Below are 113,907 nucleotides of genomic sequence, written 5' to 3' on the forward strand. Positions count from 1 at the left end.
CCTGAATAGGCTTCTTCTGCGCCTCGCGCGCAATTTCAATGTCCGATTTATAGCTCATTGGGCAAAACCCCCGGTTGAATTCCCTGACAAACCGGCGCAGCTGGGCCGGTGCTGGTCAATCCATACCGTTGTGTACAATCCCGATGGATAGAGATTCCGACATATTCAAGCCATGAAACGGCGTAGCGTCATTTCACCGGTTTCAAATCGAAAACGCTTGACGTTTAGGGCGCCCACGCCCGCTGATCTGGCACGAACAGGCTCATCTGGTCCCCCAACCGCAATTGACCGGGCCGTTCCACCCACGCAGTCACACCCCTTCGGCCTTGAGCAGCCGGTTTGAAGGACGCCCCGTACCCGGGTTGATCGGCTTCGATCTCACGACCGGGAATGACGCAGGGGCGGTTTTCCATATCCACGGTTATCGTGACACCGTCGCGGCCCTGCAAACGCGAGGATGGCGGAAGGTGTGTAAAGTCCGGAATGCCGCGCAATAGGATGCTGACGCCCAGAAAAGACGGGTCCAGCCGATCCAGCCCCATCTCTTTAGCGGTAGCGTCCATTTCGTCGGCGGACAGAACCGACAATTGGCGTACGTTGCGGATTTCGGTGCCTTGCGGATACAAATTCTTGACCCTGACACATGAGGTCCGGTTGAGACCCTCGTGCCGCTCGCCTTTGTCCCCTGAGAAATCCAGATCCAAAACATCGACCGCTTTAGCCTGGATCGAGCCACCCGCGGGCACGTGACCCAGCCAAACAACTTCACCCGTGAACTCTGTTTCTCGCAATACCGGCATTTGAAATCCCCTTCGGCTGCGGGCCGTCAAAATCGTACTAAAAGTCAAACCAGTCCATTTGAAAAGCTGAAAAGAAAAGACCCGGGACTTGGCCCGGGTCTGATTTCTTTATGCCGATGGTTCCGGCTCCATCCCACCGTCGGGCGGGGTCTTTTTGACCTTGGTCTTGGGAATGGCGGTAACGCTGGGCGCGCTGCCTTCATCCGGCTTATCACCCTCGTCATCACCATCGGTCGGCGATTCCCCATTCATGACACGCTTGATCTCATCCCCGGTCAGGGTTTCGTATTCCAGCAAACCTTGCGCCAGACGTTCCCATTCCTCGTTCTTGTCGGACAGGATCTTGTGCGCGCGCTCATAACCCTGCTGGATCAGGCGTTTCACCTCTTCCTCGATCAGCTCTTTGGTATGCGCTGAAACCGAGAAGCCAGCAGTGTTGCCCGAATAGCCGTCATGCGCCTCGGCATAATCAATGTTGCCGACCTTGTCAGACATACCCCAGCGCATCACCATGGCTCGCGCCAACTGGCTGGCCTGCATGATGTCACCGGCGGGGCCGTTCGAGACGTGATCTTCGCCGTATTTGATCACCTCGGCGGCTTTGCCTGCCATGGTCATGGCCAGCTTTTGCTCACATTCGTCGCGGTGATAGTTCAGACGGTCCATTTCCGGCAACGACACCACCATACCCAACGCGCCACCGCGCGGAATGATGGTCGCCTTGTAGACCGGGTCGCAAAGCGGCAGCGACAGACCAACGACCGCGTGACCAGACTCGTGATAGGCGGTCTTTTCCTTCTGGTCTTGCGTCAGCACCATCGAACGGCGCTCGGCCCCCATCATCACTTTGTCCTTGGCGTTCTCAAAGTCCTCCATGGTGACAAAGCGACGGCCAACGCGCGCCGCCATCAGTGCGGCCTCGTTCACGAGGTTCGCCAGATCAGCACCCGAGAAACCCGGAGTACCACGTGCGATGATGCGCAGGTCGACATCGGGGCCCAGAGGTGTCTTGCGCGCATGCACGCCCAGGATCTTCTCGCGGCCTTTGATGTCGGGGTTGCCGACGGTCACGTTGCGGTCAAACCGACCAGGGCGCAGCAGCGCAGGGTCCAGAACGTCCTTACGGTTAGTGGCCGCCAGAATGATCACACCCTCATTGGCTTCGAACCCGTCCATCTCAACCAGCAACTGGTTGAGGGTTTGTTCGCGTTCATCATTCCCGCCGCCGTAACCGGCACCACGATGGCGACCGACGGCGTCGATTTCGTCGATGAAGACAATACAGGGCGCATTCTTTTTAGCCTGTTCGAACATGTCACGCACACGGGATGCACCGACACCAACAAACATCTCAACAAAGTCAGAACCTGAGATGGTGAAGAACGGCACACCTGCCTCACCCGCAATCGCACGCGCCAGCAGCGTCTTACCGGTGCCCGGAGGGCCAACCAGCAGCGCGCCTTTCGGGATCTTACCGCCAAGGCGGCTGAACTTCTGCGGGTTACGCAGGAATTCCACGATCTCTTCCAGCTCTTCCTTGGCTTCATCGATGCCTGCGACATCGTCAAATGTCACGCGGCCATGCTTTTCGGTCAGCATCTTGGCCTTGGACTTGCCAAAGCCCATCGCGCCGCCTTTTCCACCGCCTTGCATCCGGTTCATGAAATAGACCCAGACACCAATAAGCAGCAGGAACGGCAGCAGCGTGATCAGGAACGACTGGAAACCGGATTGCTGCTGTTTCTCGGCGCGAACCGGAATGTTCTCGTCGATCAGCAGTTTGGTGACCTCGGCATCGCCGGGTTTGATGGTGACATAGTTGGCACCGCTTTGCGTGGTATAGCGAATCTGTTCGCCATCCAGGGTCACATTCTTGACTTCGTCGGCTTGAACGGCGGTTACGAAATCAGAATAAGTTCTTTCATTGCTCTGAAGTGTCCCGCCTGGTCCGCTGAACAAATTGAACAGTGCAAGGATCAGCAAAAACAGAACGACCCAGAAGGCGATGTTACGAGCGTTGCCCAAGGAAAGTCTCCCAAAAGATTTCGGCAGATGGGGGTCTGCCGGGTTGCTCTATAAAATAGAGATGATTCAAGGAGGTTCAATGCGATAAAAAAGAAGAATGAAACTCGGGCGTTCCGGGGGCCAATTCAGCCGTCCATCCATTCAACAATCTGGCGGTTGGAGCTGACACCAGTTCATCCCCCAGCCAAACAGCGGGTGAAGCCAACAAGACCTGACGTGGTTTACCCAAGTCCCGCCAATCTGGAACCCTAGGCAGGCCTTGCTCGCCTAATGGTCGGATTTGTACACCAGCGGTCGAAGGTCCTGACAGAATCCAGCGTTTGTCCCACGGCTCGCCAGGGCGCGCGATTTCGCCCTGAACGGCGTTTAGCTCTCTGCAAATCCACGTTTTATTGACCTTTGGGACAAACAAACAGCCATTGACCGACGTAGCGATACCCTCTTTAACAGCCTTCACAGCCTGATCCACCGACGTTTGGCGTGGTGGATACCCCGCTCCGGCGATCCACGCGATGCAGCCGATCACAAGCCGACGCTGGATTTCCTGAGGCAAAGACAGAAAGGCGGTGCGATTCAAGCAAACATCACCGGTTTCCACCACGGCAATTTTTCGGGCGGATTCCTGCGTAAAACGCTCCAATGCCTCACGCGCCTGTGCAAGGTTTTCTGCGACTCGGGTCAAAGAACTGGCCGTGATCCCCAAATCCTTGAGGTCAGACAAGGCCTGCCGTGCCTTGATCCGGTCAAACCGGAGGTCCTGATTCGATGGATCTTCGATCCAGCCAACTCCCTCACCAGACAGATAGCCACGCAATGCTTGCCTTGTTATACCCAGCATCGGCCGCAACATCGTCACGCCATCCAAAATCCGTTCAACCGGCATGCCCGACAGACCCGTAACACCAGCTGCGCGGCCCAGTCTCATCAGGAAGGTTTCGGCCTGATCATCCGCGGTGTGGCCTAATGCAATCGCGCTGATCGCATTGTGTGTGGCCCATTCGGTCAACAGCCGATAACGCGCCTGTCTGGCCTGATCCTGAAGGTTCCCCTGACCGGCCCACCCTGTCCATTTCAACGTTTGATGCGAGATACCCAAACGCGCGGCAAGCTCGCTCACCCCCTGGGCCTCGTTCGCGGATTCGGGGCGCAAACCGTGGTCAACGGTTGCCGCAAACAGCTTAACCTGCTCGTTTTGGGCAATATCATTCAACAGCAAAAGCAGAGCGACAGAATCGCCCCCGCCAGAGACAGCCACACCCAGACGCGAAGGAAGGGTCTTGGGTAAACGCGCCCGAATCTCGGCGCGCAGTTCTTCAGCGTTTTCGGTCAAGAACAGCCCAGGCTTGCCATTTCCTGTGTGGCATTGGTGGCCGAGGCCGAAGACGGGAACCGCACGCCCACCTCGCCAAGAGTGATGCAAGCCTGATCGGTCTGACCCAGACGCCCCAGCGCCGAGCCCAACTCAAACAGCGCCTCGGGTGCGAATGCACCTTCGGAATCGCCGGTAAAGCTGGCCAGAAAGGCCCGCGCGGCCTCACGCGTGTCACCGATTCCAACAAGCGCGCGCCCCCGCTTCAGGTTGGCTTCGGGGGCCAGCGGACTGCCGGGATACGAGGTTTCGAATGTGGCGAACTGATCCGCTGCAGCCTTATAGTTGCCATCCGCCAGCGCCTGTGATGCCGCATCAAAGTCCGCGCGCTCACCCACTGCAAGTTCACCTTGATCGGTCGGTGCCGGTGCCGTCGGGTTTGCTGGTGTTGCGGGTGCCGCAGCGGTGATTTCGGTTTCGCCACCCAGGGTCGAGGTCTCGCCAAGCGTGCTGAGATCGCCACCTTCCAACTCAACCAAGCGGAATTCCAGATCGCCGATCCGGTTGGTCCCGTCAGTGACGATGTTTTGCACACGCTGGTTCAACTGCTCGGTCTGGCGGGTCAGGCGCTGCAATTCAGCCTCAATGGCGTCAACACGCTCCAGAACGGAACTGCCAGCCAGATTGGGTGCCGGAGATCCGGTGGTTGAAAACTCGCGCTTGAGGCGCTGAACCTCGACGTGCAGCACCGTTAGCTCCTGACGGATATCCGCCAGGGTTTGCTGATCCTGTGCACTTGCCACGCCCGCAGTCGCCACGCCCGCAGCCAGAACCCATCCTGCAATTCGCATCATCTTACCCCAAAGTTGAACCGGTCAGGACCGTTACCGCACGGCGGTTTTTGGAATAGCATTCCTCGGTGCTGCAAATCTCGATCGGGCGTTCCTTGCCGAAACTAACCGTGGTCAAACGGTTGCCGGCAACCCCACGTGAAATCAGGTATTCACGCGCCGCATTCGCGCGACGCGCGCCCAGAGCGAGGTTATACTCGCGAGTCCCCTGTTCGTCCGCGTGACCCTCGATCGTGGCGACGAAATCTGTATTGGCCAGCAGCCAGTCTGCCTGTCCCTGCAAAATCGTCTGCGCCTGCCCGGTCAGGGTCGATTGATCGACCTCAAACAGCACGCGGTCACCAACAGTTTGCTGGAAATAGGCCGGTGACTGGGGGTCGCTGGGCGAACCCGGCAGGATCGAACCGTTACCGCCCGCGCCACCGCCCAGTGCCGAAGGATCGTTGTTGGTACAGGCGGCCATTACACTTAGCACGCCCAATGCTATGACTTTGCTCAATACATTCATTTCAGGTGCCTCGTCGTTTTATTGCTTTATTGCTGTCTCTGTTATCACAGTGCAGGAAATTTGTGAACTTTTCCAACCCCCTGCCCCGATCACTTCTGCAGTGGTCCCCAGGATGGATCGCTGCCGCCATCCGGTGTACGCACAGGGCGCAGATTCCGACCCGAGATATCCACCGAATACAGTGTCGCCCGTCCGCTTGCACCCTGCGATTCACGGGTGAACATGATGACACGCCCGTTCGGCGACCATGTTGGCCCCTCATCCAGAAAGGACGAGGTCAGCAAGCGTTCCTCGCTGCCGTCTGTCCGCATGACGCCGATATGGAACCGACCCTTGTTCTGTTTGGTAAAGGCGATCAGGTCACCACGCGGCGACCAGACCGGTGTACCATACCGCCCCTGTTTAAAGCTGATGCGGGTCGCCTCTCCGCCATTTGCGGGCATGATGTACAGTTGAGGTGTGCCAGAGCGGTCGCTTTCGAACACGATCTGCGACCCGTCCGGGGAATAGCTGGGCGCGGTCTCAATGGCAGGTGTGTTCGTCAGGCGCACGCTTTGGCCCGAGGCCAGATCCATTTTCCAAAGGTCTGTGTTGCCGCCCTGAATCAGCGAATAGACGATGGAGCGGCCATCCGGCGAAAAGCGCGGCGAAAAACTCATGGTGCCGTCTTGTGTCTTCAATTCGGTCCGCTTGACGCGATCAACGTCCAAAACATAAATGCGCGGCTGACCGGTTTCATAGCTGGTGTACAACAGCCGATCGCCCGAGGGCGAAAAGCGTGGTGCCAGAACAATCGCAGCGCTGTCGGTGAGGTACTGAACGTTCGCGCCGTCGTAGTCCATGATTGCCAGACGCTTCAGACGCTGGTTCTTGGGGCCGCTTTCGGACACAAACGCGACGCGGCTGTCAAAGTAACCGCTCTCGCCGGTCACTCGGGTATAAACCTGATCGGCCACTTTGTGTGCCATGCGCCGCCAGCCATCTGTGGTGCCGGAAAACTGCAGACCATTGCCCAATTCCTGACCCGAGAATACGTCCCAAACGCGAAATCGCACAGTCAGGCGCTTGCCCGAGACGTTGACAGCACCTGTCACCAAGGCCTCGGCATTGATGGCTTTCCAATCGGCAAATTGCACAGGGGCTTCGAAACTACTGACCCGGCTGATGAATGCGTCTGAAGAAATTTCACGGAACAGCCCAGTTCCGGTCAGATCCGCCGCTACGACGCGCGATAAGTCGTTTGCGTATTGTGTGGCTGCTGGCCCGTCGGGAACGAAATTTGGCACCGCAAAAGGCAAGGGTTCAATAATCCCCTGATCCAGCTCAAGACGCAGGGGTCCGCTTTGCGCATACACTGGCGCTGCCAAAACTGTCAGTCCAAGCAAAAGGCTGGTCAGAAATCTCATCATTTGATCCGCATCCTCTCGGGATTGAATGTAATCTCAATATCCCGCCATTGATCGTATTTGTCAGTAGGCAGGGTGTATCCTTTGGCCCCGCAGCGCAAAATCGCTCGCCGGGCGGCCTCGTAGGCTTGTCTTGCAGACGCGTCAGTCCCGCCGGAACTGTCGATCATTTGCAGTGTACCGCCGAGCACCTTGCCATCTGGTGTCAGCGAGAACCCGACCACAACGACCGTTTGCAGTGCGTCCGTGGACAGGGAACCAACGTTCCAGCACTTCGAAACAGCTAGTCGCATAGCATCCTTCTCACCCGCAGTCAGGGGTGGACCAGACGGTTCGCTGCTCTGCCCCAGCGCCTCGGCCAGTGCGTCGTTGATCGCGGTTTCATCACTTGGCGCGGGCTCTGGTTCGGTCGGTTCTTCGGTCTCGGCCACTTCGGGCTGCGCCGGCGGCGTCGGCCGGTTCGGTCGCACCAGCGGGCGCGGAGAGCTGCGCGGCGCGTATTCTTTGGCCTCTTCCGCCTCGGTCACGATTTCATCCGTGGCCTCTTCGGGTGCCGTTTGATCCTGCTGTTCTTGCTGAGTTTCAGCTCCCTCGTCCAGCGATACAGCCGGGGACTCAATATCATCTGGCGCGGCCTCGGGCGGCGGCGGCGCGACCGGTTCAGGCGCTACTTTATCCGCAGGCCGCGGCTGTGCCTCGGGCCCCGGCGGGGTGGGCAAAACGACGGCCTCGGGTTCTGGGGGGGCCAATTCGGGGGGCTGTTCGATCACGACCGGTTCAGGAGGAGGGGCCAGCGGCTCTGGTTCCAGCTCTGGCTCCGGTTCATTTGGCTCTGACACTTCAGGTGTCGGAGGTTCCTGCTCCACCGGCTCAGGGGTGGGGATTTCCTCTTCGGGCGCATCGGGCTGTTGCAGGGCAGTTGGCGTAGGCAGCTCAGGCGCCTCACTCTGAGCCGTCATTGCTGCGAACTGTTCAGCCGAGATCACCGAGATATCCTGAACAGGCATAGGCAATGGTTCGGACCGAAAGGTGCCGCCAAACAGAGCCCACGAAATCAAACTGACATGGGCAATTGCCGAGATCTTGGTGCCGGTATCCACCGCGCGGCCTCACTCTCCACCTTCGTCCAGCGCGGGGCCGCCGGTGTCGGTCACCAGCCCCACATTGGAAAACCCACCTGCATTCAGCGCACCCATAACCTGCATAACCTGCGCATAAGGGATCGCACCATCCGCGCGCAGGAACACCCGGTCACTGCTGCGTTCTGCCGCAATGGCGCGCAGCTTGCCAATCAACTCTTCGCGGGCAACATCGGTGGTTTGAATCTGAACGCGCCCTTCTGCAGTCATCGTGACTGTCAGCGGTTCTTCGTTATCGCCCGGCAATGCGCTTGCCGCCGTCTTGGGCAGGTCCACCGGCACGCCAACGGTTAGCAGCGGTGCCGCCACCATAAAGATAATCAGCAACACCAACATAACGTCTACAAAGGGCGTCACGTTGATCTCGGCCATCGGCTGCGCCCGCCCGCGACGACGGCCGCGTCTGCGCCCGTTCCCGCCTCCGTTCTGCTGAACCGCCGCGCCCATCTTAGCTGTCCAACTGACGCGACAGGATGGTGGCGAACTCGTCGGCAAAAGCCTCGTAGCCACCCACGATCCGATCACTGTCTGAACTAAGCTTGTTGTAGAAAATTACCGCCGGGATCGCAGCCAACAGACCCAGGCCCGTGGCCAAAAGCGCTTCGGCAATGCCGGGTGCCACAACGGCCAAGTTGGTGTTTTGCTGCTCGGCAATCTCAATAAACGCGTTCATGATGCCCCAAACGGTCCCGAACAGGCCAATGAACGGCGCGGTCGAGCCCACTGTCGCCAAAATGGGCAAACCTTTTTGCAGTGTCTCGGACTCTTTGGCGATTGCCACGTCCATCGAGCGGTCAATCCGCGCAGTGGCCCCCGCGATCAGCCCGCCGTCCGTTCGGTGCGACCTGCGCCATTCGATCATGCCAGCGGCAAAAATCTTCTCGGAACTGCCGTCGGGCTGCGATCCGATATGTTCGAACAGCTCGTCCAGCGGGTTGCCGGACCAGAAGGCCTCGTCAAACACCTGCGCCTCGCGGCGGGCCGCGCGAAAGTTGATCAATTTCTGAATGATAATCGCCCAAGACCAGATGGATGCAGCGATCAGCATCAACATCACCAGTTTGACGACAAAGGTCGCGCGGGCATACAGCCCCCACATGGAGAAATCGATCTCCTGCGCCAGCGCCAGCGTTTCAGCTTCCATGAACCTGCTCTTTGTTTTTTTGCCTGACGGCCGTTCGTTTGGCCTTGTTTTTCCAAACGCTATCGCAGTTGGTTACGAAAAGCCAACATAACCACCCCAGACCGACAAATTGTTACATCAATGCGCGAATCTCTGCCGGAAGGCGGACCGGCTTGCCCTGCGCATTCATGCAAACAGCAGTCACCGAGGCGCGGAAGATCTCGGTCTCCCCCCTCTTGACCAGCTGGCCCATGGTCAGCCGCGCACCAGAGATTGACGACAGCCATGTTTCAACGATCAGCTCATCATCGAACTTCGCGGGCACGACGTAATCCGCCTCGATCCGGCGCACGACCCAGACGATCCCGCCATCGCGCATCGCGTTCTGATCATTGCCCAGACGGCGCACATAGTCAGATCGCGCGCGTTCGATAAACTTGAGGTAATTCGCGTGGTATACGACCCCGCCCATATCGGTGTCTTCATAGTAGACCCGGATCGGAAAGATATGCTTGTGGGGCGCATCAGCTTCATTGGCCATGATATCAGGTCCGGTCTCTCAAATATGTAACGCGCGGGGCAAATCCTGCTCTGAAACAGATGCATGGTTGTCGCGGTTCCTGCAATCCCTTGTGGGGACAAAGTTCCCACCTTCCCAAGTCCGCTATCGAAATTCGAAGATTTGCCCTCTAGGCTTTCATACATACCAAGTGAATCCGACAGGAGTTTCAATGGCTAAAGGACCAAAAGAAGAGAGGATGTTCTTTCTTCCAGTCCTTCAGGGCATCTTGCCGTTCAACCGCGCGACCTTGCCTTCGGAAATCTTGGCGGGCCTGACCTTTGCCTGCCTCGCGATCCCCGAGGTCATGGGCTATACCAAAATCGCAGGCACGCCGGTTGTGACTGGGTTGTACACCATCCTTGTCCCAATGGCGCTGTTCGCGCTGTTCGGTTCGTCCCGCCATCTTGTGGTGGGTGCGGATTCTGCCACGGCGGCGATTACGGCCTCGGCCCTGGCTGGCATGGCAGTGTCGGGTTCGTCCGAGTATCTGGCGTTGGCGTCCCTGTTGGCGCTGATGGCAGCTGTTCTGCTGATTGCCGCACGCCTCATCAGCTTGGGGTTTTTGGCTGATTTCCTATCCCGGACAGTTCTTGTCGGGTTCCTGACAGGCGTGGGCATTCAGGTCGCAACCGGTGAAATCCCGGGGCTTTTGGGGATCGAAAGCGACGGTCACGGGACCATTGCCAAGCTACAGGCAGTCTTTCAGAGCATTGGTCAGACAAGCTGGCCCACATTGGCGGTTTCAGCAGCAGTTCTGCTGATCGTTGTCGGGTGCCGTCGTCTATCCCCAAAACTGCCCGGCCCGCTGTTTGCCATACTCGGGGTGATACTATGCAGCTGGGCCTTTCAATTTTCGGCGTCCGGCATCGCAGTACTGGGCTCGGTTCCCAGCGGCCTGCCAGCGCTGTCGATCCCAAACGTGGATTGGAGCTGGACGCTGTTCAAACAACTGCTGCCAACCGCGCTGTCCATTTTCGTTGTGATACTGGCCCAAAGCGCCGCGACCTCGCGGGCCTACGCGGCACGTTACGAAGAAAATTTCAGCGAGAACACGGACCTTGTTGGGCTGGGTCTGGCCAATCTTGGGGCAGCCTTCACGGGCACATTCGTTGTAAATGGCAGCCCGACAAAAACCGAGATGGTGGCTAGCGCCGGTGGCCGCAGTCAGGTGGCACAACTGACGACCGTCTTGATCGTCTTGGTGGTCATCCTCTTCTTGACGGGCCCACTTGCCTACTTGCCCAATGCGGCGCTGTCTGCCGTCGTGTTTCTGATCGGTGTGAAACTTATCGACCTGAAAGGCCTGATTGCAATCTACAGGCAAGCCCGGTCCGAATTCTGGATTGCTGTCGCCACGGCTGCAGTTGTCGTTATCGTTGGGGTCGAACAAGGCATCATCTTTGCAATGGTGCTGTCATTGATCGACCATACCCGCCGCGGCTACCGCCCCAAAAATTCAGTGATCGTCAAAACCAAAGACGGTGGTTGGCATTCAAAACCCATTTCCGTGCCAAACCAATTCGAACCCGGGCTCGTCATCTATCGCTTCTCTCACAGCCTTTACTACGCGAATGCACAGCGGCTTTCGGATGAGATTGCGACAATCACCCATGATTCAGATAACAAAGTACGTTGGTTCTGCATCGAAGCCTCGGCCATCGATGACATCGACTTCACCGCGGGCTACACGCTGCGCAATGTCCTAAAGCTCCTGCAGGCAAAGAACATCCGGCTGGTATTCCTCCTGATCGAACCGCATGTCCGGTCTGAGCTGGACAGGTGCGGCGTGACCGATTTGGTGGGCGACGACGCATTTTTTGACACGGGAAGCGACTTGTTAAGCGCTTTTCAACACCGCAACACATCCAAATCGTAGATGATCTCAGCTTAAATCACTGCGACTGCTGCATCCGTGCAAACAATCGCAGGCCATGCGCCGGGTCCTGCGCTGCCCTCGGCAAAACCGGATCATAGGCTGCCCAGATCAGCCCGGCGATGTCGGGGCGCAGGACTGTCACCCCCTCGGCGACCGCCAGCGGCGATTGCGTTCTGAACGCAGTGTCCGACCACAGCAAAATGGTCTGCACCACCTGGCTGAGCGCTAAAGTCTCGGCCGGAACCTTGGACAACTCTTCGTCCATGCGCAGGAAAACAAACGCGGCCCGGATCGCACCGTCTTCTTCAAACCGGAACACCCGATACTGGTTTGCATCCGCGGCGATCAGCCGGTCCACCAGCGGCGCAAGATCGGGAACCAGCCGATCCAGATCTGGGACCTCCAACAGTTCCTTCCAGTCCCGGAAGAAAAACACCATGCAGTTTGCACCTAGTTCCGGGTCCGTCTCGGCCATTTTATGATCGGCCAAGCTTACTACGGCCTCAAATGCGCCCTTGACGGTGGTCAGAGTTTCCTCCTCGACCCCAAAGACGATGGGCACGATGGGCCGCCCCCAACGCGCGAACAGAAACTCTCCGCTTTCACGGGTGAACAACGACTGAATGTCTTCGGGGGTCACGCCCAATCCTTCATCTTTTCGAAAGTACTCTCGCCGAAGGCATAAAATCTAAATGCCTCAGCTTCAACCAAACAGATCGCTCTGGCCCTTTGGTGCCGCCATTCCCAGATGTGTCCAAGCCTTCTGCGCCAACATCCGACCGCGTGGCGTGCGCTGGATCAGACCTTGCTGCAACAAATAGGGCTCGATCACGTCCTCCAGCGAATCGCGACTTTCCGACAACGCAGCCGACAGGGTCTCAATCCCGACCGGACCACCGGCATAGTTCTCAGCGATCAGCTTGAGGTATCGCCGGTCGGCACCATCCAAGCCCAGATTATCCACACCCAACCGCGTCAGCGCGCCATCCGCCAGATCCAGGGTGATACGTCCATCGCCCTCGACGATGGCGAAATCCACCACCCGTCGCAGCAATCGCCCCGCGATCCGCGGGGTCCCGCGCGATCGGCGCGCAATCTCTCGGGCACCAGCATCATCAGCAGGCGCGCCCAGTTTGCGGGCGTTGCGCGTAACGATCTCGTGCAACTCATCCACTGTGTAGAACTGCAACCGCGTCGGAATGCCAAATCGGTCGCGCAATGGGGTGGTCAACAAGCCCATCCGCGTCGTTGCTCCGACCAAAGTAAACGGCTGCAGCTCAATCCGCACAGTCCGCGCTGCCGGGCCTTCGCCGATTACCAGATCCAGCTCGAAATCTTCCATCGCCGGGTACAGGACCTCTTCGACGGCCGGGTTCAACCGGTGGATTTCGTCGATGAACAGCACATCGCGGGATTCCAGATTGGTCAGGATCGCGGCCAGATCACCGGCCTTGGCCAGAACCGGCCCCGAGGTCATGCGGAAATTCACCCCCAACTCGCGCGCCATGATTTGCGCCAGCGTCGTTTTACCCAGACCCGGAGGTCCATGAAACAGCGTGTGATCCATCGCCTCGCTCCGCATACGCGCGGATTGGATAAAGATGCGCAGATTGGCCCGCGCCTCGGCCTGACCGATGAATTCGTCCAGCCCCTGCGGGCGCAGGGCGCGGTCGTTATCCTCGGGCAAGGGATCGGGGCGCAATGTGGGATCGGCGTCTACCATTCAGTTACCCTTTCGGTGCCAGCAACTTAAGCGCCGCCCGGATCAATTCAGCTTCGCCTGCATCCGGCAGGCTGGCGGCCGCTTCGGCCACAGCCGAGGCCGCCTCAGACGGTCCGTACCCCAAATTGCTAAGAGCTGACAGTGCCCCCGCCGAAGCTGCGGCAGACCCCGAGGCGGGTTTTGCCACCTGTTTTGGCACTGGTGCTGGTTCAGACAACTCAACGACTTCCAATCCGGGGCCGTCCATCGCTTCGGTCACGGTCCCACCCATCGCCATCACACCCGGCGCTTTGTCTTTTAGATCCAGCACGATCCGCTGTGCCGTCTTTGGGCCCACGCCTTTCGCCGCTTTGACGGCACCCCAATCCCCAAGCGCAATGGCCCGGCTGACCCCATCCGGACCCAACGCGGACAGAATGGCGAGCGAGACCTTGGCCCCAACGCCCTGAACCGAACACAGCAGGCGATGCCATTCCTTTTCGACAAGGGACAAAAACCCAAAAAGCTGCATCAGGTCCTCGCGCACCACCATATCGGTGTAAATCGAGACAGCCTCGCCAACACCAGGCAGCGCGGCCATAGTCCGGTCCGAGCAGTAAACGAGGTATCCGACCCCACGCACGTCGATCAACACGTGATCCGCTGCGCGATAGTCCAATCGTCCGGTCAGTTTCCCGATCATGCCCGCACCTCTTTCACGCTCGCCTGCGGCGCTGCGCCGTAATATGAATGACAGATGGCAATCGCCAGCGCATCCGCCGCATCCGCCCCTTTGGGCTTACAGCCGGGCAGTTGCAATTTGACCATATGAAGAACCTGCTCTTTCTCGGCATGCCCAACGCCCACAACCGTTTTCTTAACCCGGTTGGGCGCGTATTCACCCACGGGCAGCCCTGCTTGCGCCAGCGTTAGCAACGCCACACCACGCGCCTGACCCAGCTTCAGCGTACCAGCCCCATCCTTGTTGACGAAGGTCTGTTCGATGGCCGCCTGATCGGGCTGATGTTCTGCAATGACTTCGACGATTTGGTTGTACAACGACAGCAAACGCTCGCCCAAATCGTCCCCGTCAGACTTGCACAGTCCGTTGGCGACGTGGCTCAGGCGGCTGCCATGCGATTCGATGACGCCCCACCCCAGGGTCCTAAGCCCCGGATCAATGCCCAAAATCCGCATATTTCGCCTCGGCCTGCTCGAGTTTTTGTGATCTTTTTTACGGATTAGCACGAAGCGTGAACATTTTCCAAGCGAATTGACAGAGAGCGCAAAAACGACAGACCTGTTTCACAGGCGACAAAACGGCCAGTTTGCGACAGCCAAAAGTCTGAAATCGACACGTTTCATGAAGCAAAAATGACCAATAAATTAAGGGGTTCTAATGAATCTTGAGCTCTGCAAAAAACGCATAGGACAGTTGCAATTTCCGCACTTGCACAGCCGATTTGGCGGCACTAGATGCCGCTCAGATCGAACGATCAAAACGTAAACTTAAACCAGAAGGAAACAGGATATGGCTGCACTGGACACCACCCGCACCACCACCGGCTCATTCGGCCTCGTCGGCCGTATCGGCGCATATTTCGCATCGGTCGTGAACGCCGCTGTCGAATGGAATGACGCCCGCGTGACTCGTAACACGCTGAGCGGTCTGACAGATCGCGAGCTGGAAGATATCGGACTGTGCCGTGGCGATATTGACGTCGTGGCCGAAGGTCGTCGTTAAGATTTAACACACCCACTCATATGCCCCTTCCCTCCCTCGGGGGCAAAGCAGAACGCCGCGCATGCAGAATGCGCGGCGTTTCTGATTCATTGGCCTGATGTCAGGGCAGCAGCCGTGCCAGCTGTTCCGAAAGCATCAGCGACACCGGGTCGATTTGCATCACCCAGGCACCGGCTTGTTCAACCGAGGTGCCCTCGTTCAATGCGTCAACCCTGTATTGATAGCCCGAAGGCCCAAGGCTGGTGAGCAAGAACGTCTTGAATGCAAACAACCCAAGCAGACACATCAGAAGAACCTTAAGGGGTAAAGCCGACTTCACCCTCTGCGGTTTCATCACAACCAACCCGTCCTTGCGCATCGTCGCACGATAGCCACGGCTTAGTTTTGCGTGTTTCTTGCTCAGGCGATTTACGCGCTGATCAAATTCTAGTTGTTTTCCCGTCATGGCAGCCTCCAAAACCGCCCCCCGATTCCACGTTAAGACGGTAGAAACAGAATGCGACAAAATCGAGGCAAAACTCCAGAAAGCTCCAGCAAATGGCCCAAATTTAGCCCTGTTTGCTTAATATTAGCGTCGTCCACTCACCAATTTGGTCATTTTTCTCTAAATTGAAACCGTTTTGTACATAAACAGAAACCACATCATCGGCTTGTTCGTTAAGGATTCCAGATAAAATTGCGTATCCACCGACGCGCAGATTCGCTGCGATTTCGGGGGCCAGAGCAACCAGTGGGCCCTTAAGGATATTTGCAAAAATCAGATCGTAGGGTGCGATTGCGCCCAGATCGGGATGGTCAAAGCCCGCCGCTTCCACGCAACGGACCTTGCCCGCCATTCCATTGGCCTTCAGGTTGGCTTCGGCGACATCAACGGCCACTTCGTCGATATCACTGGCGATGATCTCACCTTCCCAGACCCGCGCTGCCGCCATGGCCAGCACGGCAGTGCCGCAGCCAATATCAGCCACTTTGGTCGCCGTGAACCCTTGGCTCAGAAGATGGTCCAGTGCCTTTAGACATCCCAACGTGGTGCCGTGGTGGCCGGTGCCAAAGGCCATTGCAGCCTCGATCAGTAGTGGGATACGTCCCTCGGGCAGTTTGTCAGCGTCATGGCTGCCATAGACAAAGAACCGTCCGGCCTCGACCGGTGCCAGTTCCCGGCGCACATGGGCCACCCAATCCGTATCGGGCAGTTCTGACACAACAAAAGGCTTGGCCTCAAACGCGGCGGCTAGAACGGCCAGAGCGGTTTCGTCCGGAGTTTCCGTGAAGTACCCACCAACTTCCCAGAGGCCCGAGCCATCCTCGACCTCGAACACACCAACGCCGGTTGGTTCCGGATCCAGACGCTCCATCGCTTCGCCCAGCCCTTCGGCAGCTTTTTTACCGGTCAGTGTAGTCAGCGCAGTGAATGTGGGCATGGGGGCCTCCTGTATCAATTGACACAGCGCCTATGGCGATGGCCCGCCAAGGTCAAGCATTGGCGCTTATTCGGCAGGTGCCGGCGCGTATTTTGACAAGATCGTTTCATTTCCCGGTTCCGGGTGGCGCGGGATCAGCAACGACAAACCCAACGAGATCATCGCCATCGCAGCGGCCAGTGCAAAGACTGCACCGGGCGAGATGACCCACAGCAGGCCCAGAAGCGCAGGAAGGAACACAGCGGCGATATGGTTGATCGTGAACGCAACGGCCGCAGTCGGTGCAATATCCGCAGGATCGGCGATTTTCTGAAAGTAGGTCTTCAGGGCAAGCGCCAAAGCGAACAGAACATGGTCGATCACATATAGGGTTGCAGCCAGTACCACGCCCCAACCAAACCAGTAGATACCACCATAGGCCGCAAAAACGATCGCCAAGCCGGTGTATTCGAAGATCAGCGTGCGGCGTTCACCGAACATCGACACAGCCTTACCCAGCATCGGAGCCGCCGCCATGTTGATCACCAGATTGATCAGATAGAGGCTGGTCAATTCGTGAACTTCAAACCCGAACTTCTCGACCATCATGAAGCCCGCGAAGACAACAAAGATCTGCCGCCGCGCGCCGGCCATGAACTGTAGCGCGTAATACAGCCAGTACCGACGACGCAGGATCAGTTTTTTGGTCTGCGGAGTTGGGGCATCGAATTGCGGAAAGGCGAACAGACAGAACAGCGCCAGCAGGGCGGTCACACCACCAGCGGCCATGAATACAATGTTGTAGGACAGATCAAACCGGTCCCAGGTCAAAACGATCAGGCCATATACCACTGCAGTCGCGGCAGACCCCATGGCCACCAACCACCCCAGAACCTGCGGCGCGCGATCTTTGGGCAGCCATTGCAGCTGCAGCGATTGATTCACCGTTTCGTAGTAGTGAAAGCCGATCGAGCTGAAGAGCGTAACAAACAACAACCCGCCGAGGCTGGGAAACCATGCAGTCACCGCAGTCGCCACACCCAACATCATTAGCGAGATCATCGCCAACACCTGCTCACGCACGAAAATGATCACCGCAATCACGCCAACAGCAAGAAAACCAGGGATCTCCCGCACAGTGTGCAGTAACCCAATGTCGGCCCCGTCAAAATTCGCCACCTCGATGACGAAATTGTTCAACAGCGCGCTCCACGCGTTGAAGGCAATGGGCATCGTCAGCGCCATGACGAACAAGAGCGTCACAGGGCGGCGCCAGAACGGAAGGCTCTGCGCCTCGGACAGGGGCATCGGTTTCAACATGGGACTCCTCTACGCCCATTTTCAGATTTTGGCGAGGCCGAAGCAGTGCGCGCACAATCGATCTGCGCTGATGCAGAGGTCAGTAGAAACTCTGCGGATCGATATCCACGGTCAAACGCAGGTCACGCGTCAGGCGCAAGGGTGCGATCCAACGGGCAATCGCGTCCTGAATCGGTGCGCCCTTGGGTGCCTTGACCAGCAATCGCACGCGGTGTCTGCCGCGAATCCGCGCAATAGGCGCCGGAGCCGGGCCAAAAACTTGTGCCCCGATATCGCGCAGCGGCGCATCGTTGCGGGCCAGTGCGTTTCCGATATCAAAAACTGGTCCAACCTCAGGTCCGGACAGGACGATCCCGGCCATACGGCCGTATGGCGGCACACCTGCTGCCTGCCGTCCGGCGGCCTCGGCCTTCCAAAATCCTTCTTCGTCACCTGAAAGAATAGCACGGATTACGGGATGCTCGGGCTGGAATGTCTGCAACAGGGCCTGCCCTGGCTTGTCCGCCCGGCCTGCCCGACCCGCGACTTGCCGCATCAACTGGAATGTCCGCTCAGCGGCGCGCAGGTCCGCCCCGTGCAGACTCAGGTCGGCATCGATTACCCCGACCAAAGTCAGATTGGGAAAGTTGTGCCCCTTGGCAACCAACTGCGTACCGATGACGATATCCGCATCGCCCTCGGCAATCTCTTCGATCTTGGCTTTCAGGGCGCGGACCGAGCCAAACAAATCGGAACTCAGCATCGCGATCTTGGCGTCGGGAAACGTCGCCTCGGCCTCTTCGGCCAGCCGCTCGATTCCCGGACCTACCGGGGCCAGCTTGCCCTCAACCCCGCATGAGGGACATTTCTCGGGCATCGGCTTGGTCTCACCGCATTGGTGACACATCAGCCGTTTCAGAAACCGGTGCTCGACCATCCGCGCGTCGCAATGATCGCAGGCAATCTGTTCCCCGCAAGCGCGGCAAAGGGTCACCGGCGCATACCCACGGCGGTTGATGAACAGCAGCGATTGCTCGCCCTTCTCGATCCGCTGCATCACCGCCTGCCGCAAAAACGGAGAAATCCACGTCCCGGGTTGCATCTGCTCGGCCCGCATGTCGATGGGCTTCATCTCCGGCAACACCGCCGCCCCGAACCGCGAGGTCAGATCGACCCGGTCGTATTTTCCCGCCTCGGCGTTCGCCCAGCTTTCCAGCGAAGGCGTTGCGCTGGCCAATATCACCCGCGCGCCGCAAATGGCGGACCGCAGCACCGCCATGTCCCGCGCGCTGTAATGCACGCCGTCCTCTTGTTTGTAAGAGGTGTCGTGTTCCTCATCGACCACCACGAGCCCAAGATTTCGAAACGGCAGGAACAAAGCTGACCGCGCACCAATCACCATTTGCGCATCCCCCTGCCCGACCATCCGCCAGACCCGGCGGCGTTCGGTCATGGTCGCACCGGAATGCCATTCGGCTGGGCGTGCCCCGAATCGCGCCTCAACTCGTGTCAGGAATTCCGCTGTCAGAGCGATCTCGGGCAGCAGAACCAAGGCTTGTCGGCCCATCCGCAGCGCCTCGGCAACAGCCTCCAAATACACTTCGGTCTTGCCCGAACCCGTCACGCCCTTAAGCAGCGTGGTTCCATATTCCCCGGACCGCTGGCCCTTCTGCAACTTCTCAACCGCCGCCGCCTGATCGTCGGTCAAAGCTTTGCCCGGCAAATCCGGATCCAGATGCGGATAGGGCAAATCGCGCGGGCTATCTTCTTCCCGTACAGCGCCCCGCTTGACCAACCCTTTGACGACCGAAGACGTCACTCCGGCCTGTTCGGCGAGTTCTTTCAGGGTGAACGCCAGCCCGCCATAGTTGCGGAGTACCTCCAGCACACGGGTGCGTGCGTCGGTCATCCGGTCCGGCTCGCCATTACCCAGCCGATAAACCTTACGCATCGACGGCGGATCACCCAAACCCGGCGCCCGGGTTGCCAGCCGCAACATCGCGGGCATCGGTGTCAGGGTGTAATCGGCAACCTTCCCCAGAAACAGCCGCATTTCTTCGCGCATTGGCGCGACCTCAAGCACCCGGATCACGGATCGCGCCTTGTTCAGGTCGAACCCGCCCTGTCCCGGCCCCCAGACGACACCCAGAACTTTACGAGGCCCCAGCGGGACCTCTACGAACGCCCCCAGAAAACAGCCCCCCTCGGGCGCCTTGTAATCCAGCGTCCGGTCCAGCGGCTGTGCGGTAAGAACCGCAACCAGCTCTCCGTGGTCGAAATACTCCTGAGTGCTCAACGCATATCCTTGGGCTCGGGGGTTCCAGCATGGGTCTCTTTGAGGTAAAGCCATCCGCGACCAAGGCCAACCCATCAAAGGACTGCCCGCATGAAATTCTTCGTAGACACAGCCGAAATCGACGCCATTGCCGAACTGAACGATCTGGGCATGGTGGACGGCGTGACCACCAACCCCTCGCTGATCCTGAAATCAGGTCGTGACATTCTGGAAGTGACCAAGGAAATCTGTGATCTGGTGGACGGACCGGTTTCAGCCGAAGTTGTCGCAACCGAAGCTGACGACATGATCGCCGAGGGCCGCAAGCTGGCCAAGATCGCTCCGAATATCGCCGTGAAAGTTCCGCTGACATGGGCCGGTCTGAAAACCTGCAAGACGCTCAGCGACGAAGGCCAGATGGTCAACGTCACACTCTGCTTCTCGACCAACCAGGCGCTTTTGGCCGCAAAGGCGGGCGCAACCTTCATCTCGCCCTTCATCGGTCGCCTGGATGACATCAACCTTGATGGCATGGATCTGATCGCCGACATCCGTCAGGTCTATGACAATTACGGTTTTGAAACCGAAATTCTGGCCGCTTCAATCCGCACCGTGAACCACGTGACCGACAGCGCCCGTATCGGTGCTGACGTGATCACCGCACCGCCTGCCGTGATCAAGAAACTGGCCGATCACCCATTGACGGACAAAGGTCTGGAAACCTTTCTGGCCGACTGGGCCAAGACCGGTCAGAAAATCCTCTGACCCTTTGCGCGACCGCGTGGCACCGTCAGGTGCCGCGCCCGGCCCAACTGCCAAGCCTTGATCTTTGATCAAGGTTTCGCAGGCGGCAGCCGTAGGTCACAGTGGGAATGAAATGCACCGCCAATGCATTTTTTCCAAGGAAACCGCCATAACTCATGTTATAAGCCCCTCAACAAAAAAAGACCGAGCGGGACATGAGCAGTAACACCAAACTCCAGGACAACTTGCGCGCCGCGATTCTGGCCAAACCAGACGCCGTGCTGGACGACAAGGACCTGATGCAGGCACTTGTGACGGCCAACGAACAGGCGCGCGGGGACAACGTCATCGACCTGCGCGGCATCGCCATGCAACGGCTCGAGGAACGGCTGGACAGGCTGGAAGACACCCACCGGTCCGTCATCGCCGCAGCGTATGAAAACCTTGCAGGCACAAATCAGGTGCATCGGGCCGTTATCCGCATGCTGGAACCGGCCGAGTTCGAAGAATTCCTGCGCACGCTCGGCTCGGATGTGGTCGAAATCCTGCGCGTTGATCGCATCAAGCTGATTCTGGAATCAACTGCAACGCAGGAAGACCCCGCCATCGACACTCTCGGCGGTGTTCTGTCCGTAGTCGAACCCGGTTTCGTGGACAATTACCTGACCTTCGACCGCGGCGGCCCCGCCCGCGACGTGGTTCTGCGCGAGATCCTCCACCCGACGCACAGGATTTTTGGACCCAACGCAGATCACCTGCGGTCCGAGGCTTGCCTGCGGTTGGATCTGGGTGAGGGCCGGTTGCCCGGCATGATCGTGATGAGCGCAAGGGACCGTAATCATTTCTCGCCGCAGTTGGGCACTGATCTTTTGTCGTTTTTCGCTGGCGTCTTCGAACGCTCGATGCGCCACTGGTTGTCGTGAGCCTAATCTCACCCGCCTGCCGCGACGCGTTACAGTACTGGCTGGACAGCCTGAGCGCGCTAGCGGGGCGATCGGAAAACACCCAGGCCGCCTATCGTAGTGATATTACCGACTTCCTGTCTTTCATGACACTACACCACAGTGAACAGCAGGGATTGGCAGCGCTGGCCCGGATCACCGTGGCCGACATGCGCGCGTGGATGGCCGATCAGCGCAGCGCAGGTGTTGGCGCGCGATCCCTGGCGCGCAAGCTGTCGGCGGTCAAAAGCTTTTATCGATGGCTGGCTGAACGCGAAGGGTTCGAACCCACTGCCGTCCTGTCCACACGCGCGCCAAAGTTTACCCAAAAACTCCCCCGCCCGTTGGCCGAAGACGCGGCCCGCGCGATGATCGACACGGTCGAACTTCAGTCGTCAAACGACTGGATCTCGGCGCGGGACGTTGCTGTCGTTACATTGCTCTATGGCTGCGGTTTGCGCATATCTGAGGCGCTGTCCCTGACAGGAAGCGACGCGCCTTTGCCGGGCAGCTTGCGTATTGTCGGAAAGGGCGGAAAGGAACGCATCGTTCCGGTGATCCCGGCCGCCCGCACCGCCGTTGACCGTTACCTGCAGCTTTGTCCGCATCCACAATCCCAGGAAAAGGCTTTGTTCCGCGGGGTGCGTGGTGGTGCGCTCAATCCGCGCGCAATTCAGGGCGTGATGGCCAAGGCGCGCATGCAGCTTGGCCTGCCAGCAACCGCCACACCGCACGCTTTAAGGCACAGTTTTGCCACCCATCTGTTGTCCGCTGGGGGTGATCTGCGCGCCATTCAGGAATTGTTGGGCCATGCCTCGCTTTCCACCACGCAGGCCTATACGGCCGTAGATACGGCCCGACTGATGGAAGTCTACAACCGCGCCCACCCCAAGGCCTGATCCCGAGTCCCTCGATGACGTCTGGGCCGTATCTTTACCCGGCTTTTAGTTTGCATCTGCAGCGCGCATCGTCCAAGAGACACAAATGACAATAAAACTCAAAGCCCTTTCCGTACATCTGTTCACCGCGACCGGTGCCGTCTTTGCAATGTTGGCCATGCTGGCCGCGGTCGAAGAAAAGTGGAGCCTTATGTATCTGTGGCTTGTGATCTCGTTCATCGTGGACGGAATCGACGGCCCGCTTGCGCGCCACTACCATGTCAAAAAGAACGCACCGGAATTTGACGGTGTTCTTCTGGACCTGATCATCGACTATCTGACCTACGTGTTCATTCCGGCCTTTGCGCTGTTCAAATCGGGGCTGATGGACGGTTGGACAGGCTGGTTTGCGATCATCGTGATCACCTTTGCCAGCGCCATGTATTTCGCGGACACGCGGATGAAGACCAAGGACAACTCGTTCTCTGGGTTTCCGGGTTGCTGGAACATGTTCGTCATCGTGATCTTCGCGCTGGAGCCCAATTTCTGGGTGATCCTGCTGCTGGTTTCACTGTTGTCGCTGGCGATGTTCCTACCGTTGAAGTTCATTCACCCGGTGCGGACGGAACGCTGGCGTAATGTGTCACTGCCGATCGCGTTCGCCTGGACATTTTTCGCCGGTTGGGCAGCTTGGGTCGACTTCCACCCCGAAAGCTGGGCGCATTGGGGGTTGGTAATTACAAGCCTCTACCTGGTTTCAGCTGGCATTGCGCAGCAACTTGTCCCGCTGCGCAACAACTGAACGTTACAGGATTTCCTCAACCTCGAACTCGGTGCCGTTATGGGTGAACACGTCACCCTCTTGCAGACCGGTCATTGTCAGGTAGATCGGGCTTTGGGTTGAGATGCCCATATAGGTCTTACCGTCGACCTCAAAGCGGGTCGTTGAGACACAGACCACGAAACGGCGGTTGTTGAACTTGACAACAGCGCCCGGCTGAACCCGGTCCGTCAGGCTGAAATCCGTGTTCTCGATCACATCAATCTTGGCGTGGTGCGCATGAACGGGTGCATCGAACGCCGCCGCCAGATCCGCATTCTCGCGCGAGGCGGCGATGTCATCCTTGTCATGCCCTTCGCGGTCGTCCAGCTGCGAGTCCTTGAGAAATGCGTCGTAATGCGCCTGCGCAGTTGCCAGTTCCTGCTCTTCCAGCGACATCAGGCGGTCTATGATGGCCTTTTTGCGAGCGGCCGGGTCTGTATGGGCGGTCATGCAATACGGTCCTTCAAATTCAGTAACTGATATAGGTTGGGCCGCGAACTCTGGGATTGCAACTGGTTTTCGAAGTTCAGATCAGCAGGCCAGCCGCGCGTTCATGGCGCAGCAGAGCCACTTTGGTCTCGACCCCACCATCGCCCGAGAACCCGCCAAGACCATTGGCAGACAGCACCCTGTGGCAAGGAATGATCACGGGAATAGGGTTTGCGCCACACGCTTGACCCACCGGTTGCGGTGGCTGCCCCAGTTCTTTTGCGATGTCTCCGTATGTTCGGGTCTCGCCCAGCGGAATGGCATACATAAGGTCGCACACTTGCTGCTGGAATTCGGAACCGGCAACACGATATGGCAGATTGAACCGTTCGAGTCGTCCCTCGTCATACGCAGTCAACTGTGCCGCGGCTTCTTGCAGTAGTGGCGTGACCGGTCCGTAGTCATTCCCATCCCACACAAGGCGCGTGATCGCACCGTCTGTTTCTGCGATGCCCAGTCGGCCAAATTGCGTATCAACGGAAATCATCGGCATGGACACAGCGTTTCAGATCGCCGAGGCCAGCGCAAGCGAGGAAAGAAAAACCCCCGGCAGTCACGCCGGGGGTTCGAATGTTTAGCCCAGAGCTTCGTCGCACCGCCCACACACACCCGCGTGGGAATGACGACCGACGTCCGGTAGGATTTTCCAGCATCGTTGGCATTTCTCGCCATCTGCTTTTTCGAAGACGACACCTACCCCTTCGATTTCAGGTACGCGGAATGCCTCGGCTGGGGCCGGGTCGCCCGAAACAGTCAGGCCAGACGTGATGCACATGTCGTCCACGTCAAAGGTTGCCAGCAGGTCGCGGGTGTCACAGTCTTCGACATGCACGATCGGCGCGGCCTCAAGGCTGGAACCGATGACCTTGTCCTGACGCTGGATTTCCAACGCAGCGGTCACGGCACGACGCACGCGACGGATTTTAGACATACCGGCCTCTAGTTCAGCGTTGCGCCAATCGGCGGGTGTATCCGGGAAATCCACCAGATGGACCGAGCTGTCATCGCCGGGGAAACGCTCCAACCAAACCTCTTCCATGGTGAAGACCAGAACCGGGGCCAGCCAGGTGGTCAGGCGGTGGAACAGGATATCCAGCACGGTACGGGCCGAGCGGCGGCGTAGGTTGTCGCCATCGCAGTACAGTGCATCCTTGCGGACGTCGAAGTAGAACGACGACAGATCGACCGTGGCAAAGGTGAACACGGCGCTGAACACACCCTGGAAATCGAAGGACGCATAGCCTTTGCGCACCTGTTCATCCAGGTCGGCCAGACGGCTGAGAACCCAGCGTTCCAGACGCGGCATATCCTCAGGCGCGACACGATCCGCTTCGGTGAAGTCGGCCAGCGAGCCCAGCATGAACCGCATGGTGTTGCGCAGACGGCGATAACTGTCGGCGGTGCCTTTCAGAATCTCCGGCCCGATCCGTTGGTCGGCAGTGTAGTCGGTCTGAGCCACCCACAAGCGCAGGATATCGGCACCGTATTGCTTGATGACCTCTTCCGGCACGATGGTATTGCCCAGAGATTTGGACATCTTGTTGCCCTTGGCATCCAGCGTGAAGCCATGGGTTACCACGTTGCGATACGGCGCACGCCCCTTGGTGCCGCAAGCCTGCAGCATTGAGGAATGGAACCACCCGCGGTGCTGGTCGGTGCCTTCCATATAGACATCAGCGATGCCGTCTTCAGTGCCGTCCTCACGGTCACGCAGGACAAAGGCGTGGGTCGAGCCAGAGTCGAACCACACGTCCAGAACGTCAAATACCTGATCGTAGTCATCCGGGTTGGCGATGCCGTCGAGGATCTTCTCTTTGAAGCCGTCGGTATACCAGACATCCGCACCGTCTTTCTCGAACGCCGCCTTGATGCGGGCGTTGAGTTCCTCGTTGCGCAGCAGGTAATCCGCGTCGGTGGGCAAAGCACCCTTCTTGGTGAAGCAGGTCAGCGGCACACCCCAGGCGCGCTGGCGGGACAGAACCCAATCCGGGCGCGCTTCGATCATCGAATACAGACGGTTGCGACCGGTCTGAGGCGTCCACTTCACCAGCTCGTCGATCGAACGCAGCGCGCGTTCGCGGATGGTGTCACCCATCTCACCCATGCCGTCGTCCAGTTTGCGATCAACAGACGCAAACCACTGCGGTGTGTTACGGTAGATGATCGGAGCCTTCGAGCGCCACGAATGCGGATAGCTGTGCTTGATCTTGCCACGAGCCAGCAGCCCGCCAACCTCGACCAGCTTGTCGATGACCGCTTTGTTCGCATCACCCTCGCCACCCTTGCGAGACAGGATGTATTTGCCACCAAAGAACGGCAGATCGGCGCGGAACGAGCCATCGTCCATCACGTTATAGGTGATGACTTGCTCGAGCATGCCCAGATCGCGGTACAACTCGAATTCTTCCATGCCGTGAGACGGCGCACAGTGGACGAAACCGGTGCCTTCGGTGTCGGTTACAAACTCAGCGGCGCGGAAGTCGCGGATGTCGTCCCATTCGCCATTGCCACCTTCGGCCCCGGCCAGCGGGTGGGTCAACTGGACACCTGCCAACTCATCGGTGGTTACGTCACGCACGCGAGTCCACTGGTCGTCGTTCAGGCGTGCACGACCCAGCACGTCGGCGGCCAGATTGTCGGCCAGCAGGAATTTGTCTCCGGCACTAGCCCAGCATTCTTCTGGTGCTCCGGTGACTTCGTAGAGGCCGTAAGAGATGTCCTTACCGTACACTACCGCTTTGTTCGACGGCATGGTCCACGGAGTCGTCGTCCAGATCACTACAAAGGCTCCAGAAAGGTCTTTCGCGGCTTTCCTCGTGACTTCTCCAAGCGAGTTCCCAACGTACGCCAGTTCGTCCGTAACCTTGAACTTCACCCAGATGGTGAAACTTTCCTTGTCGTGATACTCGACCTCGGCCTCAGCCAGAGCGGTTTTCTCGATAGGCGACCACATCACCGGCTTGGAACCCTGATAGAGCGTGCCGTTCATCAGGAACTTCATGAACTCGTCGGCGATCACAGCCTCGGCGTGATAGTCCATGGTGATGTAGGGATCAGGCCAGTTGCCGGTGATGCCAAGGCGCTTGAACTCTTCGCGCTGGACGTCGATCCAGCCTTCGGCGAATTTGCGGCATTCCTGACGGAAGTCGACGATGTTCACCTCGTCCTTGTTCTTGCCCTTCTTGCGGTACTGTTCCTCGATCTTCCATTCGATTGGCAGGCCGTGACAGTCCCAGCCGGGCACATAGCGCGCATCATGACCCATCATCTGATGGGACCGCACGATCATGTCCTTGATGGTTTTGTTCAGCGCGTGGCCGATATGCAGGTGGCCGTTGGCGTACGGAGGGCCATCATGCAGGGTAAAGGCCGTGCGGTTCTCTTTTTCACGCAGGCGGTCATAGACACCGATTTTCTCCCACCGTTCCAACCACGCGGGCTCGCGCTTGGGCAGGCCAGCGCGCATGGGGAAATCGGTTTTGGGCAGGTTCAGCGTGTCTTTGTAGTCAGGTGTTTGGGTCGTGTCGGCGCACATTTGGGGCGTCCTCAGGATGATCTTTTCGTGTTTGGATCGAAGCGGTCAGTGCGAAATCTCAAGCACCTTTGCCCGGCGTCTCGCGATATCAGAGCGCCGGGGATATAATTCGAATAATGATGGCCAGCCGGTCATACATGCCGGGCTTATAGGACGCCCGCGCCTAATGGTCCAGAGGTTCCGCCCCATGCGGCGAATGGCGCAGCATGGCCCACCGGTTCAGCCACGCCAAACCGGCCAGCGCGAGGCCCAGCGCCAGCAGTGAGAACACCCGGATAAGCCCCCCTAAACCAGCGATATCGACCAGGAACACCTTGGCCACGGCAAGCCCAATAACGACCAACCCCGCCTTGCGCATCATGTCCGACCGGCGGGCGAGTGACTGATAAAACAGCCCCGCACCGATCAGCAGTAGGGCCATAGTGTAAGTATAAAGTTCGGGCTGGGTGACGCCGTTGCCTTCATACATACCGCTGGCCCCCTGCCAGACATGGCGAATGGTCAGGCTAAGCCAGATCGCACCCAATGCCGCCGCCAGACCGAAGCACCCCTGCTTCCATCGCGGGTGCAGGGCTGGAAGCCAAGCAGCCGACAGGGCCAAAACAATGGCAGGCAACAGGTAGGCCACGGCGAGGGTATTCAATATTGGCACCCCAAGAACCGGATCAGCTTGGGCATTCAGCAATGGGTTCGCCTCAGTCAGCGCCTGCGCCAGGCGAACAACACCATGTGCCGCAAAGAACAACGCCAGCCCGTAGCGCGCATAATTCAGTTTTCCGCCCAGTTCGAACCGCCGCACCTGCGCGCAGGCCAGCAGCAGCCAGATCAAGGACAAAAGCCCCAGCCCCCAGTGGCTGTCATGGGCACCGCCGTTGCCAAACCCTTCGAGCCAGCGCAGCAACAGCAAGGACAGCAAGATACCAGCGGTCGCCCAGGCGGCGCTTTCCAAAAGCAGCGCGATGACCGGACGGTTCAATGGGCGCAGGATGGCCCAGGCCGCCAGAAATCCAACAGCAGCTGTGGAATAGACAAGCGCCATTTCTGCGACCGGTGCCGAGTTTGCCCAATCCAGACCTGGATTCAGTACAAGTCTGAGCGTGACAGTGAAGACGCCAGCCCAGATGAACCAACCCATAGGTGGAAGATCAAAGCGCCGATCCAGCACCGCCGCGGCCACGATCAGGGCCACAAAAGCAATTGTCAGGGCAGCCGAACTTAGGACAATCACGCAGGCAAAGGTCAGGCAGGACAAAGCGGACAAGGTCACCAAAGCCGCCCGCAGTCGGTTTTCGCCATCGATCCGTGCGAAGCGCGCGGCCAGAACGACCATCATCACCGCTAATGCAACCGCATGCAGCGCCCACGGATAGGCTCCGATAACTTCAGCGGGATGCCATCCAAGCTCCAGCGCGATTGCCAATACCGGTGCAAATACTGCGGCACCGCCCGCCCATACAGCCCGGTACTCGGTTGCGCGAAACGATCGCCAAGCTGAAAGGCCTGAGATCAATACACCCAGTGCCACCAACAGGGTAACCGCCCACGGGAAATCCACCTCGGCGGTTTCGGCATAGGTTTCAGCGAACCGGCGCGCGACAGAGCCGTTGTCCCACCCTTGGATTAGTACGAACCAAGTTAGACCAGCGGCTGGCAGTATGGTCAGGTCGTGAAGGGCCCGCGCCTGGCTTGCCCAAGTCAGCAAACCCAGCGTCAGGCCTGCCAACAGCATGATTCCCAGCCAGAATTCGGCCGCAGAGTCTGGCCAGTGTATCGCCAGGACCACTGCGCTGACGCTCACCGCGCCAAAGGCAAGGCGTGTCGGAAACTCCGGCCACTGAAGACCTTTTTGAATGGCAATGATCTCACTGATCATACGCCCCTCGTGATCTGGCCAGATCCGCCGCACGGGGATCGCGATCGCGATGACTGCCAATGCGGTTACGCCGGCGAGATACCCCGGCTCGGTCGCGGGTGCCGAAAGCACCAAAAGCAGGCACGCGGTATAAGCCCCGACTAGCGTCAGAACGGATATCCACCCCCAGCGCCGCACGGTGTCGATCCCCAACCCAAGGACGGCGATCACAAAGAAATAGCCGTACAACCAGCCGGGATCGGTCGAGGTCCCGCCCACCACGAAGGGAGACGCAAACGCACCAATCAAACCGACGGCCGCCAGCAAGGGGCCGTGGAACCAGCCTAAAACAAGCCCCACAAGCGCAACAGCGATCATGGCAATCAAGGCCGCTTCGGGACCAATCAGATCGTACAACTGCCTTGCAGCCAGCAAGCCACCGAACAGCGTCACCAGCCCGGCCCCAGAAAAGACCGATGGCAGGTAAGCCGTGGCTGAAGACTCGTCATCGCCATACTTCCGGCGGATCACCTCACCCGCGCCGATCAGCGTCGCCCCGAACATTAGGGCCGCAATGACGCGCATCGTTGGCGACAACAGTCCGCTTTCGACCCCGTATTGGACCAGAAAAACACCCGCCAGCGCCAAAGACAGGGCGGAAACTGCATAGAACCAGTTCTCGCGCAGCCAAACGCTCAGTGCGGCGATTCGATCGTCCTTCGCCGTTTCGGGGAGGGGTATCTTTTGTGGCTCAGGTGCTGAGGTGCCTTCTTTCGTTTTGACCTCGGGTGGTTCTGTTTTGATTGCCGGCCACGGAGAGCTCTTTTTATCCCTCGCTTGCGTCGATTCAGGTACTGTTTCTGGCGCTGGCAGGTCGCCACCAAGTGTGCGAATCTGCTGTTCAAGTTGCTCCACCCGGCGGCGCAGTCGAACCTGGGATACCAACAGAACAAGGATGGCCACCGGGACGGCTAGAACGATCAATCCAACGAGTACGAGCAGCGATTCCAACAGAGGCCTCCGGGCAAATGTGCCGTCAACCTAGCCGGGTGTCGATCTGCGCAACAGTCCGAAAAACCGGGTTTTTTGCCGGCTACGCCGTTCAGAACGCCTTATCCCCAGCCAAGGGACAGTCTGGCCATCATCTACCAGATGATGGACAACACAGCGGCAATCGAACCAGATGCGAAACAGGCGTCGACAAGTTTTACCGTCGCCGGATCAGATCCGGGTCCATCACCGGCTTTACAAAATTAACTATCTACACCGCGCGCCCAGCGGTACTTCTTATCACTAGGGATGGAACAACGAGCCAACAAAATACGCCATCAGTGCGGCCGCGCCGCCGATCGCAAAAGTCTCTAGACCTGACCGCCACCACGGAGCCAGTGACCATCTGCTTTTTAAAGCTCCGATGACAAAAAAGACCGCCATGGTCATGATAATCGAGAGCTGAAAAGCCCGATCGAACGACAGCAGAAACGGCAGCAGCGGGACCATGCCGGCCACAAGAAACGCCAAAAACGTTGCCATCGCGGCTTTGAACGGGTTCGGATCGACGCTGCCCAATCCGTATTCACCCTCGATCATCAAATTTATCCAATTGTCGCGGTTGGCTGTGATGGCATCCGTCGCCTCATCCAAAACGCGCCCCGACAAACCCTTTTGCGATAAGATCGCCCGCACTTCATACCGCTCGCCTTCCGGGTATAGTCTGATGTGACGTTCTTCGATGGACCGGATGCGGCGGATATTGTCCAGCTCAGCCTTGGTACCCGAGTAATTACCCGCCGCCATGGAAAACCCGTCCGCCAGTACATTGGCCAGTCCCAGCGCAACGATAATAAAGGGTGACAGGCCCGCCCCAGCTACACCCGCCACAATGGCAAAGGTAGTCACGGACCCATCGATCCCACCATAGACCACATCCCGCAAAACACCGCGACCTGGTGGCGCGTTGATGCGTTCTGCAATCTCTTGTTGGCTGTGTCCGTGATCGGTCATGGCTGGCTCTGACACTGTTATGCACGACAGCCAACCACTGTACCTTGCGTCAGGTCAAGTTTTGGAAAACAGGCCAGCCAGAGCACGTTTGATGATGCTGCGGGTTGATGGCTTGTGCCGATCCGAGAAGGGCAGCGGACGGCAGACCTCCATCGCGGCGACCCCGACCCGCGCACTTAGCGCGCCGTTGACAAGCCCCTCGCCAAACCGGCGCGACAGCTTGCTAAGGATAGATCCCCCAAGCACAGGTTCCAGCAGGTCGTCCCCGACGGCCACGGCCCCGGTGGCCACAAGGTGCACGAACACGGCCCGCGTCAGTCGCCAACTGCCCAAAAATCCTGCGCGCCCGCCATAGATTTCAGCGATGCGCCGGATCATCCGCAACGAAGCGGCCAGCGCTGTTGCAACATCCGCAAGCGCCAAAGGCACCAACGCCGTCACCGTTGCAACCTGACGCGCGGCAGCCTCGACTTCGCGACTGGCAGCGACATCCAGCGGGGCCAGCAGCTCGTCCTCGGCCAGGGTCAGCAGACCAGACGCGTCAAATTGTTCGTCGATCCGTTCGGACAGCCGATCGCGCCCCCAACGGGTTTCTTCGCGCCCTTTGTAGAACGAGATCAATCGGTTCGTGACTGCGCGTGCCTGCGCCAGATCATCTTCGGCCAAGGCAGTATCTGCCGCACGCCGCATCCCGTCCACACGGGACAACCGCCCGATTGCGGCCAGCTCGCGCACAGCGATGATCAACGCGACCAGCACCAGTGCTGCAAACAAACCCGTAATCACCCATCCAATGATCGGTGCGCGGAGAATCAGGGAATTCACAAAGTCCCAAGCCGCCACTGAAACAACCGCCCCAAGCGCGGCAAGCGCCAAACCCCAGAACCACCGCGACAGGGTCGAAGGTTTGCGCGCCGCCAAACGCGCTGCACCTTGCATCGCCTGACCCTGAGGCTGTGCGAAATCCGGGACCGGAGGTGCTTGCGAAACATCAGCCGCGGGTTCATCACCCTCCAGATCAATCAGAACCGGCCCCTTAGTCATTGGCTGCTCCTTCACTGTTCCAAACATACTTTATGTCGGGAAGGTTCTCGTCATTGTCAGCGCCGCTGCTGCGTGCAACCTCGGCAAAGCCGTTGCATTCATAGAACCGGCGCGCTGGATGGTTTGCCTGAAACGCAAACAATGACAATTCGGATCGGCGAGACTTGGCAAGCTCAAGCAATTGCCGACCGATCCCTTGCCCCCGTGCGCCAGGCGCCAGGTACAGTGAGTGGATTTCGGCACCGTTGAGCGCCAAAAACCCGATCACACCGTCACCGGTTTCGGCCACGGTCACCCAATCCAATTCAATCATACGGCCACAAAACGCGATGGTTTCCGCCTGCGAGTGCAGTTCCGGCATCCAATCGTTTTCACGGGCGAAGCCATGCAAAATCTCTCCGGTGGCACCGGCATCCGTGCGGCGGGCGGGGCGAAGAAGGACATTCACAGCCGGTCTCCGATCAGGAACTGGGCTGCGCGGTCCAGCCGTATGTGTGGCGGGCCATCCCCGGGCCGCAGTGTCAGGTGTGCCGGCGCGAATGCCATGAACTCATAATCCTCGCCCAGCCAGCCTTCGGACCCGTTGCGCGCCGGGCCAAGCAAATGCGTCGGGTCTTCCGGCAGATCACCGGGATAGAAAGCGGCCTGCTTGCCGCTGCCCAGCAAGGTTCCACGCACGCAGGGCAGCTCGGCTCCGTTATGGGTGCGGATTTCCTCGGTCGTTGCCCTTAACGAGGCCAGCGACAGCGCCGCCGTCTCGGCCCCGGCGAAGCTCGCGCGATCGCGCGCCTCGCGGGTCAGGGCCTCCATGATATTGGTCAGGCGGTGGTGTTGAAGATGGTGCAAATGGTCCGCCTTGGAGGCCGCGAACAGGATGCGCTCGACCCGTTTGCCGAGCAACAACTGGCTAAGCCACGCATTTCGTCCGGGCCGAAACGCCGACAGGATATCGGCCATCGCGCGACGCATATCCTCGACCGCCTGTGGCCCGTTATGGATCGCGCCCAGCGCGTCCACCAAAACCACCTGACGGTCGATCCGGGAAAAATGATCGCGGAAAAACGGTTTCACGACCTGAGATTTATAGGCCTCGTATCGCCGGGCCATCTCGCGGTGCAGACTGCGTCGCGGGCCGTGACCCTCGACCGGCAAGGGTGCAAATGTTAGCACCGGCGAGCCTGCCAGATCGCCCGGCAGCAAAAACCGCCCTGGCGTGCAGTCGTAAAACCCGGCATCGCGGGCTGCGTTCAGATAAGAGGCGAATTCTTTGGCCAGTGATTGGGCCTTTGGTTCGTCGTGGCTGTCAGAAGAGTCAACCGCCTTTGCCTGCGCCAGAAAGGTCGTCGCCTCATTGCGATTGGCGATGCGCTCCAGTGTTTCCTGCGACCAGACCTCATAGGTTTTGTCCAGCAACGCAAGATCCAGCAGCCATTCGCCGGGGTAATCCACGATATCCAGATGGATAGTGCGTGGTCCCTGCAACCCTGACAAAAGCCCCGCGGGACGGGCTTTGAACGACAAACGCAGTTCTGACACTGCGCGCGTACTTTCGGGCCAGTGCGGCTGAGGCCCGGTCAGCGCCGCCAAGTGATTTTCGTAGTCGAACCGCGGCACGGTGTCGTCTGGTTGCGGCTGCAGGTAAGCCGCGTTGATCCGCCCTTCTTGCTGCGCCACGAGGCCCGGCATCCGCCCCCGGTTCAGCAAGTTCGCGACCAGAGACGTGATGAATACTGTCTTTCCTGAACGCGCCAGCCCGGTGACACCCAGTCGGATCACCGGCTCAAACAATGCCTCAGACACGCGGTCACCCACGGATTCGACGCCGCGCGTCAGACTGTCTGCCAGAGATGAGATGACCAAACCGTCGCCCCGCTTTTTTCGTTTTTCCCAAGATAGGTAGCGGCTGTCGGACATACCAGCGCTTTCCCACTCTTGCCCGTTGCGGCACGGCGCGTTACCAGCAGCCCATGCCTAGATACGCGCTGAATGTCGAATACCAGGGGAAATCGTTTGCCGGATGGCAGCGGCAAAAGGAATTGCCGTCTGTTCAGGGGGCAATCGAACAGGCCTTGTCATGTATTCAACCCGGCGATCACACAATTGCCGCGGCCGGGCGTACAGACGCGGGTGTGCACGCACTGGGACAGGTTGCGCATTGTGATCTGATCAAGGACTGGGATCCGTTCCGCCTGTCTGAGGCGCTGAACTATCACCTTAAACCGCAGCCTGTTGCCATCGTTAAAGCAGCACGGGTAGACGATGACTGGCATGCGCGGTTTTCAGCGCTCGAACGGCAATACCTGTTCCGCATCCTGATGCGCCGCGCACCTGCTACGCATGACGCTGGGCAGGTCTGGCGGATCAACCATCAACTGGACGTAGACGCGATGCAGGCGGGCGCGGACATGCTGATCGGGCGGCATGATTTTACCACGTTCCGGTCTTCGATTTGTCAGGCTGCAAGCCCGGTCAAAACCTTGGATGAGCTGCGGGTCGAACAGGTTGAAGGCTTTTCCGGACCAGAGGTTCATTTTCACGTTCGCGCCCGGTCTTTCCTGCACAATCAAGTGCGCAGCTTTGTTGGAACGCTTGAACGTGTTGGTGCCGGAACATGGTCGCCCGAAGATGTACGGGATGCGTTGGAGGCCACCGACCGCGCCGCTTGCGGGCCGGTATGTCCGCCGCAAGGGCTGTATCTGGCGCGGGTCAGGTACCCGGAGTCCGTGTTCGGTTAAATCGCGCGCAACAGCAGACCGCTTGCAATCACGGCGATCAGCAGCCCTGCCACCAGTTCAATCGTCGGAGCCAGAACCGAGGCAAATCGCGTCGCCGAGGCTGAGGCCAGCAGCCCTCCGCGCAAACCAAATGAGGTCCAACCGACAAGCGTTGTGACAGTCGCTGTCCCCAACGCCATGGCGAAAGCGCCGGCAATGCCAACCATTGCGATGCCCATCTGCCAGGTCAGGATCAGCACAAACAGCGCTCCGGTACAGGGACGTGCGGCAATCCCAGCGATCAGTAGCGCGGCTTCGCGCAGGCTGCCAACTTGGGCCACTTCGTCGGCGGTGGGACCGTGGCGATGCCCGCAATCTGCGCAGACGCCATGGTCATGGTCGTGATGTTTGTGGTCCTCGTCGTGCGGGTGGTGATGGTCGTGCTTGTGCTCATGATGATGGGCTTTTTCGCTGCGATGACGTCGCGCGAAACTGCGAATGGATCGAAAGATCAGCCACAATCCAATCGCCGCGATAGCACCATAGCTGATCGGAGCCATGACCCGTTCGGTGGTATCGACAAGGCTTGCCCGGGACATCTGGAACACCAGTACCCCGGCATAGACAAGAACAACCGCAGTGACTGCCTGCCCCAGGCTGGACAACAAGCTGATTGCAGACAAACGCAGGAACGCCACGTTGCGTCCCAACCCATAGCCACCAATCAAAACTTTGCCGTGGCCGGGGCCGATGGCGTGAAAAAAGCCGTAGGCAAAACAGACCGTCAGCAGCGTCGCTACAGCCTCGGGCTGTTCCGCGCGGGCTGCGCGTAGGGAACGCGCGATCTGATTTTGGAACTCGCGCTGCTCACCCGCAGCCCACGCGGCCAAGTGGTCAAAGCCACCACTGCCCCAGAACCACAGCAGCAAACCAATGGAGATGGCGACAGGAATAATCAGGTACTTGGACATGAAAGGCGGATCTCGGACGCAAAGTTTTCCCCAACCAGCGGGATATCGTTTTCTTCAAGGTCGTAGTCGGCATCCAGGGTCTGCAGGAACGCCTGCATCTGCGCCAGTTGCCCGTCAATATCCGCGTCAATCCGGCTGATCTGACAAGAGGTGGGACCAGATACTGACACCGGGCGGGTCACTTCATAAGCCGTGTAATAGGATTCATCATATGCTTTTGCGACGACCGCGGTTGCCGGCACTCCACCGCCTTCCACCGCGCGGAGGTGGGTTGTCACGATACGGCCATCCTCGGTGGTCGCTTTGGCCTCCGTCGGCCCTGACAAATCGACCGGCGCGCCATCGGCGAACACCACGAGATCGCCATTATATCCTTCGACCCACTGGGCATCAAAGCCGGACAGAAACTTTTCTTCGCTCTCGGTCAGAATGCCATCAGAATCCTGATCCAGCTTCATATCTTCAAGCTGAAACAAAGAGAAAAGCTCATCATACGCCCAAGTTACCCTGACATGGGTCAACCGGCCGCTGTCATCCACAATAAATTCCAGCCCCGTGTCGATAAAGACATGCGGGTGGGCCAATGCCGGAACCGGCAGGCAACAGGAGAAAAGGGTTATGAGCCATCGCATAGGCGAAAGATAGGGGCTTGGCCCGTGCCCGGCAACGTGTTTCGGCGGGCCTATGCATGAACCGGCCAAACCAGTCACTTCGGCGGGAACAAAACCAGTGTCTGCAACGCTGTTCCGACCGGGCCTTCGGTGTCGAACAGAACCGATTGCGACATCCCTATTCCTGACGGTTGCCAATGAGATACGGACTGCGAGGCCAACCAGTCCGATTTGGGTTCACGATGAATCTGGACCGTCAGATCGGTGTTCATGAACCCCATCTCGGACGTCGGTGCATTCCATGAGATCCCGTTGCCACAATCCGCCAGCGGGCAAAGCGCCTGAATCGGCGATTGCGCCTCGCCCTCCAACAGCTTCGGGGTGCGCATCCAGACCGTCTTTGGACCGGCTTTCTGGTTGCCACCCTTGGGGTAGAGAATGTCCGAATGGTTTGCGAACCCCGGCAGGTCATGACGCGTTTCGCCAATCGGAAACGGGCCGGTCACCGCATCGTCGAGTTTGGGCGTCGGCAACGTGATGTTCGGAACCGACCCCAAATCGCGACGCACCATGTGCATCGTGGTGGCCGTAGCGCACAGCGTATCGTCCAGATCGTGCACCGTGACGCGGGTTGTGGCCAGCGTCTTGGTATGGCGCGTCGTCTCTGCGGCCACCCGCAATCCTGTCAGCGGCAGCGGGCGGAGCAAGTCCACAGTCAGCCGTGTCAGCATCTTTTCCGGCCCAACCTCTGTTTCGGCGGCACGAACGATCAGCCCTGCGACCGGGCCCGCATGGCAATGATCCGCAGACCACGGCCCGCGTGCGGGATCATTGCCGACAAAAGCGCCGTCAGCCCGAACGTGGAAATAGGCCTGTTCTTTCAGATCCGGTTTCAACACCACCTAAAACCTCAGACTTTTTCCTGCGTGTGCTTCTTCAATTCGGCCCGTGCCACCTGACGGCGGTGTACCGCATCAGGCCCATCGGCCAACCGCAATGTACGCACATGGGTCCAGGCCGTCGCGAGCGGCGTATCCTGACTAACCCCCTGCCCGCCAAACATCTGAACGGCTTCATCGATGACTTTGAGTGCGACACGCGGGGCCACGACCTTGATCTGGCTGATCCAGGGTGCTGCCGCACGGGCATCGCCCTGATCCATGTACCAAGCAGCCTTCAGGCACAGCAAGCGCGCCATTTCAATCTCCATCCGGCATTCGGCAATGATATCGAAATTGGCCCCGAGTTGCGCCAGTTTCTTGCCAAAGGCTTCGCGCTGCAGCGACCGTTTGCACATCTGTTCCAGCGCCGATTCAGCCTGCCCAATTGCGCGCATACAATGGTGGATACGACCGGGCCCGAGACGGCCTTGCGCGATCTCGAACCCGCGGCCTTCGCCCAACAGGATGCTCTCAGCTGGCACCCGGACGTTGGTAAAGCGGATATGCATGTGGCCATGCGGGGCATCATCGTGGCCGTAAACCTGCATCGGGCGTAGAATTTCTATCCCTGGCGCGTCGGCAGGCACAACAATCATCGACTGCCGCTTGTGCTTGGGTTGCTCGTCACCTGCCGTCTTGACCATGACGATATAGACCTTGCACCGTGGATCACCCGCCCCCGATGACCACCATTTTTCTCCGTTCAGAACAAAATCATCCCCATCCCGCACACAGGACATCGACACGTTCGTGGCATCCGATGACGCCACATCCGGTTCCGTCATTAAATACGCGGACCGGATATCGCCGTTCAGCAGGGGTTTCAGCCACTGCTCTTTCATCTGGTCCGTGCCGTAGCGCTCGAACACTTCCATATTACCGGTATCGGGGGCCGAGCAGTTGAACACCTCGGCCCCAAGGGGCGTTTTGCCCATCTCTTCGGCGAAGTAAGCATACTCGACCGTGGTCAAACCAAAGCCCTTGTCGCTATCGGTCAGCCAGAAGTTCCATAATCCGGCAGCCTTGGCCTTGGTTTTCAGCCCTTCCAGGATTTCAGCCTGACGTTCGGTGTATTGCCAGCGGTCGCCCTTATCGATTTCGGCCTGATATTCTTCTTCCAGCGGCATGATCTCATCCCGGATCATATCTGCCACACGTTGCAGCAGCGCGCGGTTTTCTTCGCGCAGACCGAATGACATGTTCATGAGCTTTCCTCCTCAGGCCCAAAGAGCGGGCTTTACCTTTGAACAGAGAATGACTTAGCTGCCGATAGAATGTCTAGCTGTGTGACGGAACGTCAACTCAATCAAAATGAAATTGCGAGGATGATTCATGGCGCTACTGATCGAAACCGGTCTGACCGACTGGATAAGCGATGATGACATCGCCAGAACGATCCGAAACATACACCCCGGTGCGGATGTGCGCACCCGGGAAACGATTGGAGATGCAAGCGAAATCACCATGGTCGCTGTTGTCGGCCTGAACAACGACCACCCCAAACGGCTGCCGAACCTGCAACTGGTCCAGAAACTGGGCGCGGGCGTTGAAACGATTGTTGGCAACCCGAGCCTGCCCGATCACGTCCGTATCGCACGGCTCAAGCCCGATGCGCCGGCGCAAGGTATTGCCGAGTGGTTCGTCGCCTATGTCCTTCACCACCAACGGAACATGGCCTTTCACGAAGCCGCCCAGCGCAAGGCAGAGTGGGTGCCCAAAGCGCCGGTATTCACACCGGACACCGTAGTGGGCGTTCTGGGTCTGGGCCATATCGGCGCCCGCAGCGCCAGAATGCTGCGCGCCATCGGTTTTCAGGTCATGGGATGGAGCCGATCCCCGAAAGAGATCGAGGGCGTGACCTGCCTGCATGGCGAGGATGCGCTGCCGATGTTGCTAGGCCAATGCGACCACGTTTGCGCCATTCTGCCGTCCACGCCGCAAACACTCGGCTTGTTCGATGTGCAGATGCTGGCAGCCATGAAGCCCGGCAGTCAGCTGTTGAACGCAGGGCGTGGTGATCTGATTGACGAAAATGCGCTGATCGAAGCCTTGGACCGTGGAACGCCCGGCCACGCCGTTCTGGACGTAACCAGTACAGAACCCTTACCGTCAGACAGTCCGCTCTGGGCACACCCGGGCGTCACAATCACTCCGCATGTTTCTGGCTGGCACTTAGGTGAAGCATTGGCCGACGTTGCCGAGAATTTCCAACGGTTGTCCGCAGGGAAGCCCTTACTGCACGAAGTCGACCGCACACGCGGCTACTGAGTCGAAATCAGGGCGTCAGAACCCAGTTCCCGCCGGCGTCCCGGCAGTTGCGGGTTCTGACTTCGCGTGATTGTTCGGCCCCGGCGGGCACGATGAAATGCTGGAGATGCACGCAATTGTCCCGGACCTCGCGCACTCGGACAGTGCCTTTTGATCCGGTGTCGTCGTTCGACCAGTTGCGTTCGGTTCCGACCTGAGGCGTTCCATCTGCCAACATCGCATTGGTCGTGGCGTTGACGACACTGTAGTCCTCGGGGCTCAACCCCATTTCAGCGATGATTCTCGAAAGTGGCTTGGCCTGTGCCAGTGAAATTGCGCCGATCACAACGGCTGCTGCAAAAAAGGGTGAAATCCAGGCTTTCATGATCTTCTCGCCTTGCTGAAATAAGTCTGGTCACAAGACTATACCGCCGGGGAACGGGGGCCAAGCCCCGCGGGCCGACCTTCAAATAATACCGAACAAACCTATCGCGACTCGGGTGCTAGGACCGCCGCGCCAATCGCCTCATAGTGCCTCAAACACGAACCAGAGGCATGAAATGGCACAGCCCACCTATTACGCGCCCACAGGCGGACACCCCGGACAAGACCAACTGTTGACCGACCGCGCCATGTTTACCGACGCCTATGCGGTTATCCCTAAAGGCACCATGCGCGACATCGTAACCAGCAACCTGCCGTTCTGGGAAGGCACCCGGCTTTGGGTCCTGTCCCGCCCCCTCAGCGGATTTGCCGAGACGTTTTCGCAATACATCATGGAGGTCCAGCCCGGTGGCGGCAGCGACCACCCAGAAACAGACGCCATGGCGCAGGGTGTTCTCTTTGTGGTCGAAGGCGAGGTGACCCTGACATTAGGTGGCACTATTCATGTTCTCGAAACCGGCGGATACGCCTATATCCCGCCCGGATCAGATTGGACCTTGCACAACCGCGCCCAAAAAACCGCCCGATTCCACTGGGTTCGCAAAGCCTATGAAACCGTTCCCGGCCTGCCTGCACCAGATCCGATCATCACCAACGAACGTGATGTATCCCCCGTCGAGATGCCCGGCACCGAGGGGCGCTGGTCTACAACCCGCTTCACAGATCCGCAGGATCTGCGTCATGACATGCATGTCAATATCGTCAATTTCGAACCCGGCGGCGTGATTCCCTTTGCCGAAACCCATGTCATGGAACACGGTTTGTACGTGCTGGAAGGCAAGGCGGTCTATCGGCTCAACCAGGATTGGGTCGAGGTAGAGGCCGGCGATTACATGTGGTTGCGCGCTTTCTGCCCGCAGGCCTGCTATGCGGGTGGGCCGGGGCGCTTTCGCTATCTGCTTTACAAGGATGTGAACCGGCACATGCCGTTGACACTGTCCAAACGCTAGGCTTTTAAACGCTTTATTTCGGTCAGGGGTTCACAGAAGCCTGTGAATCTGGTGAAATAACAGCAGTTTTTAGCACTGGAGATTGTTCAATGGTACTGCGTGTAACGATGCTGGCACTGGCAGCTGCAATTGGTTTGACGGCATTTGATGCAACACCTGTCGCCGCGAAGGAAGAAACAAGACAGGTTTCTGTCATGAGCCGTACCTGGGCGGTGACACAGGTCTCGGACGCTCCGGTCGTGTACCGTGCGACGCGCGACAACAACAACCTGAACCCCTTTGGCCCACCGCCGCGCTTGCGCACCATTCAGGCCATAGCCGCCTTTCAGCAAGCGACTGGGTGCAGACCGATCGTGGCCAGCATGTACCAGAACATTTCGGGTCAGTTCTTTTCGCAGGTCAGCTGCAACTGACCATAGGTCACAACGGGCATTGAGCTATTGGCAACGCGCTGCCATAGCTTGCGCATGAAACTTGCAATCAACGGATTCGGCCGTATTGGCCGCACAATCCTGCGGCAGCTGCTGGCTTTGCCGCAGGATACAGATATTGAGCTGGTTCTGATCAACGACATCGCCCCGCTTGAGACCTGCGCCTACCTGTTCAAATATGACAGCACCTTTGGCCCCTACCCCGGAGCAGTAGAACAGGGCGACGCGGCGATCGTCGTCGATGGGCGCACAATCCCGATGACACACAGCCCCAATCTGGCACATGTCGATCTGTCTGGTGTCGACGTTCTGATGGATTGCACTGGCGTTGCTCGTACCTCGGATGTGGCCAGTCAGGGCCTGACCGCCGGAGCCCGCAAGGTGCTGATCTCTGGCCCCTCGCCCGCGACCGAAATCACTATTGTTCTGGGTGCCAACGAAGACCAGTTGGGCAATGCTCGCATCGTGTCCAACGCTTCGTGCACAACCAACGGGCTTGCGCCCTTGGTCAAAGTGCTGGACCAGATTGGCGGGATTGCGTCAGCGCATATGACAACAATTCACTGCTATACGAACAGCCAGCCTATGGTGGACGCGCCACGCGGCGATCTGGCCCGTTCGCGCGCGGGCGCGCTGTCTATGGTGCCCACCACGTCCAGCGCCACCCACCTGATCGACGACGTCATGCCGCATCTGGCCGGGCGCATCTCGGGCGCTGCTGTTCGGGTCCCGACGGCCAGTGTATCCGCCATTGATCTGGTGGTGACGCTGGATCGCGGAATGTCGCCTGGGTTGTTCGAAGCCGAACTGCGCGCGGCCGTCCAGACATCGCCTGTGCTGGGCTGGACCGATTCCCCTCTGGTCTCGTCAGACCTGCGTACACGCCCAGAGTCGCTGGTTATAGCGGGACCCGAAACACGCATTGTCGGCGAACATCAGGTCCGTGTTTTCGGCTGGTATGACAATGAATGGGGATTTTCGGCACGCATGCTGAATGTTGCCCGTCTTATGACAGATAGCTGAATTTGCGCGGGCGCAGCGGGCGGGCTTGCCCGCGCGCTGCTTGGCCAAACGGGTCACAAGCATCTTTGATGCGCATTGACCGGGCGGGAGCTCCCTATCCGCCTATGATCTCGAACGGAGTGTCAAACCAGAACTCCTCCAGATTAGTCCCCTCACCAATCCGATCAATCACAGCGAATAAGCCGGGCCCGTGCAATGGGGTCAGCACCCCATGCCATGTGCCGCGAAAATAGTTCACACCCTGTCCGGGCTTGGTCACAAATGCCCGCGGATGTCCGGGCCGCCCGCCCTCATCCGGGGCCACGACAACCAGAAAGGGCTGGTGTGTCATCGGTATGAATGCCTGACTGCCCTCGGGGTGACGCTCAACCATATCCAGTTGATAAGGCAAGGATCGCGGATTGGCGTTGAACAGGCTGATACCGGCGCGCCCGTCTGTGAAATCCAGTCGCGCCAGATCATGGTAGCGACCACATTGCCCCTGATTGATGATCTTGTCCGGATCACCGGTCACTTCGATGACATCACCGAACGGGGCAAATGCCTTGGCCGTCAAAGGCGTAGTCCCGACTTGCGCGCTCATGAGGGTAAGATGTCCTGCAACCGGAATTCGGCGATCCGCTCGACCTGACGGCAAGCCTCTGCGAATTCGGTGTCCTTATCCTGATCAATCCGCCGTTGAAACGCCTGAAGGATAGACGTTTTGTCGTGATCACGCACGGCGATGATAAACGGAAAACCGAACTTCTCGGTGTATTTCTGGTTCAAGCCCGTGAACATCGCACGCTCATCATCTGTCAGAGCATCCAACCCTGCCGAAGCCTGCTCGGACGTGCTTTCTTGCGTCAGCCGTTTTGCCTGCGCCAATTTTCCGGCAAGATCCGGGTGCGCGGTCAGGACACCCATCCTTTCGTCCGCAGAGGCGGAGCGGAACATGCGGGTCAGTGCATTGTGCAGCCCACCTGCCGTGTCATTGGCCGGTCCCAATTCCAGCTCATACGCCCGTTCGGCAATCCAGGCGGAATGCTCGAAGATGCCGCCATACGTCGCGACAAACGCGTCCCGATCCATCTGAGCAGGCTTCGGATGCGGCACCGCCGGATGGTGTTCCGCCCAGTGTTCGGCGATCTGCAACCGTGTCGCAAACCAGACATCGGAAAAGCCGCGCGCGTATTCCAGGAAACGTTTCAACGCCATCACCCGGCCAGGTCGTCCGATCAGGCGGCAGTGCAAGCCGATCGACAGCATCTTGGGCGCTCCGCCCTCGCCCTCGGCGTATAGCGCATCAAAGCTGTCTTTCAGGTAGGAATAGAACTGGTCACCCGCATTGAATCCCTGCGGCGTGGCAAAGCGCATATCGTTGCAATCCAACGTGTAGGGTACGATCAACTGATCCCGCCCACCCGCTTGCACCCAATAGGGCAAGTCGTCCGCATATGTATCGGCCACATAGGCAAATCCGCCCTCTTCTGCCACCAACTGAACAGTATTCTCGGAACAGCGCCCTGTGTACCAACCACGCGGGCGTTCTCCGACAACCTCGGTGTGAAGACGGATAGCCTCGGCAATTTGTGCGCGTTCTTCATCCGCTGGCATGTCTTTATGTTCGACCCATTTCAGACCATGGCTGGCAATCTCCCACCCCGCTGCCTTCATCGCGGCCATTTGATCTGGCGAGCGAGCCAAAGCTGATGCAACGCCATAGACTGTTATTGGCAGGTCCTGCATCAACCGGTGCAGTCGCCAGAACCCAGCGCGAGAGCCGTACTCATAGATCGACTCCATGTTCCAATGGCGCTGGTCCGGCCATTGGGCGGCCCCCACGATTTCGGACAGAAACGCCTCGGACGCGGCATCGCCGTGCAGCACGCAATTTTCACCGCCCTCTTCGTAGTTCAGTACGATCTGAACGGCCAGCTTCGCGCCGCCCGGCCATTTGGCATCTGGCGGGTTGGCACCATATCCGATCATGTCACGAGGATAGCGAGGGGGCTGCATGGCATCTTCCATTCTTGATCTTTTGAATAGCCTTACCCCAGAAACACACCGATGATTATCAAATCAATCCGAACGCTGTTTCCGGTTCTTTCGGCATTTCCACTGTTTCAAACTTTGCGTCAGACTGTGACAAAGCAAAAGACAAATCAAAGGAGAGACCTGTGGCTGGCTATCTGACGACCCATGTTCTGGACACTGCACGCGGCTGCCCGGCTGAAGGGTTGAAAATCGCACTCTATCGGGTGTCGGGGAACTCCCATCGCAAAATCGCCGAGATGGAGACCAATTCGGACGGGCGCACAGACAGCCCAATCTTGCCACAAGCCTCGTTCAAAACTGGCACTTACGAGCTGGTTTTCTTCGCAGGAGACTATCTGCGCGCCTCAGGTCAAGCTGCTGAGGACCCGCTGTTTCTTGATCAGGTGCCGCTCCGGTTTGGCATGTCTGATGCCGACGCACATTATCACGTGCCTCTGCTGCTGTCCCCTTACGGCTATTCGACCTACCGGGGCAGCTGAACCTTGGGATAGGGCTGCCGCTGGGCGGCAGCTTTATGTGTCAGCAGTTTCCGACCCACGCACGACCTTGCCGATCCGCGCAATCATGAAATCCATGAACAAACGCGCCTTAGGGTCCTGATGGCGGCGATGGGTGTACAGGCAGGCCATTTGAACAGACACCGGCGGCGTTTCGACCGCAACGGGGACCAGACGCCCCGAACTGAGGTGTTCGGCCACTTCAAAAACCGGTTTCATAGCAATCCCTTGCCCCGACAGCGCCCAGTCAGTCAGCACGTCACCGTCGTCACATTCGAACCGGCCAGAGACTGCGAACCGCTTGGGACCGTCGGGCGTTTCCAATTGCCACTGAAACTCGGTCGCGCCGGGAAACCTCAGGTTCAAGCATTCATGGCGCTGGGAAACCAGGTCCGCGCCCGTTGCAGGCATGCCCCTGCGTTCAACATAGGCAGGAGCGGCACAAAGCACGCGCTGGCAGTCGGCGATCTTTCGAATACGCAGAGTACTATCTTCAGGCTGGCCGATGAAAAAGGCCAGATCCAAACCTTCGGTCGTCAGATCAACGGATCTGTCGGTCAACCGCAAGCGTACGTCGATCTCGGGATATTCCGCAAGGAAATCAGGTACGTGTGGCGCCAAAACCCTACGCCCCACCCCTAGCGGAGCGGCAACGAACAACGATCCACGCGGCGCTTCGGTCAGATGGACGACCTGCGCTTCGGCATCGTCCACCGCATCCAGAACAGCCACGGCACCAGGATAGAATGCCCGCCCCTGCTCTGTCGGGCTGAGGTTGCGCGTTGTTCTTTGAAACAAGCGCACGCCCAGATGATCTTCAAGCTGAGATATCCGCGCCGACGTCACCGCTGGCGAGATTCGCAGGTCTCGCCCGGCAGCGGACATGCTGCCAAGGTCGTAAACCCTGACAAAGGTGCGGATGTTGTCTAGATAGGACATCTTTTCGTTTTTTTTGATACAGTTTGACAATATCAGGGAATACCGAAGAAAGTGCCCTTTGCCTAGTGTGACGGCAACCAATCGGAGAGCTTTCTCATGTACGACTTCGCCGTTTTCTGGGACTGGATGGCATTTGCCGTGCGCTGGCTGCACGTTATTACCGCCATTGCCTGGATCGGATCCTCATTTTATTTCATCGCACTGGACCTTGGTCTGAACCGCGACATCCCCGGCCCGGCGGATGGCGAGGAATGGCAGGTTCATGGCGGCGGTTTCTACCACATCCAGAAATACCTGGTCGCGCCCGAACGGATGCCGGAACACCTGGTTTGGTTCAAATGGGAAAGCTATGCGACCTGGCTCAGCGGGGCCGGATTGCTGATGATCGTGTACTGGGTGGGCGGAGAATTGTATCTGATCGACGCGCAGAAAGCTGATCTTGCGTTGTGGCAAGGCATTCTGATCTCGGCCGCCTCGCTGACAGTTGGTTGGCTGATCTATGATTTCCTGTGCAAATCGGGTTTGGGCGAACGTCCGACCCTGCTGATGGTGCTGCTGTTCGTCCTACTGGTGGTGATGGGCTGGGGGTACAATCAGGTTTTCACAGGTCGCGCCATGATGCTGCATCTGGGTGCCTTCACGGCCACGATCATGACAGCCAACGTGTTTTTCATCATCATGCCGAACCAGCGCATCGTGGTAGACGATCTGAAGAACGGCCGTACACCTGACCCAAAGTACGGCAAAATCGCCAAGCTGCGCTCGACGCATAACAACTACCTGACGTTGCCGGTCGTGTTCCTGATGTTGTCGAACCACTACCCACTGGCATTTGCGACAGAATACAACTGGATCATCGCGGCTCTGGTCTTCCTGATGGGCGTGACCATCCGACACTACTTCAACACGCGCCACGCTCGGGCAGGCGATCCAACCTGGACATGGCTGGTCACTGCGTTGCTGTTCATCGCAATAATGTGGTTGTCTACTGCCCCTATGTACAAACCTCTGGAAGAGGCCGAAGCACAGCCACTGACACCGTTTGAACAGAAATATGCTGCCGCCGATGGCTTTGAAGAGGCCCATGACGTCGTTCTTGGACGCTGTTCGATGTGCCACGCACGCGAACCGGTGTGGGAGGGCATTTTGTGGGCGCCAAAGGGCGTATTGCTGGAAACTGAAGGCGACATTGCCCGCAACGCCCAGCAAATCTATCTGCAGGCGGGGGTCAGCCATGCGATGCCCCCCGCAAACGTCACCTACATGGAGCCCGAGGACCGAGAAGCAATCATCCGCTGGTTTCGCAACGCAGGTTCCTGATCCCGAGACCGATCAATCACACAGGTCGCAAAATTCAGGCGACGCTGGATTTAGTCTTTTCCTGCAAGGACTCTGATGCTCTAACATGAATGTAATCAGCCGTTGCTTTGCAAAAAACGGCAAATGTGATTTCGAGTTGGGGCAGTTGGAGCTATCAGATGCCGGGGAGCAGGCCGCGCGCCTTTTTGAAGAGATGCCTTCTCGGCGCGATTGCAATGACCCTGCCGACCGCATTGGCCGCGCTGGAAACCACCTTAACAGCTCCGGGTGCTTCAAAAGAGCTTGTCGAGCGGATGGAGGAAACCTCCTCAGTTACGACGGCTGAATCTCGCGGGCTGGACACGCCGCTTGAGATCTTGTCGGCGGCGCTTTCGGATTATCGCACTCTCGTCCAAATTCTTTATGACGAAGGGTATTTCAGCCCAGTCGTAAGCATCAAACTGGACGGAAAAGAAGCAGCTGAGATCAGCTCGCTCAGCGTACCAGCGCAGATCAATAGCGCGGTAATCACGGTCAACACCGGCCCCAAGTTCACCTTTGGCGAAGCCATCGTACAACCGATAACGCCCGAAACAGTTCTGCCCGAGGAGTTTGCGGTCGGCAAACTCGCGACCACCGGCGCGATCCAACAAGCCGCGTCAGCTGGCGTGCAGGGTTGGCGCAACGCGGGTCATGCCAAGGCCGAAGTCGAAGGCCAGAAAGTCATTGCCCGCCATGCCGAGGCCAAGCTGGATGCCGAGATCGACCTTACCCCCGGCCCGCGCCTGAGATTTGGCAAAATGATCATCAAGGGCGACACCGATGTGCGCCATCGGTCAATCGAAAAGATCGCCGGATTTCCGGTAGGCGAGGTATACTCGCCCGAGAAAATCCAGAAGGTCGGCACACGGTTGCGGCGGACCGGGACCTTCAACGTGGTTTCGATTGAAGAGAGGGACACTCCGAACCCGGACGGCACATTGGATTTCGACGCCACGTTTGAAGATCTGCCAAAACGCCAGCTGACCTTTGGTGCGGAGATCGCGTCGCGCGACGGCGTCGACGTGACCGCGACCTGGACGCATCGCAACGTATTCCGGCGCGCCGAACGCCTGCGGTTCGAGGCGGCAGTCCGTAATATCGGCGGTGCCGAGGATATCGACGGCCGGATCGGTTTGCGTCTGGATCAGCCCGACCGGCTTGGTCCCGATGACAACACTTTTTGGAACGCGCTTCTGGAACGGCGCAACACAGAAAACTACAATGTCACCGTTGCGGCATTGGCCTACGGTGCCCGGCGCACGTTTTCTGATCGTCTATATGCCGAAGCCTCAGCCGGGTTTCAGTGGTCCAGTGCGGATGACGCCTATGGCGATGACCGCAGGTTCCGATATTTCATCCTTCCCTTGCGTTCAGAATGGGACGAGCGCGACAGTAAGGTCAGCGCAACACGCGGCTTTTATCTGGACGCGCAGATCACGCCCTTTGCTGGTCTGTCCGAAACCGAAAGCGGCATACGCATGTTTTTTGATGGGCGCGGCTATACCAGCCTCGGCACCGGCGGACGGCTGGTTCTGGCCGGTCGCGTACAGCTGGGATCAGTGCTCGGGCCGTCGCCGGACGGTGTAACACCAGACTTCCTGTTTTTCTCGGGCGGTGCCGGAACGGTTCGGGGCCAACCCTACGAGAGTCTTGGCATCCCAGTCGGCACCGGGATCGCAGGAGGCAAATCTTTCCTTGGTCTTTCCGCCGAGGTGCGCGGCAAAGTCACCGAAGCCATATCTCTGGTCGGGTTTTATGACTACGGTACGGTGGACACATCCTCATTCATCGGCAGCGGCGCAGAATATCACGCGGGTGCCGGGCTTGGGGTTCGGTATGATCTGGGCGGATTTGGTCCGTTGCGGCTGGATCTGGCCGTACCAGTGCAGGGTGACACCGGCGACGGCTTGCAGTTTTATATCGGGATCGGACAGGCATTTTGATTGGACGTCGCGCATATCCGTTATTGTTTTCGGGGCTGATGTTGTCTGCCCCTCTGCCACTTGCCGCGCAGGAGGAAGGCGGCAGCATGCTGGAGAACTTCCTGCAGGATACGCTCTCTGGCGACGACCAAAACGTGACCGTAAAGGGCCTGCAAGGCGCGTTGAGCGCGCGCGCGACGATTGAAGAGATCACAGTTGCCGATGATGAAGGTGTTTGGCTGACCATCAAGGACGCCGAACTTGACTGGAACCGTTTGGCACTGATCCGCGGCCGGTTTTCGGTCAACTCTCTGACCGCGCAGGAAATCGATATTGCCCGTGCACCGGGCACAACGACCAAGGAAGAACCACCTGCTTCGGCGGAAACGCAACCGTTTCAACTGCCCGAACTGCCAGTTTCCGTCGAAATCGGTGAAATCCGGGTGGATGAGCTGTCTCTTGGTGAGCCGCTGATCGGTGTCGCTGCAGATCTGAGCGTGACAGGCAACCTGTCGCTGGCAGATGGGGCGCTGGACACCAATCTGGACGTGATCCGACTGGACCGCGCAGGGGATGAGATCAAGCTGGCGGCTGGTTTCCAGAACTCAACAAGTGAGATCAATCTGGATTTGCAAGTGAACGAAGCCTCCGGCGGTCTGATTTCAACCGCGCTGAAGATCCCTGACAGCCCACCGATCGGCCTGACAGCCAAGGGCGCGGGCCCGCTGTCGGATTTCACTGCCGATATCGGGCTGAGCAGCGACAACCAGATGCGCGTTACCGGGCAGGTTCAGCTGCAGGCGGCCGAGGGTGGCGCAGCGGACAGTATTGCGTTCACCGCTGATCTGAACGGCGATCTGACACCCTTTCTGGGGGAGGACATTGATCCGTTCTTCGGCCCAAAATCACGGCTTTATGTCGATGGCCAGACCAAGCCCGAGGGCGCGCTGGACATCTCGGATTTGGAACTCACCACGCAGGCACTGGATCTGAAGGGTGAGCTTCAATTGGCCGAAGGTGGTGAATTGCAACTGGCGGCCCTGCAAGGGCGCATCACTCCGCCGGATGGCGAAGCCGTCGTTCTTCCGGTCGCGGGGGGCGATACCTCTATCAAGGCGGCGCAGGTGTCGGCACTGTTTGACCGCCAGAACGGAAACCTTTGGGATCTGAGCCTGACGGCCAACGAATTCGCGTCCCCGCAGGCCAGGCTGGGTGATGCCCGGATCACCGCACAAGGCACCCTGGATCAGGGCGAGGTTCTGACTGTCGACGGCGACGTTCAAATAGCGGTCGGCGGAATAGACATGGCCGATGACGCGCTGACCACGGCTTTGGGCGATCGCATCACGCTTGATGGCCAATTCGGCTATAGCAGCGACCAGTCCCTGAACTTGTCGGGGTTCGAGCTTGTGGGCTCTGACTACACGCTGGCGCTGGACGCGCTGATTTCCGGAATGACCAGCGGCTTGAGCGTCGACGGAACAGCCAAGTTGGACGCGACCGACCTGTCGCGCTTTTCGGACCTTGCCAAGCTGGATCTTGGTGGGCAAGTCTCGGCCAGCGTGACCGGAAAAGGTTCACCGCTAGAACGCAGCTTTGACGGCAAAGTCATGGTTCAGGGCCGCGACTTGTCTACTGGCCGTGATGATATCGACCCCGTGATTGCCGGCGAGACCACAATCACGCTGGACGCCAGCCGCGGCACGGACGGAATAACTATCCGTGAATTCGATCTGGACAGTGAGGCCGCCAAAGCCGTGGCCAGCGGTGTTGTGACGACGCCCGACGGCAACCTGACCATTGATGGGCAGGCCCGGGTCAACGCATCGGATTTGTCGGTCTTCTCTGGCTTGGCAAAACGCGACCTTGGCGGTTCCCTACAGGCGACCGTGAACGGTACAGGCACGGTACAAACGCTGGAATTTGACGGCACGGCCAGCGTGATAGGTCAGAACATCAAGACTGGTATGGCCGATATCGACCCTCTGCTGACCGGCAGAACCGAGATCGAATGGGACGGCGCCAGAACCGCAGACAGTATCGACATCCGCAGCGCCTCGGTAAATGGCCGCGCCCTGAGCGCACAGGTTCAAGCGACCGTAGACGACCCCACCGGAGATCTGTCGGCAGATGGCCAAGCGCAATTGAATGTCCCGGACCTGTCCCTGTTTTCCGGGTTGGCCGGGCGTGATCTTGCCGGTTCGGTCGCAGCAAACGTGCAAGGCAACGGTACCCTGTCCACCCGGGCATTCGATGTTCAGGGCAACCTCGATGCCAACAACATCCAAACCGGCATTGAGGCCGTGGACAAACTGATTCAGGGCCAGACAACCCTGTCCGTAGATGCCCAGAATGGGGAAGATGGCCTTAGCATTGAAACGTTCCGCCTGAACGGCACGGCCATCACCGCAACGGCTTCAGGTAAGCTGGACCGTCAATCGGGCGGGCTGGATTTCTCGGTCAAACTAGACGATCTGGCGCGGGTGTTGAACACGATGTCCGGTCCACTGACGTTGGATGGAAACGTTGCCCCGACATCCAAGGGCGTGGAAGGTACGGTCAACCTGAATGGCCCCGACAGCTCATACGCCAAGCTAGCCGGGACGGTGGACAGCGACGGGTCGGCGGATCTGGATTTTGACGCCAAGTTCAACCGGATCGAGCGTTTTGTACCTGAGTTTCCGGGTACAGTGGCCGCCAATGGCAGCGCTAAGCGCAACAAGGGTGTCTGGACAATCGACGCCCAAGCCGACGGGCCTGCGGAGATTAGCGGCAAAGTCTCTGGTACCTTCGACGAAAGCACCGGTGAAGCCGACATGAAGGCAGTCGGCGGCGTCAATCTTGGCATCGCCAACATCTTTATCACGCCCAACAAGATCGAAGGCAGCGCCCGTTATGACCTGACATTGTCGGGTAAACCCGCGCTGGAATCTCTGTCCGGTTCGATCACCACTTCCGGTACGTCGCTGGCAATTCCCGGCGCGGGACAAACGATCACAGGCATCAGCGGATCGGTCCAACTTGCAAACAGCCGCGCCACTATTTCCCTGAGTGGCGGACCACGAGCAGGCGGCAATTTTACCGTCAGTGGGCCAGTAGACCTTACGCCACCATTCAATGCCAATATCACGACTGCCCTTAACAGCCTCGTACTGACCGATCAGTTGCTGTATGAAACCACGCTGAACGGACAAATTGCTATGACCGGGGCGCTGGCGGGTAACAGCTCGATCGCTGGACAGATCACGGTTGGCGAAACCAATATCAACCTCGCGGCTGCATCAGGTGCCGTGGGGGCGGCACCCATTCCGGACATCGTGCACGTAAACGAAAGTCAGGCGGGCTATGTCACCCGTGAGCGCGCTGGTCTGGTCGAAAAAGAAGGCGCAGGCAAAAGCGCTTCACGTATCGCGCTGGACGTCAGTCTTTTGGCGCCCAAGGCCGTGTTTGTCCGCGGGCGTGGTGTCAACGCAGAGCTGGGAGGAAAAATCCACATCGGCGGCACCACTACCTCGGTCATTCCATCCGGTCAGATCGAGCTGATCCGTGGTAATTTTGACATTCTTGGCCGCAGACTGGCACTGACCAAAGGCATTGTTACGCTGCAGGGGGACCTGACGCCCTATATCGAGTTCGAATCCTCGACCAGCACCTCTGATGGTACGGCAACGATCGAGATCGCCGGACCACTGGACTCGCCCGAGGTCAACGTCTTTTCCGACCCGGAGCGCCCGGCCGAGGAAGCTTTGGCCATGCTGCTGTTCGGTAATCGCTTCTCAGAGTTGTCACCGTTCGTAATCGCTCAGATGGCGGCCTCGCTGGCGCAACTCAGCGGCGCTGGCGGAGACGCGACCAAAGGCCTGCGCGAGTCTACGGGCGTCGACACCGTGGACATCGGCGTGTCCGACGGTGGCGCGGGCCGGCTCGGCGCCGGAGCGTATCTGAGCGACAACCTCTACACCGATTTCACCGTCAACACAGAAGGCGACACCGAGGTGAACCTGAACCTGGACGTTACCGACAGTTTCACTGTGAAAGGCACTGTAGATGGACGGGGTGAGACTGGTGTTGGGGTCTTTTTTTCGCGCGACTATTAAGCAGGCCTCAGTTCACTTTCTGCGGATGCCGATCGGGTGTCCGACCTCTGGGGCCGGGTCGATCGCCGCATGATCCCTCACCATGCTCTGAAGACGCGCGACGGCCCAGTCCGGATAGGGAACCGACCGGCCGGTCGTATGGCTGACATTCATGAACAACGCTTCCTGAGTGGCGCAGATAGTACCGTCTTTTTCAGACACCATCTGTGCGAAATAGTGGCCGCGTTTGTGATCTGCGTCCAGCATCCGAAACCGGATGCTAAAGGCCTCACCCTCAAGTATTTCGCGCAGGAAATTCATGTGGGATTGCAAAATATAGGGCCCCTGCCCCATCGCATTGACCTGTGCCTCACCCAGCCCAAGATGATCCACCATCAACAACTCTAGCGCATTGTCAAAGGCGACGCCGTAATAGCCCACGTTCATGTGACCATTATAATCGATCCACTCGGGGCGCGCCTTGAACCCACGGAATTCAAGCGGGGCATCATAGGGTCCGTCATGCCCGGCCAGCGTTTCAGGCGTCGGTTGCATCAAGTGCTCCTTCTTGGGTCTCAAAGATTGCGACCGCGCGGATAAATCCGGCTGAGGCCCCTTTTATCTTGAAGGGGAAACAGGAAATCTCGAACCCGGTGGCTGGTAAGGTTTCAAGGTTCGTCAGTTTTTCCATGTGACAATAGCCAACCTCCATCGAGGCCCGGTGCCCTTCCCAAATAATCGATGCATCTTGCGTTTCAGCATATTCCTGCGCGGTCAATGGAAACGGTGCGTCCCAGCTCCAGGCGTCAGTTCCTGTCACGCGAACCCCGCGTTTGGTCAGGTACAGCGTTGCCTCGCGCCCTATGCCGCACCCTTTGGCCAGATAGTCCCGATGCCCATACCGTGTGCCAGCCGAGGTATTCACGACGACGATATCCAGCGGCTGCAATTCGTGGCCAATCCGTTTCAATTCAGCTTCGACATCGGCGGCGGTCGCCACATAACCATCGTCGAAATGGCGAAAATCCAGTTTCACACCGGGGTTCATGCACCATTCCAGCGGCACCTCGTCAATGGTGATCGCGCGCTCGCCTTTGTTCATGGTCGAGTGATGATGGTAGGGCGCGTCCAGATGGGTGCCATTGTGCGTGGCGATCTGAAGGCGTTCGATGGCCCAGCCCTCACCGCCTGGCAGGTCATCTTTCTGCAGGCCCGGAAAAAAGGACATGACTTGTTCGGCGGTCTGGTCATGGGCCAGATATTCGATTTCGGGTAACATGATCGGCGGGTCCGACACGATGCCGGTTTCCAACGGAACTGACAGATCGACGAAGCGGCGCGCCATGTAAAACTCCTCCACCAAGAACGGTGACAGGGTTGGCCGCAGGTAAGCTGCTGTCAAGGAAAGAAAAAGGCGACCCAATAGGCCGCCTTTCCAAGACTGTATGTGACGGATTTACTCCGCCGCGATGGCGTCTTCGATCTTTTCGACGCGAATGGCCGAGAACTTGAACTCAGGGATTTTACCGTACGGGTCGATGGCCGAGTTGGTCAGGATATTCGCCGCCGCCTCGACATAGGCGAACGGAATGAACACCATATCTTCGGCGATCGCCCGGTCGGCTCGAACCATAATTTCGATCGAGCCGCGCCGCGTGGTGAGACGGATCATTTCGCCCGGCTCGATCCCCATCAGTTTCAGCTGGCGCGGGTTCATCGAACAGTTTGCTTCCGGTTCCACAGCATCCAGAACGTTGGACCGGCGGGTCATCGACCCGGTGTGCCAGTGTTCCAGCTGACGGCCGGTTGTGGCAATCATCGGGTATTCCTCATCCGGCGCTTCATCCGGCGGGATGACACTGGCCGGGGTGAACTTGGCCCGTCCGTCTGTCCGCGGGAAGCCGTCACCGAACACGATCGCCTGACCCGGATCGGTCTCACTGAGCGATGGATAGGTGATCGTCTCGGTCTCAAGCCGCTCCCAGGTGATGTTGTCGAGTGACGCCATGGTCAGCTTCATCTCGGCAAAGACCTGAGACACATCCGTGTAGTCCCAGTTCAGCCCGATGCGCTGCGCAAGCTCGACGGTGATTTTCCAGTCCTCACGCGCCTCGCCCGGAGGTGCCACAGCCGGACGCACACGCTGAACCTGACGGTTGGTGTTCGACACGGTGCCGTTCTTTTCATACAGCGCCGAGGCGGGCAGGATGATGTCGGCATAGTTGGCCGTTTCGGTCAGGAAGATATCCTGCACGATCATCAGCTCCAGCTTGGCCAATGCTTCCCGTGCGTGACCAACATCCGGGTCGGACATGGCCGGGTTTTCGCCCTGAATATACATGCCCTTGATGTTGCCCGCATAGGCCTGATCGATGATCTCGGTGACGGTCAGGCCCTTCTCGTTAGAGAAGTCGTCCGAGTCCCAGACATTGTTGAACTTGGCCCGAATGCCGTCATCCATAACCGACTGATAATCCGGCAGGAACATCGGGATCAGACCCGCGTCAGACGCGCCTTGCACGTTGTTCTGGCCACGCAGCGGGTGCAGACCCGCGCCGGGTTTACCAACATTGCCGGTCATCAATGCCAGCGAGATCAGGCAGCGGGAATTATCGGTGCCGTGAATGTGCTGGCTGACGCCCATACCCCAGAAGATCAGACCAGCCTTGGCCTGCGCGAAGGTACGCGCGACACGGCGCAGTTGATCCGGTTCAATGCCGCAGATCGGCGCCATCGCCTCGGGTGTGAAGGCGCGCAGATGCTCTTTTTCGGCTTCCCAGTTCTCGGTCCAGCGGTGGATGTACTGGCTGTCGTACAGTTCCTCTTCGACGATCACGTTCATGATCGCGTTGAGCATCGAGACATCCGCCCCCGGACGGAACTGCAGCATTTCGTCTGCGAACTTGCGCATACCGACGCCGCGCGGGTCCATCACGATCAGCTTGCCACCGCGCTTGGTGAACTGCTTGAAGTAGGTTGCCGCCACGGGGTGGTTTTCGATTGGGTTGGCCCCGATGATGATAACCACATCCGAGTTCTCGACCTCGTTAAAGGTGGCCGTCACCGCGCCCGAGCCCACGTTCTCGATCAGCGCCGCCACGGACGAGGCATGGCACAGACGGGTGCAGTGGTCGACGTTGTTGTGCTTGAAGCCCTGACGAATGAATTTCTGGAACAGATAGGCTTCTTCGTTGGTGCATTTGGCCGAACCAAAGCCAGCGACGTTGCGCGGATCTTCATCACGCAGCGCTTTCAGCTTGGTGGCCGCCAGATCCATTGCTTCTTCCCAGGTCGCCTCGCGGAAATGAGTGCCCAGATTGCCCGGATCGACATTCAACCCCTTTGCAGGCGCATCCTCACGCCGGATCAGAGGTTTGGTCAGGCGGTGTGGGTGGTGGATATAGTCAAAGCCAAAGCGACCTTTGACACACAAGCGGCCTTCGTTTGCTGGGCCGTTAATGCCTTCGACATACTTGACCTTGCCGTCCTTGACCTTCAGCGAAACCTTACAGCCGACGCCGCAGAACGGACAGACGCTTTCGGTTTCGCTATCGTAATCCTTGCTGTCCCCCTGCTGCTGATCGTCCAGCACAGTGGCTGGCATCAACGCACCTGTCGGGCAGGCCTGAACACATTCACCACAGGCGACACAGGTCGAATCCCCCATCGGGTCGTTCTGGTCAAACACCACCTGCGCGGTATGCCCGCGTCCAGCCATGCCAATCACGTCGTTGACCTGCACGTCGCGACAAGCACGGACACAGAGGTTGCAGTTGATGCAGGCGTCCAGATTGACGCGCATTGCAACGTGGCTGTCATCCAGCAGAGGGATTTTCTCGGCTTCTTTCGCCGGGAAGCGACTGTCGCTGACATCGTTCAGCTTGGCCATATCCCAGAAGTGGCTGGATTTATCGTGCGCCTCTTCGGGTTGGTCGGCGACCAGCAATTCCATGACCATTGCGCGCGATTTCTCGGCCCTGTCGCTATCGGTTTTTACCACCATTCCGTCCGCAGCCGGACGGATGCACGAGGCGACCAGAGTGCGCTCGCCTTCCACCTCGACCATACAGGCGCGGCAATTGCCATCCGGTTTATAGCCGGGTTGAGGCTTGTGACATAAGTGCGGGATCGTGAACCCCTGCCCCTTGGCGGCTTCCCAGATGGTCCAGCCCTCGGGCACGGTGACATCATCGCCGTTCAGGTTGAAGGTGACGGTCTTGGTTGGGCTTGCATCAAGCATGGCTCTGTCTCCCTCAGATTTCGTCAGCGAAATGTTTCATGACCAGGCGGATCGGGTTCGGGGCCGCCTGCCCCAGACCGCAGATCGAGGCATCGCCCATGACCTGGCACAGATCTTCCAGAAGATCCTGATCCCACTTGTCAGCCTGCATCAGCTTCACAGCCTTTTCGCAGCCCGCCCGGCAAGGCGTGCACTGGCCACAGCTCTCATCTTCGAAGAAGCGCAGCATGTTCAGCGCGGCATCGCGTGCGGTGTCCTGATCGGACAGAACCACCACAGCGGCTGATCCAATAAAAGTGCCATGTGGCTGCAGCGTGTCAAAGTCCAATGGGATATCGTCCATCGACGCAGGCAGCAGACCCGAGGACGGACCGCCGGGCTGATACGCCTTGAAGGTCTGACCTTCGATCATGCCGCCAGCGGCCTCAATCACGTCCAAAATGGTCGAACCCGCCGGCAGCAGGTAAACACCCGGCTTGGCCACCCGCCCCGAGATTGAATAGCTGCGCAGGCCCTTGCGACCATTTTTTTCGACAGAGTTCAGAATCTGCGGCCCTTCGCGGCAGATCTTTGAGACCCAATACAGCGTCTCGACATTGTGCACCAAGGTCGGACGGTTAAAGACCCCAACCTGCGCCACAAACGGTGGACGGTGACGCGGCAGGCCCTTCTTACCCTCGATCGACTCGATCATCGCGGATTCTTCACCGCAGATGTAAGCACCAGCACCCCGGCGCAGGTCAATGTAACCCGGCTCAACGATCCCGGCCTCTTCCAACGCGGCAATCTCGCGGGCGAGGATTTCCAGCACCGCAGGGTATTCATCACGCATGTAGATGAAGCACGTCTCTGCCTCGACCGCCCAAGCAGCGATCAGCATACCCTCAAGGAAAACATGCGGCGCACGCTCTAGATAATAACGGTCTTTGAAGGTACCGGGCTCGCCCTCGTCACCGTTAACGGCCAGATAGCGGGTGCCTTCGTTTATGCGAACAAAGCCCCATTTCTTGCCGGACGGGAAGCCAGCACCACCCAGACCGCGCAGGCCTGAGGACAAAACGTCTTCTTGTACTTTCTCCCAGTCGCCGCTCTCGCGCAGCTCTTTCAGCTTGGCGTAGCCACCGTTTGCCTGGTAGGCGGCAAAGGTTTCGTAATCGGGCAGATGGGCGTGAGTATCACCGGCGGCAATTGCGGCCTGCACCTTTCTAGGGGTCGCATGGTCGATGTGGTTGTGACCAATCTCAAGCACCGGGGCCGTATCACAACGCCCCATGCAGGGCGCGCGCACTACACGCACTTCGGATGCGTCCAAGCCATCTTCCAGCGCCTTTTGCAACTGCTGGGCACCGGCCATTTCGCAGGAGAGAGAGTCACAGACACGGATCGTCAACGCAGGCGGCGGCACCTCGCCTTCTTTCACCACGTCGAAATGGGCATAAAACGTCGCGGTCTCGTAGACCTCGGCCTGACCGATCCGCATCTCAACCGCCAGCGCGGCGATATGGTCGGCGCTAATATGGCCGTGCTTATCCTGGATCAAATGCAGGAATTCGATCAACAGATCGCGACGGCGCGGGCGGTCGCCCAGCAGGCGCGCAATCTCGGCCTGCGCCTCATCCGTGAACTGACGGCCTTTGGGCGTGTGCCGCCCTTTGCCTTTACCTGACTTCCAGACGCCCTTGGGTGCGCCTGATGGCTTGGTATCTAATGGTGCCATAATGCCCTCCGATTAAGGCTCCGTGTCTCATCAGAATAGCATATCGTCAAATCGCTTATCGCGATCGCACGATAACGACACCTTATCACCGCAAAGACGTCACCACGGTGCGCAAGGCCTCCACCGTCGGCAACTCGGGCTCTCTGGTCAGGGTTGCCAGACAAATCGGCTTGCTGACGACCGGATCGACCAAAGGCAACACGCGCGTTCCCTTCAGATCACCCAGCGCGCGCACCAGAACGCGGGGGACAACGGTGGCGGCCAACCCTTCGCGCGCCATGACCATCGAAGCTGTAAAACCGCTGGTTTCGGCCACAACATCTGGGTGCAGCCCCTGATCGGCGAAAATGCGGTCAAGTATACGTCGGTTCTGCATTTGTGGCTCCAGCAGGCTGAGCGGGAAGTCCGCAACACGTGCCCACGGGACAGGGCCGGAATCCTCCGTCATATGTGACGGGATCAGCAACACATACGTCTCTTCGTACAAGGGTTGCACTTGCCTCAGATCGGTGCCGATGCTGTCACCATAGGTGATGCCCGCATCCAGACTACCTTCGTCCAGCCGGTGTTGTATCGCCGTGGCGGACATGGTCTCGATACGCGTAACGATACGCGGGTGCGCCTGCCGCAACCGTTTGGTGAGGCGCCCGGTAAATGCTATCGCCGTGGGGATCACTCCCAGGATCAGGGTGCCGGTGATCTCACCCTTTGCGGCCAGAACCTGCTGCTCCAGCGCCTTGGTATCGTCGAGAATACGCCTGGCTCGCTGGACGATAATCTCGCCCTCTTCGGTAAGGCCCTGAAACCGATTGGCGCGACGGACGATGGAAACACCCAACCGGTCCTCAAGGTTGCGGATACGCATTGAGAAGGCAGGTTGAGAAATCCCGCATTCCGCGGCCGCTTTGGCAAAATGTCGGTGCCGCGCGAGGGCGCTGAGCAATTGCAGGTCGCGGATTTCGATCATTTGCAGGTTTCTCAGATAAATGGCCAGATGCTCATTCTAGCCGTTTTGCTCAAGGGGAAAAGCACCAGTTGAGTTGGGATACACACCATCATCTGCGATACCGTGATTGAACCGGATCGACTAGGCCACTGGTAGGCAAACTTTCAAGCGAATTCTTGTTATTGAGACGCGAACCGCCTTTTATGGCTTCAAGGTAATCCGTTAATACATGCGAGGCCCGATATGATCGGAAAAGTCGAATTTCAGAACATCTTTGATGGGTACGTCGACAGGTATCGCGCAAAAGACGCGGCCGGGTGTGCCTCGTTCTTTGCAACTGACGCAGAACTGTATTCTCCGTATGGACCTCCTGCCAAAGGCCGAGATGCTATCGAAAACACCCATACCGAATGGGTCGAAGAAGGCGGCGAGAACAAGACTATTGAAGTTGTGGACGCAGGGTCCAGTGGACCCGTCGGATGGTGCGTCGCGAATTTCAGCGAAGGGTCCACTGGCTATGGAACATCATTGAATGTGCTTCATCAACAACAAGACGGTCGGTGGTTGATCACCCGGTGCAGCCTGAACGAGGTCACGTGACGCCTAAACGCGTTTGGACAATAGCCTAAGTGTTGAATAAAAAGTGCATCACATCGCCGTCCTTGACGATGTAACCTTTGCCCTCAGCCCGCATCTTGCCCGCTTCTTTCGCGCCCTGTTCGCCATTGGAGGCGATGTAATCGTCATAGGCGATGGTCTCGGCGCGGATGAAGCCTTTTTCGAAATCGCCGTGGATCACACCTGCGGCCTGCGGCGCGGCGGTGCCCGTGCGAATGGTCCAGGCGCGGGCCTCTTTCGGGCCAACGGTGAAATAGGTTTCCAACTTGAGCAGGTCATAGCCGGCACGGATCAGACGGTCGAGGCCGGGCTCTTCCAGACCCATTTCTTCCAGGAACATCTGTGCCTCGTCTTCTTCCAGCAGGCTGATCTCTTCTTCGATCTTGGCGCTGATGATGACGTGAGAATTGCCCTGCGCTGCGGCCATTTCAGCCACTTTGGCGGAGTATTCATTGCCGTCGGCCGCTTCTTCTTCGGACACGTTGCAAACATAGAGAACCGGTTTTGTGGTCAGCAGCTGCAGCATCGCCCATGCCTTGGCGTCTTCGTCAGAGACATCGACCAGACGCGCGGGTTTGCCGTCTTCCAGCATCGCCTGCGCTTCAGCCAGCAAGCGTTCCTGCTGCTGGGCCTCTTTGTCATTGCCTTTCAGCTTGCGCACCAGATTGGCGCGGCGCTTTTCGATGCTTTCCAGATCGGCCAACATCAACTCGGTCTCGATAGTATCAGCATCGGCCACAGGATCGACGCGGCCGTCCACGTGGGTCACATCGCCATCTTCGAAACAGCGCAGTACGTGGGCAATGGCGTCGGTTTCACGGATGTTCGCCAGAAACTGGTTGCCCAGCCCTTCACCTTTCGAAGCACCCTTCACCAGACCGGCAATATCCACAAAGGTCATGCGCGTCGGAATGATTTGCTTGGAGCTTGCGATGGTGGCCAGCTTGTCCAGCCGGTCGTCGGGGACGGCCACATCGCCCACATTGGGTTCGATCGTGCAGAACGGGAAATTCGCCGCCTGCGCAGCTGCGGTTTTGGTTAGCGCATTGAAGAGGGTCGACTTACCCACGTTCGGCAGACCCACGATTCCCATTTTAAAGCCCATGACGGCCTCCTGCATAGCATTCGAGCGCAGCTTCTATGCAGGTCGGGCACAATGCGCAAGCCAGCGGGCGCATTAGGTACGCAAGGGCGTTTTGACAACACAATTGATTGTCACGGCTTTGTGCGCTTGCTCACATTGAAATGAGAGCACTAGAATCACCAATTAGCAATTTAGAAAAATTGAATAGTGAATGCTGACATGAGATCTTTCGTTCTTGCCCTTGGGGTTCTTTTCGCCGCGACCTCCGCACACGCGCAATCAGTTGTCTTCGGTGCCGGATATGCAGATTTTTCCGAAAGTGACGCAAAAGACCAGGCCGCCTTTTCGGTCGAATACCATCACCGCCCTTTCTACGAGGCGACACGCCTGTCCGCGACATGGGGCGGTGCGCTGACCGTGGACGAAGCCGGTGACGTCCATGTGGGTGCTGGCTTGATCGGTACATATACCTTCGCTGAACGCTGGTTCGTAGAGGGCAGCGTCATGCCCGGCTATTTCTCTGAATCAGAGGAACTGAACGACTTGGGCGGCAGTTTCCAAATCCGCAGCCTGTTGGGCGTCGGTTATACGCTGAACAGCGGCAACAAAGTCTCGGTGGCGATTACGCATAAATCCAATGCAAGCACGCAGCAGGAAAACCCGGGCGTCAATTCTGTGCTGCTGCGATACCACCTTGCGTTCTAGGGGCTGCGCTGCGAACCGGGATTGATTTCCCCTCAAAGTTTCTGCACATCAGGTCTGAACCTGATTGCAAGGACAGCTTATGACACGTATCGACGCCAAGTTCGCCGCTCTGAAAGAACAGGGAAAGAAGGCGTTCGTCGCCTATATCATGGCCGGTGACCCGGATTTTGAGACTTCGCTTGAAATCGTAAAGGGCCTGCCTGGCGCAGGTGTCGATGTCATCGAGCTGGGTCTGCCCTTTACCGATCCGATGGCAGACGGCCCGACGATCCAAGCCGCCGGTCAACGCGCACTGGACAGCGGCATGACTTTGCAGCGGACTTTGGATCTGGCCCGAGCTTTCCGCGAGACCGACGACACCACTCCGATTGTGCTGATGGGCTACTACAATCCGATCTACAGCCGCGGTGTCGACAAATTTCTGGCCGATGCCAAAGAGGTCGGAATTGATGGGCTGATCGTCGTCGACCTGCCACCAGAAGAAGATGAAGAGCTATGCCTGCCCGCACAAGCCGCAGGTCTCAACTTTATTCGCCTGGCAACGCCAACCACCGATGACAAGCGCTTGCCCCGCGTTCTGCAGAACACATCGGGCTTTGTGTATTATGTGTCGATCACCGGCATTACGGGTGCGGCCGAAGCCCAAGCCACAAATGTAGGCCCCGAAGTCGCTCGCATCAAATCCGCAACCGATTTACCAGTGATCGTCGGATTCGGGATCAATACACCTGAAAAATCACGGGCAATCGCAACTGTTGCTGATGGTGCTGTGGTTGGCTCTGCTATCGTCAGCCAGATCGCTGCGGGCAAGCCCACCGGCGAAGTTTTGGATTTCGTGAAATCTCTGGCTGACGGCGCCCACTTGGCCTGATCGAGACCTGATCTATTTTCAACGCGGTCGGCCCTGTCCGACCGCGTTTTTTGTTGCCCGGAGATACGTGGCGTTGCCTCGCAACGTCCCAGCGTTGCGAGGGCCTCAAATGGTTGGTAACAAACATCACCAATACTGCGAAGGCCGAACCTCATGCCCGTTATCACCAACATAGACGACCTGAAACGTATCTACGAACGCCGCGTGCCGCGCATGTTTTTCGACTATGCCGAAAGCGGCAGCTGGACCGAACAGACCTTCCGCGACAACAGCTCGGATTTCGAAGATATCAGGCTGCGCCAGCGGGTCGCCGTGGACATGGACGGGCGCTCGACTGCATCGCAGATGATCGGGCAGGATGTTGCGATGCCGGTGGCGCTGGCCCCAGTGGGCCTGACAGGCATGCAGCACGCGGACGGTGAGATGAAGGCCGCAAAGGCTGCCGAGGAATTCGGCGTGCCCTTCACCCTATCGACCATGTCGATCAATTCGATCGAGGATGTCGCAGGGCATACAAGCAAACCTTTTTGGTTTCAGCTTTATGCAATGAAGGATCAGGATTACGTCGGTCGCCTGATCCAGCGCGCCAAGGATGCCAAATGTTCGGCATTGGTGATCACCCTGGACCTGCAAATTCTGGGGCAGCGCCACAAAGATTTGAAAAATGGCTTGTCCGCGCCGCCGAAACTGACCGCCAAGACAATCGCAAACCTCATGACCAAATGGGCTTGGGGGATAGAAATGCTGGGCGCACATCGGCGCGAATTTGGCAATATCGTTGGTCATGCCGAAGGCGTTTCTGACGCCTCGTCGCTGGGCGCGTGGACGGCCGAGCAATTCGACCCCAGCCTCGATTGGAAAAAGGTCGAAAAGCTGATGGAACAATGGGGCGGCAAGGTGATCCTGAAAGGCATTCTGGATGCCGAAGACGCGAAGATGGCGGCTAAGCTGGGCGCAGATGCCATCGTTGTTTCAAACCACGGCGGGCGACAGTTGGACGGGGCGCTCAGTTCGATCCGCGTTTTGCCTGAAATCATGGACGCAGTTGGTGACGACGTCGAAGTCCATCTGGACAGCGGCATCCGGTCCGGGCAGGACGTTCTCAAAGCGCTGGCACTTGGGGCCAAAGGCACTTACATCGGTCGCGCTTTTGTCTATGGGCTGGGTGCGATGGGCCAACAAGGTGTCACCACCGCGCTGGATATCATCCACAAAGAGCTGGATACCACGATGGCCCTGTGCGGCGAGCGGGATGTGAGCAGTCTGGGTCGTCACAACCTGCTGATCCCCGAGGATTTCGGCGGTCGTTGGCAAGCCTGATCTCGCAAAACCATTCAGCAAGCCATGTTAAAGGGGGCACTACGCCCACCGCAGCAAACTGCGAATCCCCCAGGATATTTTTTGCCAGATGAAGCAGGGGATCCGCTCTTCATCTGGCCCCAAATATCCCGGAGCACGAGGCAGAGCCTCGCAAAGTATGAAGACCGCTAAAAACCCCTTTTCAAACCTGACAATTCAAGCTAAGGACGCGGCTTCACGCGGGCATACAGCCTTGGAGGATGCCCGCCCTAACATTGGAGAATTATCATGGCTGGAGAGATTCCTGATCTCGTAGCTCTGGAACGGACGGGGACAGGCAAGGGCGCCGCTCGTCAGGCACGCCGCGACGGCATGGTTCCGGGCATTGTATTTGGTGGCGACAAAGAACCGCTGCCGATTCAGATCCCGTTCAACGAACTGTTCAAGCGCCTGAAAGCTGGCCGGTTTAAGTCGACCCTGTGGAACCTGAAAGTTGAAGGCCAGGAAGACGTTCGCGTCATCTGCCGCGACGTTCAGCGTGACGTCGTCAAAGACCTGCCGACCCACCTGGATCTGATGCGCCTGCGTCGCACCACCAAGATCGCGCTGTTCATCCCGGTTGAATTCATCAACGAGGAAGAAGCACCCGGCATCAAGAAGGGCGGCGTTCTGACCGTTGTCCGTCCGGAAGTCGAACTGCTGTGCACCGCAGGTGATATTCCTGAGAAGATCACTGTTGACGTGACCGGCATGAACATCAACGACGTTGCCACCATTTCATCGGTCGACCTGCCCGAAGGCACCAAGCCGACCATCGATCGTGACTTCGTAATCGCGAACATCTCGGCACCGACCGGTCTGGTAACGGATGATGACGAAGAGGGTGAAGAGGGCGAAGTGGCCGTAGACGAAGTTGAAGTCGTCGGTCAGGAAGCCGAAGAATAAGTTCAGGTTTCAGTACCTTGAATTTGAAACGGGGTTCCTTTGGAGCCCCGTTTTTTTTGTCGAATGCGGATCTTCGCGCTAGCTTGCCGCCGGCTCCGTCATTCGCTCAGGCAAGTTGAAATCACGGCCCCTACTGGCCAGGCGCGCCTCACTTGCTGCTGTTAGCGACAGGCAATGGCAGACGAAGTCTCACTGGAATTCCGATCCAATTCGAGGCATGAGGAAGCAAGTCGTACAATGACGCGCGGAGCAGAACCATGAAACTTTTTGTCGGACTGGGCAATCCAGGGCAGAAATATGCCCGGAACCGGCACAATATCGGCTTTATGGCACTGGACAGGATTGCCGACGATCACGGTTTCCGCCCGTGGAAATCAAAGTTCCAGGCAGAAATCGCCGAAGGGCGACTAGGTTCGGAAAAGGTGCTGCTGATCAAGCCACAAACCTTCATGAACCGCTCGGGTCAATCCGTGGGTGAGGCTATGCGCTTTTACAAGCTGGACTCAACCGATGTGACTGTTTTTCACGACGAGCTGGATCTTGCGCCCGGTAAGGTGCGTGCGAAAGCAGGTGGTGGTCACGCCGGGCATAACGGTCTGCGGTCGATCCATGACCATATCAGCCCGGCCTATGATCGAGTTCGTCTGGGCATTGGGCATCCGGGCCGCAAAGAACTGGTCTCGCCTTATGTCCTGAGTGACTTTGCCAAGGCAGATTCGGATTGGCTGGAAGACGTCTTGCGGGGGGTTTCCGACGGTGCTGGTTATTTGGCAGATGGCGATGGCGGCAAATTCATGAACGCGGTCGCATTGCGCACCGCACCGCCACGGTCATCAAAAACCGCTGCGGCCTCCTCGAAATCGGTCGCTGCAGCTACCCCTGAACCCGAGGCGGACACCAGGTCCGCCATGCAAAAACTGATGGACAAGTTCAAGTAAGGCCAACGATGTTGCCGCTACGTCTCAATTGCGAACTGCGCCAGTCCGCGCTCCAATGCACACCAAAAGCGGGAGGTAACATATGCGAATCCTGATGAAATGGGTGCTGCGCATCGTTTTGATGTTGGTGCTGGCAGCGGTGGTCGTTGGCGTTTGGAAGCGCGAAGAGATTCAGCGCCTGATGGCTGTGAACTCTTTGTTTTCCGAAGAAAAGATCGTTCACAACTTCTCTCATATGAATGACGCTTTTCTGACCGTCGACCTGCCAAGGGGGGAAGGCGCGACATTCGAGTTGCCTTACGGCCCCGGTTTTGACCTGCCCGAGGGCACGGACACGTGGATCGAAGATCGCGCTGTAACCTCTTTACTGGTGATGCAGGACGGGCAGATCAGGTTCGAAGAATATTATTTGGGGACCGCCCCCGAGGATCGCCGGATCTCTTGGTCTATCGCCAAAAGCTACCTATCGGCCCTGTTCGGCATCCTGATGGCCGAAGGCGCCATCAGCTCGCTGGATGACCCGGTCGTCAAGTATGCCCCAAAACTGAAGGGCACCGCCTATGACGGCGCAACGATCCGCAATGTTCTGAACATGGCCAGCGGTGTGACCTTCGACGAGGACTATCTGGATTACAATTCCGACATAAACCGAATGGGCCGCGTCGTCGCCCTGGGTGGAGAGCTGGATGACTTTGCCGCCTCGCTGAACGAAACGTTCGTCGAGCCCGGCGAGGCATGGCAATATGTCTCGATCGACACCCACGTTATCGGCATGATTGTTCGCGGTGCGACGGACCGGTCTGTGGCTGACTTGTTGACCGAAAAGATCATTGAACCTCTGGGCCTTGAACGCGACGGCTACTATGTCACCGACGGCGCTGGCGTGGCTTTCGTCTTGGGCGGGTTGAACTTCACCACTCGCGACTTTGCCCGGTTTGGACAGATGATCCTGCAAAACGGCGAGCATAATGGCCAGCAGATAGTGCCCGCCGAATGGATTGCGGAATCCGTTTTTCCGAGCGCCCCGACCGAAGCCGGAGAGATCGGGTATGGCTACCAGTGGTGGATCCCCGTCGGCGCGCATGAAGGCGAGTTTCTGGCCCGTGGCGTTTATGGTCAGTACATCTATTTCGACCAACCGCGCGGTGTTGTTATCGTTTCAACCGGGGCTGATCGCAGTTTCCGTGACGATGGCGTCAACGAAACAAACATAGAAATGTTCCGCACAATCGCCCAAAGCCTGTAAGGTGTGCCCATGCATAAACTGGACAGCATAAACGTTCTGGGGGGCGTCCTTGCCCCCTGCTCCCGCGATCCACAGACCGGGTTTTTTCGGGACGGGGCCTGTAACACATGCGCCGAAGATCAGGGCAGTCACACGGTCTGCGCGGTCATGACGGCCGAGTTTCTGGCCTATTCCAAGTATGTTGGCAATGACCTGAGCACACCGCGCCCTGAATTCGACTTTCCCGGTCTCAAGCCCGGTGACAACTGGTGCCTGTGTGCCGGGCGCTTCCTGCAGGCCCATGACGAGGGCTGCGCGCCCAAGGTTGATCTGGAGGCCACGCATCAGCAGGCGCTGGACATCGTCCCTATTGGAATCTTACGCGAAAATGCCGTCGAACCTGATTGACCTCAGGGGTAAAAAGACATCAAAGAAACCCGCCAGCCGACACTTTGTTTAGCAAGCGCGAAACCGTCATAAAACGAGGTAGGCTATGAGCTTTATCGCCATGAACCGCTTCAAAGTCCGTTTGGGCAGCGAAGCCGATTTCGAATCCGTTTGGAAAGACCGCGAAAGCCGGTTGAAAGAACTGCAAGGATTTCAAGAGTTCCGCCTTCTGAAAGGCCCCGAAGGCGACGGGTATCGGCTGTATTCCAGCCACGTGATTTGGGACAATCGCAGCGATTTCGAGGCCTGGACTAAGTCCGAACAATTCCGGGACGCGCACAAAAACGCTGGCAACGGCAAGACGCAGTCGGCTCTGATCGGACCACCTCAGTTCGAGGGATTCGAAACGGTTTTGCATCAGAACTGATCAATCCATGTCGCCAACACCGGATTGATGTTTACACGGCGCGCGCCAGATAGCCGCGCGATGTGCGCGAGGGCGGGCCAGTTGGAAAACTGTGCTCCGCCTCCAACACCCACCCCGCGTCCTTAAGCATCTTGGCCACCTGTTGCGGTCTGTACGAACGGTGACGCCATTGAAACCAGATAATCGCGTTGCACCAGTGTGGTTTGCTGACGACCAGCCACAGCTTTGCCGCTGGCGCGGCCTGCCTGCGCATGTGGCGCAGGGCATCGGTAGGGTTATCGCAATGTTCAAGGACATGGGCTGCCAGAACGCAGTCAAAAGGCTGGGCTGGCGGAAAATCCTCCAACCGGGATCGCGCGGTATGGGTTGTAACGCCCCTTAGGGCCAGCGCACCCTCGGCCTGTTTCAGCATTTTCCTGGACGGCTCGAGCAGTGTGACCTTACCTTCGGGCTGAATGACCGCCCGTGCCTCGGCAAAAGCACCTGTCCCGCACCCCACATCCAGCCCGTTCCGGCCTAGATCATCCGCTGAACCGATCGACAGAAACCCCAGATAGGCATCAAAATAGCCCAGCAGACGCATCTTATCCGCCCAGCCGGGGGCTGCGGCATCGTACTTTTGATCGAGTCTTTCGGAACTGGACGCGTTCTGCATGCCATGCAGCGTGACATGAAACACCCGGGGCGCAAAGCCCCGGGCGCGCGTTATCCGGCCGAACGGCCTTCGGTGTCGGACATATCAAAGTTCAGGTATTTGGCGACCGTCTGAACGTCCTTGTCGCCGCGACCGCACATGTTCATGCAGATCAGGTGATCCTTGGGCAATTCCGGCGCGATCTTCATGACATGCGCCAATGCGTGGCTGGGCTCCAACGCGGGGATGATACCTTCGGTTGCACAGCACAGCTGGAACGCTTCCAGCGCCTCTTTATCGGTGATCGAGACATAGTTCGCGCGACCGATATCATTCAGCCAAGAATGCTCGGGGCCAATACCAGGGTAATCCAGACCGGCCGAGATCGAATAGCCTTCGAGGATCTGGCCGTCATCATCCTGCAGCAGGTAGGTACGGTTTCCGTGCAGCACACCCGGACGACCGCCGGTCAGCGAGGCACAATGTTCCATCTTTTCGTTCACGCCCTTGCCGCCAGCCTCGACGCCAATGATGTTGACGCTCTTGTCATCGAGGAACGGATAAAACAGCCCCATTGCGTTCGATCCACCGCCGATGGCGGCGATAAGCGTGTCGGGCAAACGGCCTTCGGCCTTTTTCATCTGTTCCTTGGCTTCCTTGCCGATGATCGACTGGAAATCACGCACCATCGCCGGATACGGGTGCGGGCCCGCCACGGTACCGATGCAATAGAACGTATCACGTACATTGGTCACCCAGTCCCGCAGCGCGTCGTTCATCGCGTCTTTAAGAGTTCCACGACCTGAGGTGACCGGAATAACTTCGGCACCCAACAGGCGCATACGGAAGACGTTTGGTGCCTGACGCTGCACGTCATGCGCGCCCATGTAGACCACGCACTTAAGGCCAAACTTGGCGCAGACAGTAGCTGTTGCCACACCGTGCTGCCCTGCCCCGGTTTCCGCGATGATCCGGGTTTTGCCCATGCGCCGCGCCAGAATGATCTGGCCCAGAACATTGTTAATCTTGTGCGCGCCGGTGTGGTTCAATTCGTCGCGTTTCAGATAGATTTTCGCGCTACCCAGATGCTCGGTCAGGCGTTCCGCGTAATACAGCGGCGAGGGGCGACCCACATAGTTCGCCCACAGATCGTCCATCTCGGCCCAAAAGGTCGGATCATCCTTGGCCTTCTCATATTCCTCTTCAAGCGACAGGATCAGCGGCATCAGCGTTTCGCTGACAAACCGTCCGCCGAAGATGCCAAACCGGCCCTGTTCGTCGGGACCGGACATGAAGGAATTGAATAGATCGTTGGCCATGGGTGTCTCCCTCGTCGTACCCGTTGTTCATAGGAGGTGCTGCCAGGTTTTGCCATGGCAAAACGTATCATTTCGCGGGCCTGTATCGATGCTTCCAGATCCGCAGGGCCTGTTCTTCGGTCGGCACCGCGATGCATGAGAAACGATGGAACTCATGCGTGATGGACAACCGGTCCGATGCCTCAAGAACACGCCTGTGTGGTCCCGAATGGGCAAATGTCAGCATGGCCTCGGCGTCTTGCCAAACACTGAGTGAAAAGTAGAGCCCACCGTGAGGGAACATCTGCGCATGCTCGCATAATGGATCCCCTCGCGCCTGCTTCAACGCTTTCCCGGCCCGCCAAAAGAACTCTGGCGCGTTGTACCAATGTTGCAGGGAAACCCCACCAATCGCTGCAATCATCTTTGTTCCTCCCCAGCGTTATATACGGGGGAGGTCAGCATGCAGATCAATGAGTGGCGGATACGAATTCGGAAATCTTAATGGTATCTTTAACTCCCGGCGCGCTTTCGACACCCGAAGACACATCGACTTGTTTTGCACCGGTCATCCGGATCGCCTCGGCAACGTTGTCTGGCGTCAGTCCCCCGGCCAGCATCCATGGCTTTTGCCAGTATTTCCGGCCGGCCAGCAACCGCCAATCAAAGGCCAACCCATTCCCGCCCGGCAGTTCGGATGTACGCGGAGGTTTCGCGTCGATCAGCAACTGATCTGCAACCTCGGAATACAGGTCAATTGCGCTCAGATCCTCGGCCTCGGCGATGCCGATTGCTTTCATCACCGGCAAGCCAAACCTGTCGCGAACCTCTGAAACACGCTGCGGTGTTTCTTTGCCGTGCAGTTGCAACATGTCCAAGGGCACGCTTGCGACGACGCGGTCCAGTTCAGCGTCCGTCGCATTCACGGTTAGGGCAACCTTTGCCACGCCTGCCGGCACCAGCTGTGCCAGTGACGAGGCTTCATCAATGCCCAGATGCCGTGGCGATTTTTGGAAGAAGACAAACCCGACATATCGCGCGCCAGCGTCAGCCGCAGCGCGCACGTGATCAGGTGCGGTCAGCCCGCAGATTTTTACAGCTACGTTCGTCATAAAGGTGCCTTAGCTGGCTTCGTCCAGCAGAGCCAGAACGTCGTCCTTGCCCTCGTTCTGCTTTTTCTTGAGCTTCTTGACCTCACGCTCAAGCTTGCGCACTTCTCCGGTCTTGGTCGAGACATCGCGGCGGTGTTTATGCTCGCGCAGCCATTCCCACAGGAAGCCGATGATCAGACCGGCCACGACGCCGCCCAGCACCACGATGAACAATGGCAAAGACGTTGAGAAATTGAGCCCCAGCAACTCCGCCAGGGCGTCCGGCATCAGTTTCAACTCGACGATCTGACGATTGGCCAGCGAGATTGACACAAGAACGATCCCGAGGATCGCCAGGAAAGCATATCGAAGGTAACGCATCATGGTGTCAGGCTTTACCGTTCAATCGGTCCCTTAGCAACTTGCCAGTTTTGAAGAATGGAACACATTTTTCTTCGACCTGCACGGTCTCACCCGTACGAGGATTGCGGCCAACACGCGCGTCACGTTGTTTGACCGAGAACGCGCCGAAGCCGCGCAGTTCGACACGGTCGCCACGCGCCATGGCATCTGTCACTTCTTCGAACACGGTATTCACAATCCGCTCGACATCACGCTGATAGAGATGCGGGTTTTCGTCGGCGATTTTCTGAATCAGTTCTGAACGGATCATGAGTGTTACCCTCCCAGGCGACCGGTTAACCATGTCTATACTTCTGGACAGTATAGGAAAAAACCGTGATCGGGGGAACGTAAACTCTGTGTGCAAAGCATTCATTTTACAGCAAAGTCGCGCGATTTTTTGCTTGTTCAGTCAAAATCCGCTCTTAAAGCGTGAACGACGGTCGCAATAAGCCCAAATTTTGGAACATATTGATTCGCAACAAAAACGGCCCCGCGCGTCTGCACGGGGCCGTAAATTCGGCTGAAAATCCAGCCTGAGCTTAGTCGCCGGATTTCAGCGCTGCACCCAAGATATCGCCCAGCGATGCGCCCGAGTCGGAAGAACCGTACTGTTCCACGGCCTCTTTCTCTTCGGCGATCTCACGTGCCTTGATCGACAGACCCAGACGGCGAGTCTTGCTGTCGACATTGGTGACGCGGACGTCGATCTTGTCGTTAACCGAGAAACGCTCGGGGCGCTGCTCTGCACGGTCACGCGACAGGTCGGAACGACGGATGAAGGACTTCATGCCTTCGTATTCCACCTCGATGCCGCCATCTTCGATCGCAGTGACTTCTACAGTGATGATCGAACCGCGCTTCACGCCGCCAACGGCTTCTGCGAACTTGTCACCACCCAGGGCTTTGATCGACAGCGAGATACGCTCTTTTTCCACGTCAACTTCCGAGACAACGGCCGAAACCATGTCGCCTTTGCGGTAGTTCTGGATCGCATCTTCGCCACGTTCGTCCCACGACAGGTCGGACAGGTGAACCATGCCGTCGATGTCGCCATCGAGGCCAATGAACAGACCAAATTCGGTGATGTTCTTGACTTCGCCTTCGACTTCGGTGCCCTCTGGGTGTGTTTCTGCAAACACTTCCCACGGGTTGCGCATGGTCTGCTTCAGGCCCAGAGACACGCGACGCTTGGCACCGTCGATTTCCAGAACCATAACGTCGACTTCCTGGCTGGTCGAAACGATCTTGCCGGGGTGGACGTTTTTCTTGGTCCAGGACATCTCGGAAACGTGCACCAGACCTTCGACACCGGCTTCCAGCTCGACGAACGCGCCGTAGTCGGTGATGTTGGTGACGCGACCCTGATGGACCGAGCTCAGCGGATACTTGGCAGCAACCAGATCCCACGGATCTTCCTGCAGCTGCTTCATGCCCAGGCTGATGCGGTGGGTCTCTTTGTTGATCTTGATGACCTGAACCTTGATGGTTTCGCCGATCGTCAGGATCTCGGACGGGTGATTCACACGACGCCATGCCATGTCGGTGACGTGCAGCAGGCCATCAACACCGCCCAGGTCAACAAACGCACCGTATTCGGTGATGTTCTTGACCACGCCTTCGACGGTCTGACCTTCGGTCAGGTTGCCAATGACTTCGGCACGCTGTTCGGCGCGTGATTCTTCCAGGATAGCGCGGCGCGAAACAACGATGTTGCCACGGCGGCGGTCCATTTTCAGAATCTGGAACGGCTGCTTCAGGCCCATCAGCGGGCCAGCGTCGCGCACGGGGCGAACGTCAACCTGCGAGCCGGGCAGGAACGCAACTGCGCCACCCAGATCGACGGTGAAGCCACCTTTGACGCGGCCAAAGATTGCACCTTCGACGCGCTGGTCGTCGGCATATGCTTTTTCCAGACGGTCCCATGCCTCTTCACGGCGGGCCATCTCGCGCGAGATGACAGCTTCGCCACGGGCGTTCTCTGCGGCACGCAGGTAGACTTCGACCTCGTCACCAACAGCGATTTCAGGGGCTTCGCCGGGATTTGCGAATTCTTTCAGATCAACGCGGCCTTCCATTTTGTAGCCAACGTCGATGATGGCTTGGCCGGCTTCGATCGCCAGTACCTTGCCTTTGACAACAGAACCCTCTTCGGGCGTGTCCATTTCGAAGCTTTCGTTCAGGAGGGCTTCGAATTCCTCCATGGTTGTATCAGCCATCTGGCAGTGTTTTCCTTTACATACGTTTTTACTGGCCGAGCGGTTGTCTCCGCCGGTCTTGTTTCATGGTGTCATCGGACGTGATCCGGTGCGCCCCTGAGCAAACAAACACAAAGGGCCGAGGTGACCCGGCCCTGCTCAGTAACGTCATCCGGACGTTGACCGCCCTTGTGTTGACAGCGCGCGTATATGCGGAATTCTCGACATGTGCAAGAGGAAAGCCTTGATATACAGGGCATCGGCCGCCGTCACACTCGGCGCGCTATGTCCCAAACGCGCCGGTCCCGTTGCAACATGGATTGCTCAATCGCATTCAAACGCAAATAGGCATCATCGGGATCATTCGCTCCGCCTACCTTATCCCAAATGCGCAGCGCCGAGGCCGGGCTCCACGGCAAACAAGCCGAGGCAAGCCACCATCGCAATTCGGCAGGCAACGCGTCATAGGCCTGCATTGGCGATCCCGTCCGCCGGCGGCGTTTGATCCGGCTGCGCAGGTTTGGGTTCTTTCTGCGGTCAGTCATTGTGCGCTCCATTCATCGGCGCGCACGAACGCAGACTGTCAGACGTCAGCGGATATCGTCACGCTCGCTCGATAGTTTTGCTATGTTATTACATTAACATAAACCTTGTGCAACCGCTCTCGTTAGGCGCATTGCCCGATTCCTGCGAAGAATGTCGTGTTTCGAACAGCAAAGTCTGCGCCAATTGCGAAGCTTTGAAAAAGTCGGAGGATCTCATGCGTCAAGACCTGAACTTTCTCGTCATCATTTCAGACGAACACCGCAAAGACGCGATGGGATGCGCGGGCCATCCGATTGTCAAAACGCCCAATCTGGATGCGCTGGCCACGCGCGGTACGATGTTTCAGTCCACCTACACACCCTCACCCATGTGCGTACCCACACGGGCGGCGCTTGCGACCGGAGACTGGGTTCACACGACAGGAAACTGGGACAGCGCAACCCCCTATGACGGGCACCCGCGCAGCTGGATGAGGCAGGTGCGCGACGCCGGGCGCGAGGTCGTCTCTATTGGAAAACTGCATTTCAGGTCCAACGAAGACGACAATGGCTTCTCGGAGGAAATCCTGCCGATGCACGTGGTTGGAGGTGTCGGCTGGGCCGTTGGGCTTTTGCGCGAAAACCCACCAGACTATGATTCAGCCTCCGAGCTGGCGGGCGATGTGGGCGTCGGGTCCAGCACCTATACCGATTATGATCTGGACATTACCGCAGCAGCCGAGGCCTGGCTGGCCGATCCCGCGCGCCAAGCCAAACCCTGGGCTGCATTTGTGTCGCTGGTCAGCCCACACTATCCCCTGACCTGTCCCAAGGAATGGTACGATCTTTACGATCCAGCCCAGATGGATCTGCCCATCGAGTATGGCAAAGGGCTGCCCGATCATGAAGAGCTGCGCAACATCGCCGCGTTCTTCAACTACGAAGATTATTTCGACGAACAGAAAATGCGCGAAGCCAAGGCGGCTTATTATGGCCTGACCTCATTGATGGATGATTGCGTGGGGCGCGTCCTGAAAGCCCTGTCCGACAGTGATCAGGCCGAAAATACGGTGGTGATCTATGTATCCGACCACGGTGACATGATGGGGGATCAGGGGTTTTGGACCAAACAGGTGATGTATGAGGCCAGTGCAGGAATTCCGATGATCGCGGCCGGCCCGGGTATCCCGTCGGGGCGACGTGTTACCACATGTACCAACCTGACCGATATCGCTGCAACCGCCCGGGACGTCTGCGGCGTCGAAGACGACGACGGCAACGCAGGTCAACCCGGCTTGTCTCTGATCGGGTTGGCCAAAGCACCGGACGACCCCGACCGGACCGGTTTCAGCGAATACCACGATGGTGGGTCAAAAACCGGCAGTTTCATGGTGCGATGGGGCAAGTGGAAGTATGTTTACTATGTCGGCCAGCCCCCGCAATTGTTCGACCTGTCAATCGATCCTCAAGAACAGACCAACCGCGCGCTGGATCGGGTAAATTACCCGCAGGTTCAGGCTGCACTGGTCGAAGGGGAACGCCGCCTGCGCGAAATCTGCGACCCCGAAGAGGTCAACGTCCGCGCCTTTGCCGACCAGCGCAAGAAAATCGAAGACCTGGGCGGAGAAGAAGCCTGCCGCACGGCCTTTGTCTTCAATCACACGCCCACCCCGTCCGAGCAGGAAAAGCTGCGTGAAGGACTCGCGCTTTAACGCAGGTATTTTGCATTTCTCCAGTGGTTCCTTGGTCCGCGCAGCGCAGTTCAATGCTGCCACCACCGCAAAGCTGCGCGGAGCGTTCAGTACGTCTAGAACAGTTGCAGGTCCTTCTTGCCGCTTTGGATTTCGGCAAGGTTCGGCATGTTCTGGATTGCCACGGGTGCAAGTTGTTCGCCCGGCATCGCGACGGTCGGTTGCATCGCAGCCGCCATACCAAAGGCTGGGGGTTGCTCCAGCTCTCCTCGGATATCGCGCAGCAGTGTTTTGTGATCCGGCATCGCCTTGAGGATCTGCGCAAGATCCACCTTCGCGCCCTTCCACCACTGGAACCAAATCGGTTTCTTCAACGGCCGCAGACGATCACGGATGCCAGTCCCATAGCCGGTGTCATAGACCTGCTTGCCCAAAAGAACCGTCTGATAAACGCGGAAATTAAACAGTGTGGCAAATTCGATATCGTGTTCCATGGGCAGGCGGTGCTGCCACAATTCCAGGTTTTCGGCCAAACGATCCGGTATCTTCATCTCTGTGCGCGCATCGATCCAATATTGATCATCTGTGCGGTTGCCCAGGCGATAGTGCAGACAGATGAAATCCAGGACCTCGTCATACATCTTGTTCATTTGCCGGTTATATCTGGCCCGCAGCGATGGTTCGATATCGCGTGTAGGCAGGTGTTCTGCGAACCAGCGCACCGCATGATCAACCATATGGATCGCGGTACTTTCCAACGGTTCAATGAACCCGCCGGACAAACCGATAGCCAGACAATTCTTGACCCAGGCATTGCGCACGCGCCCGATGCGCATCGGGATCACACGCGGCGTCAAACCTTTGCCGCTGTCGCCTAGCCATTCAAGATATTCATCGGCCGCCTGATCATCCGTGCGATGCGCCGATGAATACACATAGCCTGTGCCCACACGGTTGTAGAGCGGAACCCGCCACGTCCACCCCGCACCCAGTGCGGTAGAGCGTGTGACGCTTTCGATTTTCTCTGGGTCGGGATGTTCGATCTGCAACGCCATGGCGCGGTCGTTGGGCAGGTAATCCGAGTAATCCATAAACGGCTCACCCAGTGCTTTGTTGATGATCAAACCGCGGAACCCGGTGCAATCTATGACCATCTCGATGTCGTGGCGGCCCTTACGCTCTAACATCAGATGGCTGACATTGCCCTGTTCATCCAGTTCAACCGCCTGCACCTCATCCTGAATGTGCTCAACCCCGCGCTTGGTGCAGACCTTGGTCAGCATGCCCGCAAATTTCACGGCGTCCAGATGATATGCGTAGCCAAACCGTTGCTCGAACTCGGGCTGACCCAGCGGTCGCCCGCCCTTGCACAGGCGGGCCAGATCGTCATGCGGCGAGATGGATTGCGTAAAGTCCCGATCGCCATTGCCAAAGCGCAAGAAGTATTCGGCGGCTTCCAGTCCTTCCAACAACTGACCGTGGGCAAAAGGGTTCACGTAGTCGATGCGATTGCCCTTTGCGTCCTTGTTCCAATTGCAGAACTTCACGCCCAGCTTGAACGACGCATTGGTCTCGCGAAAAAAATCCCGCTCGGAAATGCCCGCCTGACGCAGTGTGACCGGCATGCGCGGCACCGTGGCCTCACCGACGCCAACGGTGGCGATATTGGGGCTTTCGATCAGGCAGATGCGCGGGCGATCCTTGGGGGCCGAGGTGCGTGAAAACACCATGTCCAGTATCAGCGCGGTCATCCAACCCGCCGTGCCACCACCCACGATAGTGATCTTACGCAAACGATTATTCATATTGTTCTGTCCCTGTTGGCTTGAGGGTTTTTTTGGCTGCTTCCCCTTTTTGTTTTTGAGGATTGTATGGCAGCCTTCCCTTCTGGCATGGGCGAAGCATAGCAGGTTTCCTGCGTCCAGCTAGGGTCTAGCGCACCCTGACCTGAATGTACTTTCCTTCTTTCGGCAAAGCGACGCTCGGTCACGGCACCCTGCCCCGGGCAGTACAAATAACCGCGGTTCGTTAAAGGCAAACCGGGCCGCCGATGGACCGCAGCTTCTGCGCGGCAACTTGAAATCAGAGCAAACGCAATTCCCGGGCGCGTGTCAGATTTCCTCACCTTTTTTCAGAAGCTCTTCGATCAGATCGCGCTGCAAATCCTGGCTGTCGCCCCCTCCGAATTCCGCCGCGCCACCGGTGTACAAGGTGCCATAAGTCTTGGCGATATTCACTGTCTGGGCCAGCCCCGAGATCAGTTGGTTCTTGTCCAGCCGGGATAGCGGATGGATGTACGCAGCCCACAAGATACCATTCGCGAGCGCGTAACGCGCGTCCAGCGTGCTGTCAAAATTCGCCTGCATCACGCGTTCAAGGTCAGCGGGCGACAAATCTTCGGCGCTGCCAATCGCGACCATGGCCCTCATCCGGTCCGCATTGATATCCGTAACGACCAGCACCGTTACGTCCCCAACCTTCAGCTCAAACCCCGGTCCAAACGGTTTCGCGTCAGGATCGAGCGCAAAGATGATCTTTCCCAACCGCTCATACGCCATCGGGGGTTCCGGCTCAGCCGCCTCTTGAGCCAGTGCACCTCCGGCAAGGAAAATCATCAATAGGGCTAGTCGGATCATGGCATCGCTCCTGCAGGCTATGGATCGACAATAGGGTCGGGGCGCAGACCTGACCAAACAAAGCTTGGTGAACAGTATTTCGAAGGCACCGACAGCTTTGAACGATCTGCAAGAAACTCGGGGCTTTCTGCGATAGCTCGTTCAGAACCTAGTTCCTAGCTTTGGTTCAGCGGCTGGCAGACCTGCTGGCCGGACTCTGAACCGGAAAGGAAATACAAATGAAGTCTCTCGTTCTTACCACCCTGATCGCCACTTTACCCCTGATCGCAGCCCCGGCCTTTGCTGCGGATGAAATCAACGTATCAAACGGTATTTCTGCCGCCGGTGCGCCGCTTGCCGCGCATGGGGTCGATCTGGTGACTCTCGTTAACGACGGCAACCCGGTCGATGGCTTTGCCACCCACTCGGCCACTTATGACGGCGCATCTTATTACTTCACCAGCGCCGCCAACCGCGAAGCGTTCGAGGCCAACCCGGCGGCCTACCTGCCACAACATGGCGGGTTCTGTTCGTTCGGCGTTTCTGTCGGCAAAAAATTCGACGGCGATCCTGATCAATACCTTGTGGCTGACGGAAAGCTGTATCTGTTCCTGAACGCAGATACTCGCGCGGCGTTCCTTGAAGATGTCTCTGCCACATCCGAAACCGCTGACAATCAGTGGTCCAAGATCAAAAGCATCGCGGTCGGAGAACTGTAATCTGGCCACAAAAGACCAAGGCCTGCACGGTTACGACCGTGCGGGCTTTTTTGCTTCAATGACCTTGATAGCTTTTTCCAACGCGGCTTCGACGCTCAAATCTGACGTGTCCAGCAGGACTGCATCCTTTGCTGGCTTCATCGGCGCAGTGCTGCGTTCCGTATCCCGCGCGTCGCGCTCTTTTACGTCCGACAGCACCTGTTCACGCGAGATATCATTGCCCTTCGCGATGAGCTCAAGAAACCGACGCTCGGCCCGAACTTCGGGGCTGGCGGTGACGAACAGTTTCACCTCGGCCTCGGGACAAATCACAGTACCGATGTCGCGACCATCCAGCACCGCGCCCCCGCTGCGGCGCGCAAACGCCCGCTGAAAGTCAACCAACGCGGCCCGAACCTCGGGGATCACGGCTACTTTTGAGGCTGCTTGCGCAATCTCGGCCGTACGCAAATCGCCCCGCTCCAACTCGTCGGCGGTCAGGGCGTGCGCTGCCGCAATCGGCTCTAGTCCCTGCAAAGTCCGCCTGCCGACCGCGCGGTACAAAAGCCCGGTGTCCAGATGCGCGAAGCCAAACCGGGCCGCGACCGCTTTTGAGATCGTGCCCTTGCCCGCCGCCGCAGGCCCGTCAATGGCGATTGTGAACTGCGAATCTGACATCAAACCTACCGATTATTACGCTGCAACTTCGCACCCAACGTGGCCATCAAAGGTTCAAAAATCGGGAACGAGGTGGCAATCGGGCCCGCATCGTCGACGGTTACACCCTTTTTGGCCCCCATCCCCAAAATCATGAACGACATGGCGATCCGGTGGTCCAGAAAGCTTTCGCAGGTGCCGCCACCGGGGACGTTGCCGATGCCCAGCCCTTCAACCGACCACCATTCATCACCTTCTTCGACAGTTACACCATTGGCGCGCAGGCCCCGAGCCATTGCGTCGATCCGGTCGCTTTCCTTTACTCGCAGTTCTTTTACGCCGCCCATCATCGTGACGCCGGTGGCATTTGCCGCAATCACGGACAAAACTGGGTATTCATCAATCATCGAGGCCGCGCGTTCGGGTGGAACATCGATCCCCTTCATATTCGGCGAGTACTTTGCGCGCAGATCGGCGACAGGTTCGCCGCCTTCTTCGCGCTCATTCTCATAGGTCAGGTCTGCACCCATCTCGCGCAGCGTAGTGAACAACCCCGCACGGGTGGGGTTCAGGCCGATGCCCGGCACCAAAACGTCCGACCCCGGCGTGAGCAGCGCCGCGCAGACCGGAAAGGCCGCGCTGGATGGATCGCGCGGAACGGCAATAACCTGCGGTTTCAACTCGGGGCGACCGGTCAGAGTGATAACCCGGCCTTCATCAGTGTCCTCAACGATGATTTCCGCACCAAAGCCCGCCAGCATCCGCTCGGAATGGTCGCGTGTGGCCTCTTTCTCGATCACCACAGTTTTGCCGGGGGCATTGAGGCCAGCCAGCAGCACCGCAGATTTTACCTGGGCGGAAGGCACGGGTACCTCGTAGCGCACCGGCGTGGAGTCAGCGGCGCCAACGATGGTCATCGGCAAGCGCCCCCCTGATCGGCCCACCGCTTGCGTTCCAAACAGCGCCAGTGGATCTGTGACCCGCGCCATAGGGCGTTTATTCAGGCTCGCGTCGCCCGTAAAAGTCGCCGAAATCGGACAGGTCGCCATCGCGCCCATAATCAAGCGAACACCGGTGCCCGAGTTGCCGCAATCAATCACCTGATCGGGTTCAGCAAAGCCACCGACACCCACACCATGCACAGTCCATTCGCCGCCGCCATGGTCGGTGACCTCGGCCCCGAAGGCGCGCATGGCCTTTGCGGTGTCCAGAACATCTTCGCCTTCCAACAGGCCCGAGATCCGGGTCTCGCCCACGGCCATCGCGCCCAGGATCAGCGACCGGTGCGAGATTGACTTGTCACCGGGCACCTCTGCCGTTCCGGTCAGCGGGCCGCAGGGATGCGAGGTCATCGGGATGGGCGTGCCGTGTCCGGACATGGGGGCTCCTGTTTTCGCTATCAGTTCAAGGCGGATTAGCGAATTGGGGCCGGTTGGTCCAGCCGCAATCAGTCTTTGCGGCGGAAGGTCAGGTAGTGTGGCGTACGGCCTTCACGCAGGGCCTTCTGTTCATAGCGGGTGGAAATCCAGTCATCCCACGGCTCGCGCCAGTCAGCAGGACGCTCGGCCAGCCATTCGAACCCGGCGCGCGGCACCTCTTCCAATGTCTGGCGCACATAGTCGGGAATGTCCGTAGCAACACGAAAAATAGACCCTGGCTTCAGGGCACGGGCCAAAGGCTCCAGATGTTCCTGCGTCACGAAACGGCGACGGTGGTGCCGTGTTTTTGGCCAGGGATCAGGATAAAGTAGAAAAGCGCGTGAGATGCTGGCCTCGGGCAGAACATCGAACAGATCGCGCACATCGCCCGGATGCACCGCCAGATTTTCGACCCCTGCCTGACGAATCTTACCCAACAGCATAGCGACGCCGTTGATATACGGTTCGGCCCCAATAATGCCGATATCGGGGTTGCTGGCAGCCTGGTGCACAAGATGCTCACCCCCACCAAAGCCGACCTCAAGCCAGACATCCCTGCCATCGAACAGAGCGTTCAGATCCAGCGGATGGCGTTCGGGATTGGTTTCCCAATCCACCGCACCCGGTGACAATGCATCAAGGTCTTCGTTCAGATAGGTCTTTTGGCTGGGCTTCAGGGTTTTCCCTTTGAAGCGGCCATAGAAGTTTCTGCGCGGGCGTTGTGGGGTCTGGGTGCTCATGGCGGTGGCCATACTGCGACGCCGAGGTTGGTTCAAGAGGGCTGTAGTAATCACCGCTCAACAAAAAAGCGCGCCGATGTCGGCGCGCTTTGGTAATTCGGATCAGACGGCTGCTTTCAGGGCATCCGCCAGATCAGTCCGTTCCCAGCTAAAGCCGCCATCAGAATCGGGCTCACGGCCGAAGTGGCCATAGGCTGCGGTACGCTGGTAGATAGGCTTGTTCATCTGTAGGTGCTGGCGGATGCCGCGCGGTGTCAGATCCATGACCTGGCCGACGGCCTTTTCGATCTCGGCGTTCGAAATTTCACCGGTGCCGTGCGCGTCTGCATAGATCGACAATGGCTTGGATACACCAATCGCATAGCTTAGCTGGATCGTGCAGCGTTCTGCCATGCCAGCGGCAACTACGTTCTTGGCCAGATAGCGCGCGGCATACGCGGCCGAGCGGTCCACCTTAGTCGGATCCTTACCCGAGAACGCGCCACCGCCGTGAGGTGCAGCGCCGCCATAGGTGTCTACGATGATCTTGCGCCCGGTCAGACCTGCGTCACCATCCGGGCCGCCGATCACGAATTTGCCCGTGGGGTTCACGTGCCACTCGGTTTCGTTGCTCAACCATCCCTCGGGCAGTGATTCACGGATGTACGGTTCGACAATCGCGCGGATGTCGGCCGAGCTCAGCGCTTCGTCCAAGTGTTGAGTCGACAACACGATCGAACTGACACCGACTGGCTTTCCGTCACGGTAGACGACCGACAACTGCGATTTTGCGTCAGGACCCAGCGCGGGCTCGCTGCCATTCTTGCGCACTTCGGCAAGACGGCGCAGGATCGCGTGCGAATACTGGATCGGTGCCGGCATCAGCGCAGGCGTTTCCATGGTCGCATAACCGAACATGATGCCCTGGTCACCGGCACCTTCGTCCTTGTCTGCGGCGGCATCCACACCTTGGGCGATATGTGCGGACTGTTCGTGCAGCAGGTTCGTTACCTCGACGGTTTCGTGGTGGAACTTGTCCTGCTCGTATCCGATGTCCTTGATACAGGCGCGCGCAATCTCGTCGATGCGACCCATGTAATCGTGCAGCTTTTCCTGATCAGACAGACCTACTTCGCCACCGATGACGACCCGGTCGGTCGTAGCAAAGGTTTCACACGCCACGCGCGCTTCGGGTTCTTCATTCAGAAATGCGTCAAGCACGGCATCGGAAATCCGGTCACAAACCTTATCCGGGTGCCCTTCGGAAACGGATTCCGAAGTAAATGTGTAGTTCTGTCGGGACATGAAAGTGCTCCATTGAGATTTTCCATCACGCCAGGAAGCCGTTGTGATGAGCATGCAACCGGATACGCACGATGAAACACAGCGTCAATCCGAAAATTCTATTGCTGTTCTCTGGCGTTGCGCCAAAGCAGCGCATAGAGCGCCAACAGCGCGACAAAGACCGGTGCATCACCCAGCCGGGCGTACACAGTCGGATCCAGCGCCTTGGGCAATGTCGCATCGACAAAACCGGCCTGCCCCAACGGCAATGCTTCTGTAACCCGACCCAGCGGGTCAATCATCGCCGACACTCCGGTATTTGCCGACCGCATCATTGGCAACCCTTGCTCGATGGCGCGCATTTGCGCCTGAGCCAGATGCTGATACGGCCCCGATCGCGTTCCGAACCAAGCGTCATTGGTGATCTGCAGCAGAAAATCGGCACGACCTGGTGCAGACAAGACATCCTGCGTAAAGACCGCCTCATAGCAGATAAGGGGTAACGCCTTCCCCAGCTTGCCAGCGTCCATCAGTGCCGCACCCGGTCCGGAGCTAAAGCCATTGCCGGTGGTAGCAGCCATTCCGTAAATTCCGAACTGAGCCAAGATGCCACCAAATGGAACATATTCGCCAAAGGGCGCCAGATGATGCTTGTCATAAAGCCCCTGCTGCCGGCCATCTTCATCCAGATAGATCATCGAATTGTAAATGCGCGGGCCATCCCCTCTCTGAATACCCAGAAATACGGGCGTCCCCTGCGCGGCATCGGCGATTGCGGTCAGATAAGGCTGCGCACTGCCCAGCCATGCAGGAACCGAGGTTTCCGGCCAGACAATCAAATCCGGTCGTGGGGCCGCCGCCGAAAACTCTAGTTGTCGGGCAAAAAACAGCGGGGCGTAATCCGGATCCCATTTCTGATGCTGGGGTGCATTTGGTTGAATGAGGCGAACAACATTGTCAGTGTCCGTAACAACCGGGCGCGACATGGCATAAATCAATGCGAAACACGCGGTTCCAACGGTCAGGACTGACGGAACCACATAGCCATCGCGCCGCGACAGCGCGGCCCCGAGCGGCAAAGTCGCCAGCAAAGTCACCGCGCCCAGCCCATATGGCCCGAACAGAGACAATAGCTGCGCGACCTGTGTATTCACCCAGACCTGCGCCAGCCCCGCCCAGGGAAACCCCGTCAGGACATACCCTCGGGCAAATTCCAGCAGTGAGATTGAAATCGCCAGAAACACGGCCTGTGATACGCCATCGCTGTCGGGACGCCGCACCAGCCAAAAGGCAAGCGCCCAAAACAGAGCGAGGCCGCCTGCCATGAATGTCAGGGCAAAAGGCGCCATCCATCCGTGACGCTGGACATCAACGAGGAACGGTTCGACAATCCAACTGAGCGCATGTGCGAAATACCCGGTCGCGAAGGCCCAGCCCAACCACGCCGCCCTCGCCCGCGTCTCAGTCGTAAGAAACAGAGGCGACAGCAGGATCAGTGCGATCACTGTTGCCGGCCAAATGCCGAACGGAGCAAGCCCAAACGCCGCGATCGCGCCCAGCAGAGCTACGGATATTAACCGCAACCAAAACGGCCAGCCCTGTGCAGGGTTCATTCAACGCGATCCGGCAACATGACACGCAGACGTTTGATCCGGCGCGGGTCGGCGTCAATCACCTCGAACTCGGGACCTTCGGGATGCAACACGACCTCGCCCCGTGCTGGGACGCGACCAGACAGCATGAAGACCAATCCGCCCAAGGTGTCGATTTCTTCCTCGTCCACGTCCTCGTGACTTGTCAGAGAACGCCCTATCTCGGCCTCAAATTCCTCCAAGGGGACGCGGGCTTGCACGACATAGTAGCCGGGCTTTTCCTGTATCCAAAGCTGGCCTTCGTCGGCATCGTGCTCATCCGCAATCTCACCGACCACCTGTTCGATCAGATCCTCGATCGACACCAGACCATCAACACCGCCGTATTCGTCAATCACCAGCGCCATATGGCGGCGTTCGGTCTGCATCTTCGTCAACAACACGCCAATAGGCATCGACGGCGGCACAAACAGCAAAGTGCGCAGCATCGAGACCAGATCAAACTCTGAACCCGTGCCATTAAATCCGTGCGTAAGCGCAAAATCCTTGAGGTGCACAAACCCCAAAGGCGTATCAAGCGTTCCCTCGTAGACGGGGATCCGGGACAGGCCGCTGTCGCGGAAAACCTGGGCCAGCTCATCCTTGCTGATTGTCGAGGGCACAGACACGATTTCCGCCGTCGGAATAGCCACATCTTCGACCCGCATTCGCCGCAGATTGATCATGCCGCGAGGCTGAACCATGTCGACCTCATGTCCATTGGTCGCGCTGACCTCTTCGTCGCTCTGCGGCGAGAACGCGTCCACTATTCGAGAAAAGAAGCCAGCATTTTTGCTGGCATTTTCACCGCTGTCCTTCGGTTGCGCGCTCTGCGCCGCCATAGAACTGCCGTCTGTATCGCCCATAATCCTGTTCCAAATGATCGGCCAATGCGGCCAATGCGGCCAATGCGGCCACTATTACATACTATATGGGTCATCTATACCCATTTTGCCAAGTATCTCGACTTCGACCTCTTCCATCAAAGTGGCGTCGGGGTCACGGATGTGGTCATAGCCCAGCAAGTGTAACACTCCGTGAATGATCAGATGCGTGACGTGATCGTCCATAGTTGTGTTGGCGTCGGCCGCTTCGCGTGCGCAAGTATCAAAGGAAATCGCAATGTCGCCCAGCGCGATTTCGCCCGTAAAGTCTGGCGTGGGTCGGGCAGGTCTCTGCCCCGCTTCGTCAGCGGTCAGATCTTCGGCTGGCCAACTCAGCACATTGGTCGGAGTGGGCTTTTCCCTAAATTCCGCGTTCAGATCGGCAATTCGCGCATCATCGCAGGCCAGTAGGCTGACTTCGCACAGCTCAGCGTCCAGATCGCAAAAGTCCAAAACAGCCTTTATCGCGCGCGCAGCCAATGGCTCAAGCTGTTGCCAGCGCGCATCTTCGATCGTCACTTCCAGGTTCATCTCACCGTGTCCAAAGCCCTGTGGCCGCAACCGGGACGACTATGCTTTCTCGCGGCCCGAGTCGGCCTCATACGCTTCGATAATGGCGGCCACAAGCGGGTGGCGCACAACATCCTTGGATGTGAAGTAGTTGAAGCTGATGTTTGGTATCGTATTCAACAAACGCTCGGCATCGGCCAGCCCTGACTGAACACCGCGCGGCAGGTCAACCTGCGAGCGGTCACCGGTGATCACCATCCGGCTTCCTTCACCCAAACGCGTCAGGAACATTTTCATCTGCATGGTCGTGGCATTCTGAGCTTCATCCAGCACAACAAACGCATTCGCCAGCGTACGTCCCCGCATGAAGGCCAGCGGCGCAATTTCGATTCGCTTTTCTTCAATCAGTTTGGCCAACTGCTTTCCGGGAAGAAAGTCATTCAAAGCGTCATACAGCGGCTGCATGTAAGGATCGACCTTGTCCTTCATGTCGCCGGGCAGATAGCCCAGCTTTTCGCCAGCTTCGACTGCAGGGCGGCTGAGAATGATCCGATCTACATGGCCTCCGATAAACATCGACACGCCAGCGGCCACGGCAAGATAGGTCTTACCTGTACCGGCAGGGCCAATTCCAAAGGCCAGTTCGTTCTGAAACAAGGATTGGACGTATGCCTTTTGCGCATCCGTGCGCGGCTCGACCAGTTTCTTGCGCGTCTTGATTTCGACCGTGCCGCCTCTGAACATCTCAAGCTGATCACCGTCGCGGCTGCCGGTTCCCGTCTCCGAGCCACCCATCCGCAACTCGCGGTCCACATCGGCCGCTTCGACGTCACGTCCGCCTTCCAGGCGTGTGTACAGCGCCTGCAAAACCTCGATGGCTTGCTTCTGGGCGTCTTCGTCACCCATAACGGCCAGCTGATTCCCGCGGCGCACAATTTGAACAGATAGCTTTTGCTCAATATCTGTCAGATTGCGGTCATATTCCCCGCACAGGTCTATTAACAATCGGTTGTCTGGAAACTCAACAAACGCTTCGCGCTGAGGCATTTCATCTTGCGGTGGGTTTAGGGCACCGATGGCCAATCCGCTCTCCTGTCTTGGCGTTTCACCTTGAGCGTAGACAGGAAGTCTTGGTGGGCGCAAGCCACAGTTTCATTTTTTCCGCCCAAATGGCAAAACCGCCAATGCGCCCGGCCCGTGCGCTGCACCTGTTGGCCCGCTGTTTTAGTCGGCGTGTCAGAACCGATAGTTCAAACCCAGCTTCAGACCGCGATATTTTGGTGTCGATCTGGTTGAGGTTCCATTGCCGAAATCCACGTTTTCAGCGCTGAACTGAACGTATTCGAACTCACCCGTGATCGACCAGTGTTCGGTCAGGTTATGTTCGGCCCCGATGCTGGCGGTAAAGCCGCTGCGTCGGCCGCCACTTTCGAAGAATTGAGAGCCCCCTTGGACGGCCTGTCTGCTTGTTGTGTTGATGTCGCCATTCACATATCCAGCCGACACAAAATACAACACTGTACCGCTTTTATTGGTCAGGCCATTGCGCAGCCGAATCGAGAACACGTCCGATATTTCGGACCCGCCCGTGACCGTCTGGCCGTTGATCTGGTTGGAGGCGTCATCGCTTAGCGAGCCAAACTCATACCCAAGCTCAAACCCGTAAACATAGTCGCGCCCGGCGCGCGCAGGCAAAACGCCGCGCCACCCGGCACGCACGCCACCCAACGAACCGCTCAGGTCCAGGTCGCCTACTTCCGAGGTTGCGCCGGGTCCAGTCAGTCCAAATCGATCGTCGCCCCCGAAAGCGTACGCACCCGTAGCACCCAGATAAAAGGCGCTGACGTCACTGCCGAACCGTTTTGGGTTGACAACAGGCGGGTCAGAGAGACCTTGATCCAGATTGCCTGCAGCGGTCACACCAGGAAGCACCGAAACAGCGGTCGCGGTGGTAAGGGCGGATTTCAACAGCCGCCCAGAAAAACGTTTCAAAGTCTTCACTCGTACCCTTTCCATTCACCGACCTGCCCATCCCATCGGCAAGAGATGAGGTTTCCCAAAGGCACAAAACACTCGACCCTTAAGCAACCTGATTTTTCTCGGAACATAATTCCGAGTAATAAATCAAGGGTAAATTTGGAATTAACAAAACCGTATGGTTTTCAAAATCCAAGTAACGGACACGTTACCGCAACCCGCCCGCCAATGAATTTGCGCCCGAGGACATAATCCGGACATCGCGCAATTCGCCCACCGCAACATCAGCGTCAGACACGTGAACCGAATGAAGATACTCGGATTTTCCGACCATCTGACCTGGCAGGCGACCCGGTTTTTCAAACAGAACTTTCACGTCCCGACCAACCATCGCGTCCTGAATCTCGCGCTGGTGACGGGTAATCAACCCCTGAAGCCGCTGCAGACGGTCATCTGCAGCCTCGGGATCAACCTGAGACCGCTCAGCCGCCGGTGTTCCGGGGCGGGTCGAGTATTTGAACGAATACGCATATCCGTATTTGACCTCTTCCACCAAATCCATGGTGGCCTGAAAATCCTCTTCGGTCTCTTCAGGGAAGCCGACGATGAAGTCGCCGGACATCACGATATCCGGGCGCGCGGCGCGAATACGCTCGATCAGGCGCAGATAACTCTCGGCGGTGTGGCTGCGGTTCATTCGCTTGAGGATGCGATCCGAACCCGACTGAACCGGCAGATGCAGATAAGGCATCAGCTTGTCGCACGTCCCGTGCGCCTCGATCAGGTCGTCGGCCATATCGTTGGGGTGTGAGGTGGTGAACCGGATCCGCTCCAGCCCGTCGACCTTGTTCAGCTCCCAGATCAGACCGGCCAGCGTCATGTCACCATTCGGACCAGCGCCGTGATAGGCGTTGACGTTCTGCCCCAGCAGAGTGATTTCGCGCACCCCGCGTTCGACCAGATCGTTCGCCTCGCGCAGGATTCGATCGGCGGGACGGCTGACTTCGGCACCGCGCGTATAAGGCACCACGCAGAAGGCACAGAACTTGTCGCAGCCTTCCTGCACCGTCAGAAATGCGGTCGGTCCGCGTTTTGCCTTGGGACGGTTTTTAAGTTTTTCGAATTTGTCTTCTTCGGGGAAATCAGTGTCCAGCGCCTTGGCACCGGTGCGCGTCTTCGCCTCCATCTCGGGCAGGCGGTGATAGCTTTGCGGACCGACAACAAGGTCAACAATCGGCTGGCGGCGCATAATCTCTTCGCCTTCTGCCTGTGCAACACATCCAGCAACACCGATCTTGAGGTCGGGCTTTTCGGTCTTCAAACCTTTGAACCGGCCAAGCTCGGAATAGATTTTTTCCGCAGCTTTTTCCCGAATATGGCAGGTGTTCAGCAGGATCATATCCGCATCATCGGGGCTCTTGGTTTCCACGTAACCCTGACCGCCCAGCGTTTCCGCCATACGCTCGCTGTCGTATACGTTCATCTGGCAACCATAGGTCTTGATGTACAGCTTTTTGGGTTCTGACATGAAAACGGCCTTTGCATTCGCGGGATCGGCGTCGTCTATACCCAACGAACGCCGCTTGCAATGGCGACGCGATTACCCGATTTTGACCCGAAACTCCAGCAAGGCGGCAGCGGACAGGCAATGCAATACGAATCTCTCGACTCTTTCCTGCAAACAGGCAAGGCCGCTTTGGCAAAGGGACCCCTCGCGTTGGTTTTTGTTGAAGATGACGTCGAGACTGATAGCACTATCCGTCACCATCTGAATCTGGGCTTCAAGTCCCTGATCGTTTTCATGCCGCAGGAGTTTGCGCTGGACCCCAAACTTGAGGATCAAGTTCACCGCGTCTCTCTCAGCTGCGTCCCCCGCACCGTCGTGTTTGAGACGATCAACAGGATCATTCAGGCGGCGCCAAGTTTGTGGATGTATTACTGCTTCAACGCCGAGTACCTCTTTTTTCCCTTTTGCGAGACGCGTACAATCGGTGAAATGCTGGCGTTTCACACCGAAGAACGCCGCGACTCGATGCTGAGCCATGTTGTCGATCTTTATGCCGAGGATCTGAACGAATTCCCGAACGGCGTGGCACCTGAACACGCAATGATGGATCGCACCGGGTATTTTGCCCAGGCGCGGCTGGATTCAATAAAGCACCCGAAGGAGCGCCAGCTGGATATGTCTGGTGGCTTGCGATGGCGGTTCGAAGAACACGTTCCCGCTCAAAGCCGCCGAATTGATCGGATCGCCCTATTCAAATCCAAACAAGGATTGTCATTGCGACCGGATCACACGTTCAACGACGAAGAATACAACACGTATTCCTGCCCGTGGCACCACAACCTAACGGCTGCGGTTTGCTCGTTCCGGGCGGCCAAAGCCCTGAAAACCAACGCAGGATCTACCTTCGACATTCCAACATTCCGCTGGCGCAATTCGATCCCGTTCGAATGGTCGTCAAATCAGTTGCTTGAGATGGGGTTGATCGAAACGGGCCAGTGGTTCTGACCCGCCTCAATGACCTATCCGGCGTCTGATCACCGCCGCAGCAACATCGGAAACCAATCCTCGCGCAAGCGCTGGCCTGGAATCATGTCATGCCCCGGAAACGGCGGCGATGTCCGGCCTGGCCGCTCGACATATCGCGCATCGTCACCAACCAAACGCAGTGAAAATGCGCGGCGGCGGCTGTCGGATTGATTTCCTCGCGCACCGTGAAGCGTGCGATAGTTGAAAGCAACCGCATCGCCCGGTTCCATCTCGAACTCGACAACCCGCATCCCTTCGGCATCCGGGTCCGGGGCCGGGATGTACTGGCCTTCGTCGGGAAAGAACCCTTCTTCCGAAACCCAGCGGGTCGGCAGGACCTCTTTTTCCCAACGATGCGAGCCTGCCACACACCGCAGTGTGGCTTGCGTGACCGGATCAAGCGGTGACCAAAAGCTGATCGTTTGCTGCCCTTCAACAAAGTAGTAGGGCCCATCCTGATGCCACGGCGTCGCCATCGACGTTCCGGGCTCTTTGACCAAAACGTGGTCGTGGAACATCTGCACTGTATCCGACTGCATCAAATCTGCCGCGACTTCTGCCGCCGGGGATTCATGAATGACCGTCTGAAATTGTTCAATGCGCGACCAATTGCAATAATCGTCGAAAAACCGACCCGTCTGGCCTTTTTTCTTGTTCTCGGATGCATAAGGTCCGGGATCCGCCATATTCGCTGCCACCCCTTCGCGCAGGGCCTCAACGTGATCGGCAAATAGCCCTTTGATCAGGACTACGCCGTCCCGTTGATAGGTGTCGATCATTTCGTGAGTAACCATGGGATGCGTCATGTCTGTCTCCGTGCCGGTGGTACGACGATCTGCACATGAATGACCCCTCTGTTCAAATAATATCTTTCTAAGGTAGATTTAATTTCATGTTATATATTTCACTTCGCCAGTACGAATATGTCTGTGCTATCGGCCGCTTCGGCAGCTTGTCTGCCGCGGCGCAACAGCTGAATGTCTCACAACCGGCGCTGTCCACCGCTCTGACGCGCGTCGAATCGCATCTTGGCCATCCGTTATTTTCGCGAAAACGCGGGGCCGCGCTGGCGCTGACCCCGCAAGGACGCGGATTTATCGAAGACGCGGAAAACTTGCTGACCAATGCGGCCCGGCTTGAGAAAGCGGATCAAGTCAGTGCAACCAGGGCACAGTTGCGATTGGGGTGTTTCGTGGATTTGGCCCCTTTTTTGCTGGCCAAGGCGCTGCGCCCGCTGCGCGTGGCGCTGCCGGATTTGACCGTCTCGTACAAGGTGGACGGGTTCGAAGAGCTGATAACCGACCTGAGCGACGGGCGCATAGATTTGGCGCTGACTTACGGCCTGAGCATGGATGCCGGATTTCAACAGCAGACCCTTTTCCCAAGCAGACCAAACGCCATCATGGCCCCGGATCACCCATTGGTGCGCGCGCCGTCTGTTTCGCTGAGCGAGCTGGCCGCCTATCCGCTGATCCTGTCAAACGAAGGCCTCTCATCACAGCACGTGCTTGGGCTGTTTCGGCAGATCGGATTGCGACCTTCAGTGGCACACCGGGCGGCAACACTGGAAATCCAGCGCAGTCTTGCCGCTCATCACGAGGGGGTTGCGATCAGCTATGCCACCCCGCCCTCGGACGTCAGCTATGACGGAATGCCCCTGGTCAGCCATCGAATCCTGGATGACATCGCTGCGGAACCTGTGGTTCTGGCCCGTCATGGCACCGGCCCTACAGAGCCACACATCGCGCAGGCGGAACAGATTCTGATGGAGTTTTTGGCCTGAGTTATTTTTTCCGCAGACGGATTACCACATCGACCGACGCGATCTCAACGCCCTCGGGCGCTTCGGGCAGGCGTTGAATCACCAACTGGTCCGACGGCGCATCACTCAGGCGGCTTTCGTCTTCCCAGAAAAAGTGCGGATGATCGTGGGTATTGGTATCGAAATAGCTTTTCGAACCATCAACCGTGATCTCCTGCAGAACTCCGGCCTCACAAAACGCGCGCAGCGTGTTGTAGACCGTTGCCAGAGATACCGCGTCCCCATTCTTTTTGGCCGCCTCAAACAGGCTTTCGGCAGTGACGTGCCGATGGCGTCCATCGCCGACTAAAAGCTCGGCCAAAGCGACACGCTGGCGCGTTGGGCGCAGCCCCGCGTCAACCAACCAATCTGTGGCTCTGTTCTGGCTCTGAGGTGTCATCAATCCGAAACCCAATTGTTGCTGAACCATATATAGGTGCTGTGTTCGGGTAATTTCAAATGAAATTCATTCGCAAAGAATGCCGTCTGCACAACAGGATGTGACGTGCTGCTCTTGCAGGACCTTGCATACGGGTGCTAGACGAGGCCAGATATAACGAACGGACCCCTGGCAGGAGAGGCGGCAGAATGGCCCAATTCCCGAGCAGCTTTGACAAGGACGATCTGCTGAAATGCGCCCGTGGCGAATTATTCGGCCCCGGTAATGCGCAATTGCCTGCACCTCCGATGCTGATGATGGATCGGATCACCGACGTCTCGGCCGATGGTGGCGCGCATGGCAAAGGCCACATACTGGCCGAATTCGACATCACCCCTGACCTGTGGTTCTTTGATTGCCACTTCCCCGGCAACCCCATCATGCCCGGCTGTCTGGGACTGGACGGCCTATGGCAGCTGACCGGGTTCAACCTGGGCTGGCGTGGCTGGCAGGGACGCGGCATGGCCGTAGGCGTCGGCGAGGTCAAGCTGACCGGCATGGTCCGCCCGGACCGCAAGATGCTGACCTACAAGATCGACTTCAAAAAAGCGATCCAGACCCGCCGCCTGACCATGGGTGTGGCGGATGGTATCGTCGAAGCGGATGGTGAAATGATTTACGATGTCAAAGACATGAAAGTCGTTCTGTCCGAAGCCTGAGCCTGACCGGCCCGAAATAAGGAGCACGCACATGCGTCGAGTAGTTGTCACCGGTTTGGGGGTCGTGTCCTCCATCGGGAACAATGCCCAGGAAGTATTGGCCTCTCTCAAGGCCGGAAAGTCCGGCATCGAGGCCAACGAGCAGATGGTCGAACACGGCTTTCGCAGTCAGATCGCCGGAACGCTCAAGATCGATCCGGCTGAGCATGTAGACAAGCGTACCCTCCGCTTCATGGGTCCCGGTGCAGCATACGCGCATATCGCCATGAATCAGGCAATCGCCGATGCTGGCCTGACAGAAGACCAGGTCGTGAACCCGCGTACCGGTTTGGTCGCCGGTTCCGGCGGTCCGTCGACCAGCGCAATGCTGACGGCGCATCAGACTGTTCTGAAAACTGGCGCGACCAAGCGTATCGGCCCCTTCGCCGTGCCAAAATGCATGTGTTCGACGATCTCGGCCAACCTTGCGACCGCATTCAAGATCAAGGGCATCAACTACTCGATCACCTCGGCCTGCTCGACCTCGCTGCATTGCATTGGTAACGCGGCCGAACAGATCATGCTGGGCAAGCAGGACGTCATGTTCGCTGGCGGCGGAGAAGAGCTGGACTGGACACTGTCCTGCCTGTTCGACGCAATGGGTGCGATGTCGTCGAAATACAATGACACGCCGGACAAAGCCTCGCGTGCGTTTGACCAGGACCGTGATGGATTCGTCATCTCGGGCGGTGGCGGGATCGTCGTTCTAGAGGATCTGGAACACGCGTTGGCCCGCGGCGCAAAGATTTATGCCGAAGTGACCGGATATGCGGCCACATCGGATGGCCACGACATGGTGGCCCCGTCCGGTGAGGGTGGTGAGCGGGCGATGCGTCTGGCTCTGTCGACCATGCCCGAAGGGCGCAAAGTCGGCTATATCAACGCCCATGGCACCTCGACCCCGGTCGGAGACGTTGGCGAAGTTGAAGCCGTGCGCCGAATCTTTGGTGAAGGCAATGTGCCCCCGATCTCATCGACCAAGTCGATGACCGGACACGCACAGGGTGCGGCAGGCGCGCTTGAGACGATCTTCTGCCTGTTGATGCTGGACAATGATTTTATTACGCCGTCGATCAATGTCGACACGCTTGCCGAAGGCATCTTGCCCGGTGAAATTGCAACTCAAGTAGTTGAAAACGCAGGATTGGACAGTGTGATGACCAACAGCTTCGGCTTTGGCGGCACCAACGGGTCCATGATCCTGTCGAAGTATAACGGGTGAATGTAATGTCGGATCTTCTAAAAGGTAAACGCGGCCTGATCATGGGCGTGGCCAATGACCGCTCGATTGCGTGGGGCATTGCCAAGGCCATGCATGAGGCCGGTGCCGAACTGGCATTCACATATCAGGGCGAGGCGTTCGGTAAACGTCTTGAGCCATTGGCCCAAAGCCTGGGCAGTGATTTCATGGTGGACGCGGACGTCACGGATGACACCTCGCTGGATCGCGCATTCGAAGAGCTTGGCGCGCGCTGGCCCACCATCGACTTCGTGGTTCATGCGATTGCCTTTTCGGATAAATCCGAACTGACGGGACGTTTTCTGAACACCACGCGTGCCAACTTCAAGCACTCGCTGGACGTGTCGGCGTATTCCTTCATCGAGGTCGCGCGCCGCGCTTATCCGCTGATGCAAGAGAATGGCGGCACGCTGCTGACCCTGACGTATCAGGGATCGAACAAGGTTGTTCCGAACTATAACGTCATGGGTGTGGCCAAAGCCGCACTGGAATCGGCGACCCGCTATCTGGCCAACGATCTGGGTCCAGAAGGCATTCGAGTCAATGCGATCTCGCCCGGCCCGATGAAGACGCTGGCAGGTGCTGCAATCGGCGGTGCCCGCAAGACTTACAAATTCTGCGATCAGAACGCGCCCATGCGCTCGAACGCAACACTCGAGGCTGTTGGCGGCACGGCCGTTTACCTCACTTCAGATGCGGGAGCATGCACGTCGGGTGAGATCATTCGCGTCGATGGCGGCTTCCACGTTCTGGGCATGCCGCAACCTGATCACATGTGACCTGATCTTTCCCTGCCGGTGTCAAGATTTGACCATCTTTCGCGGGCAGGAATATCGGCATGAGCAAAGCCGAACATATCCTTACCAGCAACACTCGCAGCATCCGGTCACGCCGCAGGTCCGGGTTCTTGGGCACGCGGGGACTCGTCGCACTGTTGGCCCTAGTCATCCTATTGTTGTTTGTGTTCTTCACACAACCGCAGATGCGGGAAACCGTTGATGCCTGGATCAGCCTCGATTCAGGCTGATCCGATTCAATTCCTGAGTCAGTTGATCGAAACAACCTCGATATCAAAAATCAAATCCTGACCGGCCAAAGGGTGGTTGGCATCCAGCGTGACGGTTGCTTCATCAACCTCCACTACCGTTACCGGAACGGCCTGTCCGTCCGGTGTTTGCATCTGCAATTGGGTGCCGGGATCCAGCGGAATATCGTCCGGAATGCCTTCACGCGGGATCTGCTGGCGCGCTGCGGGGTTGATCGGGCCATAGGCGTCCACGCAGGCGATCTCGACCAGCTTTTTGTCCCCAATGTTCAAACCCGGCATCGCCGAATCCAAACCCGGGATAATCTGGCCCGTGCCAACGACGAATTCCAGCGGGTCACGTCCTTCGGAACTGTCAAAGACGTTTCCGTCCAACAGCGTTCCTGTGTAATGGATGCGAACCGTGTCGCCTTGTTTGATTTCCGTCATATTGGTCTCCGGCCTCTTTTGGGGTTTAGCGGCCAAGCCTAGGAGGTAACACGACATTGTAAACCCCACCCTCTTTCATGCCCGTTATTGTTGTGCAAACCTGCGCCGGACGATCAGGAGGGGACCGGATGCCAATCACAACCTGCATTTTCGATGCGTATGGAACGCTGTTCGACGTGGCCGCCGCCGCACGACAAGCAGCCGGGGAACCGGGCTTTGAGAAACTGCAACATAAGTGGCCCGAACTCGCCAATCATTGGCGCCTGAAACAGCTGCAATACACCTGGCTGCGCGCGGTCACGGATGCTCATGCGGATTTCTGGGATGTTACACAGGATGGCCTCGACTGGGCGCTTGAGGCGACCGGCCTGGACGGCGACGCAACACTGCGGCAACGGCTTCTGGATCTGTACTGGGAATTGCAGGCCTATTCCGAAGTTCCAGAAATGCTGCGCGCACTAAAAGCGGGTGAGTTGCAAACAGCGATCTTGTCAAATGGCTCGCCACCGATGCTTGATGGCGCGGTTCAGTCAGCGGGTATCGGGGACGTTTTGGACGACGTGTTGTCCGTGGAAAGCGTCGGAGTCTTCAAGCCGGATTCGCGGGTCTATGACCTTGTGCAGGAACGGTTCTGCTGTGCCCGAAACGAGGTTCTGTTCGTCAGCTCGAATGGCTGGGATGCGGCTGGGGCCAGCGGGTACGGCTTTGTCACCGCCTGGGTCAATCGCGCCGGGGAACCGATGGACCGCTTGCCATGGAAGCCTGCGCATGTACTGTCCGACCTAACGACGATTCCGCAACTGGCTGGACTTTAATGGCATTTTTCACTTCGTCTGATGACAGGCGTCTTTTTTTCGAGGACACCGGCTCTGGTGCGCCTGTGCTTTGCCTTGCCGGGTTGACCCGCAACAGCAAGGATTTTTCGTTCCTCGCGCCGCATCTGGGTGACATGCGGGTAATTGCGATGGATTACCGCGGGCGCGGTCGCTCGAACCATGACCCGGACTTTATGAACTACAACGTCCTTCGCGAATCTCAAGACGCGATCGAGCTGCTGGACCATCTTGGTCTGGACCGTGTGAATGTCATCGGCACCTCGCGTGGGGGGCTGATTGCCATGGCGCTAGCCGCCAGCCATCCCGAACGGTTGTTGAGCGTTGTTTTGAACGACGTCGGTCCGGTGCTGGAACCATCGGGTATCGCCAAGATCATGGAATTTGTCGGCAAGCAGCCCGTTTCCAAAACATATGATTTGGCGGCCCGGGCGTTGCAGCACGTCTTGGGGCCCCAATTTCCCGGCGTGTCACTAGCGCGTTGGCGGCAGCAGGCGGAAGTCCAATTCGACGAAACGCCTGATGGTCTGACCCTCAGCTATGATCCTGCGCTGCGTACAGCGCTTCTGGAACAGGCCGCTGCAGGGCCCGCCCCTGATCTGTGGCCCCTGTTTGAAGCACTGCAGAGCATTCCAACCGGCGTCATTCGCGGCACAAATTCGGATATTTTGGGCAAAGACACGCTGACTGAAATGCACAACCGCCACCCTGATCTTATATCGACAGAAATACCCGACCGTGGTCATCCCCCGTTTCTGGATGAACCACAGTCGGTAGAACTCATTCGCAAGGTACTGGTCACCGCATGAGCACACTTGAAATGATCGAGGCCGCCGCCGAGCGCCTCAGAGGGCATGTTCGCGAGACACCGATTCTAACCTCGCCGTTTCTGGACGAAATCGCGGGCCGCCGCGTGCTGGTGAAACCCGAGTGCCTGCAACACACCGGCAGCTTCAAGTTTCGCGGCGCTTGGTCGGCCATTTCGGCGCTCAGCGACGCGCAACGACAACGCGGAGTCATCGCCTATTCTTCGGGCAATCACGCGCAGGGCGTGGCCTATGCGGCCACACAGCATGGGATTTCATCGGTCATCGTCATGCCCTCTGACGCACCGCAGCTAAAGATCAACAACACCCGCGCGCTGGGGGGCGAAGTCGTTCTGTATGACCGCGCGAACGAAAGCCGCGAAGAAATTGGCGAGGCGCTGGCGTCCCAACGCAGTCTGACCCTGATCCGGCCTTACGACGAACCTCAGGTCATCGCAGGACAAGGCACAGTCGGGTTGGAGCTGGCGCGGCAGACGGCCGATTTGGGTTTCGAAAAGGCAGATGTTCTGGTGTGCTGCGGCGGCGGCGGGTTGACCTCAGGTATTGCGCTGGCGCTGGAAGGCCACGCGCCGGGGCTGCGAGCCCGCCCGTGCGAGCCCCAGGGGTTCGACGACGTCAAACGGTCTTTGGCAACAGGGCATACTCAAAGCAACAACGCTGCATCGGGCAACATTTGCGATGCGATCCTGACCCCGCAACCGGGCCGGATCACCTTTCCGATCCTGAATAGGCTGTGCGGTCCGGGCTTGTCGGTGTCCGAGGAAGACGCGCTTCGCGCCATGGCGCAGGCGTTTTTGCGCCTCAAGATCGTGCTGGAACCAGGCGGAGCGGTGTCGCTGGCCTCGGCCCTGTATCGCGCGGACGAAGTCGAAAGCGATGCAGTGATCGTTGTGGCATCGGGCGGCAACGCCGACCCCGAAGTCTTTGGAAAAGCGCTGGAATACCTGACCTGACAAGCCGTTTGGGCTGAGGCAACCTTACTATTGGGCGTATGACGCCAGGGGATTGAGTCGTGCAGATCGCAGACATTGGAAACGTTCAAATCCACTATCGGGTTGATGGTGATCCAGGCGGCGCGCCAATTGTGTTTGCCAATTCATTGGGAACCGACCTGCGACTTTGGGACGATGTATTGCTGCACCTGCCTGCAGGGCTGCGTGTGATCCGCTTTGACAAGCGCGGACACGGTCTTTCGTCGCAACCCCCGGCCCCCTATTCGATGGGTGCGCTTGTGCGGGACGTGGAAGGATTGCTTGATTTTCTTGAAGTGCGCGATTGCGTGTTTGTCGGCCTTTCGATCGGCGGGCTGATCGGACAAGGGCTGGCCGTCAAACGGCTGGATCAGGTTCGTGCGCTGGTGCTGTCCAATACAGCGGCCAAAATCGGCATCCCTTCGATCTGGCAGGACCGCATGGACGCGGTTCAAAAGGGCGGGATCGAGGCCCTGGCTGATGCAACCATGGAGCGCTGGTTTTCCAAGGCATTCCGCGCATCGCCCGAACATCTGCTTTGGCGCAACATGATGGTGCGCCAGCCAGTGGATGGCTATCTGGGCTGCTGCGCGGCAATCTCTGGCACAGACTTCTACACCCCCACCAGCGGCCTGCGCCTGCCGACCCTTGGCATTGCCGGCAGCGAGGACGGATCGACCCCACCGGATCTTGTGCGGGAAACCGTTAACCTGATCCCCGGCTCTCGGTTCGAGCTGATGCGACGCGCTGGGCACTTGCCTTGTGTGGAACAGCCGGCAGAATACGCGGCATTGCTGCACAGCTTTCTGACCGAAATCGGACATGTTTGAAGGAGCCTTGGTTTGGCCGATCTTCTGTTAGTCCATGGGTCCTGCCACGGTGCCTGGTGTTGGCGCGACCTTATCCCGGCGTTAGAAGCGCTGGGGCATGAGGTACGCGCCATTGACCTGCCCAGCCACGGATCGGATCCGACGCCCGTTGCCGATGTGACGCTGGATAGCTGTCGCGACACGATTTTGGATGCGACCTCGCGTAATACAATCATTGTCGGTCATTCCTGGGGTGGCTACCCGATCAGTGCCGCGGCTGAAGCCACGCCGGAGGCCATGCGCGCCCTTGTCTACCTTGCCGCCTACGTCCCGCAGGATGGCCTGTCGATGGTAGAAATGCGCAGACGAGCACCCCGGCAAACAATCCATGATGCGGTCGAAAAATCAACCGACGGCCTCTCGTATACGGTTGTACCAAGCAAGGTGCATGACCTGTTCTACCACGATTGCCCGCCCGAAACCGTGCCATTCGCGTTTGCACGCTTGTGCCCGCAAGCCATCGCGCCACAGGACACCCCCCTGCACCTAACCGGCAACTTCGACCGGGTTCTCAAGGCATATATCCGGGCGACCGATGACCGGACGATCCCGACCGAATACCAGGAACAGATGAGCCACAGCGCCCCCGAGGCGATGCGTCATACGATTGACACGTCGCATTCCCCATTCTTTGCACAACCGCAAAAACTGGCTGAATTGTTGGACAAAATCGCAAAAGACCTGCCAGGGTCACAAGTCTGAGCGTGTCCCTTTCAACCTGCATTTTCTGCGGATAAGGTCCGCCCAAATTCTCATCCTTGCGGTTCAAATGCGTCTTCCCTTTTTCTTCGTCCTTCTCACGGTCATGATCGACGCCATGGGCATCGGCCTTGTCCTGCCTATCATGCCGGAACTGATCGTCGAAGTTCAGGGTGGCACATTGGCGACAGCTGCGATCTGGGGTGGCATCCTCAGCACCGCGTTTGCCGCCATGCAATTTGTGTTCGGACCGGTTCTGGGTAACCTTTCGGATGCTTACGGGCGACGGGTGGTATTGCTGGTCTCGCTGTTCGTCATGTCACTGGACTATGTTGTCATGGCGCTTGCGGGCAACATCTGGTTGCTGTTGGCCGGACGCATCGTCGGAGGCATTACGGCTGCCACGCATGCAACGGCGGCGGCCTTCATGGCGGATGTGTCGAAACCCCACCAAAAGGCTGCAAACTTTGGTCTATTGGGCGCAGCATTTGGCGTCGGGTTTGTCTTTGGCCCAGTACTTGGTGGGCTGCTGAGCGAATATGGCACACGTGCACCATTTTGGGCTGCGGCGGGTTTGTCTGCCCTGGCCTTCGTCATCGGTGTATGTGTCATGCCCGAGACGGTCACCGACAAGACGCGCCGGGCCTTCAGCCTGCGGCGCGCAAACCCAGTGAACTCGCTGCGCGCGATTGCGTCGTTGCCCGGTATCCGGCCGATGCTGTGGGTCTATCTCCTGTACTCCATCTCGATATATGTCTACCCGGCAATTTGGGCATATTTCACAACCGAACGGTTCGGCTGGTCACCACAAATGATCGGCCTGTCACTGGGCGTCTACGGGATCGGCATGGCGGCTGTTCAGGGCGGCCTGATCCGTCCCGCAACCAAGTATTTGGGGGAACGCGTTACAATCATCTACGGCATGGGGTTCGAGCTGTTTAGCTTTTTTCTTCTGGCCTTCCTGACCAATGGGATCATTGCCTTGATGCTGATCCCGATCACCGCCATCGGAGCGGTTGTGACCCCTGCCCTGCAGGCCCTGATGTCGCGCAAGACGCCCGACTCGCAACAGGGTGAACTGCAGGGTGTACTGACATCCTTGCACGCTTTGTCGATGGTCATCGCACCGTTGCTCATGACCAGCGTGTTCGCTCAGTTCATCAAGCCCGACGCGGCGATCTACTTGCCGGGCGCACCATTCCTCTTGGCATTCGTCATGATGGTGATCTGTCTTCTTGTGTTTTCCCGTTCACGTGGGGTCATGGCATAACTACGACATCCCTTTGACGGATTCCGCCTTGCAGCGTCCCCATAAGCGCGCCACCGTAGCGCAAAGCGAGAGAGGGACAGCATGCAAACCATCAAAGCCGCCGTTTGCCGGGCGTTCGGCGAACCTCTGGTCATCGAAGACATTCAAATCGCACCACCAAAGTCAGATGAGGTCGAGGTGACCTTGGATGCAGTGGCAATTTGCCATTCGGACATATCATATGCCAGCGGCGCATGGGGTGGGCACCTGCCTGCTGTCTATGGGCACGAGGCTGCGGGAATCATTACTGCTGTTGGCGACTCGACTGGTGGATTTGAGGTTGGGGACCCGGTTGTCGTCACCCTGATCCGGGCATGCGGCTCGTGCCCGTCTTGCGCGGGGGGAAAGCCAACTGTCTGCGAAACGCCTTATGACACGGTCAAAGGACCTTTGAGCACGGCAGACGGCGGACCGCTGGAACAGGCAATGGCCTGTGGTGCATTTTCCGAAAAGGTTGTGGTCAGCCACCGACAGATCGTCAAAATTCCGCACTCTATGCCCAAAGACGTCGCCAGCCTGCTGTCCTGCGGAGTGATCACGGGCGTCGGTGCCGCCGTCAATGCCGCCGGGCTGCGTCCCGGACAGGACGTGGTCGTAATCGGCGCGGGTGGCGTTGGGCTGAATGCGATCCAGGGTGCGCGGATCGCAGGGGCGCGCCGCATCGTGGCCGTGGACATGACCGAAGAGAAGTTGGCTATCGCCAAGGAATTTGGTGCAACCCATGGCGTATTGGCCGATCAGAAAGCCCCCTGGAAGGCCGCTTACAAAGCGCTTGGTGGTCGCGGCGCAGACGCTGTCTTGATTACTGTCGGCGCAATCCCTGCCTATGATCAGGCCCCTCGTTACTTGGGCCCCGGTGGCAAGGCGATTATGATCGGGATGCCGCATTCCGGAGATATGGCAAGTTACGAACCGGTTGTTCTGGCTGCACTGGGTCAGGGTTTGATCGGGTCGAAAATGGGCGATGTTGTCATTCAACGCGATATTCCATGGATGATCGACCTTTACGATCAAGGGCGCCTGAAACTGGATGAGCTGATTTCGGGCCGGTGGTCGCTATCGCAGATCAACGAAGCGATCGAGGACACCAAAACTGGATCTGCCAAGCGAAACGTGATCCTTTTCGACAGGGCTTAACCCAGCAGGGCAGGAGAACACCTGATGAAGCTGCAAGACCTCGACATCATCGTCACAGCCCCTCCTGCGCCTGGTTGGGGCGGGCGGTATTGGATACTGGTCAAAGTCACGACCGATACCGGGATCACCGGCTGGGGCGAATGCTATGCATCCTCAGTTGGTCCCGAGGCAATGCGCCATGTCATTCAAGACGTGTTCGAACGGCACATGCAGGGCGAGAACCCCGAAAACATCGAACTGATGTTCCGCCGAACATACTCCAGCGGATTTACACAGCGTCCTGATCTGACGGTCATGGGCGCCTTTTCCGGACTGGAAATCGCGTGTTGGGATATTCTGGGCAAGGATCGCGATCGCCCGGTCTATGCCTTGCTAGGGGGATTGGTGAACGAACGCATAAGGGCCTACACCTATCTGTACCCCCTGCCCCAACATAACCTGAACGATTTCTGGACGTCGCCTGAACAAGCTGGCGAATGTGCCGCCGAAATGGTCCGGCGCGGGTTCACAGCCGTCAAGTTTGACCCCGCTGGGCCTTACACTGTTCGGGGCGGGCACATGCCTGCGATGTCCGATATCTCGATGTCTGTTGCGTTCTGCAAAGCGATCCGAGAGGCCGTGGGCGATAAAGCCGATCTGCTGTTCGGCACCCACGGCCAGTTCAACACCGCGGGCGCAATCCGATTGGGTCAGGCGCTTGAACCCTATTCACCGCTTTGGTTCGAAGAACCGACACCACCGGACATGATTGAAGATATGGCTCGTGTCGCGCGGAACGTTCGGATCCCGGTCGCGACCGGTGAACGCATGACCACCAAAGCCGAATTCGCGGCCGTTTTGCGGGCTGGGGCGGCGGAAATCCTCCAACCGGCGCTGGGTCGTGCCGGCGGAATTTGGGAAATGAAGAAAGTCGCGGCCATCGCTGAAGTCTTCAACGCCCAGATGGCCCCACATTTGTACGCGGGTCCGGTTGAATGGGCCGCGAATATCCATCTGGCCGCGTCCATCCCCAATCTGCTGCTGCTTGAGACCATAGACACGCCGTTTCACGATCAACTCATCAACGGCTCATTGCAGGTTGAGGCCGGATTTGTCCCCGCGCCGACCGCACCGGGCCTGGGGATTGAGGTGAACGAAGACCTTGCACGGGCGCACCCTTTTAACGGTGATGGCCTGCATCTGCAGATGCAGGAAGAGCCCTGTGATTACGTGAACGGAAACGCCTTTCAAGGTGGTGCCCCTGCAACCGAGGGGTGACAACTCAATAGGTCTTGGGGCACATTGACCCAACCCATAGGTGTTAAACAGGCAACGCGTGACACTTGAAGACGACCAAACCGAACAAACCGAAGCTGCGCTATCTGAAATGAAAGAAAGCGCGGCTCGAGCCTCTGCGTTTCTGAAAACGCTCGCGCATGAGGGTCGGTTGATGATTTTGTGCCATCTGGCCGACGGCGAAAAATCCGTGGGTGAATTGGAGGCCTTGTTGCGTATCCGTCAGGCTGCGGTCAGTCAGATGCTGGCGCGCCTGCGCGCTGAAAACATTGTTGCAACGCGCAGGGACGGAAAATCCATCTATTACTCGCTGAACAACGACGGCGCGGCGCAGGTGATCGCTGTACTTTACGACATGTTCTGCAGCCCCGAAAGCGAATAACCCTTAGTTCGATACATAGCCCGCGATCACCTGCAACAGTTTGAACGCGGTTGCGGCGTCGTTTTCGACCACGGCCAGGAATTCCTCTTCACCAATACGCAGGCACGACAGTTCCGTCTCGGCGATCATGCTCAGCGCTCGAGGTTCCTTGCGGATCAGGCCCAACTCTCCGACCAGGGCACCGGGGCCGACCGTGGCAATCAACTGATCCACTCCGTCAGTTTGCGGAAGGTACAACCCGGCCTCCCCGTCCAGCACCACATAGGCACCGTCCGTTGGCTGATCGTCTTTAAGGAAAACAACCTCTCCTGCTTTGGCATCGAACCAGCGCGCGCCAAAGGCCAGCAGGCGCAGCTGTCGGCGGTCCAGCCCGGAAAACAGCGGTGTCTGTTCCAGCGCGCGCAGCTTGCGCGAGAGGTCAGCCGAGGCGGCACTGTCTTCTTCCACGTCCGAAGGTCCTTCATCCGAGACGACCCGACCTTGCCTGATTTCCACATACATGTCGAACACGCTCGGGTTTTCGAACTGGTCGTTCAGGTAGATCACCGTGGTATCCGGCAGCAGAGCGCGTAGATTTTTGTACACGGCCACTTTCGAGGCCATGTCATAACTGGCCAACGCGTCCTCAAGAATCAGAATATCCGGTTTCTTGATCGTCGCGCGCGTAAAAGACAGAGGTTCAGCAAAGACCGCTGGCAGGTTTTGACCACCCAGCGCCACCGGCACGTCATAGATCAGCTCAACCACCAACGGGCGCGCACCGTTTTCGCTCAATACATCCACGATCAGTTTGCGCGCCTCGTCCGAACGGGCGCCGCCGATCTGACTGACCTTTCCAAACAGGGCGTTCTCAAGAACTGTCAATCCGGGCGCGAATTTTGATTTGTCCAAGGGCACAAATACATCCAGCAACCGCTCCAGCAGCTTTTCGGAATGGCTATGTCGCAGCTCAAGGATGCGGTCCTTGAGGTCGTCGGTGAAGGCTGGTCCGATCTGTTCCGCCGAAATCACAAACGGAACGGCCAGCAGGTTTGCCAACTGTTCATCATTCAGCCCCGATACGCCCTCGTTCCGGGTCTTTTCGACAAGCTCGACCGCAGCCTCGTACGTTTGCGCCTCTAGTCCCAGTTTGCGAAACAGCGGGTGATCGGTGCCGTCCAGGCCGAAAATCTGGCGCAGCATCTCAATCACATCGCGTGTCAGGCTCACCAGTGTCTCGTCCAAACCAAATTCGCGCAACTGCTCAAGGAACACGGTCTGCTGCGCCAAAAGCTCTTGTGTGACGGGGACTTTGGGGGTGGCAAACAACAAGTTCTCCGCAACCGGCAAGGCAGGGTTATAGCGATTGCGGTCAAAGATCAGGGCCTGTTGCTCTAGCCCTGTTGCTTTCACCGCATCCTGAACCAAAGGTCGCAGTTCGACCAGTTTGTCGGCCAGCTCGGGATGCTCGGCGGCATCGAAGACCTGTTCGGCCCCGCGCAAAAACAGCGCCGCGCCGGAACCCATCCCGTCAATCAGTTTCAACCACCAGTCGCGCACCTCTTCAGCGCTGTCTAATCCCGCAGTCGTCGGGTCCAGCCAGTTTGCCTTGAAGGGGTCCGGGCTATTGCCGGCCCGCAACGTCTCATCATATCCGGGGTCGTTTGTTTCGGATGTCTGTGGCTTGAACCGCATCGGCATCATGACGTTGTCGCCCAGCGTACCCTGGAACATTACGGGTCGTGACGAAGCATACCCAATACGGGCGGCCACAACGCTTTGATGCAGCTCTGACAAACGGATTTCACCGATCCGAACCCGGCCCGAGCTGGGCAGAATTTCCCGCGTCAGCAACTCGGCCATCGCGCGGCGATCTTCTTCGCTGGGGGCCGCGATCCCGATGATTTTCCCGCTGGGAAAGGACAGATCCAAATCATCCAGAACCTGGTTACCGTCCATATCGCGAACCGAGACATGGTCGAGCACTATGTCACCGTTCAGCCTTGGCGTGGTCTCGGGTTCGCCATCGAACAGTTTTTCGTCATGCATTCCGGCAGGTGCAAACCGTTCCGTCACCACGTCCCAGCGCAGCGACATATCCTGTGTCTGGTTATAATAGGTCAGCAGTTCCTTCCACGGCGAACTGAGGTCCTTATATGCAGCCAGAGCTGCAACCAGCGCACCCAGCGAAACCGAACCCTGCAGGACCAGAAGACCCCCAACCAGATAGAACAGGAACGGTGTCAACTGCGAGATGAAGTTGTTGAGGAACTTCATAAAGAACTTTTTCTGGTAGATCTCGAACCGGATACCAAACAGGCGGCCCAATTGATCGGACACCATCGCCCGGCGGTACCGCCAGCCGCCATTGGCACGCAACGTGGACGCACCCGCCGCGTTCTCGCCAATCTGGGCGGCCAGCAACCGAACCTCTTGAATGCGTTTTTTGTTCAGAAGGTTGATCTGACGCTGCAGTTTCGGAATCAACCAGGCCTGCAGCGGGATCAGCGCAACTGCCGCCAGCCCAAACCAGAAGCTTTGCAGAAACAGGAAGGACAGGATGGTGATCATCTGACCCGCCTGCAAAACCGGTTGGCTGATCGCGTCCCCCATGAGCCCGCCCATGGGCTCGCTTTCGGCGGTGACCATCGACACCAGCTCACCTTGGCTGACGCGTTCAAAATAGGGTTGAGGGAAACGCAACGCGCGGCTGATCAGCACGTACCGGAACCGGCGCAACATACGCTCGCTCAGCACGCCTTTCATTGTGTTGATGCGCATTTTCATCAAGCCATGCGCCAGCACCGCGATCAGAAACCCGATACACAGAATGATGAGGAATGTTGTCTGAGGCAGGTTATAACCCCAGACATCTACAACCGGGCTGGCCGCGCCAATCGCATCGTTGATGATGCGTTTGGGCAATTCGAGCGTCAGATAAAGTAGTGGAAACAACGTCGAGGTCACGGCCAGCAGAATCAACTGGTCGCGTTTCGAGTATTTCCAAATAAACTGGAAAATTGAACGTTCTATGGAACCTGCCCCTACTAAGGATCACCGAAACGATCTTGACGAAAGTGTCGTAAACCCAACACTCTGAATTTACCTTATTCCAGCCAAAAGAGGCAAATAGTTTCCAATTTGATCAGTTAATTGCCGAGTGTGAACAAGTTCATTTGCGCAACCACAGATTAGTGCCTAGACTCTGTCTGGGACGATATCGGGAGGACTCATTTGACTGCCAGTATAGGCGCAGTGCTATTGATGCTCTGCTTATTGCAGATCAAACATATGTTTGCGGATTTTTTTCTCCAGACTCCGAAAATGTTGGCAGGGCGCGGTGAGTATTTTCACGTGGGCCGTGCGCAGCATGCGGGCGTGCATGTCATCGGGTCAGTGATTGTCTTTTTAATTTTTGGCGCGCCGTGGTCGTTTATTTTGATCATTGCTGCACTGGAATGGATTGTTCACTTCAATATTGATTTCGCCAAAGCCAGCTATTCGGACAAAAAACAACTGATGCCGACGCAAGCCGCGTTTTGGCGGGCTGCGGGTCTGGACCAGTGCCTGCACAACCTGACTTACATCGCCATGGTCTGGGCTTGGGCTGAATTCGCTACCTGATCAGCGATTGCTTCAGGCGACGTTTTCCAGGGATTGCGGACAATACGCGTCCAGCCACATTCGATCCAAACGGTCAATTCTAGCGGCGTCGAAACGTTCTTCTTCCTCCCAATAGCGACCAGACGAAACGAAGTAATTCAACTGTGCCTCCGCCTGCAATGCCGCTTGCATACCCTTTGTCGAAAGCAGCCTGCCAGACATTAAGTTGTCAGTCGTCACCGAAGGAAAGACCAGCCGGCTTTCACCCTGCGACAGTCGAACCACGCGGCAATTCTGCGCGGCACCGAACAAAGCCAATCGGGCGGATTTTGCCTCGAGCGATCGCAGCGTCACATCAGCGCGCAAAGGGTCGGCTGCTCCGTTGCCGTAAAAATGGGTCTTGCCTGTATTCGGGTAAATCATGTCACAGCCAAAAAAGGCCAAGACGGCTGGCTTAAGCGCGGCCAAGGCCCAGTAGCCCGCCGTAAACGCCATCGTGCCGCCGGCGTAAACAAAGCCACCAAACTTGTTTTGATGCGGAACGTATTCATCCGCCTCGACGATGCTTTGGCTACGAACCAGTTCGTCCGGGCGATTGCAGATAGGGAAGTCCTCAGGATGGATGAGGAAATCCCAATCGTCGCGGATACGCCAGGCGTTGTTGATTGCAACGATGTGGGTAAACGGATCTCGCGACCACTCCCGAGCTGCAGCGGCGGCCGGTGCACTTCCAAGTATCAAAACGCGATGCGTCGGTTCGGCCATCCTGGGTCCTGCCCTTTTTCAGTTCCCCGGAAGGATAGGGCGATTTTTTTCCTTAACTACCCCAGTACAGAAAAACTGCTTTCTTCGTTGATGGGTCGCTTGCGTGAATAGAACCCGACATCAATGCTCCGCCCGATATAAGGAAGTTCGTATTGCAACGGCTGCGCGTCGTGATCCGCGCCCCCTTCACAATACGCGATCAGGGCGGTCATCATCTTGCCCGCAATCGGAGCATTCTTGTACTGGTTCCCGCTGGTCCCGCAGGCCATGTAGAACCCCGGCAGGCTGGATTTGTCATAGATCGGAATCCAGTCTGTGGATGCGTCATACAGGTCCACAACTCCACGTGTTTTGGACGGGATGCCAAGACTTGGGACGCGCTGTGCGTAACGCATGGCTTGCGTTGTCCACTGATCGGTGAAGTCGTGGTTATAGTGAACGTCGTCCTCGCACCATTGATGCGGATCGCATTCGGGGTCTTCCGAGCCAACCAGAATGTGGTTGCCGTGCTCGGGTCGACAGTAGCAGGCAATATCGCTGTCCGAGACAATCGTTCCGTCGTTTTCAAAATCAAATCCCTCGGGTGCGGGGACGTGCACAACCTCTTGCCGCAAGGGCCGGGTTTCGATCGTCATGTCATCCAGAACACCCGCCATCTTGTTGATGATCGCCGAGCCGGGGCCCGCGACGTTCACGACGACTTTTGCGTAGATTTCTTCGCCCGAGGCAAGTTTGACACCCGAAACCCGACCGTCGCTGGACAATATCTCAACCACTTCGGCACCAGTGCGCACTTCTGCGCCATGCAGCATGGCAGCGTCCATCAAGTTCTGCGCGGACAAAGCCGGGTCCGTGACATATCCCGCCTGTGGCCAGAACACACCGCCCAGCATCTTGCGCCCGTTCGGGTGCCCGAATTCCGGATCATCCATACGGCGCGCCGGCGCGAAACTGTTCTGCGAGTAGATCGGTAGGCGCTCACTGACTTTATCTGATGACCATTCTTCGAACGGGCAATCCAGATCGGCGCTGTTCTTCATGTGCTTTTCAAGCAAGCCATTGGCATCGGTCTTCATCACCAGACAGCCGGTCTCGCGAAATTGCGCCAGATTAGCATCCTCGGGCAGGCCGAGGTAGTCCGCCCAATCGCGCCAGTAGTGGTAACCTTCCCACGCAAACGCCGTTCCGTCGAAGGTCGAATAATGCATCCGGATAATGGCGCAGGATCCGGCAGTCGAACCGTGGCCAACCTGACTGTTTCGGTCCAGCGACAGGGTTTTCCAGCCCGCTTTCGCCATTTCAAAGGCGATGGCCGCGCCGATCACACCGGTTCCGATGATGATTGCGTCAGGTTGACTCATGAGGCTTCTCCCTTCCAATAGCGCATTGAATAGGCGCTGAATTCTTCGACTTCTTCGGGCTTGGGCTCAACCCCGGTGAAGACATAAAGGTAATGCGGAACCATTGCGATCCGCGTGGACATTGGCTCGTTCAGCTGCGCCAGATCATAACCGATTTGCATATAATACAGCACGCGGGCACGCGTTTCGGCCTCGACTTCGGAATAGCCATAGCGCGCGAACATGGCGTGAAGCGCTTCGAGCCTGCGCGCATCCGATTGATCAAGCGCCCGGCGCACTTTGCCTGATTTGCGCGCCCAATCCCGGACGGCAAAATCCAACGCGGTATCGAACAGTTCAGTATTCACCACGCAACGATGCACGTTGCAAACGGCTGCGGTTATCGTATCCGCCGGGGCCTTGGCCTGCGCGACCAAAGCCGCTGTATTCGTCGCATGCCAGCGCGCCAGCAGGGCGTCCAAAAGCTCTTGCCGGGATTTGAAATACCAATAGAAGGACGACCGCGACACGGCCATTCGTTCAGCCAGGTTCAGGACCTTGATTTGGTCCACACCGTCCGAGATCAGGACATCCATAGCCACGTTCAGCCAGTCGTCACGCGTGACCTTGATATTGCCGACCAAAGGCTCGGCTTCGGGGTCGTCCCTGTGCAGGATGGGCTTGGTACTCATTCAACTCTCCGGCGGGGCGCCGCCCGCAGCGGTGCGGCGCGCAACGAACTCGTGCAAGGCACCCATGCGGTCGCTGTCACATGAAGGCGCTTTGAAGTCAGACAGAATACTCTTCCAAACCGCGGTCGCGCGATGATTGGCATCCATCGATCCGCGCTCTGTCCAGGTTCCGAAATTTGCATAATCGTGCAAATGCGGTTCGTAGAATTCGGTGTTGTACCGCTCCATCGTCTGGCTTGAGGCAAAGAAGTGCCCGCTGGGTTCGACTTCACTTAGGGCGGTGTCGAAACCGATCTCGGCCGTACCTGCCTGCGCCCCTGCACAAAGCTCGGCGACCATGTTCAGGACCTCGGCGTCACAGATCATTTTCTCAAAAGAAACGGTCAAGCCACCCTCCAGCCAACCGGCCGAGTGAATGATTACCGTCGCCCCTGCCATCAGACAGCCCCAAAAACCAAACTGGTTTTCATTCGCTGCTTGAACATCGTTGATGTTCGACGCTGATCCGGCAGCCGACCGCCAAGGTAGGCCCAGATGCCGGGCCAACTGGCCTGCGGCAAGCGAAGCCTGGAAATGTGAGGGTGTTCCAAATGCGGGCGCACCCGATTTCATATCCACGTTGCTGGTGAACGTGCCATAACACACCGGCGCACCCGGCTTGGTCAGCTGGGTCAGTGTCAACGCCGCCAACGCCTCGGCATGTGAAAGTGTGATCGCGCCGGCCACGGTGATCGGGGCCATCGCGCCCATCAAAGTAAATGGCGTGATGATCGACATCTGTCCATTGCGGGCGAAATCTATCAGCCCTTGCGCCATCGGTATGTCCAGCGTGCGCGGGCTGTTCGTATTGATGATCGTGTAGCAATGTGCGCCCGCCTGAAATGCATCATCTGACAGACCCCGCGCGATGGACAGCATTTCAAAGCAATCCATCACCTGCGGCGTTCCGCGAGAGAAGAAAAACGGGAACTTGTCCGTAAGTTCCATCTGCGCCTTCGTCGTGAAATAGTGGCGCAGATGGGTCGGCACGTCCTGAGGCTCGACCTGAGGCGAGATCATCTGGAATACATCAAAATGATGCGTAAGCTTGAGGAACTCCAGATAGTCCTGCCCCGAGGCCGGGCGGCGGCCGCGTTCAAGATCTGTCGCGTTCGGTGCCCCTGCCCCCGGTTGAAACACCAGACTACCTAGCTCAAGGGTGAAGTCTCTGTGTCGCGCGCCTGCATGGCACGCTATCGACTTTGGTGCTGATGCGACGGCGGCTTCAACAATGTCGCGGCCGATGAAGACCATCTCGGTATCTTCATCCACCCGCGCACCCGCTTTCGCAAAGAGACGCCGGGCTTCCGGAAGCAGGCATTTGACGCCCAACTCCTGAAGTGTTCGCAAGGCCGTTTCGTGCATATCCGCAATCTGGTCAGCCGGAAACACCTCCATCAATGGGAAGGGATTCTTCAACTGGCGATAATTCACGTCCCGACTGGGCGCAGAGGCGGCCTCGGCGCTTCGCCCGCGCCGTCGTCGCCCACGTTCGGATGTTTGTCCGATCATGCTTAGCCCCTCATCGCTTTGCCCTGCGGGTCATAAGGTGACGGCGCGACAACCCTCGCGGGCCTCTCGACACCAACCACATGGACCGAAAGCTCTGTTCCGGGCGCGGCCTTGTCGCGATTGACCAAGGCCATTGCCAAAGACTTGCCGGTGTAGTGACCGTATCCGCCGGATGTCACAAAGCCGACACGCTCACCGCCCGCCCAAACGGGTTCATAGCCACTTGCATCCGCATCATCGGCGTCCACTTCCAGTGTCACCTGTATCTGCGCCGGACCATTTCCATCACGCTCAGCCACAGCGGCCTCTTTGCCGACAAAGTTCTTGTCCCAATCGATCCAGCGATCCATGCCGGTCATTCCCGGGGTGTAAAGCTGCGTGAAC

The 113,907-nt window shown here is 58.1% G+C and carries 111 protein-coding genes and 1 riboswitch (1 of these 112 only partly in view); of the genes, 42 read left to right on the forward strand and 69 right to left on the reverse strand.

Going from position 1 to position 113,907, the window contains the following annotated elements:
• Positions 1-224 precede the first annotated feature (224 nt).
• The 10 genes from AC2FIB_RS15095 to ybgC all read right to left on the reverse strand — a co-directional run bounded on the left by AC2FIB_RS15095 (position 225) and on the right by ybgC (position 9,702).
• Positions 225-800, reverse strand: coding sequence for an MOSC domain-containing protein (locus tag AC2FIB_RS15095; RefSeq protein ID WP_496735486.1), 576 nt, complete (start codon positions 798-800; stop codon positions 225-227).
• Between the two features lie 108 nt (positions 801-908).
• A complete protein-coding gene (gene ftsH, locus AC2FIB_RS15100) occupies positions 909-2,825 on the reverse strand; it encodes an ATP-dependent zinc metalloprotease FtsH (protein ID WP_058279522.1) in 1,917 nt (638 codons plus the stop codon).
• Positions 2,826-2,901: 76 nt separating this feature from the next.
• Positions 2,902-4,155: a tRNA lysidine(34) synthetase TilS gene (gene tilS / locus AC2FIB_RS15105; RefSeq protein ID WP_496735484.1), complete on the reverse strand. Its 1,254-nt coding sequence runs from the start codon at positions 4,153-4,155 to the stop codon at positions 2,902-2,904.
• The gene (gene ybgF, locus AC2FIB_RS15110; protein ID WP_496735495.1) at positions 4,152-4,985 is read right to left on the reverse strand and encodes a tol-pal system protein YbgF; all 834 of its coding nucleotides are present in this window, start codon (positions 4,983-4,985) and stop codon (positions 4,152-4,154) included. Before ybgF ends, tilS begins: the two co-directional genes overlap by 4 nt.
• A gap of 4 nt (positions 4,986-4,989) precedes the next feature.
• Complete coding sequence (pal, locus tag AC2FIB_RS15115) at positions 4,990-5,493, reverse strand: peptidoglycan-associated lipoprotein Pal (RefSeq protein WP_496699671.1); 504 nt, start codon at positions 5,491-5,493, stop codon at positions 4,990-4,992.
• An 89-nt stretch (positions 5,494-5,582) separates the two neighbouring features.
• Entirely contained in the window at positions 5,583-6,902 is a 1,320-nt protein-coding gene (tolB, locus tag AC2FIB_RS15120; RefSeq protein WP_282120665.1) for a Tol-Pal system beta propeller repeat protein TolB, read from the reverse strand.
• Complete coding sequence (gene tolA, locus AC2FIB_RS15125) at positions 6,899-7,999, reverse strand: cell envelope integrity protein TolA (protein ID WP_496735482.1); 1,101 nt, start codon at positions 7,997-7,999, stop codon at positions 6,899-6,901. The genes tolB and tolA overlap by 4 nt, the downstream gene beginning before the upstream one ends.
• Positions 8,000-8,008: 9 nt before the next feature.
• A complete protein-coding gene (gene tolR / locus AC2FIB_RS15130; RefSeq protein ID WP_108861016.1) occupies positions 8,009-8,485 on the reverse strand; it encodes a protein TolR in 477 nt (158 codons plus the stop codon).
• 1 nt (position 8,486) lies between these two features.
• Positions 8,487-9,182: a protein TolQ gene (tolQ, locus tag AC2FIB_RS15135; protein WP_496735481.1), complete on the reverse strand. Its 696-nt coding sequence runs from the start codon at positions 9,180-9,182 to the stop codon at positions 8,487-8,489.
• Between the two features lie 112 nt (positions 9,183-9,294).
• On the reverse strand, positions 9,295-9,702 hold the full coding sequence (ybgC, locus tag AC2FIB_RS15140) for a tol-pal system-associated acyl-CoA thioesterase (protein WP_496735479.1): 408 nt from the start codon (positions 9,700-9,702) through the stop codon (positions 9,295-9,297).
• Between the two features lie 190 nt (positions 9,703-9,892).
• On the opposite strand from ybgC, the gene AC2FIB_RS15145 reads away from it, so the two are divergent.
• Positions 9,893-11,599, forward strand: coding sequence for a SulP family inorganic anion transporter (locus AC2FIB_RS15145; protein ID WP_496842332.1), 1,707 nt, complete (start codon positions 9,893-9,895; stop codon positions 11,597-11,599).
• A 16-nt stretch (positions 11,600-11,615) separates the two neighbouring features.
• Here AC2FIB_RS15145 and AC2FIB_RS15150 read toward each other — a convergent pair whose 3' ends face one another.
• From AC2FIB_RS15150 to ruvC, 4 genes are all read right to left on the reverse strand, one after another.
• On the reverse strand, positions 11,616-12,239 hold the full coding sequence (locus AC2FIB_RS15150; protein WP_496735476.1) for a hypothetical protein: 624 nt from the start codon (positions 12,237-12,239) through the stop codon (positions 11,616-11,618).
• 63 nt (positions 12,240-12,302) lie between these two features.
• The gene (gene ruvB / locus AC2FIB_RS15155) at positions 12,303-13,322 is read right to left on the reverse strand and encodes a Holliday junction branch migration DNA helicase RuvB (RefSeq protein WP_109312604.1); all 1,020 of its coding nucleotides are present in this window, start codon (positions 13,320-13,322) and stop codon (positions 12,303-12,305) included.
• Between the two features lie 4 nt (positions 13,323-13,326).
• Positions 13,327-14,004, reverse strand: a complete 678-nt coding sequence (ruvA, locus tag AC2FIB_RS15160) for a Holliday junction branch migration protein RuvA (protein ID WP_496735474.1) — start codon at positions 14,002-14,004, stop codon at positions 13,327-13,329.
• Positions 14,001-14,498: a crossover junction endodeoxyribonuclease RuvC gene (gene ruvC / locus AC2FIB_RS15165; RefSeq protein ID WP_496735473.1), complete on the reverse strand. Its 498-nt coding sequence runs from the start codon at positions 14,496-14,498 to the stop codon at positions 14,001-14,003. The genes ruvA and ruvC overlap by 4 nt, the downstream gene beginning before the upstream one ends.
• Positions 14,499-14,832: 334 nt before the next feature.
• Between ruvC and AC2FIB_RS15170 the strand changes: the two genes are divergently transcribed.
• Positions 14,833-15,045, forward strand: a complete 213-nt coding sequence (locus tag AC2FIB_RS15170) for a DUF1127 domain-containing protein (protein ID WP_496735471.1) — start codon at positions 14,833-14,835, stop codon at positions 15,043-15,045.
• A gap of 100 nt (positions 15,046-15,145) precedes the next feature.
• On the opposite strand, the gene AC2FIB_RS15175 is transcribed toward AC2FIB_RS15170, so the two are convergent.
• The 4 genes from AC2FIB_RS15175 to AC2FIB_RS15190 all read right to left on the reverse strand — a co-directional run bounded on the left by AC2FIB_RS15175 (position 15,146) and on the right by AC2FIB_RS15190 (position 20,040).
• On the reverse strand, positions 15,146-15,490 hold the full coding sequence (locus AC2FIB_RS15175) for a hypothetical protein (RefSeq protein ID WP_109312601.1): 345 nt from the start codon (positions 15,488-15,490) through the stop codon (positions 15,146-15,148).
• A gap of 103 nt (positions 15,491-15,593) precedes the next feature.
• Complete coding sequence (locus AC2FIB_RS15180; protein WP_496735469.1) at positions 15,594-16,466, reverse strand: 50S ribosomal protein L11 methyltransferase; 873 nt, start codon at positions 16,464-16,466, stop codon at positions 15,594-15,596.
• Between the two features lie 66 nt (positions 16,467-16,532).
• A complete protein-coding gene (locus tag AC2FIB_RS15185) occupies positions 16,533-17,765 on the reverse strand; it encodes an MFS transporter (protein WP_496735467.1) in 1,233 nt (410 codons plus the stop codon).
• A gap of 79 nt (positions 17,766-17,844) precedes the next feature.
• The gene (locus tag AC2FIB_RS15190) at positions 17,845-20,040 is read right to left on the reverse strand and encodes a primosomal protein N' (protein ID WP_496735466.1); all 2,196 of its coding nucleotides are present in this window, start codon (positions 20,038-20,040) and stop codon (positions 17,845-17,847) included.
• A 90-nt stretch (positions 20,041-20,130) separates the two neighbouring features.
• Between AC2FIB_RS15190 and fsa the strand changes: the two genes are divergently transcribed.
• The 4 genes from fsa (at position 20,131) to AC2FIB_RS15210 (ending at position 23,384) form a co-directional block, all read left to right on the forward strand.
• A complete protein-coding gene (fsa, locus tag AC2FIB_RS15195) occupies positions 20,131-20,784 on the forward strand; it encodes a fructose-6-phosphate aldolase (RefSeq protein WP_050603155.1) in 654 nt (217 codons plus the stop codon).
• Between the two features lie 194 nt (positions 20,785-20,978).
• Entirely contained in the window at positions 20,979-21,686 is a 708-nt protein-coding gene (locus AC2FIB_RS15200; RefSeq protein WP_496735464.1) for a DUF484 family protein, read from the forward strand.
• Entirely contained in the window at positions 21,683-22,603 is a 921-nt protein-coding gene (locus AC2FIB_RS15205; protein ID WP_282170785.1) for a tyrosine recombinase XerC, read from the forward strand. Before AC2FIB_RS15200 ends, AC2FIB_RS15205 begins: the two co-directional genes overlap by 4 nt.
• 85 nt (positions 22,604-22,688) lie before the next feature.
• A complete protein-coding gene (locus AC2FIB_RS15210; protein ID WP_058273208.1) occupies positions 22,689-23,384 on the forward strand; it encodes a CDP-alcohol phosphatidyltransferase family protein in 696 nt (231 codons plus the stop codon).
• Between the two features lie 3 nt (positions 23,385-23,387).
• On the opposite strand, the gene AC2FIB_RS15215 is transcribed toward AC2FIB_RS15210, so the two are convergent.
• The 8 genes from AC2FIB_RS15215 to AC2FIB_RS15250 all read right to left on the reverse strand — a co-directional run bounded on the left by AC2FIB_RS15215 (position 23,388) and on the right by AC2FIB_RS15250 (position 34,189).
• Entirely contained in the window at positions 23,388-23,855 is a 468-nt protein-coding gene (locus tag AC2FIB_RS15215; RefSeq protein WP_058273207.1) for a hypothetical protein, read from the reverse strand.
• 76 nt (positions 23,856-23,931) lie between these two features.
• Complete coding sequence (locus tag AC2FIB_RS15220) at positions 23,932-24,387, reverse strand: methylated-DNA--[protein]-cysteine S-methyltransferase (RefSeq protein WP_496735463.1); 456 nt, start codon at positions 24,385-24,387, stop codon at positions 23,932-23,934.
• Between the two features lie 81 nt (positions 24,388-24,468).
• A complete protein-coding gene (gene ileS, locus AC2FIB_RS15225) occupies positions 24,469-27,429 on the reverse strand; it encodes an isoleucine--tRNA ligase (protein ID WP_496842333.1) in 2,961 nt (986 codons plus the stop codon).
• Positions 27,430-27,592: 163 nt separating this feature from the next.
• Complete coding sequence (locus AC2FIB_RS15230) at positions 27,593-30,292, reverse strand: DUF2339 domain-containing protein (protein WP_496735460.1); 2,700 nt, start codon at positions 30,290-30,292, stop codon at positions 27,593-27,595.
• Between the two features lie 282 nt (positions 30,293-30,574).
• A complete protein-coding gene (locus AC2FIB_RS15235; RefSeq protein WP_496842334.1) occupies positions 30,575-31,285 on the reverse strand; it encodes a VIT1/CCC1 transporter family protein in 711 nt (236 codons plus the stop codon).
• A gap of 54 nt (positions 31,286-31,339) precedes the next feature.
• Positions 31,340-32,329, reverse strand: a complete 990-nt coding sequence (locus AC2FIB_RS15240) for a YcjF family protein (protein ID WP_282170781.1) — start codon at positions 32,327-32,329, stop codon at positions 31,340-31,342.
• Positions 32,322-32,777, reverse strand: a complete 456-nt coding sequence (locus AC2FIB_RS15245) for a GNAT family N-acetyltransferase (protein ID WP_496735457.1) — start codon at positions 32,775-32,777, stop codon at positions 32,322-32,324. The genes AC2FIB_RS15240 and AC2FIB_RS15245 overlap by 8 nt, the downstream gene beginning before the upstream one ends.
• Positions 32,774-34,189 carry a YcjX family GTP-binding protein gene (locus tag AC2FIB_RS15250; protein WP_496735493.1) on the reverse strand — a complete coding sequence of 472 codons (1,416 nt, stop codon included), beginning with the start codon at positions 34,187-34,189 and terminating at the stop codon, positions 32,774-32,776. Before AC2FIB_RS15250 ends, AC2FIB_RS15245 begins: the two co-directional genes overlap by 4 nt.
• A 107-nt stretch (positions 34,190-34,296) precedes the next feature.
• On the opposite strand from AC2FIB_RS15250, the gene truA reads away from it, so the two are divergent.
• The gene (gene truA, locus AC2FIB_RS15255) at positions 34,297-35,064 is read left to right on the forward strand and encodes a tRNA pseudouridine(38-40) synthase TruA (RefSeq protein WP_496735455.1); all 768 of its coding nucleotides are present in this window, start codon (positions 34,297-34,299) and stop codon (positions 35,062-35,064) included.
• Here truA and AC2FIB_RS15260 read toward each other — a convergent pair.
• From AC2FIB_RS15260 to AC2FIB_RS15275, 4 genes are all read right to left on the reverse strand, one after another.
• On the reverse strand, positions 35,061-36,014 hold the full coding sequence (locus tag AC2FIB_RS15260) for a nickel/cobalt transporter (RefSeq protein ID WP_496706801.1): 954 nt from the start codon (positions 36,012-36,014) through the stop codon (positions 35,061-35,063). The two genes, truA and AC2FIB_RS15260, sit on opposite strands and share 4 nt — an antisense overlap.
• Positions 35,999-36,598, reverse strand: coding sequence for a DUF1007 family protein (locus AC2FIB_RS15265; protein WP_496735454.1), 600 nt, complete (start codon positions 36,596-36,598; stop codon positions 35,999-36,001). Before AC2FIB_RS15265 ends, AC2FIB_RS15260 begins: the two co-directional genes overlap by 16 nt.
• A gap of 122 nt (positions 36,599-36,720) precedes the next feature.
• Entirely contained in the window at positions 36,721-37,524 is an 804-nt protein-coding gene (locus AC2FIB_RS15270) for a thioesterase family protein (RefSeq protein WP_496842337.1), read from the reverse strand.
• 11 nt (positions 37,525-37,535) lie between these two features.
• Entirely contained in the window at positions 37,536-38,771 is a 1,236-nt protein-coding gene (locus AC2FIB_RS15275) for an acyl-CoA dehydrogenase family protein (protein ID WP_496735450.1), read from the reverse strand.
• A gap of 127 nt (positions 38,772-38,898) precedes the next feature.
• Between AC2FIB_RS15275 and AC2FIB_RS15280 the strand changes: the two genes are divergently transcribed.
• Complete coding sequence (locus AC2FIB_RS15280) at positions 38,899-39,834, forward strand: 2-hydroxyacid dehydrogenase (RefSeq protein WP_496735449.1); 936 nt, start codon at positions 38,899-38,901, stop codon at positions 39,832-39,834.
• Between the two features lie 7 nt (positions 39,835-39,841).
• Here AC2FIB_RS15280 and AC2FIB_RS15285 read toward each other — a convergent pair whose 3' ends face one another.
• Positions 39,842-40,198 (reverse strand): hypothetical protein, encoded by a 357-nt coding sequence (locus tag AC2FIB_RS15285; RefSeq protein WP_058273195.1) that lies wholly within the window; start codon positions 40,196-40,198, stop codon positions 39,842-39,844.
• Between the two features lie 175 nt (positions 40,199-40,373).
• Between AC2FIB_RS15285 and AC2FIB_RS15290 the strand changes: the two genes are divergently transcribed.
• The 3 genes from AC2FIB_RS15290 (at position 40,374) to AC2FIB_RS15300 (ending at position 42,661) form a co-directional block, all read left to right on the forward strand.
• Positions 40,374-41,207: a bifunctional allantoicase/(S)-ureidoglycine aminohydrolase gene (locus AC2FIB_RS15290; protein WP_496735447.1), complete on the forward strand. Its 834-nt coding sequence runs from the start codon at positions 40,374-40,376 to the stop codon at positions 41,205-41,207.
• A gap of 89 nt (positions 41,208-41,296) precedes the next feature.
• Positions 41,297-41,620: a hypothetical protein gene (locus AC2FIB_RS15295; RefSeq protein ID WP_496735446.1), complete on the forward strand. Its 324-nt coding sequence runs from the start codon at positions 41,297-41,299 to the stop codon at positions 41,618-41,620.
• A gap of 54 nt (positions 41,621-41,674) precedes the next feature.
• Positions 41,675-42,661, forward strand: a complete 987-nt coding sequence (locus AC2FIB_RS15300) for a type I glyceraldehyde-3-phosphate dehydrogenase (protein WP_496735444.1) — start codon at positions 41,675-41,677, stop codon at positions 42,659-42,661.
• A 94-nt stretch (positions 42,662-42,755) separates the two neighbouring features.
• On the opposite strand, the gene AC2FIB_RS15305 is transcribed toward AC2FIB_RS15300, so the two are convergent.
• A complete protein-coding gene (locus tag AC2FIB_RS15305) occupies positions 42,756-43,244 on the reverse strand; it encodes an ureidoglycolate lyase (protein WP_496735443.1) in 489 nt (162 codons plus the stop codon).
• Complete coding sequence (gene puuE, locus AC2FIB_RS15310; protein WP_496842339.1) at positions 43,241-44,659, reverse strand: allantoinase PuuE; 1,419 nt, start codon at positions 44,657-44,659, stop codon at positions 43,241-43,243. Before puuE ends, AC2FIB_RS15305 begins: the two co-directional genes overlap by 4 nt.
• 161 nt (positions 44,660-44,820) lie before the next feature.
• Between puuE and uraH the strand changes: the two genes are divergently transcribed.
• On the forward strand, positions 44,821-45,177 hold the full coding sequence (gene uraH, locus AC2FIB_RS15315; protein ID WP_496735440.1) for a hydroxyisourate hydrolase: 357 nt from the start codon (positions 44,821-44,823) through the stop codon (positions 45,175-45,177).
• A gap of 33 nt (positions 45,178-45,210) precedes the next feature.
• Here uraH and AC2FIB_RS15320 read toward each other — a convergent pair whose 3' ends face one another.
• On the reverse strand, positions 45,211-46,134 hold the full coding sequence (locus tag AC2FIB_RS15320; protein ID WP_113791847.1) for a LysR family transcriptional regulator: 924 nt from the start codon (positions 46,132-46,134) through the stop codon (positions 45,211-45,213).
• Between the two features lie 96 nt (positions 46,135-46,230).
• Between AC2FIB_RS15320 and AC2FIB_RS15325 the strand changes: the two genes are divergently transcribed.
• From AC2FIB_RS15325 to AC2FIB_RS15335, 3 genes are all read left to right on the forward strand, one after another.
• Positions 46,231-47,454: a urate hydroxylase PuuD gene (locus tag AC2FIB_RS15325; RefSeq protein WP_113791601.1), complete on the forward strand. Its 1,224-nt coding sequence runs from the start codon at positions 46,231-46,233 to the stop codon at positions 47,452-47,454.
• Positions 47,455-47,669: 215 nt separating this feature from the next.
• Positions 47,670-49,418: an autotransporter assembly complex protein TamA gene (locus tag AC2FIB_RS15330; protein ID WP_496735438.1), complete on the forward strand. Its 1,749-nt coding sequence runs from the start codon at positions 47,670-47,672 to the stop codon at positions 49,416-49,418.
• A gap of 38 nt (positions 49,419-49,456) precedes the next feature.
• Positions 49,457-53,494: a translocation/assembly module TamB domain-containing protein gene (locus AC2FIB_RS15335; RefSeq protein WP_496842382.1), complete on the forward strand. Its 4,038-nt coding sequence runs from the start codon at positions 49,457-49,459 to the stop codon at positions 53,492-53,494.
• Between the two features lie 12 nt (positions 53,495-53,506).
• Here AC2FIB_RS15335 and AC2FIB_RS15340 read toward each other — a convergent pair whose 3' ends face one another.
• From AC2FIB_RS15340 to AC2FIB_RS15360, 5 genes are all read right to left on the reverse strand, one after another.
• Positions 53,507-54,028, reverse strand: coding sequence for a thioesterase family protein (locus AC2FIB_RS15340; protein WP_109312577.1), 522 nt, complete (start codon positions 54,026-54,028; stop codon positions 53,507-53,509).
• Positions 54,012-54,818 carry a cyclase family protein gene (locus AC2FIB_RS15345; protein WP_496842340.1) on the reverse strand — a complete coding sequence of 269 codons (807 nt, stop codon included), beginning with the start codon at positions 54,816-54,818 and terminating at the stop codon, positions 54,012-54,014. The genes AC2FIB_RS15340 and AC2FIB_RS15345 overlap by 17 nt, the downstream gene beginning before the upstream one ends.
• Before the next feature lie 111 nt (positions 54,819-54,929).
• On the reverse strand, positions 54,930-57,713 hold the full coding sequence (fdhF, locus tag AC2FIB_RS15350; protein ID WP_496767089.1) for a formate dehydrogenase subunit alpha: 2,784 nt from the start codon (positions 57,711-57,713) through the stop codon (positions 54,930-54,932).
• Positions 57,714-57,726: 13 nt separating this feature from the next.
• Positions 57,727-59,430: an NAD(P)H-dependent oxidoreductase subunit E gene (locus AC2FIB_RS15355; protein WP_496735430.1), complete on the reverse strand. Its 1,704-nt coding sequence runs from the start codon at positions 59,428-59,430 to the stop codon at positions 57,727-57,729.
• Between the two features lie 85 nt (positions 59,431-59,515).
• Positions 59,516-60,397, reverse strand: coding sequence for a LysR family transcriptional regulator (locus AC2FIB_RS15360; protein ID WP_496735429.1), 882 nt, complete (start codon positions 60,395-60,397; stop codon positions 59,516-59,518).
• A 222-nt stretch (positions 60,398-60,619) separates the two neighbouring features.
• Between AC2FIB_RS15360 and AC2FIB_RS15365 the strand changes: the two genes are divergently transcribed.
• Positions 60,620-60,976, forward strand: a complete 357-nt coding sequence (locus AC2FIB_RS15365; protein WP_496735427.1) for a YybH family protein — start codon at positions 60,620-60,622, stop codon at positions 60,974-60,976.
• Between the two features lie 25 nt (positions 60,977-61,001).
• Here the strand turns inward: AC2FIB_RS15365 and ychF are convergent, their stop codons facing one another.
• Positions 61,002-62,099 carry a redox-regulated ATPase YchF gene (ychF, locus tag AC2FIB_RS15370; protein ID WP_496735426.1) on the reverse strand — a complete coding sequence of 366 codons (1,098 nt, stop codon included), beginning with the start codon at positions 62,097-62,099 and terminating at the stop codon, positions 61,002-61,004.
• A gap of 198 nt (positions 62,100-62,297) precedes the next feature.
• Between ychF and AC2FIB_RS15375 the strand changes: the two genes are divergently transcribed.
• The 8 genes from AC2FIB_RS15375 to hmuQ all read left to right on the forward strand — a co-directional run bounded on the left by AC2FIB_RS15375 (position 62,298) and on the right by hmuQ (position 68,875).
• Complete coding sequence (locus AC2FIB_RS15375; protein ID WP_058273182.1) at positions 62,298-62,783, forward strand: acyloxyacyl hydrolase; 486 nt, start codon at positions 62,298-62,300, stop codon at positions 62,781-62,783.
• A 79-nt stretch (positions 62,784-62,862) separates the two neighbouring features.
• A complete protein-coding gene (gene trpA, locus AC2FIB_RS15380; protein ID WP_496735425.1) occupies positions 62,863-63,654 on the forward strand; it encodes a tryptophan synthase subunit alpha in 792 nt (263 codons plus the stop codon).
• A gap of 153 nt (positions 63,655-63,807) precedes the next feature.
• A complete protein-coding gene (locus tag AC2FIB_RS15385) occupies positions 63,808-64,974 on the forward strand; it encodes an alpha-hydroxy acid oxidase (protein WP_496699702.1) in 1,167 nt (388 codons plus the stop codon).
• Between the two features lie 267 nt (positions 64,975-65,241).
• Complete coding sequence (locus AC2FIB_RS15390; protein WP_058279479.1) at positions 65,242-65,898, forward strand: 50S ribosomal protein L25/general stress protein Ctc; 657 nt, start codon at positions 65,242-65,244, stop codon at positions 65,896-65,898.
• A 257-nt stretch (positions 65,899-66,155) separates the two neighbouring features.
• Positions 66,156-66,836 (forward strand): aminoacyl-tRNA hydrolase, encoded by a 681-nt coding sequence (pth, locus tag AC2FIB_RS15395; RefSeq protein ID WP_496735423.1) that lies wholly within the window; start codon positions 66,156-66,158, stop codon positions 66,834-66,836.
• An 82-nt stretch (positions 66,837-66,918) separates the two neighbouring features.
• Positions 66,919-68,082: a serine hydrolase domain-containing protein gene (locus AC2FIB_RS15400; protein ID WP_496842341.1), complete on the forward strand. Its 1,164-nt coding sequence runs from the start codon at positions 66,919-66,921 to the stop codon at positions 68,080-68,082.
• A 9-nt stretch (positions 68,083-68,091) separates the two neighbouring features.
• Complete coding sequence (locus tag AC2FIB_RS15405; protein WP_496735421.1) at positions 68,092-68,469, forward strand: DUF2237 family protein; 378 nt, start codon at positions 68,092-68,094, stop codon at positions 68,467-68,469.
• Positions 68,470-68,554: 85 nt separating this feature from the next.
• Positions 68,555-68,875, forward strand: coding sequence for a heme-degrading protein HmuQ (gene hmuQ / locus AC2FIB_RS15410; protein ID WP_496735419.1), 321 nt, complete (start codon positions 68,555-68,557; stop codon positions 68,873-68,875).
• A 31-nt stretch (positions 68,876-68,906) separates the two neighbouring features.
• On the opposite strand, the gene AC2FIB_RS15415 is transcribed toward hmuQ, so the two are convergent.
• The 8 genes from AC2FIB_RS15415 to AC2FIB_RS15450 all read right to left on the reverse strand — a co-directional run bounded on the left by AC2FIB_RS15415 (position 68,907) and on the right by AC2FIB_RS15450 (position 75,043).
• The gene (locus AC2FIB_RS15415) at positions 68,907-69,554 is read right to left on the reverse strand and encodes a class I SAM-dependent methyltransferase (RefSeq protein ID WP_496735418.1); all 648 of its coding nucleotides are present in this window, start codon (positions 69,552-69,554) and stop codon (positions 68,907-68,909) included.
• Between the two features lie 26 nt (positions 69,555-69,580).
• Complete coding sequence (trpB, locus tag AC2FIB_RS15420; RefSeq protein WP_496735416.1) at positions 69,581-70,828, reverse strand: tryptophan synthase subunit beta; 1,248 nt, start codon at positions 70,826-70,828, stop codon at positions 69,581-69,583.
• A gap of 67 nt (positions 70,829-70,895) precedes the next feature.
• Positions 70,896-71,231 carry a hypothetical protein gene (locus AC2FIB_RS15425; RefSeq protein WP_496842342.1) on the reverse strand — a complete coding sequence of 112 codons (336 nt, stop codon included), beginning with the start codon at positions 71,229-71,231 and terminating at the stop codon, positions 70,896-70,898.
• A 46-nt stretch (positions 71,232-71,277) separates the two neighbouring features.
• Positions 71,278-71,919, reverse strand: a complete 642-nt coding sequence (locus AC2FIB_RS15430; RefSeq protein WP_496735412.1) for a phosphoribosylanthranilate isomerase — start codon at positions 71,917-71,919, stop codon at positions 71,278-71,280.
• A 9-nt stretch (positions 71,920-71,928) separates the two neighbouring features.
• Complete coding sequence (locus AC2FIB_RS15435) at positions 71,929-72,279, reverse strand: lipopolysaccharide assembly protein LapA domain-containing protein (RefSeq protein ID WP_496735491.1); 351 nt, start codon at positions 72,277-72,279, stop codon at positions 71,929-71,931.
• Between the two features lie 7 nt (positions 72,280-72,286).
• Positions 72,287-72,571: an integration host factor subunit beta gene (ihfB, locus tag AC2FIB_RS15440; RefSeq protein ID WP_037310872.1), complete on the reverse strand. Its 285-nt coding sequence runs from the start codon at positions 72,569-72,571 to the stop codon at positions 72,287-72,289.
• 271 nt (positions 72,572-72,842) lie between these two features.
• Positions 72,843-74,519: a 30S ribosomal protein S1 gene (rpsA, locus tag AC2FIB_RS15445; protein WP_496842343.1), complete on the reverse strand. Its 1,677-nt coding sequence runs from the start codon at positions 74,517-74,519 to the stop codon at positions 72,843-72,845.
• Positions 74,520-74,767: 248 nt separating this feature from the next.
• Positions 74,768-75,043 carry a DUF6525 family protein gene (locus AC2FIB_RS15450; RefSeq protein ID WP_496842344.1) on the reverse strand — a complete coding sequence of 92 codons (276 nt, stop codon included), beginning with the start codon at positions 75,041-75,043 and terminating at the stop codon, positions 74,768-74,770.
• A 215-nt stretch (positions 75,044-75,258) separates the two neighbouring features.
• Between AC2FIB_RS15450 and AC2FIB_RS15455 the strand changes: the two genes are divergently transcribed.
• Positions 75,259-76,734: a sulfatase family protein gene (locus AC2FIB_RS15455; RefSeq protein ID WP_496842345.1), complete on the forward strand. Its 1,476-nt coding sequence runs from the start codon at positions 75,259-75,261 to the stop codon at positions 76,732-76,734.
• A 95-nt stretch (positions 76,735-76,829) separates the two neighbouring features.
• Here AC2FIB_RS15455 and AC2FIB_RS15460 read toward each other — a convergent pair whose 3' ends face one another.
• Positions 76,830-78,518 carry a tryptophan halogenase family protein gene (locus tag AC2FIB_RS15460; protein ID WP_282152620.1) on the reverse strand — a complete coding sequence of 563 codons (1,689 nt, stop codon included), beginning with the start codon at positions 78,516-78,518 and terminating at the stop codon, positions 76,830-76,832.
• A gap of 306 nt (positions 78,519-78,824) precedes the next feature.
• Complete coding sequence (locus tag AC2FIB_RS15465) at positions 78,825-79,349, reverse strand: hypothetical protein (protein WP_496735407.1); 525 nt, start codon at positions 79,347-79,349, stop codon at positions 78,825-78,827.
• A gap of 218 nt (positions 79,350-79,567) precedes the next feature.
• Here AC2FIB_RS15465 and AC2FIB_RS15470 point away from each other — a divergent pair, with 218 nt between their 5' ends.
• Positions 79,568-80,047, forward strand: a complete 480-nt coding sequence (locus AC2FIB_RS15470) for a YHS domain-containing (seleno)protein (protein ID WP_058273166.1) — start codon at positions 79,568-79,570, stop codon at positions 80,045-80,047.
• 30 nt (positions 80,048-80,077) lie between these two features.
• Here AC2FIB_RS15470 and cmk read toward each other — a convergent pair whose 3' ends face one another.
• The 10 genes from cmk to miaB all read right to left on the reverse strand — a co-directional run bounded on the left by cmk (position 80,078) and on the right by miaB (position 90,634).
• A complete protein-coding gene (gene cmk / locus AC2FIB_RS15475) occupies positions 80,078-80,704 on the reverse strand; it encodes a (d)CMP kinase (RefSeq protein WP_496842346.1) in 627 nt (208 codons plus the stop codon).
• Between the two features lie 5 nt (positions 80,705-80,709).
• Entirely contained in the window at positions 80,710-82,062 is a 1,353-nt protein-coding gene (gene aroA, locus AC2FIB_RS15480; protein ID WP_496735404.1) for a 3-phosphoshikimate 1-carboxyvinyltransferase, read from the reverse strand.
• Positions 82,063-82,130: 68 nt separating this feature from the next.
• Entirely contained in the window at positions 82,131-82,841 is a 711-nt protein-coding gene (gene trmB / locus AC2FIB_RS15485) for a tRNA (guanine(46)-N(7))-methyltransferase TrmB (protein WP_496842348.1), read from the reverse strand.
• Between the two features lie 102 nt (positions 82,842-82,943).
• The gene (gene metK / locus AC2FIB_RS15490) at positions 82,944-84,125 is read right to left on the reverse strand and encodes a methionine adenosyltransferase (RefSeq protein ID WP_496842349.1); all 1,182 of its coding nucleotides are present in this window, start codon (positions 84,123-84,125) and stop codon (positions 82,944-82,946) included.
• 5 nt (positions 84,126-84,130) lie between these two features.
• Positions 84,131-84,178: riboswitch (SAM-SAH riboswitch) on the reverse strand.
• A gap of 45 nt (positions 84,179-84,223) precedes the next feature.
• Entirely contained in the window at positions 84,224-85,717 is a 1,494-nt protein-coding gene (lnt, locus tag AC2FIB_RS15495) for an apolipoprotein N-acyltransferase (RefSeq protein WP_496842350.1), read from the reverse strand.
• Positions 85,714-86,601, reverse strand: a complete 888-nt coding sequence (locus tag AC2FIB_RS15500; RefSeq protein WP_108860955.1) for a hemolysin family protein — start codon at positions 86,599-86,601, stop codon at positions 85,714-85,716. Before AC2FIB_RS15500 ends, lnt begins: the two co-directional genes overlap by 4 nt.
• Before the next feature lie 54 nt (positions 86,602-86,655).
• Positions 86,656-87,150, reverse strand: a complete 495-nt coding sequence (gene ybeY / locus AC2FIB_RS15505) for an rRNA maturation RNase YbeY (RefSeq protein ID WP_496735401.1) — start codon at positions 87,148-87,150, stop codon at positions 86,656-86,658.
• Positions 87,151-87,189: 39 nt separating this feature from the next.
• The gene (locus tag AC2FIB_RS15510; RefSeq protein WP_058273235.1) at positions 87,190-88,212 is read right to left on the reverse strand and encodes a PhoH family protein; all 1,023 of its coding nucleotides are present in this window, start codon (positions 88,210-88,212) and stop codon (positions 87,190-87,192) included.
• A gap of 153 nt (positions 88,213-88,365) precedes the next feature.
• Positions 88,366-89,121, reverse strand: a complete 756-nt coding sequence (locus AC2FIB_RS15515; RefSeq protein ID WP_496735399.1) for an outer membrane protein — start codon at positions 89,119-89,121, stop codon at positions 88,366-88,368.
• A gap of 193 nt (positions 89,122-89,314) precedes the next feature.
• A complete protein-coding gene (miaB, locus tag AC2FIB_RS15520) occupies positions 89,315-90,634 on the reverse strand; it encodes a tRNA (N6-isopentenyl adenosine(37)-C2)-methylthiotransferase MiaB (RefSeq protein ID WP_496735397.1) in 1,320 nt (439 codons plus the stop codon).
• Positions 90,635-90,694: 60 nt separating this feature from the next.
• Between miaB and AC2FIB_RS15525 the strand changes: the two genes are divergently transcribed.
• Positions 90,695-91,618 carry a hypothetical protein gene (locus AC2FIB_RS15525; RefSeq protein ID WP_496842351.1) on the forward strand — a complete coding sequence of 308 codons (924 nt, stop codon included), beginning with the start codon at positions 90,695-90,697 and terminating at the stop codon, positions 91,616-91,618.
• Positions 91,619-91,647: 29 nt separating this feature from the next.
• Here AC2FIB_RS15525 and AC2FIB_RS15530 read toward each other — a convergent pair whose 3' ends face one another.
• On the reverse strand, positions 91,648-92,445 hold the full coding sequence (locus AC2FIB_RS15530) for a phytanoyl-CoA dioxygenase family protein (protein WP_496735394.1): 798 nt from the start codon (positions 92,443-92,445) through the stop codon (positions 91,648-91,650).
• 86 nt (positions 92,446-92,531) lie between these two features.
• Between AC2FIB_RS15530 and AC2FIB_RS15535 the strand changes: the two genes are divergently transcribed.
• A complete protein-coding gene (locus tag AC2FIB_RS15535) occupies positions 92,532-93,422 on the forward strand; it encodes a LysR family transcriptional regulator (protein ID WP_496842352.1) in 891 nt (296 codons plus the stop codon).
• A 1-nt stretch (position 93,423) separates the two neighbouring features.
• Here AC2FIB_RS15535 and irrA read toward each other — a convergent pair whose 3' ends face one another.
• On the reverse strand, positions 93,424-93,840 hold the full coding sequence (gene irrA / locus AC2FIB_RS15540; protein WP_109312620.1) for an iron response transcriptional regulator IrrA: 417 nt from the start codon (positions 93,838-93,840) through the stop codon (positions 93,424-93,426).
• A gap of 188 nt (positions 93,841-94,028) precedes the next feature.
• On the opposite strand from irrA, the gene fabA reads away from it, so the two are divergent.
• Genes fabA through AC2FIB_RS15560 form a run of 4 tightly spaced genes read left to right on the forward strand, consistent with a single transcriptional unit; the run spans position 94,029 to position 96,844 of the window.
• Positions 94,029-94,538: a bifunctional 3-hydroxydecanoyl-ACP dehydratase/trans-2-decenoyl-ACP isomerase gene (fabA, locus tag AC2FIB_RS15545; protein WP_282152633.1), complete on the forward strand. Its 510-nt coding sequence runs from the start codon at positions 94,029-94,031 to the stop codon at positions 94,536-94,538.
• A gap of 31 nt (positions 94,539-94,569) precedes the next feature.
• Complete coding sequence (gene fabB / locus AC2FIB_RS15550; protein WP_496735391.1) at positions 94,570-95,799, forward strand: beta-ketoacyl-ACP synthase I; 1,230 nt, start codon at positions 94,570-94,572, stop codon at positions 95,797-95,799.
• A 5-nt stretch (positions 95,800-95,804) separates the two neighbouring features.
• A complete protein-coding gene (locus AC2FIB_RS15555; protein WP_496735389.1) occupies positions 95,805-96,596 on the forward strand; it encodes an enoyl-ACP reductase FabI in 792 nt (263 codons plus the stop codon).
• Between the two features lie 59 nt (positions 96,597-96,655).
• Positions 96,656-96,844 (forward strand): hypothetical protein, encoded by a 189-nt coding sequence (locus tag AC2FIB_RS15560; protein WP_496735387.1) that lies wholly within the window; start codon positions 96,656-96,658, stop codon positions 96,842-96,844.
• An 18-nt stretch (positions 96,845-96,862) separates the two neighbouring features.
• Here the strand turns inward: AC2FIB_RS15560 and AC2FIB_RS15565 are convergent, their stop codons facing one another.
• The gene (locus AC2FIB_RS15565; RefSeq protein WP_496735385.1) at positions 96,863-97,291 is read right to left on the reverse strand and encodes an FKBP-type peptidyl-prolyl cis-trans isomerase; all 429 of its coding nucleotides are present in this window, start codon (positions 97,289-97,291) and stop codon (positions 96,863-96,865) included.
• Between the two features lie 128 nt (positions 97,292-97,419).
• On the opposite strand from AC2FIB_RS15565, the gene AC2FIB_RS15570 reads away from it, so the two are divergent.
• The 9 genes from AC2FIB_RS15570 (at position 97,420) to AC2FIB_RS15610 (ending at position 105,593) form a co-directional block, all read left to right on the forward strand.
• Positions 97,420-98,106: a haloacid dehalogenase type II gene (locus AC2FIB_RS15570; protein WP_496735383.1), complete on the forward strand. Its 687-nt coding sequence runs from the start codon at positions 97,420-97,422 to the stop codon at positions 98,104-98,106.
• A complete protein-coding gene (locus AC2FIB_RS15575) occupies positions 98,106-98,933 on the forward strand; it encodes an alpha/beta fold hydrolase (protein ID WP_496735382.1) in 828 nt (275 codons plus the stop codon). Before AC2FIB_RS15570 ends, AC2FIB_RS15575 begins: the two co-directional genes overlap by 1 nt.
• Positions 98,930-99,904, forward strand: coding sequence for a threonine ammonia-lyase (locus tag AC2FIB_RS15580; protein WP_496842353.1), 975 nt, complete (start codon positions 98,930-98,932; stop codon positions 99,902-99,904). Before AC2FIB_RS15575 ends, AC2FIB_RS15580 begins: the two co-directional genes overlap by 4 nt.
• A 59-nt stretch (positions 99,905-99,963) precedes the next feature.
• Positions 99,964-100,752, forward strand: coding sequence for a 3-oxoadipate enol-lactonase (gene pcaD, locus AC2FIB_RS15585; RefSeq protein ID WP_496735378.1), 789 nt, complete (start codon positions 99,964-99,966; stop codon positions 100,750-100,752).
• Positions 100,753-100,764: 12 nt separating this feature from the next.
• Positions 100,765-101,493: an alpha/beta fold hydrolase gene (locus tag AC2FIB_RS15590; RefSeq protein WP_496735376.1), complete on the forward strand. Its 729-nt coding sequence runs from the start codon at positions 100,765-100,767 to the stop codon at positions 101,491-101,493.
• 67 nt (positions 101,494-101,560) lie between these two features.
• Positions 101,561-102,760, forward strand: a complete 1,200-nt coding sequence (locus tag AC2FIB_RS15595) for a TCR/Tet family MFS transporter (RefSeq protein ID WP_496735375.1) — start codon at positions 101,561-101,563, stop codon at positions 102,758-102,760.
• Between the two features lie 81 nt (positions 102,761-102,841).
• The gene (locus tag AC2FIB_RS15600) at positions 102,842-103,936 is read left to right on the forward strand and encodes a Zn-dependent alcohol dehydrogenase (protein WP_496842354.1); all 1,095 of its coding nucleotides are present in this window, start codon (positions 102,842-102,844) and stop codon (positions 103,934-103,936) included.
• A gap of 24 nt (positions 103,937-103,960) precedes the next feature.
• Positions 103,961-105,193, forward strand: coding sequence for a mandelate racemase/muconate lactonizing enzyme family protein (locus AC2FIB_RS15605; protein ID WP_496842355.1), 1,233 nt, complete (start codon positions 103,961-103,963; stop codon positions 105,191-105,193).
• 109 nt (positions 105,194-105,302) lie between these two features.
• Positions 105,303-105,593 (forward strand): ArsR/SmtB family transcription factor, encoded by a 291-nt coding sequence (locus AC2FIB_RS15610; RefSeq protein WP_282170800.1) that lies wholly within the window; start codon positions 105,303-105,305, stop codon positions 105,591-105,593.
• Between the two features lie 3 nt (positions 105,594-105,596).
• Here AC2FIB_RS15610 and AC2FIB_RS15615 read toward each other — a convergent pair whose 3' ends face one another.
• Positions 105,597-108,593 carry a cyclic nucleotide-binding domain-containing protein gene (locus AC2FIB_RS15615; RefSeq protein WP_496735489.1) on the reverse strand — a complete coding sequence of 999 codons (2,997 nt, stop codon included), beginning with the start codon at positions 108,591-108,593 and terminating at the stop codon, positions 105,597-105,599.
• Positions 108,594-108,836: 243 nt separating this feature from the next.
• On the opposite strand from AC2FIB_RS15615, the gene AC2FIB_RS15620 reads away from it, so the two are divergent.
• Positions 108,837-109,196, forward strand: a complete 360-nt coding sequence (locus tag AC2FIB_RS15620; protein WP_370737425.1) for a DUF3307 domain-containing protein — start codon at positions 108,837-108,839, stop codon at positions 109,194-109,196.
• A 12-nt stretch (positions 109,197-109,208) separates the two neighbouring features.
• Here AC2FIB_RS15620 and AC2FIB_RS15625 read toward each other — a convergent pair whose 3' ends face one another.
• The 5 genes in view from AC2FIB_RS15625 to AC2FIB_RS15645 are tightly spaced (at most 56 nt apart) and all read right to left on the reverse strand, a layout consistent with a single transcriptional unit that may run on beyond the window.
• Positions 109,209-109,940 carry a hypothetical protein gene (locus AC2FIB_RS15625; RefSeq protein WP_496735370.1) on the reverse strand — a complete coding sequence of 244 codons (732 nt, stop codon included), beginning with the start codon at positions 109,938-109,940 and terminating at the stop codon, positions 109,209-109,211.
• A gap of 56 nt (positions 109,941-109,996) precedes the next feature.
• Positions 109,997-111,301 (reverse strand): NAD(P)/FAD-dependent oxidoreductase, encoded by a 1,305-nt coding sequence (locus AC2FIB_RS15630; RefSeq protein WP_496735368.1) that lies wholly within the window; start codon positions 111,299-111,301, stop codon positions 109,997-109,999.
• Entirely contained in the window at positions 111,298-111,972 is a 675-nt protein-coding gene (locus AC2FIB_RS15635) for a TetR/AcrR family transcriptional regulator (protein ID WP_108860933.1), read from the reverse strand. Before AC2FIB_RS15635 ends, AC2FIB_RS15630 begins: the two co-directional genes overlap by 4 nt.
• Positions 111,973-113,523, reverse strand: a complete 1,551-nt coding sequence (locus AC2FIB_RS15640; RefSeq protein ID WP_496735366.1) for a trimethylamine methyltransferase family protein — start codon at positions 113,521-113,523, stop codon at positions 111,973-111,975.
• 2 nt (positions 113,524-113,525) lie between these two features.
• Positions 113,526-113,907, reverse strand: the 3' portion of a protein-coding gene (locus AC2FIB_RS15645; RefSeq protein WP_496735364.1) for a GcvT family protein. 2,021 nt of this gene lie beyond the right edge of the window; 382 of the gene's 2,403 nt are visible here — the last part of the coding sequence; its start codon lies off the right edge, out of view; the stop codon is at positions 113,526-113,528.

Source organism: Ruegeria sp. YTSA072 (genome assembly GCF_059610285.1).

What these genes read in the sequence shown, in the direction of transcription:
- AC2FIB_RS15095 (WP_496735486.1), bottom strand. Translation starts at nt 800, where the DNA reads ATGCCGGTATTGCGAGAAACAGAGTTCACGGGTGAAGTTGTTTGGCTG.
- ybgF (WP_496735495.1), bottom strand. Translation starts at nt 4,985, where the DNA reads ATGCGAATTGCAGGATGGGTTCTGGCTGCGGGCGTGGCGACTGCGGGC.
- pal (WP_496699671.1), bottom strand. Translation starts at nt 5,493, where the DNA reads ATGAATGTATTGAGCAAAGTCATAGCATTGGGCGTGCTAAGTGTAATG.
- tolB (WP_282120665.1), bottom strand. Translation starts at nt 6,902, where the DNA reads ATGATGAGATTTCTGACCAGCCTTTTGCTTGGACTGACAGTTTTGGCA.
- tolR (WP_108861016.1), bottom strand. Translation starts at nt 8,485, where the DNA reads ATGGGCGCGGCGGTTCAGCAGAACGGAGGCGGGAACGGGCGCAGACGC.
- tolQ (WP_496735481.1), bottom strand. Translation starts at nt 9,182, where the DNA reads ATGGAAGCTGAAACGCTGGCGCTGGCGCAGGAGATCGATTTCTCCATG.
- ybgC (WP_496735479.1), bottom strand. Translation starts at nt 9,702, where the DNA reads ATGGCCAATGAAGCTGATGCGCCCCACAAGCATATCTTTCCGATCCGG.
- AC2FIB_RS15145 (WP_496842332.1), top strand. Translation starts at nt 9,893, where the DNA reads ATGGCTAAAGGACCAAAAGAAGAGAGGATGTTCTTTCTTCCAGTCCTT.
- ruvB (WP_109312604.1), bottom strand. Translation starts at nt 13,322, where the DNA reads ATGGTAGACGCCGATCCCACATTGCGCCCCGATCCCTTGCCCGAGGAT.
- ruvA (WP_496735474.1), bottom strand. Translation starts at nt 14,004, where the DNA reads ATGATCGGGAAACTGACCGGACGATTGGACTATCGCGCAGCGGATCAC.
- ruvC (WP_496735473.1), bottom strand. Translation starts at nt 14,498, where the DNA reads ATGCGGATTTTGGGCATTGATCCGGGGCTTAGGACCCTGGGGTGGGGC.
- AC2FIB_RS15170 (WP_496735471.1), top strand. Translation starts at nt 14,833, where the DNA reads ATGGCTGCACTGGACACCACCCGCACCACCACCGGCTCATTCGGCCTC.
- AC2FIB_RS15175 (WP_109312601.1), bottom strand. Translation starts at nt 15,490, where the DNA reads ATGACGGGAAAACAACTAGAATTTGATCAGCGCGTAAATCGCCTGAGC.
- AC2FIB_RS15180 (WP_496735469.1), bottom strand. Translation starts at nt 16,466, where the DNA reads ATGCCCACATTCACTGCGCTGACTACACTGACCGGTAAAAAAGCTGCC.
- AC2FIB_RS15185 (WP_496735467.1), bottom strand. Translation starts at nt 17,765, where the DNA reads ATGTTGAAACCGATGCCCCTGTCCGAGGCGCAGAGCCTTCCGTTCTGG.
- fsa (WP_050603155.1), top strand. Translation starts at nt 20,131, where the DNA reads ATGAAATTCTTCGTAGACACAGCCGAAATCGACGCCATTGCCGAACTG.
- AC2FIB_RS15200 (WP_496735464.1), top strand. Translation starts at nt 20,979, where the DNA reads ATGAGCAGTAACACCAAACTCCAGGACAACTTGCGCGCCGCGATTCTG.
- AC2FIB_RS15210 (WP_058273208.1), top strand. Translation starts at nt 22,689, where the DNA reads ATGACAATAAAACTCAAAGCCCTTTCCGTACATCTGTTCACCGCGACC.
- AC2FIB_RS15215 (WP_058273207.1), bottom strand. Translation starts at nt 23,855, where the DNA reads ATGACCGCCCATACAGACCCGGCCGCTCGCAAAAAGGCCATCATAGAC.
- AC2FIB_RS15220 (WP_496735463.1), bottom strand. Translation starts at nt 24,387, where the DNA reads ATGCCGATGATTTCCGTTGATACGCAATTTGGCCGACTGGGCATCGCA.
- ileS (WP_496842333.1), bottom strand. Translation starts at nt 27,429, where the DNA reads ATGTGCGCCGACACGACCCAAACACCTGACTACAAAGACACGCTGAAC.
- AC2FIB_RS15235 (WP_496842334.1), bottom strand. Translation starts at nt 31,285, where the DNA reads ATGACCGATCACGGACACAGCCAACAAGAGATTGCAGAACGCATCAAC.
- AC2FIB_RS15240 (WP_282170781.1), bottom strand. Translation starts at nt 32,329, where the DNA reads ATGACTAAGGGGCCGGTTCTGATTGATCTGGAGGGTGATGAACCCGCG.
- truA (WP_496735455.1), top strand. Translation starts at nt 34,297, where the DNA reads ATGCCTAGATACGCGCTGAATGTCGAATACCAGGGGAAATCGTTTGCC.
- AC2FIB_RS15260 (WP_496706801.1), bottom strand. Translation starts at nt 36,014, where the DNA reads ATGTCCAAGTACCTGATTATTCCTGTCGCCATCTCCATTGGTTTGCTG.
- AC2FIB_RS15275 (WP_496735450.1), bottom strand. Translation starts at nt 38,771, where the DNA reads ATGAACATGTCATTCGGTCTGCGCGAAGAAAACCGCGCGCTGCTGCAA.
- AC2FIB_RS15280 (WP_496735449.1), top strand. Translation starts at nt 38,899, where the DNA reads ATGGCGCTACTGATCGAAACCGGTCTGACCGACTGGATAAGCGATGAT.
- AC2FIB_RS15285 (WP_058273195.1), bottom strand. Translation starts at nt 40,198, where the DNA reads ATGAAAGCCTGGATTTCACCCTTTTTTGCAGCAGCCGTTGTGATCGGC.
- AC2FIB_RS15290 (WP_496735447.1), top strand. Translation starts at nt 40,374, where the DNA reads ATGGCACAGCCCACCTATTACGCGCCCACAGGCGGACACCCCGGACAA.
- AC2FIB_RS15295 (WP_496735446.1), top strand. Translation starts at nt 41,297, where the DNA reads ATGGTACTGCGTGTAACGATGCTGGCACTGGCAGCTGCAATTGGTTTG.
- AC2FIB_RS15300 (WP_496735444.1), top strand. Translation starts at nt 41,675, where the DNA reads ATGAAACTTGCAATCAACGGATTCGGCCGTATTGGCCGCACAATCCTG.
- AC2FIB_RS15305 (WP_496735443.1), bottom strand. Translation starts at nt 43,244, where the DNA reads ATGAGCGCGCAAGTCGGGACTACGCCTTTGACGGCCAAGGCATTTGCC.
- puuE (WP_496842339.1), bottom strand. Translation starts at nt 44,659, where the DNA reads ATGCAGCCCCCTCGCTATCCTCGTGACATGATCGGATATGGTGCCAAC.
- AC2FIB_RS15320 (WP_113791847.1), bottom strand. Translation starts at nt 46,134, where the DNA reads ATGTCCTATCTAGACAACATCCGCACCTTTGTCAGGGTTTACGACCTT.
- AC2FIB_RS15325 (WP_113791601.1), top strand. Translation starts at nt 46,231, where the DNA reads ATGTACGACTTCGCCGTTTTCTGGGACTGGATGGCATTTGCCGTGCGC.
- AC2FIB_RS15330 (WP_496735438.1), top strand. Translation starts at nt 47,670, where the DNA reads ATGACCCTGCCGACCGCATTGGCCGCGCTGGAAACCACCTTAACAGCT.
- AC2FIB_RS15335 (WP_496842382.1), top strand. Translation starts at nt 49,457, where the DNA reads ATGTTGTCTGCCCCTCTGCCACTTGCCGCGCAGGAGGAAGGCGGCAGC.
- AC2FIB_RS15340 (WP_109312577.1), bottom strand. Translation starts at nt 54,028, where the DNA reads ATGCAACCGACGCCTGAAACGCTGGCCGGGCATGACGGACCCTATGAT.
- AC2FIB_RS15345 (WP_496842340.1), bottom strand. Translation starts at nt 54,818, where the DNA reads ATGGCGCGCCGCTTCGTCGATCTGTCAGTTCCGTTGGAAACCGGCATC.
- fdhF (WP_496767089.1), bottom strand. Translation starts at nt 57,713, where the DNA reads ATGCTTGATGCAAGCCCAACCAAGACCGTCACCTTCAACCTGAACGGC.
- AC2FIB_RS15355 (WP_496735430.1), bottom strand. Translation starts at nt 59,430, where the DNA reads ATGGCACCATTAGATACCAAGCCATCAGGCGCACCCAAGGGCGTCTGG.
- AC2FIB_RS15360 (WP_496735429.1), bottom strand. Translation starts at nt 60,397, where the DNA reads ATGATCGAAATCCGCGACCTGCAATTGCTCAGCGCCCTCGCGCGGCAC.
- AC2FIB_RS15365 (WP_496735427.1), top strand. Translation starts at nt 60,620, where the DNA reads ATGATCGGAAAAGTCGAATTTCAGAACATCTTTGATGGGTACGTCGAC.
- ychF (WP_496735426.1), bottom strand. Translation starts at nt 62,099, where the DNA reads ATGGGCTTTAAAATGGGAATCGTGGGTCTGCCGAACGTGGGTAAGTCG.
- AC2FIB_RS15375 (WP_058273182.1), top strand. Translation starts at nt 62,298, where the DNA reads ATGAGATCTTTCGTTCTTGCCCTTGGGGTTCTTTTCGCCGCGACCTCC.
- trpA (WP_496735425.1), top strand. Translation starts at nt 62,863, where the DNA reads ATGACACGTATCGACGCCAAGTTCGCCGCTCTGAAAGAACAGGGAAAG.
- AC2FIB_RS15385 (WP_496699702.1), top strand. Translation starts at nt 63,808, where the DNA reads ATGCCCGTTATCACCAACATAGACGACCTGAAACGTATCTACGAACGC.
- AC2FIB_RS15390 (WP_058279479.1), top strand. Translation starts at nt 65,242, where the DNA reads ATGGCTGGAGAGATTCCTGATCTCGTAGCTCTGGAACGGACGGGGACA.
- pth (WP_496735423.1), top strand. Translation starts at nt 66,156, where the DNA reads ATGAAACTTTTTGTCGGACTGGGCAATCCAGGGCAGAAATATGCCCGG.
- AC2FIB_RS15400 (WP_496842341.1), top strand. Translation starts at nt 66,919, where the DNA reads ATGCGAATCCTGATGAAATGGGTGCTGCGCATCGTTTTGATGTTGGTG.
- AC2FIB_RS15405 (WP_496735421.1), top strand. Translation starts at nt 68,092, where the DNA reads ATGCATAAACTGGACAGCATAAACGTTCTGGGGGGCGTCCTTGCCCCC.
- hmuQ (WP_496735419.1), top strand. Translation starts at nt 68,555, where the DNA reads ATGAGCTTTATCGCCATGAACCGCTTCAAAGTCCGTTTGGGCAGCGAA.
- trpB (WP_496735416.1), bottom strand. Translation starts at nt 70,828, where the DNA reads ATGGCCAACGATCTATTCAATTCCTTCATGTCCGGTCCCGACGAACAG.
- AC2FIB_RS15425 (WP_496842342.1), bottom strand. Translation starts at nt 71,231, where the DNA reads ATGATTGCAGCGATTGGTGGGGTTTCCCTGCAACATTGGTACAACGCG.
- AC2FIB_RS15430 (WP_496735412.1), bottom strand. Translation starts at nt 71,919, where the DNA reads ATGACGAACGTAGCTGTAAAAATCTGCGGGCTGACCGCACCTGATCAC.
- AC2FIB_RS15435 (WP_496735491.1), bottom strand. Translation starts at nt 72,279, where the DNA reads ATGCGTTACCTTCGATATGCTTTCCTGGCGATCCTCGGGATCGTTCTT.
- ihfB (WP_037310872.1), bottom strand. Translation starts at nt 72,571, where the DNA reads ATGATCCGTTCAGAACTGATTCAGAAAATCGCCGACGAAAACCCGCAT.
- rpsA (WP_496842343.1), bottom strand. Translation starts at nt 74,519, where the DNA reads ATGGCTGATACAACCATGGAGGAATTCGAAGCCCTCCTGAACGAAAGC.
- AC2FIB_RS15450 (WP_496842344.1), bottom strand. Translation starts at nt 75,043, where the DNA reads ATGACTGACCGCAGAAAGAACCCAAACCTGCGCAGCCGGATCAAACGC.
- AC2FIB_RS15455 (WP_496842345.1), top strand. Translation starts at nt 75,259, where the DNA reads ATGCGTCAAGACCTGAACTTTCTCGTCATCATTTCAGACGAACACCGC.
- AC2FIB_RS15460 (WP_282152620.1), bottom strand. Translation starts at nt 78,518, where the DNA reads ATGAATAATCGTTTGCGTAAGATCACTATCGTGGGTGGTGGCACGGCG.
- AC2FIB_RS15465 (WP_496735407.1), bottom strand. Translation starts at nt 79,349, where the DNA reads ATGATCCGACTAGCCCTATTGATGATTTTCCTTGCCGGAGGTGCACTG.
- AC2FIB_RS15470 (WP_058273166.1), top strand. Translation starts at nt 79,568, where the DNA reads ATGAAGTCTCTCGTTCTTACCACCCTGATCGCCACTTTACCCCTGATC.
- cmk (WP_496842346.1), bottom strand. Translation starts at nt 80,704, where the DNA reads ATGTCAGATTCGCAGTTCACAATCGCCATTGACGGGCCTGCGGCGGCG.
- aroA (WP_496735404.1), bottom strand. Translation starts at nt 82,062, where the DNA reads ATGTCCGGACACGGCACGCCCATCCCGATGACCTCGCATCCCTGCGGC.
- trmB (WP_496842348.1), bottom strand. Translation starts at nt 82,841, where the DNA reads ATGAGCACCCAGACCCCACAACGCCCGCGCAGAAACTTCTATGGCCGC.
- metK (WP_496842349.1), bottom strand. Translation starts at nt 84,125, where the DNA reads ATGTCCCGACAGAACTACACATTTACTTCGGAATCCGTTTCCGAAGGG.
- lnt (WP_496842350.1), bottom strand. Translation starts at nt 85,717, where the DNA reads ATGAACCCTGCACAGGGCTGGCCGTTTTGGTTGCGGTTAATATCCGTA.
- AC2FIB_RS15500 (WP_108860955.1), bottom strand. Translation starts at nt 86,601, where the DNA reads ATGGGCGATACAGACGGCAGTTCTATGGCGGCGCAGAGCGCGCAACCG.
- ybeY (WP_496735401.1), bottom strand. Translation starts at nt 87,150, where the DNA reads ATGAACCTGGAAGTGACGATCGAAGATGCGCGCTGGCAACAGCTTGAG.
- miaB (WP_496735397.1), bottom strand. Translation starts at nt 90,634, where the DNA reads ATGTCAGAACCCAAAAAGCTGTACATCAAGACCTATGGTTGCCAGATG.
- AC2FIB_RS15525 (WP_496842351.1), top strand. Translation starts at nt 90,695, where the DNA reads ATGGCGACGCGATTACCCGATTTTGACCCGAAACTCCAGCAAGGCGGC.
- AC2FIB_RS15530 (WP_496735394.1), bottom strand. Translation starts at nt 92,445, where the DNA reads ATGACGCATCCCATGGTTACTCACGAAATGATCGACACCTATCAACGG.
- AC2FIB_RS15535 (WP_496842352.1), top strand. Translation starts at nt 92,532, where the DNA reads ATGTTATATATTTCACTTCGCCAGTACGAATATGTCTGTGCTATCGGC.
- irrA (WP_109312620.1), bottom strand. Translation starts at nt 93,840, where the DNA reads ATGACACCTCAGAGCCAGAACAGAGCCACAGATTGGTTGGTTGACGCG.
- fabA (WP_282152633.1), top strand. Translation starts at nt 94,029, where the DNA reads ATGGCCCAATTCCCGAGCAGCTTTGACAAGGACGATCTGCTGAAATGC.
- fabB (WP_496735391.1), top strand. Translation starts at nt 94,570, where the DNA reads ATGCGTCGAGTAGTTGTCACCGGTTTGGGGGTCGTGTCCTCCATCGGG.
- AC2FIB_RS15555 (WP_496735389.1), top strand. Translation starts at nt 95,805, where the DNA reads ATGTCGGATCTTCTAAAAGGTAAACGCGGCCTGATCATGGGCGTGGCC.
- AC2FIB_RS15560 (WP_496735387.1), top strand. Translation starts at nt 96,656, where the DNA reads ATGAGCAAAGCCGAACATATCCTTACCAGCAACACTCGCAGCATCCGG.
- AC2FIB_RS15565 (WP_496735385.1), bottom strand. Translation starts at nt 97,291, where the DNA reads ATGACGGAAATCAAACAAGGCGACACGGTTCGCATCCATTACACAGGA.
- AC2FIB_RS15570 (WP_496735383.1), top strand. Translation starts at nt 97,420, where the DNA reads ATGCCAATCACAACCTGCATTTTCGATGCGTATGGAACGCTGTTCGAC.
- AC2FIB_RS15575 (WP_496735382.1), top strand. Translation starts at nt 98,106, where the DNA reads ATGGCATTTTTCACTTCGTCTGATGACAGGCGTCTTTTTTTCGAGGAC.
- AC2FIB_RS15580 (WP_496842353.1), top strand. Translation starts at nt 98,930, where the DNA reads ATGAGCACACTTGAAATGATCGAGGCCGCCGCCGAGCGCCTCAGAGGG.
- AC2FIB_RS15595 (WP_496735375.1), top strand. Translation starts at nt 101,561, where the DNA reads ATGCGTCTTCCCTTTTTCTTCGTCCTTCTCACGGTCATGATCGACGCC.
- AC2FIB_RS15600 (WP_496842354.1), top strand. Translation starts at nt 102,842, where the DNA reads ATGCAAACCATCAAAGCCGCCGTTTGCCGGGCGTTCGGCGAACCTCTG.
- AC2FIB_RS15605 (WP_496842355.1), top strand. Translation starts at nt 103,961, where the DNA reads ATGAAGCTGCAAGACCTCGACATCATCGTCACAGCCCCTCCTGCGCCT.
- AC2FIB_RS15610 (WP_282170800.1), top strand. Translation starts at nt 105,303, where the DNA reads ATGAAAGAAAGCGCGGCTCGAGCCTCTGCGTTTCTGAAAACGCTCGCG.
- AC2FIB_RS15620 (WP_370737425.1), top strand. Translation starts at nt 108,837, where the DNA reads ATGCTCTGCTTATTGCAGATCAAACATATGTTTGCGGATTTTTTTCTC.
- AC2FIB_RS15625 (WP_496735370.1), bottom strand. Translation starts at nt 109,940, where the DNA reads ATGGCCGAACCGACGCATCGCGTTTTGATACTTGGAAGTGCACCGGCC.
- AC2FIB_RS15630 (WP_496735368.1), bottom strand. Translation starts at nt 111,301, where the DNA reads ATGAGTCAACCTGACGCAATCATCATCGGAACCGGTGTGATCGGCGCG.
- AC2FIB_RS15635 (WP_108860933.1), bottom strand. Translation starts at nt 111,972, where the DNA reads ATGAGTACCAAGCCCATCCTGCACAGGGACGACCCCGAAGCCGAGCCT.
- AC2FIB_RS15640 (WP_496735366.1), bottom strand. Translation starts at nt 113,523, where the DNA reads ATGATCGGACAAACATCCGAACGTGGGCGACGACGGCGCGGGCGAAGC.